Origin of the sequence: Vibrio methylphosphonaticus (assembly GCF_023634655.1) — a bacterium.
Classification (GTDB): domain Bacteria; phylum Pseudomonadota; class Gammaproteobacteria; order Enterobacterales; family Vibrionaceae; genus Vibrio; species Vibrio methylphosphonaticus.
Window position 1 is genome coordinate 1 of sequence record NZ_JAMKMS010000015.1, and the last position, 115,343, is coordinate 115,343.

At 45.4% G+C, this 115,343-nt stretch carries 111 protein-coding genes and 6 tRNA genes (1 of these 117 running past the window's edge); 53 read left to right on the top strand and 64 right to left on the bottom strand.

The annotated features are described in order from the left end of the window. The 9 genes from M9196_RS16605 to fkpA all read right to left on the bottom strand — a co-directional run. On the bottom strand, positions 1-231 hold a 231-nt coding region (locus M9196_RS16605), incomplete at its 3' end, for a GTP-binding protein (RefSeq protein WP_250618645.1). A gap of 124 nt (positions 232-355) precedes the next feature. Next, a complete protein-coding gene (gene fusA / locus M9196_RS16610) occupies positions 356-2,452 on the bottom strand; it encodes an elongation factor G (RefSeq protein WP_250618646.1) in 2,097 nt (698 codons plus the stop codon). A 77-nt stretch (positions 2,453-2,529) separates the two neighbouring features. Then, positions 2,530-3,000 carry a 30S ribosomal protein S7 gene (rpsG, locus tag M9196_RS16615; RefSeq protein ID WP_102471084.1) on the bottom strand — a complete coding sequence of 157 codons (471 nt, stop codon included), beginning with the start codon at positions 2,998-3,000 and terminating at the stop codon, positions 2,530-2,532. A 97-nt stretch (positions 3,001-3,097) separates the two neighbouring features. After that, positions 3,098-3,472, bottom strand: a complete 375-nt coding sequence (rpsL, locus tag M9196_RS16620) for a 30S ribosomal protein S12 (protein ID WP_017035800.1) — start codon at positions 3,470-3,472, stop codon at positions 3,098-3,100. Between the two features lie 175 nt (positions 3,473-3,647). Continuing rightward, entirely contained in the window at positions 3,648-3,911 is a 264-nt protein-coding gene (gene tusB / locus M9196_RS16625) for a sulfurtransferase complex subunit TusB (protein ID WP_250618647.1), read from the bottom strand. Between the two features lie 8 nt (positions 3,912-3,919). Then, positions 3,920-4,276: a sulfurtransferase complex subunit TusC gene (tusC, locus tag M9196_RS16630; protein ID WP_250618648.1), complete on the bottom strand. Its 357-nt coding sequence runs from the start codon at positions 4,274-4,276 to the stop codon at positions 3,920-3,922. Continuing rightward, positions 4,273-4,668 carry a sulfurtransferase complex subunit TusD gene (gene tusD, locus M9196_RS16635; RefSeq protein ID WP_250618649.1) on the bottom strand — a complete coding sequence of 132 codons (396 nt, stop codon included), beginning with the start codon at positions 4,666-4,668 and terminating at the stop codon, positions 4,273-4,275. Before tusD ends, tusC begins: the two co-directional genes overlap by 4 nt. Positions 4,669-4,670: 2 nt before the next feature. Beyond that, positions 4,671-5,372 carry a helix-turn-helix transcriptional regulator gene (locus M9196_RS16640; protein WP_250618761.1) on the bottom strand — a complete coding sequence of 234 codons (702 nt, stop codon included), beginning with the start codon at positions 5,370-5,372 and terminating at the stop codon, positions 4,671-4,673. Positions 5,373-5,564: 192 nt separating this feature from the next. Next, the gene (fkpA, locus tag M9196_RS16645; RefSeq protein WP_250618650.1) at positions 5,565-6,350 is read right to left on the bottom strand and encodes an FKBP-type peptidyl-prolyl cis-trans isomerase; all 786 of its coding nucleotides are present in this window, start codon (positions 6,348-6,350) and stop codon (positions 5,565-5,567) included. Positions 6,351-6,521: 171 nt separating this feature from the next. On the opposite strand from fkpA, the gene M9196_RS16650 reads away from it, so the two are divergent. Further along, positions 6,522-7,502 (top strand): WD40 repeat domain-containing protein, encoded by a 981-nt coding sequence (locus M9196_RS16650; protein WP_250618762.1) that lies wholly within the window; start codon positions 6,522-6,524, stop codon positions 7,500-7,502. Between the two features lie 4 nt (positions 7,503-7,506). Next, positions 7,507-7,734, top strand: a complete 228-nt coding sequence (locus M9196_RS16655; protein WP_250618651.1) for a SlyX family protein — start codon at positions 7,507-7,509, stop codon at positions 7,732-7,734. 41 nt (positions 7,735-7,775) lie between these two features. Here the strand turns inward: M9196_RS16655 and rlmB are convergent, their stop codons facing one another. The 13 genes from rlmB to tsaE form a co-directional block, all read right to left on the bottom strand. After that, positions 7,776-8,519 (bottom strand): 23S rRNA (guanosine(2251)-2'-O)-methyltransferase RlmB, encoded by a 744-nt coding sequence (gene rlmB, locus M9196_RS16660; protein ID WP_250618652.1) that lies wholly within the window; start codon positions 8,517-8,519, stop codon positions 7,776-7,778. A gap of 18 nt (positions 8,520-8,537) precedes the next feature. Continuing rightward, complete coding sequence (rnr, locus tag M9196_RS16665) at positions 8,538-11,003, bottom strand: ribonuclease R (RefSeq protein WP_250618653.1); 2,466 nt, start codon at positions 11,001-11,003, stop codon at positions 8,538-8,540. Between the two features lie 103 nt (positions 11,004-11,106). After that, the gene (gene motX / locus M9196_RS16670) at positions 11,107-11,745 is read right to left on the bottom strand and encodes a flagellar protein MotX (protein WP_406707697.1); all 639 of its coding nucleotides are present in this window, start codon (positions 11,743-11,745) and stop codon (positions 11,107-11,109) included. A 244-nt stretch (positions 11,746-11,989) separates the two neighbouring features. Beyond that, positions 11,990-13,306 (bottom strand): adenylosuccinate synthase, encoded by a 1,317-nt coding sequence (locus M9196_RS16675; protein WP_250618654.1) that lies wholly within the window; start codon positions 13,304-13,306, stop codon positions 11,990-11,992. Positions 13,307-13,455: 149 nt separating this feature from the next. Next, entirely contained in the window at positions 13,456-13,641 is a 186-nt protein-coding gene (locus tag M9196_RS16680) for a DUF2065 domain-containing protein (RefSeq protein ID WP_250618655.1), read from the bottom strand. 70 nt (positions 13,642-13,711) lie between these two features. Further along, positions 13,712-14,692, bottom strand: a complete 981-nt coding sequence (gene hflC, locus M9196_RS16685) for a protease modulator HflC (protein WP_250618656.1) — start codon at positions 14,690-14,692, stop codon at positions 13,712-13,714. Positions 14,693-14,694: 2 nt separating this feature from the next. Beyond that, the gene (gene hflK, locus M9196_RS16690) at positions 14,695-15,894 is read right to left on the bottom strand and encodes an FtsH protease activity modulator HflK (protein ID WP_250618657.1); all 1,200 of its coding nucleotides are present in this window, start codon (positions 15,892-15,894) and stop codon (positions 14,695-14,697) included. A 44-nt stretch (positions 15,895-15,938) separates the two neighbouring features. Further along, on the bottom strand, positions 15,939-17,228 hold the full coding sequence (hflX, locus tag M9196_RS16695) for a ribosome rescue GTPase HflX (protein WP_250618658.1): 1,290 nt from the start codon (positions 17,226-17,228) through the stop codon (positions 15,939-15,941). 44 nt (positions 17,229-17,272) lie between these two features. After that, a complete protein-coding gene (gene hfq, locus M9196_RS16700) occupies positions 17,273-17,536 on the bottom strand; it encodes an RNA chaperone Hfq (RefSeq protein ID WP_250618659.1) in 264 nt (87 codons plus the stop codon). A 188-nt stretch (positions 17,537-17,724) separates the two neighbouring features. Next, positions 17,725-18,672: a tRNA (adenosine(37)-N6)-dimethylallyltransferase MiaA gene (miaA, locus tag M9196_RS16705; RefSeq protein ID WP_250618660.1), complete on the bottom strand. Its 948-nt coding sequence runs from the start codon at positions 18,670-18,672 to the stop codon at positions 17,725-17,727. After that, positions 18,669-20,672, bottom strand: a complete 2,004-nt coding sequence (mutL, locus tag M9196_RS16710; RefSeq protein WP_250618661.1) for a DNA mismatch repair endonuclease MutL — start codon at positions 20,670-20,672, stop codon at positions 18,669-18,671. Before mutL ends, miaA begins: the two co-directional genes overlap by 4 nt. A 47-nt stretch (positions 20,673-20,719) precedes the next feature. After that, entirely contained in the window at positions 20,720-22,405 is a 1,686-nt protein-coding gene (locus M9196_RS16715) for a LysM peptidoglycan-binding domain-containing protein (protein ID WP_250618662.1), read from the bottom strand. Between the two features lie 32 nt (positions 22,406-22,437). After that, the gene (gene tsaE / locus M9196_RS16720) at positions 22,438-22,902 is read right to left on the bottom strand and encodes a tRNA (adenosine(37)-N6)-threonylcarbamoyltransferase complex ATPase subunit type 1 TsaE (protein WP_250618663.1); all 465 of its coding nucleotides are present in this window, start codon (positions 22,900-22,902) and stop codon (positions 22,438-22,440) included. A 246-nt stretch (positions 22,903-23,148) separates the two neighbouring features. On the opposite strand from tsaE, the gene queG reads away from it, so the two are divergent. Then, positions 23,149-24,276, top strand: a complete 1,128-nt coding sequence (queG, locus tag M9196_RS16725; protein ID WP_250618664.1) for a tRNA epoxyqueuosine(34) reductase QueG — start codon at positions 23,149-23,151, stop codon at positions 24,274-24,276. Positions 24,277-24,961: 685 nt separating this feature from the next. On the opposite strand, the gene M9196_RS16730 is transcribed toward queG, so the two are convergent. From M9196_RS16730 to orn, 7 genes are all read right to left on the bottom strand, one after another. Beyond that, positions 24,962-25,037: transfer RNA gene (locus tag M9196_RS16730), tRNA-Gly, on the bottom strand. A 30-nt stretch (positions 25,038-25,067) separates the two neighbouring features. Then, a tRNA-Met gene (locus M9196_RS16735) sits at positions 25,068-25,144 on the bottom strand. Positions 25,145-25,199: 55 nt separating this feature from the next. Then, a tRNA-Gly gene (locus M9196_RS16740) sits at positions 25,200-25,275 on the bottom strand. Between the two features lie 30 nt (positions 25,276-25,305). Beyond that, a tRNA-Met gene (locus tag M9196_RS16745) sits at positions 25,306-25,382 on the bottom strand. 95 nt (positions 25,383-25,477) lie between these two features. Continuing rightward, a tRNA-Met gene (locus tag M9196_RS16750) sits at positions 25,478-25,554 on the bottom strand. A 56-nt stretch (positions 25,555-25,610) separates the two neighbouring features. Continuing rightward, positions 25,611-25,686 (bottom strand) — tRNA-Gly (locus tag M9196_RS16755). Positions 25,687-25,863: 177 nt separating this feature from the next. Further along, positions 25,864-26,409 (bottom strand): oligoribonuclease, encoded by a 546-nt coding sequence (orn, locus tag M9196_RS16760; protein ID WP_250618665.1) that lies wholly within the window; start codon positions 26,407-26,409, stop codon positions 25,864-25,866. Between the two features lie 97 nt (positions 26,410-26,506). On the opposite strand from orn, the gene rsgA reads away from it, so the two are divergent. The 4 genes from rsgA to M9196_RS16780 all read left to right on the top strand — a co-directional run bounded on the left by rsgA (position 26,507) and on the right by M9196_RS16780 (position 31,272). Next, positions 26,507-27,565, top strand: a complete 1,059-nt coding sequence (rsgA, locus tag M9196_RS16765) for a small ribosomal subunit biogenesis GTPase RsgA (protein ID WP_250618666.1) — start codon at positions 26,507-26,509, stop codon at positions 27,563-27,565. Positions 27,566-27,716: 151 nt separating this feature from the next. Continuing rightward, the gene (gene asd / locus M9196_RS16770) at positions 27,717-28,589 is read left to right on the top strand and encodes an archaetidylserine decarboxylase (protein WP_250618667.1); all 873 of its coding nucleotides are present in this window, start codon (positions 27,717-27,719) and stop codon (positions 28,587-28,589) included. Positions 28,590-28,829: 240 nt separating this feature from the next. Next, positions 28,830-30,245 (top strand): SLC13 family permease, encoded by a 1,416-nt coding sequence (locus tag M9196_RS16775; protein WP_250618668.1) that lies wholly within the window; start codon positions 28,830-28,832, stop codon positions 30,243-30,245. Positions 30,246-30,378: 133 nt separating this feature from the next. Beyond that, on the top strand, positions 30,379-31,272 hold the full coding sequence (locus M9196_RS16780) for a DMT family transporter (protein ID WP_250618669.1): 894 nt from the start codon (positions 30,379-30,381) through the stop codon (positions 31,270-31,272). 35 nt (positions 31,273-31,307) lie between these two features. Here M9196_RS16780 and epmA read toward each other — a convergent pair whose 3' ends face one another. Then, on the bottom strand, positions 31,308-32,279 hold the full coding sequence (gene epmA, locus M9196_RS16785; RefSeq protein ID WP_250618764.1) for an elongation factor P--(R)-beta-lysine ligase: 972 nt from the start codon (positions 32,277-32,279) through the stop codon (positions 31,308-31,310). A 248-nt stretch (positions 32,280-32,527) separates the two neighbouring features. On the opposite strand from epmA, the gene frdA reads away from it, so the two are divergent. From frdA to M9196_RS16810, 5 genes are all read left to right on the top strand, one after another. After that, on the top strand, positions 32,528-34,345 hold the full coding sequence (gene frdA, locus M9196_RS16790; protein WP_250618670.1) for a fumarate reductase (quinol) flavoprotein subunit: 1,818 nt from the start codon (positions 32,528-32,530) through the stop codon (positions 34,343-34,345). Then, entirely contained in the window at positions 34,345-35,103 is a 759-nt protein-coding gene (locus tag M9196_RS16795; protein WP_250618671.1) for a succinate dehydrogenase/fumarate reductase iron-sulfur subunit, read from the top strand. The genes frdA and M9196_RS16795 overlap by 1 nt, the downstream gene beginning before the upstream one ends. 2 nt (positions 35,104-35,105) lie before the next feature. Beyond that, entirely contained in the window at positions 35,106-35,489 is a 384-nt protein-coding gene (gene frdC, locus M9196_RS16800; protein WP_250618672.1) for a fumarate reductase subunit FrdC, read from the top strand. 10 nt (positions 35,490-35,499) lie between these two features. Then, the gene (gene frdD / locus M9196_RS16805) at positions 35,500-35,862 is read left to right on the top strand and encodes a fumarate reductase subunit FrdD (protein WP_250618673.1); all 363 of its coding nucleotides are present in this window, start codon (positions 35,500-35,502) and stop codon (positions 35,860-35,862) included. A gap of 170 nt (positions 35,863-36,032) precedes the next feature. After that, positions 36,033-36,728, top strand: a complete 696-nt coding sequence (locus tag M9196_RS16810; protein ID WP_250618674.1) for a VV20781 family protein — start codon at positions 36,033-36,035, stop codon at positions 36,726-36,728. 83 nt (positions 36,729-36,811) lie between these two features. On the opposite strand, the gene efp is transcribed toward M9196_RS16810, so the two are convergent. Beyond that, entirely contained in the window at positions 36,812-37,378 is a 567-nt protein-coding gene (gene efp / locus M9196_RS16815) for an elongation factor P (RefSeq protein ID WP_250618675.1), read from the bottom strand. 34 nt (positions 37,379-37,412) lie between these two features. Between efp and epmB the strand changes: the two genes are divergently transcribed. Together epmB and M9196_RS16825 are read left to right on the top strand one after the other, a co-directional pair. After that, entirely contained in the window at positions 37,413-38,435 is a 1,023-nt protein-coding gene (gene epmB / locus M9196_RS16820; protein ID WP_250618676.1) for an EF-P beta-lysylation protein EpmB, read from the top strand. Positions 38,436-38,517: 82 nt separating this feature from the next. Then, complete coding sequence (locus tag M9196_RS16825) at positions 38,518-39,000, top strand: MgtC/SapB family protein (protein ID WP_250618677.1); 483 nt, start codon at positions 38,518-38,520, stop codon at positions 38,998-39,000. A 119-nt stretch (positions 39,001-39,119) separates the two neighbouring features. On the opposite strand, the gene M9196_RS16830 is transcribed toward M9196_RS16825, so the two are convergent. The 3 genes from M9196_RS16830 to M9196_RS16840 all read right to left on the bottom strand — a co-directional run bounded on the left by M9196_RS16830 (position 39,120) and on the right by M9196_RS16840 (position 41,871). Next, complete coding sequence (locus M9196_RS16830; protein ID WP_250618678.1) at positions 39,120-39,686, bottom strand: VC2662 family protein; 567 nt, start codon at positions 39,684-39,686, stop codon at positions 39,120-39,122. A gap of 187 nt (positions 39,687-39,873) precedes the next feature. Beyond that, on the bottom strand, positions 39,874-41,511 hold the full coding sequence (gene groL / locus M9196_RS16835) for a chaperonin GroEL (RefSeq protein ID WP_250618679.1): 1,638 nt from the start codon (positions 41,509-41,511) through the stop codon (positions 39,874-39,876). Positions 41,512-41,580: 69 nt separating this feature from the next. Beyond that, positions 41,581-41,871 carry a co-chaperone GroES gene (locus tag M9196_RS16840; protein ID WP_102471149.1) on the bottom strand — a complete coding sequence of 97 codons (291 nt, stop codon included), beginning with the start codon at positions 41,869-41,871 and terminating at the stop codon, positions 41,581-41,583. A 223-nt stretch (positions 41,872-42,094) separates the two neighbouring features. On the opposite strand from M9196_RS16840, the gene M9196_RS16845 reads away from it, so the two are divergent. After that, on the top strand, positions 42,095-43,441 hold the full coding sequence (locus M9196_RS16845; protein ID WP_250618680.1) for an MATE family efflux transporter: 1,347 nt from the start codon (positions 42,095-42,097) through the stop codon (positions 43,439-43,441). Positions 43,442-43,491: 50 nt separating this feature from the next. Here the strand turns inward: M9196_RS16845 and cysE are convergent, their stop codons facing one another. The 4 genes from cysE to M9196_RS16865 all read right to left on the bottom strand — a co-directional run bounded on the left by cysE (position 43,492) and on the right by M9196_RS16865 (position 46,699). Continuing rightward, entirely contained in the window at positions 43,492-44,313 is an 822-nt protein-coding gene (gene cysE / locus M9196_RS16850) for a serine O-acetyltransferase (RefSeq protein ID WP_250618681.1), read from the bottom strand. Between the two features lie 125 nt (positions 44,314-44,438). Continuing rightward, positions 44,439-45,461 (bottom strand): NAD(P)H-dependent glycerol-3-phosphate dehydrogenase, encoded by a 1,023-nt coding sequence (gene gpsA / locus M9196_RS16855; RefSeq protein WP_250618682.1) that lies wholly within the window; start codon positions 45,459-45,461, stop codon positions 44,439-44,441. Between the two features lie 174 nt (positions 45,462-45,635). Further along, a complete protein-coding gene (gene secB / locus M9196_RS16860; RefSeq protein WP_250618683.1) occupies positions 45,636-46,103 on the bottom strand; it encodes a protein-export chaperone SecB in 468 nt (155 codons plus the stop codon). 161 nt (positions 46,104-46,264) lie between these two features. After that, a complete protein-coding gene (locus M9196_RS16865; protein ID WP_250618684.1) occupies positions 46,265-46,699 on the bottom strand; it encodes a rhodanese-like domain-containing protein in 435 nt (144 codons plus the stop codon). 383 nt (positions 46,700-47,082) lie between these two features. On the opposite strand from M9196_RS16865, the gene gpmM reads away from it, so the two are divergent. Then, positions 47,083-48,615: a 2,3-bisphosphoglycerate-independent phosphoglycerate mutase gene (gpmM, locus tag M9196_RS16870; RefSeq protein ID WP_250618685.1), complete on the top strand. Its 1,533-nt coding sequence runs from the start codon at positions 47,083-47,085 to the stop codon at positions 48,613-48,615. Between the two features lie 124 nt (positions 48,616-48,739). Next, on the top strand, positions 48,740-49,870 hold the full coding sequence (locus M9196_RS16875; RefSeq protein ID WP_250618686.1) for a murein hydrolase activator EnvC family protein: 1,131 nt from the start codon (positions 48,740-48,742) through the stop codon (positions 49,868-49,870). A 63-nt stretch (positions 49,871-49,933) separates the two neighbouring features. Here the strand turns inward: M9196_RS16875 and M9196_RS16880 are convergent, their stop codons facing one another. From M9196_RS16880 to zapB, 3 genes are all read right to left on the bottom strand, one after another. Beyond that, complete coding sequence (locus M9196_RS16880; RefSeq protein ID WP_250618765.1) at positions 49,934-50,911, bottom strand: DHH family phosphoesterase; 978 nt, start codon at positions 50,909-50,911, stop codon at positions 49,934-49,936. Positions 50,912-51,030: 119 nt separating this feature from the next. Further along, complete coding sequence (locus M9196_RS16885) at positions 51,031-51,675, bottom strand: TetR/AcrR family transcriptional regulator (protein ID WP_250618687.1); 645 nt, start codon at positions 51,673-51,675, stop codon at positions 51,031-51,033. 151 nt (positions 51,676-51,826) lie between these two features. Beyond that, positions 51,827-52,069, bottom strand: coding sequence for a cell division protein ZapB (gene zapB, locus M9196_RS16890; RefSeq protein ID WP_250618688.1), 243 nt, complete (start codon positions 52,067-52,069; stop codon positions 51,827-51,829). 336 nt (positions 52,070-52,405) lie between these two features. On the opposite strand from zapB, the gene glpX reads away from it, so the two are divergent. The 3 genes from glpX to M9196_RS16905 all read left to right on the top strand — a co-directional run bounded on the left by glpX (position 52,406) and on the right by M9196_RS16905 (position 54,616). After that, complete coding sequence (gene glpX / locus M9196_RS16895; protein ID WP_250618689.1) at positions 52,406-53,413, top strand: class II fructose-bisphosphatase; 1,008 nt, start codon at positions 52,406-52,408, stop codon at positions 53,411-53,413. A 147-nt stretch (positions 53,414-53,560) separates the two neighbouring features. Further along, positions 53,561-54,178 carry a helix-turn-helix transcriptional regulator gene (locus M9196_RS16900; protein ID WP_250618690.1) on the top strand — a complete coding sequence of 206 codons (618 nt, stop codon included), beginning with the start codon at positions 53,561-53,563 and terminating at the stop codon, positions 54,176-54,178. Positions 54,179-54,286: 108 nt separating this feature from the next. After that, positions 54,287-54,616: a DUF3135 domain-containing protein gene (locus tag M9196_RS16905; RefSeq protein ID WP_250618691.1), complete on the top strand. Its 330-nt coding sequence runs from the start codon at positions 54,287-54,289 to the stop codon at positions 54,614-54,616. 45 nt (positions 54,617-54,661) lie between these two features. Here the strand turns inward: M9196_RS16905 and M9196_RS16910 are convergent, their stop codons facing one another. Both M9196_RS16910 and M9196_RS16915 read right to left on the bottom strand, forming a co-directional pair. Then, positions 54,662-55,087, bottom strand: coding sequence for a DUF805 domain-containing protein (locus M9196_RS16910; RefSeq protein ID WP_250618692.1), 426 nt, complete (start codon positions 55,085-55,087; stop codon positions 54,662-54,664). 14 nt (positions 55,088-55,101) lie between these two features. Then, on the bottom strand, positions 55,102-55,449 hold the full coding sequence (locus M9196_RS16915) for a 5-carboxymethyl-2-hydroxymuconate Delta-isomerase (RefSeq protein WP_250618693.1): 348 nt from the start codon (positions 55,447-55,449) through the stop codon (positions 55,102-55,104). A 243-nt stretch (positions 55,450-55,692) separates the two neighbouring features. Between M9196_RS16915 and tpiA the strand changes: the two genes are divergently transcribed. Then, positions 55,693-56,463 (top strand): triose-phosphate isomerase, encoded by a 771-nt coding sequence (tpiA, locus tag M9196_RS16920; RefSeq protein WP_250618694.1) that lies wholly within the window; start codon positions 55,693-55,695, stop codon positions 56,461-56,463. 162 nt (positions 56,464-56,625) lie between these two features. Here the strand turns inward: tpiA and pfkA are convergent, their stop codons facing one another. The 3 genes from pfkA to M9196_RS16935 form a co-directional block, all read right to left on the bottom strand. Beyond that, a complete protein-coding gene (gene pfkA / locus M9196_RS16925; RefSeq protein WP_250618695.1) occupies positions 56,626-57,588 on the bottom strand; it encodes a 6-phosphofructokinase in 963 nt (320 codons plus the stop codon). Between the two features lie 309 nt (positions 57,589-57,897). Then, complete coding sequence (gene fieF / locus M9196_RS16930) at positions 57,898-58,806, bottom strand: CDF family cation-efflux transporter FieF (protein ID WP_250618696.1); 909 nt, start codon at positions 58,804-58,806, stop codon at positions 57,898-57,900. Between the two features lie 134 nt (positions 58,807-58,940). Next, positions 58,941-59,444, bottom strand: a complete 504-nt coding sequence (locus tag M9196_RS16935; protein WP_250618697.1) for a CpxP family protein — start codon at positions 59,442-59,444, stop codon at positions 58,941-58,943. Between the two features lie 184 nt (positions 59,445-59,628). Between M9196_RS16935 and M9196_RS16940 the strand changes: the two genes are divergently transcribed. The 4 genes from M9196_RS16940 (at position 59,629) to M9196_RS16955 (ending at position 63,568) form a co-directional block, all read left to right on the top strand. Beyond that, complete coding sequence (locus tag M9196_RS16940; protein ID WP_250618698.1) at positions 59,629-60,312, top strand: response regulator; 684 nt, start codon at positions 59,629-59,631, stop codon at positions 60,310-60,312. A gap of 2 nt (positions 60,313-60,314) precedes the next feature. Further along, positions 60,315-61,703: an envelope stress sensor histidine kinase CpxA gene (gene cpxA / locus M9196_RS16945; protein WP_250618699.1), complete on the top strand. Its 1,389-nt coding sequence runs from the start codon at positions 60,315-60,317 to the stop codon at positions 61,701-61,703. A gap of 89 nt (positions 61,704-61,792) precedes the next feature. Further along, a complete protein-coding gene (locus M9196_RS16950; RefSeq protein ID WP_250618700.1) occupies positions 61,793-62,917 on the top strand; it encodes a M14 family metallopeptidase in 1,125 nt (374 codons plus the stop codon). Positions 62,918-63,091: 174 nt separating this feature from the next. After that, positions 63,092-63,568, top strand: coding sequence for a tRNA (cytidine(34)-2'-O)-methyltransferase (locus M9196_RS16955; protein WP_250618701.1), 477 nt, complete (start codon positions 63,092-63,094; stop codon positions 63,566-63,568). A gap of 116 nt (positions 63,569-63,684) precedes the next feature. Here M9196_RS16955 and rpmG read toward each other — a convergent pair whose 3' ends face one another. From rpmG to radC, 3 genes are all read right to left on the bottom strand, one after another. Then, entirely contained in the window at positions 63,685-63,852 is a 168-nt protein-coding gene (gene rpmG / locus M9196_RS16960; RefSeq protein ID WP_002535344.1) for a 50S ribosomal protein L33, read from the bottom strand. A gap of 14 nt (positions 63,853-63,866) precedes the next feature. Continuing rightward, positions 63,867-64,103, bottom strand: coding sequence for a 50S ribosomal protein L28 (rpmB, locus tag M9196_RS16965; RefSeq protein ID WP_076589033.1), 237 nt, complete (start codon positions 64,101-64,103; stop codon positions 63,867-63,869). Between the two features lie 296 nt (positions 64,104-64,399). Beyond that, positions 64,400-65,074 carry a RadC family protein gene (gene radC / locus M9196_RS16970; protein WP_250618702.1) on the bottom strand — a complete coding sequence of 225 codons (675 nt, stop codon included), beginning with the start codon at positions 65,072-65,074 and terminating at the stop codon, positions 64,400-64,402. A gap of 213 nt (positions 65,075-65,287) precedes the next feature. Between radC and coaBC the strand changes: the two genes are divergently transcribed. The 4 genes from coaBC (at position 65,288) to lpxM (ending at position 69,235) form a co-directional block, all read left to right on the top strand. Next, positions 65,288-66,493, top strand: coding sequence for a bifunctional phosphopantothenoylcysteine decarboxylase/phosphopantothenate--cysteine ligase CoaBC (gene coaBC, locus M9196_RS16975; protein WP_250618703.1), 1,206 nt, complete (start codon positions 65,288-65,290; stop codon positions 66,491-66,493). Between the two features lie 246 nt (positions 66,494-66,739). After that, entirely contained in the window at positions 66,740-67,330 is a 591-nt protein-coding gene (slmA, locus tag M9196_RS16980; RefSeq protein ID WP_250618704.1) for a nucleoid occlusion factor SlmA, read from the top strand. Positions 67,331-67,335: 5 nt separating this feature from the next. Further along, positions 67,336-68,277 (top strand): LpxL/LpxP family Kdo(2)-lipid IV(A) lauroyl/palmitoleoyl acyltransferase, encoded by a 942-nt coding sequence (gene lpxL / locus M9196_RS16985; protein WP_250618705.1) that lies wholly within the window; start codon positions 67,336-67,338, stop codon positions 68,275-68,277. Positions 68,278-68,284: 7 nt separating this feature from the next. Then, positions 68,285-69,235, top strand: coding sequence for a lauroyl-Kdo(2)-lipid IV(A) myristoyltransferase (gene lpxM, locus M9196_RS16990; RefSeq protein ID WP_250618706.1), 951 nt, complete (start codon positions 68,285-68,287; stop codon positions 69,233-69,235). Positions 69,236-69,337: 102 nt separating this feature from the next. Here lpxM and mutM read toward each other — a convergent pair whose 3' ends face one another. The 3 genes from mutM to M9196_RS17005 all read right to left on the bottom strand — a co-directional run bounded on the left by mutM (position 69,338) and on the right by M9196_RS17005 (position 71,310). Beyond that, a complete protein-coding gene (mutM, locus tag M9196_RS16995) occupies positions 69,338-70,156 on the bottom strand; it encodes a bifunctional DNA-formamidopyrimidine glycosylase/DNA-(apurinic or apyrimidinic site) lyase (protein WP_250618707.1) in 819 nt (272 codons plus the stop codon). An 83-nt stretch (positions 70,157-70,239) separates the two neighbouring features. Then, complete coding sequence (locus tag M9196_RS17000) at positions 70,240-70,785, bottom strand: hypothetical protein (RefSeq protein WP_250618708.1); 546 nt, start codon at positions 70,783-70,785, stop codon at positions 70,240-70,242. Positions 70,786-70,791: 6 nt separating this feature from the next. Next, a complete protein-coding gene (locus tag M9196_RS17005) occupies positions 70,792-71,310 on the bottom strand; it encodes an FxsA family protein (RefSeq protein ID WP_250618709.1) in 519 nt (172 codons plus the stop codon). Between the two features lie 348 nt (positions 71,311-71,658). Between M9196_RS17005 and aspA the strand changes: the two genes are divergently transcribed. From aspA to M9196_RS17025, 4 genes are all read left to right on the top strand, one after another. Continuing rightward, the gene (gene aspA / locus M9196_RS17010) at positions 71,659-73,110 is read left to right on the top strand and encodes an aspartate ammonia-lyase (protein WP_250618710.1); all 1,452 of its coding nucleotides are present in this window, start codon (positions 71,659-71,661) and stop codon (positions 73,108-73,110) included. A gap of 149 nt (positions 73,111-73,259) precedes the next feature. After that, on the top strand, positions 73,260-74,570 hold the full coding sequence (locus tag M9196_RS17015; RefSeq protein ID WP_250618711.1) for an anaerobic C4-dicarboxylate transporter: 1,311 nt from the start codon (positions 73,260-73,262) through the stop codon (positions 74,568-74,570). A 158-nt stretch (positions 74,571-74,728) separates the two neighbouring features. Then, on the top strand, positions 74,729-76,516 hold the full coding sequence (locus tag M9196_RS17020) for a protein-disulfide reductase DsbD (protein WP_406707699.1): 1,788 nt from the start codon (positions 74,729-74,731) through the stop codon (positions 76,514-76,516). A gap of 99 nt (positions 76,517-76,615) precedes the next feature. Next, positions 76,616-77,245, top strand: coding sequence for a response regulator transcription factor (locus M9196_RS17025; protein ID WP_250618713.1), 630 nt, complete (start codon positions 76,616-76,618; stop codon positions 77,243-77,245). A 98-nt stretch (positions 77,246-77,343) separates the two neighbouring features. Here the strand turns inward: M9196_RS17025 and M9196_RS17030 are convergent, their stop codons facing one another. Next, the gene (locus tag M9196_RS17030) at positions 77,344-79,074 is read right to left on the bottom strand and encodes a potassium/proton antiporter (RefSeq protein WP_250618714.1); all 1,731 of its coding nucleotides are present in this window, start codon (positions 79,072-79,074) and stop codon (positions 77,344-77,346) included. A 333-nt stretch (positions 79,075-79,407) separates the two neighbouring features. Here M9196_RS17030 and M9196_RS17035 point away from each other — a divergent pair, with 333 nt between their 5' ends. Together M9196_RS17035 and M9196_RS17040 are read left to right on the top strand one after the other, a co-directional pair. Beyond that, positions 79,408-79,674, top strand: a complete 267-nt coding sequence (locus M9196_RS17035) for a DUF4212 domain-containing protein (RefSeq protein ID WP_250618715.1) — start codon at positions 79,408-79,410, stop codon at positions 79,672-79,674. 10 nt (positions 79,675-79,684) lie between these two features. Continuing rightward, the gene (locus tag M9196_RS17040; protein WP_250618716.1) at positions 79,685-81,388 is read left to right on the top strand and encodes a sodium:solute symporter family protein; all 1,704 of its coding nucleotides are present in this window, start codon (positions 79,685-79,687) and stop codon (positions 81,386-81,388) included. A 97-nt stretch (positions 81,389-81,485) separates the two neighbouring features. Here the strand turns inward: M9196_RS17040 and M9196_RS17045 are convergent, their stop codons facing one another. From M9196_RS17045 to M9196_RS17060, 4 genes are all read right to left on the bottom strand, one after another. Then, positions 81,486-81,821: a DUF3316 domain-containing protein gene (locus M9196_RS17045; protein ID WP_250618717.1), complete on the bottom strand. Its 336-nt coding sequence runs from the start codon at positions 81,819-81,821 to the stop codon at positions 81,486-81,488. Positions 81,822-82,065: 244 nt separating this feature from the next. Continuing rightward, positions 82,066-82,398 (bottom strand): DUF3316 domain-containing protein, encoded by a 333-nt coding sequence (locus M9196_RS17050; RefSeq protein ID WP_250618718.1) that lies wholly within the window; start codon positions 82,396-82,398, stop codon positions 82,066-82,068. Between the two features lie 163 nt (positions 82,399-82,561). After that, a complete protein-coding gene (locus M9196_RS17055) occupies positions 82,562-85,990 on the bottom strand; it encodes a PAS domain-containing hybrid sensor histidine kinase/response regulator (RefSeq protein WP_250618719.1) in 3,429 nt (1,142 codons plus the stop codon). A 69-nt stretch (positions 85,991-86,059) separates the two neighbouring features. Beyond that, positions 86,060-87,247: a 3-phenylpropionate MFS transporter gene (locus M9196_RS17060; protein WP_250618720.1), complete on the bottom strand. Its 1,188-nt coding sequence runs from the start codon at positions 87,245-87,247 to the stop codon at positions 86,060-86,062. A gap of 286 nt (positions 87,248-87,533) precedes the next feature. Between M9196_RS17060 and M9196_RS17065 the strand changes: the two genes are divergently transcribed. The 10 genes from M9196_RS17065 (at position 87,534) to M9196_RS17110 (ending at position 99,173) form a co-directional block, all read left to right on the top strand. Next, positions 87,534-89,360, top strand: a complete 1,827-nt coding sequence (locus M9196_RS17065) for a DUF294 nucleotidyltransferase-like domain-containing protein (RefSeq protein WP_250618721.1) — start codon at positions 87,534-87,536, stop codon at positions 89,358-89,360. A 39-nt stretch (positions 89,361-89,399) separates the two neighbouring features. Further along, the gene (locus tag M9196_RS17070) at positions 89,400-90,026 is read left to right on the top strand and encodes a 3'-5' exonuclease (RefSeq protein ID WP_250618722.1); all 627 of its coding nucleotides are present in this window, start codon (positions 89,400-89,402) and stop codon (positions 90,024-90,026) included. Positions 90,027-90,194: 168 nt separating this feature from the next. Next, positions 90,195-92,144, top strand: coding sequence for an acetate--CoA ligase (gene acs, locus M9196_RS17075; protein WP_250618723.1), 1,950 nt, complete (start codon positions 90,195-90,197; stop codon positions 92,142-92,144). A gap of 273 nt (positions 92,145-92,417) precedes the next feature. Beyond that, entirely contained in the window at positions 92,418-92,867 is a 450-nt protein-coding gene (gene aroQ / locus M9196_RS17080) for a type II 3-dehydroquinate dehydratase (protein ID WP_250618724.1), read from the top strand. 55 nt (positions 92,868-92,922) lie between these two features. Beyond that, entirely contained in the window at positions 92,923-93,378 is a 456-nt protein-coding gene (gene accB, locus M9196_RS17085) for an acetyl-CoA carboxylase biotin carboxyl carrier protein (RefSeq protein ID WP_250618725.1), read from the top strand. Between the two features lie 15 nt (positions 93,379-93,393). Further along, complete coding sequence (gene accC / locus M9196_RS17090) at positions 93,394-94,737, top strand: acetyl-CoA carboxylase biotin carboxylase subunit (RefSeq protein WP_250618726.1); 1,344 nt, start codon at positions 93,394-93,396, stop codon at positions 94,735-94,737. A gap of 106 nt (positions 94,738-94,843) precedes the next feature. Then, complete coding sequence (gene prmA, locus M9196_RS17095; RefSeq protein ID WP_250618727.1) at positions 94,844-95,725, top strand: 50S ribosomal protein L11 methyltransferase; 882 nt, start codon at positions 94,844-94,846, stop codon at positions 95,723-95,725. Positions 95,726-95,926: 201 nt separating this feature from the next. Beyond that, complete coding sequence (gene dusB, locus M9196_RS17100; protein WP_250618728.1) at positions 95,927-96,895, top strand: tRNA dihydrouridine synthase DusB; 969 nt, start codon at positions 95,927-95,929, stop codon at positions 96,893-96,895. Between the two features lie 23 nt (positions 96,896-96,918). Continuing rightward, positions 96,919-97,215 (top strand): DNA-binding transcriptional regulator Fis, encoded by a 297-nt coding sequence (fis, locus tag M9196_RS17105; protein ID WP_006073423.1) that lies wholly within the window; start codon positions 96,919-96,921, stop codon positions 97,213-97,215. A 314-nt stretch (positions 97,216-97,529) separates the two neighbouring features. Further along, positions 97,530-99,173, top strand: coding sequence for a methyl-accepting chemotaxis protein (locus M9196_RS17110; protein ID WP_250618729.1), 1,644 nt, complete (start codon positions 97,530-97,532; stop codon positions 99,171-99,173). 45 nt (positions 99,174-99,218) lie between these two features. Here the strand turns inward: M9196_RS17110 and zntR are convergent, their stop codons facing one another. Continuing rightward, positions 99,219-99,632 (bottom strand): Zn(2+)-responsive transcriptional regulator, encoded by a 414-nt coding sequence (zntR, locus tag M9196_RS17115; RefSeq protein ID WP_250618730.1) that lies wholly within the window; start codon positions 99,630-99,632, stop codon positions 99,219-99,221. 296 nt (positions 99,633-99,928) lie between these two features. On the opposite strand from zntR, the gene purH reads away from it, so the two are divergent. Together purH and purD are read left to right on the top strand one after the other, a co-directional pair. Continuing rightward, positions 99,929-101,521: a bifunctional phosphoribosylaminoimidazolecarboxamide formyltransferase/IMP cyclohydrolase gene (gene purH / locus M9196_RS17120; RefSeq protein WP_250618731.1), complete on the top strand. Its 1,593-nt coding sequence runs from the start codon at positions 99,929-99,931 to the stop codon at positions 101,519-101,521. Between the two features lie 85 nt (positions 101,522-101,606). Then, positions 101,607-102,896, top strand: coding sequence for a phosphoribosylamine--glycine ligase (purD, locus tag M9196_RS17125; protein ID WP_250618732.1), 1,290 nt, complete (start codon positions 101,607-101,609; stop codon positions 102,894-102,896). A 108-nt stretch (positions 102,897-103,004) separates the two neighbouring features. On the opposite strand, the gene M9196_RS17130 is transcribed toward purD, so the two are convergent. Together M9196_RS17130 and hupA are read right to left on the bottom strand one after the other, a co-directional pair. Beyond that, positions 103,005-103,700, bottom strand: coding sequence for a DUF1481 domain-containing protein (locus tag M9196_RS17130; protein ID WP_250618733.1), 696 nt, complete (start codon positions 103,698-103,700; stop codon positions 103,005-103,007). Between the two features lie 233 nt (positions 103,701-103,933). After that, positions 103,934-104,206, bottom strand: coding sequence for a nucleoid-associated protein HU-alpha (gene hupA, locus M9196_RS17135; protein ID WP_250618734.1), 273 nt, complete (start codon positions 104,204-104,206; stop codon positions 103,934-103,936). A 320-nt stretch (positions 104,207-104,526) separates the two neighbouring features. Between hupA and M9196_RS17140 the strand changes: the two genes are divergently transcribed. Further along, positions 104,527-105,654 (top strand): CNNM domain-containing protein, encoded by a 1,128-nt coding sequence (locus M9196_RS17140; RefSeq protein ID WP_250618735.1) that lies wholly within the window; start codon positions 104,527-104,529, stop codon positions 105,652-105,654. 90 nt (positions 105,655-105,744) lie between these two features. On the opposite strand, the gene M9196_RS17145 is transcribed toward M9196_RS17140, so the two are convergent. Next, positions 105,745-107,634 carry an ATP-dependent zinc protease family protein gene (locus M9196_RS17145; RefSeq protein WP_250618736.1) on the bottom strand — a complete coding sequence of 630 codons (1,890 nt, stop codon included), beginning with the start codon at positions 107,632-107,634 and terminating at the stop codon, positions 105,745-105,747. A gap of 278 nt (positions 107,635-107,912) precedes the next feature. Between M9196_RS17145 and M9196_RS17150 the strand changes: the two genes are divergently transcribed. Next, positions 107,913-110,243: a Tex family protein gene (locus M9196_RS17150; protein ID WP_250618737.1), complete on the top strand. Its 2,331-nt coding sequence runs from the start codon at positions 107,913-107,915 to the stop codon at positions 110,241-110,243. 83 nt (positions 110,244-110,326) lie between these two features. Here the strand turns inward: M9196_RS17150 and M9196_RS17155 are convergent, their stop codons facing one another. Together M9196_RS17155 and bioH are read right to left on the bottom strand one after the other, a co-directional pair. Beyond that, positions 110,327-110,776 carry an ATP-dependent Lon protease gene (locus M9196_RS17155; RefSeq protein WP_250618738.1) on the bottom strand — a complete coding sequence of 150 codons (450 nt, stop codon included), beginning with the start codon at positions 110,774-110,776 and terminating at the stop codon, positions 110,327-110,329. 242 nt (positions 110,777-111,018) lie between these two features. Continuing rightward, positions 111,019-111,786, bottom strand: a complete 768-nt coding sequence (gene bioH, locus M9196_RS17160; protein WP_250618739.1) for a pimeloyl-ACP methyl ester esterase BioH — start codon at positions 111,784-111,786, stop codon at positions 111,019-111,021. A gap of 84 nt (positions 111,787-111,870) precedes the next feature. Here bioH and M9196_RS17165 point away from each other — a divergent pair, with 84 nt between their 5' ends. From M9196_RS17165 to cysQ, 4 genes are all read left to right on the top strand, one after another. Then, positions 111,871-112,626 carry a phosphoribosyltransferase family protein gene (locus tag M9196_RS17165; RefSeq protein ID WP_250618740.1) on the top strand — a complete coding sequence of 252 codons (756 nt, stop codon included), beginning with the start codon at positions 111,871-111,873 and terminating at the stop codon, positions 112,624-112,626. 114 nt (positions 112,627-112,740) lie between these two features. Further along, entirely contained in the window at positions 112,741-113,328 is a 588-nt protein-coding gene (gene nfuA, locus M9196_RS17170) for a Fe-S biogenesis protein NfuA (RefSeq protein WP_250618741.1), read from the top strand. 263 nt (positions 113,329-113,591) lie between these two features. Continuing rightward, positions 113,592-114,149, top strand: a complete 558-nt coding sequence (gene nudE, locus M9196_RS17175) for an ADP compounds hydrolase NudE (protein WP_250618742.1) — start codon at positions 113,592-113,594, stop codon at positions 114,147-114,149. Between the two features lie 4 nt (positions 114,150-114,153). Further along, the gene (gene cysQ, locus M9196_RS17180) at positions 114,154-114,978 is read left to right on the top strand and encodes a 3'(2'),5'-bisphosphate nucleotidase CysQ (RefSeq protein ID WP_250618743.1); all 825 of its coding nucleotides are present in this window, start codon (positions 114,154-114,156) and stop codon (positions 114,976-114,978) included. A 130-nt stretch (positions 114,979-115,108) separates the two neighbouring features. Here the strand turns inward: cysQ and M9196_RS17185 are convergent, their stop codons facing one another. Continuing rightward, a protein-coding gene (locus tag M9196_RS17185; RefSeq protein WP_250618744.1) for a type II secretion system protein N crosses the window boundary here: on the bottom strand, positions 115,109-115,343 show its end. The gene runs 524 nt beyond the window's last position; only the last 235 of its 759 coding nucleotides appear in the window; the start codon falls outside the window, past its right edge — the gene reads right to left on this strand; its stop codon occupies positions 115,109-115,111.

Genomic DNA, 115,343 nt, shown 5'->3' on the forward strand with positions numbered 1-115,343 from the left:
ATAGTGACGTTCAGGAGTATCGTACTCTACGTGAGAAGTAGCGATTGTGATACCACGCTCGCGCTCTTCTGGAGCGTTATCGATAGAAGCAAAGTCTTTCGCTACGCCGCCGTATACTTTAGCTAGAGTAGTACAGATAGCTGCAGTTAGAGTTGTTTTACCGTGGTCAACGTGGCCGATAGTACCAACGTTTACGTGCGGTTTCGTACGTTCAAATTTTTCTTTAGACACGATCGTGTTCCTTCCTAGTTATGATTCGCCCCGAAAAGCAATTAAATTCGAGGCGCGCCAGAAATTGCTATTTTATGCGTCAATTTTCATCAACGCAATAGATTCGTTATTAAACAATAGCTGATTAGCTACGCTGTGCAATAATCGCATCGGCCACATTCTTTGGAACCTCAGCATATTCGCTGAATTCCATCGAGTATGACGCACGACCTTGTGTTGCAGAACGTAGATCAGTTGCGTAACCAAACATCACAGATAGTGGAACTTGGGCACGGACAATTTTTAAGCCTGCATGGCCATCATCCATACCTTCGATCATACCGCGACGGCGATTAATATCACCAACGACATCACCCATCCAATCTTCTGGTGTGGTTACTTCAACTTTCATCATAGGCTCAAGAAGAACTGGCTGCGCGTCAAGCGCACCCTTCCTGAAGGCCATCGATCCGGCGATCTTAAACGCCATCTCGCTTGAGTCGACATCGTGGTACGAACCATCAAACAATGTCGCCTTGATATCCAAGATAGGATAGCCAGCTAATACACCGTTATTCATTTGTTCTTCGATACCTTTCGATACCGAGCTGATGTATTCCTTAGGAACAGCACCACCAACGATTTCGTCTACGAAAACAAATCCTTCACCTAACTCTGATGGCTCAAGCTTAAGCCATACATGACCATATTGACCACGACCACCAGATTGACGAATGAACTTGGCTTCGACTTCTGTGCTGCCACGAATAGTTTCGCGATAAGCAACCTGAGGTTTACCCACGTTACAATCAACACTGAACTCACGTTTCATGCGGTCTACGATGATATCTAGGTGAAGCTCACCCATACCTGAAATTAGCGTTTGGCCAGTTTCATCATCTGTTTCCACACGGAACGACGGGTCTTCCGCAGCTAATTTGCCAAGCGCAATACCCATTTTTTCTTGATCCGCTTGTGAGCGAGGCTCAACGGCAATCTGAATAACGGGCTCAGGGAACTCCATGCGTTCTAGAATCACTTTATGATTCTGGTCACAAAGGGTATCACCTGTTGTCACGTCTTTCAGACCAATCGCTGCTGCAATGTCACCCGCGCGAATTTCTTTTACTTCTTCACGCTTATTCGAGTGCATTTGAACGATACGGCCAAAGCGTTCACGTTTTTGTTTCACTGCGTTGTACGCGGCATCACCAGTGTTAATCACACCAGAATAAACACGCATAAACGTCAATGTACCGACAAACGGGTCGGTTGCAATTTTGAATGCTAATGCAGCAAATGGTTCGTTATCGTCAGCATGACGTTCTACTTCATTGTCTTCTTCATCAACACCTGTGATTGCAGGCACATCAATTGGAGATGGAAGATACTCTACAACTGCATCTAGTACCGCTTGCACACCTTTATTCTTAAATGCACTTCCACATGTTGCGAGTACAATTTCGTTATTTAGTGTACGAGTACGTAGACCGAACTTGATTTCGGCTTCTGTGAGCTCGCCTTCTTCAAGATATTTGTCCATGAGTTCTTCGTTCGCTTCCGCCGCCGCTTCAACTAAGTTGTTGCGCCACTCTTCCGCTTCATCTTGCATATCAGCTGGAATCTCTTCATAAGAGAAGGTCATGCCTTGATCGGCTTCATTCCAGTTAATTGCTTTCATCTTGATAAGGTCGATGACACCTTTAAAGTCCTCTTCTGCACCAATATTAAGTTGGATAGGAATAGGATTTGCACCAAGACGATTTTTAATTTGGTCTACAACGCGTAGGAAGTCTGCACCCGTACGATCCATCTTATTGACGAATACCATACGAGGAACACTGTATTTATCAGCTTGACGCCATACAGTTTCAGATTGCGGTTCAACACCAGACGAGCCACAAAATACGACCACTGCCCCATCAAGCACACGAAGAGAACGTTCTACTTCGATAGTAAAGTCTACGTGTCCAGGGGTATCAATGATATTAACGCGATGATCTTGGAATTGTGCTTCCATACCACGCCAGAAAGTTGTAGTAGCAGCAGATGTGATCGTAATACCACGCTCTTGCTCCTGCTCCATCCAGTCCATGGTAGCAGCACCATCGTGCACTTCGCCGATTTTGTGAGATAAGCCAGTGTAGAACAGAATACGTTCACTTGTGGTTGTTTTACCTGCATCTACGTGAGCAACGATACCGATATTACGATAGCGCTCAATAGGAGTTTTACGAGCCACGATTGTATCCTCTTACTAAGGTGAACCTTAGAGTAAAGAAAAGCGCTGCGAGGGAGACTCGCAGCACTGTAAAGGTATTACCAGCGGTAATGAGCGAATGCTTTGTTAGCATCAGCCATGCGGTGAACGTCTTCACGTTTCTTAACCGCAGTACCTTTGTTCTCAGACGCATCTAGCATTTCTGCTGCAAGACGTTGAGCCATAGATTTTTCACCACGCTTACGCGCAGCTTCAACTACCCAACGCATAGCAAGAGCGTTACGGCGAACCGGACGAACTTCTACAGGTACTTGGTAAGTTGAACCACCCACACGGCGAGATTTAACTTCTACCGATGGGCGAACATTTTCAAGAGCTTCTTCAAATACAGCTAAGTGATCTTTACCAGATTTCTCAGCCATAGTTTCTAGTGCAGTGTAAACAATCTTCTCTGCAGTAGATTTTTTTCCGTCAACCATAAGAATGTTAACGAACTTTGCCAGCAATTCAGATTTGAATTTAGGATCTGGAAGGATCTTACGCTGACCAATTACGCGACGACGTGGCATGGATATTCTCCGTTGTCTTTTTCAGGTTATCCAAAACTTTACAGTTTCTTCAAAAATTAAAAATAATTTAGTGTTTGGCCTTACTTAACGGAATCCATTAAGACTTAGGACGCTTCACACCGTACTTAGAACGACCTTTCTTACGGTCGTTTACACCAGCACAGTCAAGTGCGCCGCGGACAGTGTGGTAACGTACACCCGGAAGATCTTTTACACGACCGCCACGGATTAGTACAACACTGTGCTCTTGAAGGTTGTGACCTTCACCGCCAATGTAAGAAGTCACTTCGAAGCCGTTCGTTAGACGAACACGACATACTTTACGAAGCGCTGAGTTAGGTTTTTTAGGTGTCGTAGTGTAAACACGAGTACAAACACCACGTTTTTGTGGGCACGCTTCCAGTGCAGGCACGTTGCTTTTAACAACTTGCTTTACACGAGGCTTGCGAACCAACTGGTTAATAGTTGCCATTAAATAGCTCCTGATTTACTTGAAAGTAAGCTTTGTGAAAAATCTAACCCCAATCACCAATGGCAATTAGGGACGCAAAATTCTATGCAGCAGTGGGATGTGTGTCAAGAAATATACAGATCTTTTTTATGCGGAGGGTGTAAAAATTTTCATCAAAACAAGCAAAAAAGGTATATTAATCCCAAGTAATGCTGCTCTCATGCTGTTCAGTCAAAGAGACAAACCCTTTAAAATCTATGACTTGCACAGACTTCAACACATTCTCACCCAGACCTCGCGCTTGTAAATCTTCATGTAAAACAAACATAGCGCGATTGGAGACCGGAATGGACAAACTGGCTAAATAAGTCGCATCTTGGATTAATATCATCGCATCTTGAGTTGATGCGTATTCTTTCGCTCGGTTTAAGCCCGCTTCATTCTTAATTATATGCAGCATAAATGGCCTCAGTAAGTCAGTATTTTGTTGCACGATGCCATTTGGGCTGAGATAACCTCAGGCGTGACGACATGGCAATCGGTGATGAGTTCCTGAGGACTGATACCAAAGCGAGTCACGCTTTGTTGGCACACGTAAACTTGCTCAATATCATAAAGCTCGAGTAGCTTGAATGCGCTGATGTAGTCCCGGGATAACACTTGTTTTGGGTCTTGCTTGCTACGTAGTTGATTGACTCCGTCAGCAACGAAGAACACTTTTATGTCATCACAGTAAGCAGAAGCCGCGAGCAGCGCGTCTAAACCTTCCCTACCCTTGGCGCTGGTATGAGGCATTGACGTGAATACAAATCCTAGCATTGTCAAAATTGCACCACTCTATCCTGGGTCAGCATGGCTTCCGCCAGACTTCCTAATCCTGCTAGCTCAAAGCCATCGGCAAGGTTCTCGCCATTCAACTGATGTTGGGCAGACTCTTGCTCACCAACGACACCACGTCTTAATGATGCAGCGACACACGTCTCTAAACGGACGTGATGTGTTTTGGATAACGCTTGCCATGCCGAGACTAAGTCAAATTCATCATTGGCGGGCACGGTTAATCGAGACGCGTTGTGCACCCCTTCTTGGTAAAAGAACACGCTGGTAAGTCTATGACCTTTTTCAATCAGTGCTAATGCAAATAGGTAGGCGCTACGAGCAGACTGACCACCGTACACTGAGCCATTCACAACCAACGTGTAGGTTAAACTGGTCACGATTATTCGTCCTCAGTTTTGCGCTGGCGAATATACAGATAAACGGTGTGTTTCGATATATTAAGACGATCGGCTACACGATTGATCGCATCTTTAATGTCAAAAATACCTTTGTCGTAGAGTTCCATAACTATCTGGCGATTTTTGGTATTATTCGACACTGACTTATCGGCGTTAATATCTTCGATTGTGCGCTCTACCGTCTGATCGACCAACTCTTCCACATCACTGGCAAAGTTAACTGATGATGCTGCATCTTTTGCCTCTTGTGTTGGCATGAAAGACTGTAGAACCTGAGAAAATGGGGCATCGAGGTTAACGTTAATACACAGTAAACCGATAACACGGTTATCACCATTACGAATAGCAATAGTGATGGATTTCATGAATACCCCACCCTTTGCTCTAGTAAAGTAAGAACGTGAGAAGTTTCGCTCTGAACCTTCGATATCTTTTAACATTTTCAGCGCGAGGTCCGTGATTGGAGAGCCTACTTGGCGGCCCGTATTTTCTCCATTCGCTATTTTAATCGCTGAGGTATTTAAGTCTTCCAGCGAGTGCAAAACAATTTCACAAAACGGGCCAATGAGACTTGCTAGCCCATCAACCACTGCTTCATAAGATTTAAGAATGATTTTGTCATGCTCAGTGAATGGCGCCACATCGACGGATTCCATTTCAAGCAGCATATCGGCGTTAACCATGTCAGTCACAGTGCTTTGACCTTCGATACTAAAAAAATTGATGTAAGTTTATCAGATAATTTGAAGTACTCACTTAAGTAAGTCTTCAACAAGTGATTTAGGGCAAAAAAAGTGCAGTATTTTTCCGTTTGTGAAAATCAAACCGAAAAAAAGGCTCACCTATGTGAGCCTTAATATGCTTTTTGCGTTTAATTATTGAGCAGCCTCGGTGCTCTCACCATCAATTTTTAATAATTCCACTTCAAAAACAAGCGTTGAGTTTGCTGGAATCGTTGGTGTGTCCTGTTCACCATATGCAAGCTCTGGTGGGATAACAAACTTGTATTTTGATCCCACTTGCATGAGTTGAACGCCTTCAGTCCAACCTGGAATAACGCGATTTAGAGGGAACGCCGCAGGCTGACCGCGCTCATAAGAACTGTCAAATTGAGTGCCATCAATCAGAGTTCCTTTGTAGTGAACTTCAACCGTATCTGTCTCTTTAGGTTGCTCACCCGTTGCCGCTGTTTCTACTTGATAAAGAAGACCTGACTCAGTTTTGATTACGCCTTCTTGTTTCTCAAATTCAGCGCGGAAATCATCACCAGCCTTCTGTGCTGCTGCTGCTTTTTCAACAGCCTGTTGCTGCATTGTTTCTGCAACGCGTTTATCAAGACCTTCTAGTGCCGCTCTGATTTCATCTTCTGACAAGGTTTCTTTGCCAGCAAATGATTCTTCAATACCCTTAAGTACCAATTCTTTTTTCAGCTCAATGCCAAATTCTGCTGGCTTTTCAATGCTAGTGCTTAGGTAAGTTGCAAAAGAAACACCGATTGCATACGCGGCTTTGTCATCTTCCGTTTTAAAGTGAACCGCTGTGCCTGTTTCTGCTTGCACTTGCTCTTGTGCTGCTGGCTCTGCTTTCGTCTCTTCTTTTTGACAACCTACTGCCAACATAACCGTCGCTGCAAGTAGCGACACTTTAAATATCGATTTCATTCTTTTCTCCAATTTATGGACACGCTATAGATTTAGCAGCTAGTCGAAGCTATTCGTCTTGTTTTTCGAGACGCTATGCGTAACTATTTAAATATAGTCACTATTTAAATCATACAAGAACTATAAATATACTCGCTTAGGCTCAAGACTCAATGTGGAATATCGGTAATGATGCGAATAATATCTCATTCTGTAGTGTACTTAATTGTCATCACTCTGTTAAATGGCTGCTTTTTCTCCAATACCGCAGAGAAACGCTGGGATCTAGCGTTAGAAGGCTCAACGAGCCTCGCGCTTAGCCGAGATGCACGATTTGCACTTTTGTACTCTAAACAGCAACATTTGCAACTGTGGGACCTCCAAGATAATCAATTACTTGCTAAACTTGGTATCCAAGATCCTAACGAAAACATCATTTCACTTATTCGGTTTTCCGACAATGGTCGTTTTGCCGTTACTGCTACTCAAACCAACTTTGCTATCTGGGACCTGGGTTGGTCTCAGTCAACAGGCTTATGGTCTATCGCTGACGGTTTAATCCAAGACATCGCGATTGGAAACAATGGCGAAGAAGTTTTACTTGGATTAAGTAACGGTAAGGCAATTTTCATCGATTTAGTCACCGGAAGACGATTAGAGTTCCTTGCTCATGTGGAAAAAGTGAATTCTGTGGCCCTATCTCCAAACGCAAAGTATGCCCTCACAGGTGGAAACGATCACAACGCCTATTTCTGGAGTACTGAATCGGGGCAGATTCTGCATCACTTCCCTCATGAACAGCGCGTTGGCACGGTGGAGTTGCAGCGTGATGGTCTTTACGCTCTCACCGCTGACACTGGTAACAACGCTATTATTTGGGATTTAAAGACGGGATCAAAAATAAGTCAGCTGAGCAGTTGGTCACGGCAACTGATTTTTTCAGCCGCTCGATTCTCTGATGACGGTCATCGATTAGCGACGGGTTCGCCATCTTCACGCTTAATGATTTGGGACACGAGTTCAGGAAAAAAACTCGAAAGCTATGACGTAGAGATGCTAAAAGATGTGCGCCCACCAAGAGGGGTAGTGTATGATGCAGCCTTCAAAAATAACCAACAGGTACTCTCCGCCTCCTCTGCTGGTGTTGTGCAGGCGTGGTCCCTTAACGAGTGATCAAATGACTAAAGAGCGTTACGAAACACTAGAAGAACGAATCAATGATATGGAGTGCAAAATTGCATTCCAAGAACAGACCATTGAAGAACTCAACGATGCGCTTACTCAACAGCAACTGTTGATCAGCAAGATGCAAGACCAAATGAAATATGTCGTTGGCAAAGTGAAGAATATGGATTCACCCAATCTAGCCGACCCATCGGAAGAAACACCCCCTCCGCATTACTAAAAAGGTCAGCATACGCTGACCTTTTATTTCTATAAGCAAGTTTATACCGAAAGTGAACGCTGTCTCACAGCTTCAAATAAGCAGACACCAGATGCTACAGATACGTTCAAGCTAGACACAGACCCAGCCATTGGGATCTTAATAAGATCATCACACGTTTCACGCGTGAGTCGTCTCATTCCATCCCCTTCAGCGCCCATAACGATGGCGAGAGGCCCCGTTAGCTTAGCTTGATAAACATCATGCGTCGCTTCACCTGCCGTACCCGCTATCCACACTCCATGCTCTTGCATGGCACGCATTGTTCTTGCAAGGTTAGTGACTCGTACCAACGGTACCGTCTCCGCGGCCCCACACGCTACTTTGCTTACGGTTGCCGTCAATGGCGCTGATTTATCTTTTGGCACGATCACGGCCGCAACGCCTGCTGCATCGGCATTACGCAAACAAGCCCCCAAGTTATGCGGGTCTGTCACGCCATCCAAAATTAAAAATAACGGCTGCTCGTGACTGGCTAAGATGGTTTCTAAATCGTTTTCATTTAACTGTTTAGCGGGTTTCACCTTAGCAATAATACCTTGGTGGTTCGCACCGCTCGCTTTGTCATCTAGTACTTTTCGGCCCATCTGTTGAATAGAACAACCAATTTGGCCAAGTTCATTCAACAAAGGTAGCAAGCGATCATCTTGACGACCTTTTAGAACAAAAGCTTCAATAAAGCGTGCTGGGTCTTTCTCTAATACTGCTTTTACGGCATGAATGCCGTAGATGAATTCATTACTCATGGTTTTAACCTTGAAATATTATTTCTTTTTTGCGCCGCCGGTTTTTGCTCGAGGTTTTTTACTTCGAGCCTTCCCAGGTTTTGCTTTTGAACCCTTAGAGGGCGACTTCTGTTCTTTGCCATCCGGGCGCTTCGTTGGCTCGACTAGTGGCGTTGCTTTGCCAGAACGTCTGCTTTTCGCGACACCTTGCTTCTTCGCTTTGGCTTTGCTTTGTGCTTCCGCAACGCGCTTCTTCGCCGTTTTTCCTTTACCACGTACCTTACGATCGGTACCGACTAATTCAAAGTCGATTTGCTTATCGTTTAAATTCACCGCTAACACTTTCACTTTAACGGCATCGCCTAAACGATAAATTGCACCGAAACTTTCGCCAATTAATCGCTGTCCTACCGCATCAAATTGGTAGTAATCATTGGCTAGATTGGAGATATGCACCAATCCATCAATATGTAATTCTGTCAGGCGAACAAAGAAACCGAAGCCCGTTACATTGGCGATAACGCCATCTAACTCTTCACCGACATGGTCCTGCATATATTCACATTTGAGCCAATCCGATACATCTCGCGTGGCATCATCGGCACGGCGCTCAGTCATTGAACACTGCTCACCATAATAATCCATATCATCAAAGGAATAGTGATAGCCACCTGTCGGCGTCCAACGATCTTGGTTACTTCCCGCTTCTTTGGCAATAAGATACTTAATCGCACGGTGAAGCAACAAGTCAGGATAACGACGAATCGGTGAAGTGAAGTGCGCATAACGCTTTAGTGCCAAACCAAAGTGGCCACAATTATCAGCGTTATAGACCGCTTGCTTCATTGAGCGAAGCAGCATAGTCTGGATAAGCTCTTTATCCTGACGTTCACGGATTTGCTTAATTAAGTCGGCGTAATCGGTTGGAGAGGGTTCTAGCCCACCCGTCAAATTCAGACCTAGCTCACCGAGAAAATCTCGGAAACCCGTTAACCGTTCTTCCCCTGGAGATTCGTGAATTCGGTATAACGCCGCCTCTTTCGCCTTCTCAACTAATGAAGCAGACGCGATATTAGCCAAAATCATACACTCTTCAATGATCTTATGGGCATCGTTACGAATTACAGGTTCAATACGGTCAATTTTTCGTTCCGCGTTGAAAATGAATTTGGTTTCTACCGTTTCAAACTCAATAGCACCTCGTTGATCTCGCGCGGTTTTTAGCACTTGATACATACGATGCAGCTCTTCGAGATGTGGAACGACTGGATCGTAACGCTCTCTGAGCTCCGTATCACCTTCTAAGATATCACTCACTTTATTATAAGTCAGGCGTGCGTGGGAGTTCATGACCGCTTCGTAATGCTTATAACCCGATAGCTTGCCGGTATCTGAAATCGTCATCTCACACACCATACACAAGCGATCAACTTGCGGATTTAGTGAACAAAGACCATTAGAGAGCACCTCTGGTAGCATTGGGACAACCTGTGAAGGGAAATATACCGAGTTGCCGCGCTTTATCGCTTCTTTATCTAGCGCAGAGTCTGTTCGTACATAATAACTCACGTCTGCGATGGCGACCCACAAACGCCAGCCACCACTTTTTTTGCGCTCACAATACACCGCATCATCAAAGTCTCGAGCATCTTCACCATCAATCGTGACTAATGGTAACTCACGAAGATCAACACGACCTTCTTTGGCCTCTTCCGGCACTGACTCACCAAATTGTGCGACATACTTATCGACCTCTTCAGGCCAAACATGTGGGATCTGATGAGCTCGAATTGCGATCTGAGTTTCCATACCAGGTGCCATATTTTCACCTAGTACTTCAACCACTTGCCCTGCCATTTTTCTTGACTTCGCGCCACGATCGGTGACCTCAATGACTACAACATTCCCCATTCGAGCACCATTACGATGTTCGTTTGGAATCAGAATGTCGTGACTAATACGAGAGTCATCGGAAACGACATAAGCATAGCCATACTCCAAGAAAAAACGACCTACGATATGATCTTTTCGTTCTTCAAGTACTCGAACCAATCGACCTTCTTTACGTCCTCGCTTATCCTTACCCGTAGGCTGAACAAGAACAAAGTCACCGTGCAGCAAAGTGCGCATTTGATGATGAGGTAGCAACACATCTTGATCTTTATTGAGGCTGCCTTCTGGTCTCACCCAACCATGTCCGTCCTTATGACCAATGACAGTGCCCTTGATCATTTCTAATTTGTCCGGCAACGCATAGCACTGACGACGCGTAAAGACGAGCTGCCCATCTCTTTCCATTGCGCGTAGACGACGACGTAACCCTTCATATTGTTCTTCACCAGACAAGCCTAACGATTCAAACAGATCGTTACGGTTCATTGGGACATTGACGCCTTTTAAGAAATCAACAATGAACTCTCTGCTCGGAACGGGGTTTTCGTAGTTTTGAGATTCTCTTTCGGCAAAGGGATCGTCGACACGATTTTCGCTAGGCTTATTCGACATAGTCAGACCTATTTTGAGGGGAGGTATAGGTCGATTATAACTGACTGGGGGGATAAGCTACAGAAATCGTTTATCATTCTCTAGCTAAAACGTACAGCAGGGTTTACCAAAAATTGCTACGACGCTTCGCTCGAGCAATAATATTCTGTGGCATGCGTGACTCTAAGCCCCGACGTAACATCGAGATACGCTTATGCTTCAAATTATCAGGAGTCACGGAATTGTAAAGCCAGCGATAGGCATCTTCATAATCTCTTGGACTACCATAATCACGCAATAATAGCTCGGCAAGTTGAATCCTTGCATCTATATTACCCATAGATGCCGCTTCACGGAAATAAGGGATCGCGCGTTCTTTGTCCTCTTGAACAAATGTCCCTCGAGAGTAATAACGGCCTAGCTGCTCTAACGCAACAGGCAATCCTTGATGAGCAGCATTTTCCATATAGTAAAGTCCAAGCTCAACATCCTGAGGAACACAAACGCCCCACGCCAACATATCGCCGTATAAGAACTCATAAGAAGGCAGATTAATACGGGTCGCTCGCGCCATGATATCTTCAACAAGCTGACAATTATCCGCTTTCACTCGCGCAAGGTGGCGGTTTTCACTAATAAGCGTAATCAACTGATCTTCAGAATAGATTGGAACTGGCGCACCCACGCTTTCTGCTTGAGCCGATTTCAAAGTGCCAAGTAACGACAGACAAATCAACGTTGTTATTTTGTGTCGCCTCATCACTATATCATTCCTCTCATATCTCAAAAACGTCTCCAGCTTCAATAAGCCACTGTTCCCATTTTATCGGCAAACATCGAGCTCACTTTAACGGAAACCACGAAAAAACGGCAAAATTTTGCCACTTGAGCATTATTTAATCACGATAATGTCAAAAAAATGGCAGAAGATCACAGTTAGAGCAAACCCCTAGACATAAAAAAACCAGCGCAAGCGCTGGTTTTTATTCATCAATTTGGTCGTCGAATTACACTTCGAAAGGGTGAACCTTAACGATAGTTTCGTTACGATCAGGGCCTGTAGAGATGATATCAACTGAAACACCAGTTAGCTCTTCAATACGCTTGATGTAATCTAGAGCGGCTTTTGGCAGCTGCTCGATAGATGTTGCACCAAAGGTAGTTTCAGACCAACCAGGCATTGTTTCGTAAATTGGCGTTGCTTCTTCAAACGCTTCAGCAGCCATTGGAGAAACTTCTAGGATAGAACCATTTTTCATCTTGTAGCCAGTACAGATTTTCAGTTCTTCTAAGCCATCTAATACATCTAGCTTCGTTAGACAGAAACCAGAGATAGAGTTAATTTGTACTGCGCGACGCATAGCAACAGCATCAAACCAACCAGTACGACGTAAACGACCGGTTGTTGCGCCAAATTCATGACCAACATCGCCTAGGTGCTTACCAACTGGATCTTGCTTGTCTAGACCATCATACAATTCTGTAGGGAATGGACCTGAACCAACACGAGTACAGTAAGCCTTAGTAATACCAAGAATGTAACCAATGTGACGAGGACCAAAACCAGAACCAGCAGCAACACCGCCAGCGGTTGTGTTTGAAGACGTTACGTACGGGTAAGTACCGTGGTCGATATCTAGAAGCGTACCTTGTGCACCTTCGAACATGATCTTGTCGCCACGCTTACGCGCTGCATCAAGTTCGTCAGTAACATCAATAACCATTGACGTTAGAAGGTCTGCATAAGCCATGCACTGCTCAAGAACTTCATCGTAGCTTACGGCTTCAACTTTGTAGAAATGCTCTAGTTGGAAGTTATGGAATTCCATTACTTTCTTAAGCTTTTCTGCAAACATTTCTTTATCGAAAAGATCGCCAACGCGAAGACCGCGACGAGCCACTTTATCTTCGTAAGCAGGACCGATACCACGACCCGTAGTACCAATTGCTTTTTTGCCTAGTGCGATTTCACGCGCTTGGTCAATAGCGATATGGTAAGGAAGAATTAGAGGACAAGCTTCAGAGATGAAAAGACGCTCACGTACTGGAATACCACGTTCTTCTAACGGTTTCATTTCTTTTAAAAGTGCATCTGGAGACAGAACAACACCATTACCAATAACGCATTTAACGTTATTGCGAAGAATACCTGATGGAATTAAATGAAGAACGGTTTTTTCACCGTCAATGACTAGAGTGTGACCTGCATTGTGACCGCCTTGATAGCGAACCACGTATTTTGCATCTTCAGTTAAAAGGTCTACGATTTTACCTTTACCTTCGTCACCCCATTGGGTGCCCAGAACGACTACGTTATTTCCCATCTTTCCAATCTGATTGCTAGTTAAAAAAGGATTCTAGCATCGAAATGTGACTTTGTGCAGTCATTTTTTGGACATTAATAGCCGACACAGTTCTAAACAGCTGTCTTTTATAAACAAAATCTATTTGTAATTTGTTTGCTAAACTCGGTTTAAGAGAGCATAAATACCATCACCACCCCTGCAACCACTAAGCATCCTCCGACACGCCGCAACTGGCTATCAGGTTGAGACGCTAACTGACCAATCATACTTCTCCACCCCTTAGGTGCCAATAGGGGTCCCAGCCCTTCAAAGATCAATACTAAGCCAATAGCCAACCAAAATGATGTGGACATATTTTTCTCCAAATAAGAAAAAGGCCCGTCTAAGACAGGCCTTTTATCATAGAAAATGCTACTGCTTCAATTACTTAACTGGTGCACCATTGGCATCATTCATGTAACGGAAGAACTCACTCTTAGGATCAAGAACTAGGATATCGCTCTTGTCTGCAAAAGAAGTTCGGTATGCTTCCAATGAACGTATGAAACCATAGAACTCAGCATCTTTGCTGTAAGCACTGGCATAAACCTTCGCAGCTTGAGCGTCCGCTTCACCTCGCGTTACACGCGCTGTTTTGTCGGCTTCCGCTAATACCGTTGCTACTTCAAGTTCAGCTTGAGCACGAATAACTTCTGCTTTTTCACGACCTTGAGAACGGTGTTTACGAGCAACTGATTCACGTTCAGCTCTCATACGACGATAAATTGACTCACTGATTTCATCTGGTAAGTTAATTTTCTTCATACGGAAGTCAACCACTCTAACGCCAAGATCTTTCATCGCACTATCGCGAGTATCTCTTAGAACGTTGTCCATGATTTTGTCACGCTCACCGTCAATTTCAAGCGCCTGTTTAGCGGCTTCAGTTGTCACTTCTTCGCTGTCTGCACTATCTGGAAGTACGTCTTTATTACGTGGGCCTGAAACGATTTGCTTGATTTCTCGCGAACCAATTTCAGAACGTAATACATCCGTCACTTTTCTTTCTAGTAGCGCTTGAGCAGTGAGTGAATCGCCGCCACCTGTCGCCAGGTAGTATTGACGGAAATCTTCAATCTTCCACTTAACGTAGGTATTGATGATTACATCTTTTTTCTCTGACGTTACAAAACGGTCGCCACGTCCATCCATTGTTTGAATACGCGCGTCTAGTGTTTTAACGCGGTCAAACAACGGCATTTTGAAATGCAAACCTGGTTCGTAGATGCGAGATACATTATTGTCATCGCTCAGTACTCGACCGAAACGAATTACAATACCTCTTTCACCTTCAGGGATGACAAACAAAGACATCAGCATTAATGCCAACGCAACAACTAATACTGGTATTGCTAATTTACGCATTATTAGTATCTCCCTTGACGTGAGTTCGAGTCGCGTGAAGTTGTCGAACTCGCAGGTGCGTCAGTTGACTTTGCGTCCAATGGTATTTCATCGTACGCCGATGTGGACTGTGGCTTACGCGCTTTATTTGAAGACTCTTGTCCCGCCAACTTATCAATCGGCAAGTACAATAGGTTGCCACTTGATTCAGAATCAATCAGCACTTTAGAAGTATTAGAATATACTTCTTCCATTGTATCTAGATACAGTCTATTACGTGTAACTTCTGGAGCCGCTTGGTATTCAGGCAACAATTTTTCGAACTGTGCAACCTGACCCTGAGCAGAATTGATAATGCGCTCTGAGTAACCTTGTGCTTCTTTCTTCAAACGTTCCGCACGACCTGTTGCTTTCGGAATAATTTCATTCTTGTAAGCTTCAGCTTCACGAATGAAACGCTCTTCATCCTCTCGAGCAGAAATAGCATCATCGAATGCATCTTGCACCTGCGTCGGCGGACGAGCAGATTGGAAGTTCACATCAACAATGCTAATACCCATATCGTAGTTATCGATAATGTCATTTAACGTTTCTTGTGTACTTTGTCGAATTTGCTGACGACCACTTGTTAGGATGCTATCCATCAATGCATCACCGATAACCGCACGAAGTGCAGAATCTGTAGCTTGACTCAAGCTGTCGTCTGCGTTGGTGACAACATACAAGTATTTATATGGATCAGAAACGCGATATTGAACATCCATACCTACAGTAACAACGTTCTCATCTTTAGTCAGCATGGTACCAGATGCACGTAACGAGCGAATTGCTTGCACGTTTACCGCTTGGTACTCATCGATAAAACGAGGACGCCAGTTAAGACCAGGATCAACGATACGATCGTATTTACCAAGACGAAGTACAACACCACGCTCGGCTTCACCAATGGTATAGAAACCAGAAGCGAACCAAATGACAACGGCAATCAATGCAATAACACCAAAGCCGATTGCGCCACCGCCACCGCCTATTGATGGGCCACCGCCACCTTTCTTGCCAAACTTACCACCAATCTTTTGACTTAGCTTATTGAAAACTTCGTCTAAGTCAGGCGGACCTTGATTGCGGTCACCGGACTTGCGGCCATCACGATTATTATTACCCCAAGGGTCATTATCGCGGCCGTTGTTTCCATTATTATTACCAGGCTCATTCCACGCCATTAGGAAGCTCCATCATTATTATGACGTTATACTGTAGCAGTCCTTTAAGTAACGATAAAGTCACTCAAAACTGCCCCTTCTCTCTTCTCAAGTTTAGACCAATCTATTTGTTGCATCCGAATATCAATCAATAAGTTACCATCTGTATCATATTCTTCCCGCTGAATACATTTCATATCGAAAAATGTACTGCGGATGCGACCTTGATACTGTGGCGGAATTCTCAATTGATACTGAACCATTTGGCTCACTAAGCGCTCAGTCAGCGCTTCGAACAACAGTTCAATTCCTTGCCCTTCCATGGCAGAAACCCAAACGGTTCTCGGTAGTCCTTCGCCATCTCGATCAATACGAGGGCGTTGGCCTTCTAGATTGTCTATTTTATTCATCACGACTAGAGCCGGTACATCACCAGCATCAATCTCTTCTAGCACGTCATGAACAGCTTGCATGTTCTCACGAAAACGGTCATCACTTGCATCAACAACATGTAACAAAATGTCTGCTTCTTGCGTTTCTTGCAGTGTGGCTTTAAATGCCGCGACCAAATCGTGCGGAAGATGACGAATAAATCCAACTGTGTCAGCTAGAATTGAAGTGCCTACGTCAGCCAATTCAATTTTCCTGAGTGTTGGATCCAACGTTGCGAATAACTGATCCGCCGCGTACACGCCCGCTTCAGTAATACAGTTGAACAGAGTCGACTTTCCTGCGTTGGTATAACCCACCAAAGAAATCGTCGGGATCTCTGCTCGGTTTCTGGCTCGTCTGCCTTGTTCACGCTGTTTCGCAACTTTCTCTAAACGACGTAAAATCGTTTTGATTCGGTCACGTAGTAATCGTCGGTCAGTCTCAAGCTGAGTTTCACCGGGACCACGTAAGCCAATACCACCTTTTTGTCTTTCAAGGTGCGTCCAACCGCGAATTAATCGTGTAGATATGTGACGCAATTGCGCGAGCTCTACTTGCAACTTACCCTCATGGGTTCGTGCACGTTGAGCGAAAATATCAAGAATCAAACCCGTTCGGTCCAAGACTCGACATTTACACAGACCTTCTAAATTACGCTCTTGGGCTGGCGAGAGTGCATGGTTAAAAATCACCACATCAGCACCAGTCAATTGTACAACTTGTGCAATTTCCTGAGCCTTTCCTTCGCCAACATAGTATTTCGGGTGAGGAGACTGACGACTACCTGTCACAACCTGCAGGTTGTTAACGCCAGCTGAAGACACCAACATCTCAAATTCATTGAGGTCTTCCCACTCACCTTCTTGCGTGAAGTTGATATGAACAAGAACAGCCTGCTCACCGGATTCATAACGGTCAAACAAGCGACCAACTCCTATTTATAATATTTACTGTACGAGATAGAGTATTAATCTTCAGATTTCTCTTGTTGGCGATCATTTGCTGGACGCTCGCCTGTGTGGTGACTAACCGCACGTGCAGGTACAACAGTCGAAATCGCATGCTTATAAACCATTTGGTTAACAGTATTTTTCAACAGGATCACAAATTGATCGAAAGACTCGATTTGACCTTGTAATTTGATTCCGTTTACAAGATAGATCGAAACAGGAATGCGTTCGCGACGAAGCGCATTCAGGAATGGGTCTTGAAGAGATTGCCCCTTAGCCATTTTTATTTTCCTTATATTAATATTTTTAATTTTAATTATTTAGCTATTGGTACACTACGAGTTGTGTGGCCTTTGCATCTGAGCTAAACCAATGAAATACCCGTTAGTTTTATAATCATAGAACAACAATTCACTTTGAAAACAAAACTCAGTTCCTTTTTGGGTACAAATATACAAAAGCGTCTACATTATACACAGTTAATGCCATCGGATGCTATGGCGTCTGTGAGAGTTTTCATTGAACTCTCAATGTGTTCACTATCCAGCCAAACCAGATCTTCCCAACTCCTTAACCAGGTAATCTGACGTTTAGCCAATTGACGAGTAGCGCAGATTCCACGAAATATCGCATCATCAAAACTACAGTCCCCATCTAAATATTCCCACATTTGTCGGTAGCCGACACAACGAATAGATGGTAAATCGGGATGAAGATCTTTTCGAGCATATAATGCTTTCACTTCATCTTCAAAACCTGCTTGTATCATTTTATCGAAACGCAATTCAATTCGTTTATGTAACAAAGCACGATCTTTGGGCGCTACAGCAAATTGTTTCACTCGAAATGGTAATGGCTCCCCTTTCACTTCCGTCAGTTCAGTCAAAGACTTACCTGATATTCGATACACCTCTAATGCACGTGAAAGACGCTGCGGATCATTAGGATGGATCCTATTAGCTGAGACAGGGTCAATCGCCATAAGTTCATCATGGAGAGCTTGCCAGCCCTTATCTTTCGCTTCTTGCTCTAACTGCTTACGTATCTCAGGGTCAGCAGCGGGCAAAGGAGATAGGCCTTGTAGTAACGCCTTAAAATAAAGCATGGTGCCACCGACAAGAAGGGGGATCTTACCTTCCGCGTGTATCTTGGCGATCTCTGCCAACGCATCACGTCGAAAATCCGCTGCAGAATACGCTTCACTTGGGTCAAGTATGTCGATAAGGCGATGAGGCGCCGCCGACAACTCATCAGCATCAGGCTTGGCGGTGCCTATATCCATACCTTTATAGATCAAGGCAGAATCCACACTGATAATCTCAACGGGGTATTGCTGACGAAGACGTATCGCAAGATCGGTCTTACCTGATGCGGTAGGACCCATTAAAAACAAAACTAACGGTAATTTCTGACTCATGATGAAAACGCTGCAATTGTGGCCGTAAAATCGACAGGACGAACAAACTTAGTATCGCTTAAAGGTAGCTTACCATCGAATAACTGCTCCAAATTACTGAGTAACTGAACAGATTCCGATAATGTATAACGACTTTTCACTTGCAGCACTTTCTTTGCTAACCAAAGACTCAGTCTATTTGAGTTGAGGTCATGCTGCTCAAGGGTTGCCAAGTATGACAGCATTTCATCAATTAACAATTGCAAATTTTGCTGCCGAAGAGGCGAAGGAACCCCCATTACCATGACGGTTTGCTTGTTTCTAATTTTAATATCAATAGCAAAAGATGACAAAAGTTCTACCTGAGACTCTACGAGCTTCAATTGACTATCATTCACCTTTAATGACAGCGGTACCAATAAAGGCTGCATCGTCAACGAAGCCCGCTTGGGGTCTAGCTGCGCGAACAGCTTATAAAATTCAGCGCGAGGCAATGACACAAGTGCGCAATCAGGCTCTGCCTTAACCAAGAGATAATGCGACCCAATGACTGCGACAGCCTTACCAATACGCTCTGTCGCCGCCTGAGCTAGCTTTTCTTCAACCATTGAAGCACTGGAAGTAACAGGAAGATCGGGGGTTTGCAATAGTGCTTGATACACTTTTGCTTCTGCAAGACTTGGTGGCTTATCAACGTTTCTAGAGCTCGAACGATTTGACGTATGACTCGATGACTTTTCTGGTGTCCAAGAAGTGCTTGGCGAGCGCTCTGAAATACTATGCTGCGGTCTATTGTCAGAAGAAGAATCAGCTTGAGGCTCAACACTAGCTCGATAATCACTCCGCCCCGGGTAAGCGGGTGTATTAGCCACCGCATCGATCACCGTCTCCGCGACAGGAACCGCCTTTGAATGACTTTTTAGTTCATCTTCATTTATCGGCTCTGCTGATGCTTCATTTTCGCTGACTTCACTAATACTTTGGGTAAACCCAGAGGTTGAGACTTGAGGCGAATCTATTGATTTTGCTTGAACCAACGCATCACTTAGCGCTTGATAAATAAAGTCGTGCACCAACCTTGCTTGATGAAACCTAACTTCATGCTTAGCAGGATGTACATTAACATCCACCTGGTGGGGATCAATTTCAATAAACAATACGAAGGCGGCATATTGATCCGCAGACAAGCTCGATTCGTAACTTTGGCGGATAGCATGATTAATCAGCTTATCCCGCATCATCCGTCCATTGACGTAACAATATTGAAGGTCGTTTTGCGCACGCCCACCTTCTGGTGTGGTAATCCAGCCATGCAGTTTGAGGTCATGGTGTTCTAACTCAATTCTGAGCATATGACGGACAAACGCCGCGCCGCACACTGATGCAATTCTTTTTTCAGCCTGCGCTTCATTTTTTGCCGCCCGATATTGCCTGACTAACTTACCGTTGTGCTTAACGTTAATAGACACATCAAAACGGCTTAATGCGATACGCTTTAATAACTCATCAATATGAGTAAATTCCGTTTTTTCGGTGCGCAAAAACTTACGTCTTGCAGGTGTATTGAAAAATAAATCCAATACCTCTACCGTTGTGCCAATTGGGTGAGCGGTTGGCTTCAAATTCACCGCCATATCTCGCCCTTCTGCGTAGGCACTCCACGCTTGCTCCTGAGCCGCCGGCCTTGAGGTCAGTGTCAGTCGTGAAACGGAACTAATACTGGCTAACGCCTCACCACGAAAGCCTAAGCTAACAATCGCCTCAAGGTCATCTAAAGTATGAATTTTTGATGTGGCATGACGACTAAGTGCTAATTGAAGCTCATCCTTAACAATGCCTTTTCCATTATCACGAACTCGAATGAGCTTGGCGCCACCCTTTTCAATGTCGATATCAATACGAGTCGCACCAGAATCAATACTATTCTCCACTAACTCTTTCACCACCGAAGCGGGTCTTTCAACCACCTCTCCTGCGGCAATCTGGTTCGCTAATCTAGCTGGGAGAATTTTTATTGTCACACCACTACTCCGAGTCATAAAAATTTATACATAGTCAACGTTGCACGTTACCTATTAGGAATAATCAATACCTGCCCAACGGCAAGTTGATCTGAACGTAACTTGTTTGCATCACGTATGCTTTGTATCGTAACGTCATAGCGAGATGCAATCTTACCTAAAAACTCACCACGCTTAACGGTGTGCTTTCTGACAGGCAAATCTTTGACACTAACGGAGATCTTCAGCTTTTGGCCTAGTCGTAAGGTATCCGATTTGAGATTGTTTTCACGTTTGATATCAGCAACCGACACTTTGTATTTATTCGCTATCTTGCCAAGGTATTCGCCTTTCGCCACAGTATGTGTGACAACTTTCGTTTCAACCGTATTAACCTTGCTGCTCACTTTTACTGGCGCACTGTTTCCTGGGATAGTGAGAACTTGTCCTACAGCCAGTCCATTGCTCTTCAGTTTATTCGCCGATTTAATTGACGACACAGAAGAACCATATTGCTGGGCAATCACTGATAACGACTCGCCACGTTTCACCGTATGCTTACGTTGCTGGCCCTTATTAGCAAACAAGGTGCCTTCTGGTGGGTTCGCTTCAAAATACTGGACTAACGCGGTTGCTAGTGCGCGAGCTAACTTATCTTGGTGACTACGCGTGGTCAGCAAACGTTCTTCACTTGGATTGGAAATAAAACCTGTTTCAACCAATACCGATGGTATATCTGGCGATTTTAATACAGCAAGACTGGCGTTGACGGGCTCTTTCTTGTGCAAGTGAGCCACTTTTCCCATCTCTTTCAATATTTTAGTCGCGACTTTATAGCCTTCTTTTTGAGAATGGCTAAATTGTAAATCGAGCAACGTTTGACTGACGTTTTTGTCATTTGAATTCTTGGCTAACGCTTCTCCCGCGCCACCAAGTAATTCTGACTGCTGCTCATGGTTTTCTACCCAACGTGCAATTTCAGTGTTCGCTCTTCTGGTATTCAAGACGAATACTGATGCCCCTCGAGGTTGTGGTGTTCGGAAAGCATCGGCATGAATAGAGACCAAAAGATGTGCTTTGTTTTTACGAGCAATGTCGGAACGTTTATTCAAGTTAACAAAATAATCGCCACGTCGAGTCAGTACCGCCCTCATTCCTGGAATGGCATCTATTTGCGCCGCAAGTTTTTTGGAGACACTCAACGTCACATGTTTTTCATATTTGTTTGTCGGTCCAATAGAGCCTGGATCCTCACCACCATGTCCGGCGTCGATTGCAACGACGATATCGGCCGTACCGCGCAGTTGTGACGCATCGCGACTGACCGCTGTCTTACTGCTACTGCTTGCAACAGCAACCGGTTTCGCCTGAGCCGCTTTCCCATGGGGAAGATCAATAACAAGGCGGTGTCCATATTGCCCGCCAGGCGTCGGATTCAAGGTAAACAACTGAGGTGTTGATGCCTGTTTCAATTCAAAAACAAGGCGATACGTTCCTTTCTTAGGTGGCGAACTTTTTCTTACTTTGCTCAATACGGGGCTATCAGTCACATTAAGTGGTAACTTAGTATTTAGCGTTGTATTGCTGAGATCGACCACAATACGGCTTGGGCCTGATAACGAAAAATAACTAAAATCCGCCTTCGATTTTAGGTCAATAACGACCCGTGTCTCATCCGGTGATGGCCAAACCCGTATTCCTTCAAGGCTATTCGCCCATGCAAGCGTAGGGAAAAGAATGACGATGGCCAGCATGAGCACTCTCATGCGACTAAACAAACGATTGATCAATTTAACTCCAGTTGACTAATGAGCTGATTTCCATATTCAGAGTTTGCGGTAAATGTAATTTCACGCGCTTCTCCTGCGTACCTCAAGTCAATATCAAGATCAGCGGCTGGTAACACACCCTCACCTTTTTCAGGCCATTCCACTAGGCAAATGGCATCATCGGAAAAGTAGTCACGAATCCCCATAAATTCCAGTTCTTCAGGATCCGCTAAACGATACAAATCAAAGTGATAAATATTCCACTGCTTGAGTTGATAAGGTTCCACTAACGTATACGTTGGGCTTTTTACATTACCTTGATGCCCTTGGCTTTGAATAAACCCACGACTAAACGTCGTTTTTCCCGCCCCAAGATCACCGTGTAAATAGATGGTTGTTTGTTTTGAGCAGAGATTAGCGAGTTTAGTTCCAATTAAAACAGTGGCTGCTTCATCAGCTAAGGCAAATTTTTTAGTGTTCATCACATTTTTCTCTGAATACGTCGGTTGAGAGGTGAAATAGTAAACTGTGTCGCTTTTTGTAGACAAGCATTGTTGTGTAAGTAATTAGAAAATTTACCATTAAAAGCGGTGAATCCCTACAAAGTGATGGTAAATACCCATCAACTTCCCACACAAATTTGGATATCTGTCTTTTTTCTACTCATACTTTGGATACAAACAGATTTGAGTATAGAATACGCGTCCTTTTTGAATAGAGTGATCGTGATGGATTTAGATAAGCTTACCAACGACATCAAACAGTGGGCGAAAGAACTGGGTTTTCAAAAAGCAGGCATTAGTGATATCTGCTTAGAAGATCAAGAGACATCGCTTAACCACTGGGTGGCAGCTGGCTATCACGGTGAAATGGCGTGGATGGAGTCAAATCAAGATTTACGCCTTCACCCCGATCAACTCCACCCCAATACATGCCGTATCATTAGCGTGCGCATGAATTATCTACCTGAAGATGCACACTTTGCTAGCAATCTGCAAGACAAGCATACTGGCTACATCAGTCGCTACGCGTTGGGTCGGGATTATCACAAACTCATTCGCAACAAGTTAAAAAAATTAGGCCAAAAAATTGAAAGTGAAGTCGGCGCCTTAGGGTACCGGCCATTTGTCGATTCCGCGCCGGTACTCGAACGTCCGCTGGCAGAAAAAGCGGGACTAGGATGGACAGGTAAACACTCTTTAATACTCGACAACGACGCTGGCTCTTGGTTCTTCCTTGGCGAATTATTTATCGACCTACCCCTTCCTATCGATCAGCCTGTTGAAAATCAATGTGGTAAATGTACCGCGTGCGTAACCTCATGCCCAACCAATGCGATCTTAGAGAATGGCGTCGTCGATGCAAGGCGATGTATTTCATACTTAACCATTGAGTATGATGGCATTATCCCTGAAGAGTTTCGAGATGCGATCGGCAATCGAATTTACGGCTGTGATGATTGCCAGTTAGTCTGTCCGTGGAATCGATTCTCTGATATCAGCAAGCAAGTCGACTTCCAGCGCCGACCAGTATTCAATGATCCGGACTTAAAAGCGTTGATCGCTTGGGATGAAGTTACATTCTTAAAAAATATGGAAGGGTCTGCCATTAGGCGTATCGGGCATGAGCAGTGGCGAAGAAACATCATTATTGCAATTGGCAATGCTCCGTTCCAAACAGATTACATTACTCTACTCGAAAGCTTAAAGGGTGAAAGCGAGCTGCTGGATACTCACATCATCTGGGCACTGAGAAAGTTACGTTCCCAAGAAGATAAATTGTCACTAAGCAAAATTGATAGCAGAAACCAACGTCTTATTCGGATAGTGCAAAAGGGACTACCTCGCGATTCATAGAATCAAGCCGTCTCATCTCGACATTAGCGACAAATCAAATAAATTTTCTTGACTAACATCTCATATTTGGATTTGTGGAAAAACATAAATTTCATTCGTGCTATGTGCTTGTGAAAACAGGTTAAACACAGATGCAATATATGACTAGGATCAAATAAATGTCACTTGTCGATCATTTAACCACAACAACACACAACGCAAAAATAACAAGAAAGCCATTCAAAACAAGTGGTTATATGTAAATCTCTCATTTTTACCGTCAGCCGTTACTGTAAAGATCTTTCAAGCACTTAACTAACACATCAAGTAAAAACAATTTATCAACCAAGTTATCCACACAAAATAAGATGTGGATAAGTCTGTTAATTTAAATGTAAGCGCACCGTAGAAAAAGGCCTTCGCCCTATATCCACAGCGTTGAATATCTACAGGAATAGCAGCGTAGACGCATTTAATAGACGAGATGGTCTACATGGTAAAAACGTTACAACTAACTAAATTTTTTGGAGTGATGCTTCTCAGCATTAGGAAAGAGCGGCAGCGAAAGGACTAAGTTTCTCAACTTTGCTTATATGAAATGCTGCTTTAGGCTTTCTTTCAACAAGAAAGCATAGCGACTGACAAAACTTGTTCTACTAAAAGCAGAACAAGACTTAAACCTGTATAAGGTTAAACTGCGCTAAAATGGAGCGATACATCGGGTTCGAACCGATGACCTCAACCTTGGCAAGGTTGCGCTCTACCAACTGAGCTAGTATCGCATATCAACAGCCAATGCTATTGATTAAATGTGGTTGCGGGGGCCGGATTTGAACCGACGACCTTCGGGTTATGAGCCCGACGAGCTACCAAACTGCTCCACCCCGCGTCCGAATTGTAGTCACCGTTAAGTACCGTGAGAACTGTATTTTCCTAAAGGAAAATGGAGCGATACATCGGGTTCGAACCGATGACCTCAACCTTGGCAAGGTTGCGCTCTACCAACTGAGCTAGTATCGCATATCAACAGCTAATGCTATTGATTAAATGTGGTTGCGGGGGCCGGATTTGAACCGACGACCTTCGGGTTATGAGCCCGACGAGCTACCAAACTGCTCCACCCCGCGTCCGAATTGTAGTCACCGTTAAGTACCGTGAGAACTGCATTTCCTTTTAAAGTAAAGGAATTTGCTCATCAACAGCCAATGCTATTGATTAAATATGGTTGCGGGAGCCGGATTTGAACCAACGACCTTCGGGTTATGAGCCCGACGAGCTACCAAACTGCTCCATCCCGCGTCCGAATTGTAATCACCGTTAAGCACCGTGAGAGCTGTATTTTCCGTAAAGGAAAATGGAGCGATACATCGGGTTCGAACCGATGACCTCAACCTTGGCAAGGTTGCGCTCTACCAACTGAGCTAGTATCGCATTGAACGTGTTTCCTCGTTCAGGGCTGCGAATTATAAGAGCATTTTTTTGTGATGCAAGTCCTATCGATAAAAAACATTCATTTTTTTTCTTTTTGATGAAAAAGCACACAAAAATACCTTATTTTTCTTGAAACTAGAACAAATCAGCCCCGCCACGATTTAGATAAAGATTCAACTAAATGGAGAAAATAGTTCCACGATAGTATTTTAGCTCAGCAATCGACTCTCGAATATCATCAAGAGCAAGATGAGTACCTTGCTTGCTAAAGCCATCTAAAACCTCTGGCTTCCAACGACGAGTCAGCTCTTTTAATGTACTCACATCGATATAACGATAGTGGAAGTACTCCTCAAGCTCTGGCATGTGCTTGTATAAGAAACGACGATCTTGGCCAATACTATTCCCACAGATAGGTGATACCCCTTTAGGGACCCACTGCTCTAAGAACTCGATAGTCTCTACAATCGCCTGCTGTTCTGTGTACGTACTCTCTGTCACACGAGAAACGAGTCCGCTCGCCGTATGAGTATTCGTGCACCAGTCATCCATTTTTGCTAGCTCAGCTTCAGGCTGATGAATGGCAATCACTGGACCCTCTGCAAGAATGTTCAATTGACTATCAGTCACTATGCTCGCAATTTCGATGATTTTATGTTGCTCAGGATCGAGTCCTGTCATCTCGAGATCAACCCAGATTAAATTCTGATCGCTAAAAGACATATCGCCCTCGTCTATTTGTTTTCCGCTAAAAGAGGTACTATACCGAAATAAATTTCAGTAACCCAAATGGTTTGATGCATTGGCATCATAGAATATCGTGGCGAAAAAGAAAAAATTAACCAAAGGCCAAGTGCGTCGAGTACGCAGCAACCAAAGCAAGAAACTTAAACAAGAAGAGACCGTTCAGTGGGATGAAACCATGCTAGGTGCGGTCAAACAAGGTTTAGTGATTACTCGTTTTGGTCAACATGCCGACATTGAAGATCTTGAAACTCAAGAGGTTCATCGTTGTAATTTACGACGTGGAATTGAGTCTCTCGTCTCTGGCGATCACGTAAAATGGCGTGTAGGCATTGAGTCAATGCATGGCATTTCTGGTGTTGTAGAAGCCGTCGAACCACGCAGCTCCATTCTCACACGCCCAGACTATTACGATGGCCTAAAGCCCGTTGCAGCCAACGTTGACCAAATGGTTATTGTCTCTGCCATTGCGCCGGATTTATCGTTTAATATCATCGACCGTTACCTTGTTGCATCAGAAACATTGCAAATCGCGCCGTTACTGGTTCTAAACAAGGTTGATCTGATTTCGGAAGAAGACAAAGCGGGTATCTATGCCTCTATGAACGCTTACAAGCGCATTGGTTATGATGTTGCTTTTGTCAGTAAAGAAACTGGTGAAGGAATCCAAGAACTGGAAAGCTACCTCAAAGATAAAGTAAACATCTTTGTTGGGCAATCTGGGGTAGGTAAATCAAGCCTAGTCAATGCACTCATGCCTGAACTGGAAATTGAAGAGGGCGTTATCTCTGAAAACTCAGGATTAGGCCAGCACACCACCACGGCCGCCAGGCTCTACCACTTCCCATCAGGAGGCGATCTTATCGACTCTCCTGGGGTTCGCGAATTTGGGCTTTGGCACTTAGAATCTCACGAGATTACTGAAGCTTTTGTCGAGTTTCGTCCTTACCTTGGTGGCTGTAAATTTAGAGACTGCAAACACTTAGATGATCCTGGCTGCATTCTCCGTGAAGCGGTTGAAAATGGTAATATCGATAAAGGCCGTTTTGATAACTACCACCGCATTTTGGAAAGCATGGGTGAAAACAAAGCCAATCGACAATATTCGCGTAATAAAAAAGCGGATCTTGGCTGATTAAAATCTAAGTTTGTCGCTATGCCGCTAGTTTGTCATCACACACAATGTCAGCACTGGAATGAGACTAAGTACTGACATTTCGTGAGATTTACATTAATATCTCGCGCCCTGAATTAGAAATACTCAATTAATGTTGGAATAATAAGCAATGGATAAGATTAAAGTTGGACTTCAATATTGGATACCAAAACACGGTTTGACCCGTTTAGTCGGTAAACTAGCATCAGCAAAAGCTGGTGGTCTAACGACAGCTATCATTCGTTGGTTTGTAAAACAATATAACGTCAATTTAGATGAGGCTTTGTACTCAGATCCGGCTCACTTCGAAACTTTTAACGAGTTTTTCGTTCGTGAACTCAAGCCTGGCATTCGACCAATTACAGAGGGTGATTCTGTTATCACACACCCAGCGGATGCATGCGTGAGCCAATTTGGTCCCATTGAAGACGGTAAGTTAATTCAAGCTAAAAACCATCACTACACCGCACAAGAACTGTTGGGTGGAAGTGAAGACCTCGCTAAAGAGTTTACCGATGGCGAATTCGCAACGCTGTACCTTTCTCCTCGCGACTACCACCGCGTACACATGCCATGCGACGGTACATTGCGCCAAATGATTTATGTACCTGGTGACCTATTTTCGGTCAACCCGCTCACAGCAGAGAATGTACCAAACCTGTTTGCCCGCAACGAGCGTGTCGTATGTATCTTTGATACTGAGTTTGGCCCAATGGCGCAAGTCCTTGTTGGCGCTACGATTGTCGGCAGCATTGAGCTAATTTGGGCGGGTACGGTAACACCGCCAACTGGCAGCTCAGTTCACACTTGGGACTATCCTGCGGAAGGTACTAAGTCTGTTGTGTTGAAAAAGGGTGAAGAAATGGGTCGCTTTAAGCTAGGTTCAACGGTCATTAACCTATTTGCCCACAATAGCATCCGTTTTGATGAGACCATGGTAAATACCGCCCCTACCGTTATGGGCACACCTTATGCTCATGCGGCTGAACGTAACGACAGTTAATTAGCTAAGTATGTAAATAACTAGACCAGTCAAAAGAAACGGTGCAAATTTGCACCGTTTTTTATTGCCTTAACCTCAGTTCTCTTAATTGTTCTGCTTGATGCTAATTGTTGACGTAAGACAATAATCTCACCAAAAAATCCTCTATGTTTTCAAAACTCTAACCTCAGTCGAAGACCCTGTGATGATTATCTTTTAATCTATTTAGTAGATAACTTTAGATTTGAGATAATACTGCCTATGCCCAAGATAAATAACGGGGTTTTGATCCGGCTCCTGATCTGCTTTATGGTTCCCCTTGGTGTGCTAATGATGCCTATTGATGCCATCCCCATCGACGATCTCACGCTTATTCAGCATCGACTACTCGCTATTTTCTTGCTTGCTGCACTACTCTGGGTTCTAGAGCCAGTTCCTGTTTTTGCCACCTCAATTCTGATCATTGCCTTAGAGCTAGTCATGCTTTCAGATAAAGGATTACACCTATTTCGCACGCCACCAGCAGGGCACGACTTAGGTGAATTGATGAAATACACCGACATCTTTAGCGCTTTTTCATCGCCTATTATTATTTTATTTATGGGTGGCTTTGCCTTAGCGATTGCCGCGTCTAAATACGAACTCGACAACAACCTCGCTCGCGTCTTACTTAAACCATTTGGTCAACAGCCGAAATTTATCATGCTGGGGTTAATGCTGATCACCGCTGTCTTTTCGATGTTTATGTCGAATACCGCCACCACCGTGATGATGTTGGCATTGCTTGGTCCCATTGTTGCTTCTGCACCTAAAGGCGACATTGGTATCAAGGCCTTAGTGTTATGTATTCCTATTGCCGCAAACACCGGGGGAATAGCAACACCGATAGGAACGCCGCCCAATGCAATAGCTTTACAATATCTAACCGGGGAAAACACCATCGACTTCCTACAGTGGATGATGATGGGGCTACCTTTTGTCATCATTCAACTGACCATTGCATGGTTTTTATTACAACGCTTCTTCCCATCCTCACAAGATAAGATGGTGCTAAAACTCAATGGGACATTCCAGAAGAACTGGCGAGCCATCGTCGTGTACGCTACCTTCGCCACCACCATTCTGCTTTGGATGACAACCAAGTTACATGGCATGAATACCTACGTCGTTTCCATCATTCCTCTTGCTGTGTTTACTCTGACAGGGATCATGGGTAAGGAAGAGCTTAAACTCATTAACTGGGATGTGCTTTGGTTAGTTGCGGGGGGTATCGCGATCGGCATTGGCTTAGATAAAACCGGACTCGCCGTCGCCCTTGCCCACGCCATCGACTATGAATCACTCTCGCCCATGGCTGTGGTGCTAACGCTTTCTGTCGTCTGTTGGTTAATGGCTAACTTCATGTCGAATACCGCTACCGCTAACTTACTCATGCCGATTGCCGCGGCGATCGGTGCCTCAATGGAAAGCCTTGCCACTATTGGTGGTTTACAAGGGCTGTTAGTCGTGGTCGCATTTTCGGCATCGTTAGGGATGATTCTTCCTGTCTCCACCCCACCAAACTCTCTTGCCTACTCTACCGGTCTGATTGAAAGCAAAGACATGGCAAAAATGGGGCTCATCCTTGGTGTTGTTGGCCTACTCATCGTCTATCTCGCAACTTGGATCCTGACCTAAACGCCTTATTGAACTTAGTTAAGTCCCTTGGCAGCAATGAAATCCACCCTAGCGGGGGGATTTCATTGCACTTTACTAGAGCGCATAGTACAACCTGTTTAACGATAGGATTTCGAATTGAATAGGGAAACTCATGGGGTTTGAGTGGTTTGCGCTTATTGCCGCCTTTTTGTGGGCGGTTTCCAGCATTATTTCTGTCACACCAGCGCGCCATCTTGGGTCTTTTGCCTATAGCCGATGGAGGATGGGATGCACTGCCTGCATTCTCACTACGATGGCGCTGCTCACGAATGGCTGGGGAAGCGTTGCCTATGCGCACATCACCCCAATGGCGCTATCGGGACTTATCGGGATCTTTATTGGTGATACCGCCTTATTTGCTTGCTTAAATCGAATGGGACCACGTCAAGCGGGTTTGCTGTTCTCTTGTCATGCGGTGTTCTCCGCCATACTCGGTTACTTTCTTTTTTCTGAAACCATGAGCTCAGTTGAACTGATGGGGTCGGCTTTCGTGTTTTCAGGCGTCGCCACCGCGATTTTTTTTGGTCGTAGACAAGCTAAATCTTCCGTAAATCGCTTAGAAGACATTCAAGGAAACGTTTGGGTTGGTGTTGCACTCGGTATTACCGCGGCACTGTGTCAGGCACTTGGGGGGATCATCGCAAAGCCCGTTATGCAAACGGCTATCGACCCCGTTGCCGCATCCGCGATTCGTATGATTACGGCATTTATTGCCCATAGCCTATTTTGGTTAACCGGGGCAAGACTTGCCAAAAGTATCCACCCCATTACCCTGCCCATCTTCGGCATTACTGCATTAAACGGGTTTCTAGCCATGGCTGTTGGCATGACGCTCATACTCTTCGCACTGCAAACTGGTAATGTCGGCATGGTAGCGCTGCTTTCTTCGACAACACCCATCATGGTATTACCGCTGCTATGGCTATACACCAAGCAACGACCTAACCGCTACGCTTGGTTCGGTGCATTGCTCGCCGTCACAGGGACGGGAATACTCGTCAGTTAAGCGAACAAGCATACAACCGCTAAAGCTTGTGGGCATTATGCTATCGGAAATGGAAAAGCCGTCACTTGATCGATATGGTCAGCACCGATAGCCAACATTATCAGCCGATCAATACCTAATGCTACGCCCGCACATTGTGGTAACCCTGCCTCTAATGCCGCAATCAAGTGATGATCAATCGGTTGGACAGGTAAGCCCATTGTTACCCTCTTTTGGTTATCTTGTTCAAAGCGAGCTAGTTGCTCTTTAGGGTTATCCAACTCATGGAAACCGTTGGCAAGTTCGATGCCCTTAAAATACACCTCAAAGCGATCGGCCACCCTTGTGTCATTGGCATTCACTTTCGCCAATGCCGCTTGTGAAGCTGGAAAGTCATAGACAAAAGCAGGAGAATTCAAACCAATCTTGGTTTCGACGCCGATGCTAAACAACAATTGCAATAAAGTATCTCGGTCCTCTTCACTGTCAGCAATATCAGACAAGCCTAACGTCCCGGCAGCAGCTCGAAGTTCAGACATAGAAGCGGTGAGTGGACAGACGGATAGAGCTTGAATAAACGCTTGTTGATACGTCATTCGCTGTGCTTTCTCTCCCTTTAATACCTGCATCAGTAGTTCATCCATTTCATCCATCAGCTGATGATGGTCAAACCCAACGCGATACCATTCCAACATAGTAAATTCTGGATTGTGGTATCGACCACTCTCTTCATTACGAAACGCCTTCGCGATCTGATAGATACAGCCACTCCCCGCCGCCAGCAATCGCTTCATATGAAATTCAGGGCTAGTCATAAAATATAAGCGTCTGCCATCGGCATAACCAGGCCCAACAAATTCGGTATCAAACGTTTGTAAATGCACATCCGTCACCGTGGCATGACTCATAGCTGGCGTCTCCACTTCCATGACATCCCTTGATAAGAAAAATTGACGTATGTTGTGAATAATCTCTGCACGTTTTTTTAGCAAAGGTATTGATGCTGTTGGCTGCCAGTCGCTGTAAATCATAATCAAACTCATTAGCTGTAGTTATTGATAATTGTACAAATTTAAAGATATCCCACGATTATAAGTGACGTTAATCACACATCATATAAATACTATGCCTCTCTTTGCATTTCCGTTGAAAAAACCTAACTCAATCAATTTTTTTACCCTGCACCTTATCTACTATAGCCCTTAGTTTTTATCTGCTTATTTAAGCGCTAATTATCACTCGCGAGTTCAACTCGCTCTCACACTGGAGGATAACTGTGAAGACAATAACCACAGATATCGCAGTCATCGGCGCTGGTGGCGCTGGTCTTCGAACTGCTATTGCAGCCGCTGAAGCAAATCCTGATATGGAAGTTGCTCTTATCTCAAAAGTTTACCCGATGCGATCGCACACGGTCGCGGCTGAGGGTGGCTCTGCCGCTGTAATCAAGGATGAAGATAGCCTAGACAATCACTTCAACGATACCGTTGGTGGTGGTGACTGGCTTTGTGAACAGGATGTTGTTGAGTATTTCGTAAAAAGCGCAACCAAAGAAATGATCCAAATGGAGCAATGGGGCTGCCCTTGGAGTCGAAAAGAAAATGGCGAAGTCAACGTTCGTCGTTTTGGTGGCATGAAAGTGGAACGAACCTGGTTTGCCGCAGATAAAACAGGCTTCCATATGCTACATACGCTATTTCAGACCTCAATGAAGTATGACCAAATCAAACGATTTGATGAGTACTTTGTAGTTGATCTACTTGTTGTAGAAGGCGAAGTCCAAGGTCTGATTGCCATTCATATGTCGGAAGGCGAACTCGTGACCATTAAAGCGAAGTCTGTGGTACTCGCAACAGGTGGCGCAGGTCGTGTTTATCACTGTAACACTAACGGCGGTATTGTGACTGGCGATGGCATGGCCATGGCTTATCGCCATGGTGTGCCACTACGTGATATGGAATTCGTGCAATACCACCCAACCGGGCTTCCTGGCACTGGCATCCTAATGACCGAAGGTTGTCGTGGTGAAGGCGGTATTATCGTCAACAAGAACGGCTACCGTTACCTACAAGATTACGGCATGGGTCCGGAGACACCAGTAGGCGAGCCAAAAAACAAATACATGGAACTGGGTCCTCGTGACAAAGTGTCTCAAGCCTTTTGGCATGAGCAGCAAAAAGGCAATACCATTAAGCACCCACTGGGTGACGTGGTTCACCTAGACTTGCGTCACCTTGGCGAAGAATACTTGCAAGAACGTCTACCGTTTATCTGTGAACTTGCCAAAGCTTACGTCAACGTTGATCCAGCCAAAGAGCCAATCCCAATTAGACCAACCGTCCACTACACCATGGGTGGTATTGAGACCAACGGTCAATGTGAAACGCGTATACAAGGTTTATTCGCCGTCGGTGAATGTGCATCCGTTGGCCTTCACGGTGCAAACCGACTGGGCTCCAACTCACTGGCTGAGTTTGTTGTGTTTGGTCGTGTTGCCGGAGAGCAAGCCGTTGAACGTGCGCAAGCCTTTAAAGGCTGGGATGACGCAGCCATTGCAAAACAAGTAGAAGCCGTTGAAGCGCGTATTGCTGCCCTACTCAGCCAAGATGGCGACGAAAACTGGGCAGATATCCGCACTGAAATGGGTCATACCATGGAAGCGGGTTGTGGCATCTACCGTCAAGAAGACTTAATGCAAGCCACGCTTGAAAAAATAGCCGAACTTAAGCAGCGTTATAAAAACATCGGTATTAAGGATAAAGGCAAAGTCTTCAACACAGACTTACTTTACGCCATCGAAGTTGGTTACGGTCTTGAGGTAGCAGAAGCTATGGCGCACTCCGCTATCCTGCGTAAAGAATCTCGTGGTGCGCACCAGCGTTTAGACGATGGTTGCACAGAGCGCGATGATGAAAACTTCTTAAAACACTCTCTAGCTTTCTTCCAAGAAGACAGCGCACCGAGTATTGATTATAGCGATGTAAAAATCACTAAGTCTCAACCTAAAGCGCGCCTTTACGGTGAAGCTGCTGAGAAAGCCGCCGCTGCAGAAGCAAAAGCTGCTAAAGAAAACAATGCAGAGGAGCAAGCATAATGTCAGCAAATCGCATTCAAAAAGTAGAAATCATGCGTTACGACCCGGAGAAAGACTCTGAGCCTCGCATGCAGATGTTTGATGTCCCATTTGATGAGACTATGTCAGTCCTTGATGCTATTGGCTATATCAAAGACAACCTAGACAAAGATTTGTCTTATCGTTGGTCTTGTCGCATGGCGATTTGTGGCTCTTGCGGCATCATGGTAAACGGTGTCCCTAAGTTAGCGTGTAAAAGCTTCTTACGAGACTACACGGGTGGCGTAAAAATCGAGCCACTCGCAAACTTCCCAATCGAGAAAGATTTAATTGTCGACATGACGCCCTTTATTGAGCGCCTAGAAGCCATTAAACCTTATATCATTGGTAATGACCGTACCCCGGAAGATGGCGCAAACTTACAAACGCCAGAACAAATGGCGAAGTACAAACAGTTTGCCGGCTGTATCAACTGTGGGCTCTGCTACGCGGCGTGCCCTCAATTCGGATTAAACCCTGAATTTATTGGTCCTGCTGCTCTGACACTCGCCCATCGCTATAACCTTGACAGTCGCGATAATGGCAAGAGCGAACGTATGGCGCTCATTAATGGAGAAAATGGCGCATGGGGTTGTACCTTTGTCGGCTATTGCTCGGATGTTTGTCCTAAAAATGTCGATCCAGCGGCTGCGGTAAACCAAGGCAAAATTGAATCTTCAAAAGACTTTGTTATTGCCATGCTCAAGCCGGATGGTTCACCAAAGAATGTGGAGGCATAACCATGAGCAATAGAAAACCTTACGTTCGAGAAATAAAACGCACTTGGTGGAAAAATCATCCTTTCTACCGGTTCTACATGCTACGTGAAGCGACAGTGTTACCACTGATTCTATTTACGATTTTCCTAACCTTTGGTTTAGGAGCGTTAGTGAAGGGACCAGAAGCTTGGCAAGGTTGGTTGGCATTTATGGCTAACCCTATTGTGATTGCCATCAACATTGTTGCGCTCGCAGGTAGCTTATTCCACGCTCAAACCTTTTTTAGCATGATGCCTCAAGTCATGCCGATTAAATTAAAAGGTAAAGCGGTAGAAAAGAAAACCATCGTGCTAGCGCAATGGGCTGCCGTTGCAGCGATTTCTCTTATTGTGCTGATTATCGTCTAAGGAGACCACTGTGATTAACCAAAACCCTAAACGTTCAGACGAACCCGTATGGTGGGGACTATTTGGTGCAGGCGGCTCATGGTTTGCCATGATTACTCCTGTGACCATTCTTGTCCTTGGCATCCTAGTACCCATGGGTATCATTGACGCAGAAGCATTAAGCTATGAGCGCGTGGCTGGATTTGCCACTAGCTTTATCGGTGCTCTATTTGTCATCGCGACACTCGCCCTACCAATGTGGCATGCGATGCACCGTCTTCACCATGGTATGCATGATCTAAAAATTCACGCAGGTGTAGCAGGTAAGATTGCGTGCTATTTCTTTGCCGGTCTTATTAGTGCATTGGCAGTGATCTTTATCTTTATGATTTAACGATCAAAATGATTTAACGGTCAAAATGCCAAAAAAGGGTAGCGAATTCGCTACCCTTTTTATTATCTAGCAGTGTGTGACTCATAATTCATTCAGACAATCTCTTACATCCCTTCATTCCCTCCCCCTATACAATCCGCGCCGATTTATAATAAAAAAGAGATGTAACAATGAAAAAGTCTATTTGCGCACTGGTTATTTCAAGTGCTCTTTTTGGGTGTGGTAGCACCGTTAATATGAAAAAATCAGATGCGATTTCAACACAACCAGAACTCACACTAAAAACCGATGGTACTTTTTGGGGGTTCGGTCCCGAAGGTTCATTTGATATTGCTGGTCTCTATCACGGAAAATATTCACGTAGCGCTTCCACCAGCTCTTGGTTTAATACCATCAACAGTAAAGAAGGGGATATGGTTGCAGAGGTCACTCGCACGGACGGTGGGGAGACTTGGACGTTGATTTGCAGTGGCGGTGGTACGAGCGTCGACATCGGCAGTTTTTCGTTTGGCGGTAACGGCCCCTACCTTTGTCAGATCAGTGAAGCGGGTCAAGCCGTTGGTGAATATGAGGTGGCAAGAAAATCTGAAGCCATCAGTCTATCAACAGCGAAGAAAGAGATCGGATTTATTCGACTTGGCTGCACGCACTTTAACGTTGAGTCTATTCACGATGGTGAGGGACTGCTGATGAGTGTCGACAATCCGCTTGGTTATCGTTTTAGCAGGGGCAGCCAAGAAATTGCCGCCGCGCAAACCAATGGTGCGATAACCCTTCAAACACTGGCCAACTTACCCGATGCAGACATGAACACCCTTGCGCTAGGTACGGTTGCGAGTGCATTAAGTTGGCGCCCACAAGAATAACGCCCACTATGACCCCGACATAGCATATGTCCCAAAAATAAAAAAAGGTCGCCTAAGCGACCTTTTTAATCTCGAAAGTAATATTACTTAACACGGCCTACATATTCCGCAGTACGAGTGTCAACTTTTACCACTTCACCGATTTGAATAAATAGTGGAACACGTACAACGGCACCCGTTGTTAGTGTCGCAGGCTTACCGCCTGTACCTTGTGTATCACCTTTTAAACCCGGATCCGTTTCTGTAACTTCTAGCTCAACAAAGTTAGCTGGCGTGACAGAAATCGGCGTACCATTCCAAAGTGTAATCATACAAGGGTTGTTTTCTACCAACCATTTCGCATTGTCACCTACCGCTTTTACGTCTGCAGCGATTTGTTCGAATGTTTCATTGTTCATAAAGTGGTAGAATTCACCGTCTGAGTATAGGTAATCTAGATCGATATCCATGACGTCAGCGACTTCAAAGCTCTCGCCTGACTTAAATGTTTTCTCTAACACCTTACCAGACAGTAGTTTACGAATTTTAACACGGTTAAATGCTTGACCTTTACCTGGCTTCACGTATTCATTTTCTAGAATCACGCAAGGCTCGTTATCCAGCATTAATTTCAAACCGCCTTTAAATTCATTAGTGCTAACAGTAGCCATTGTATCCTCTTAGTATTCTTCGAGTTAAAATTTAATGTCGCCTATCATAACCCGAAATCTTGTTTCTGTTGAGCAAAACTGGCTCAAACAGCTATCCAATGCGATCTCAGACCCGTATCAATTGCTTAAACAGCTGGAAATTGATACCGCGCCATGGGAAAGCGGCTTACGTGCACGGAAATTATTTCCTATGCGTGTCCCTCAAAGCTTTGTCGAACGAATGGAAAAAGGCAACCCGTACGACCCGCTCTTACAACAAGTGTTGCCATTGAGCCAAGAGTTCGAAGTCCATGCTGGGTACTCAGAGGACCCACTAGAAGAACAAGGTGCGGTGGTACCCGGATTACTGCACAAGTACAAAAGCCGTGCGCTAATGATAGTCAAAGGTGGCTGCGCGGTTAACTGCCGCTATTGCTTCCGACGCCACTTCCCTTATGAAGAAAATAAGGGCAACAAAGCAAACTGGCAGTTCGCTCTGGACTATATTGCCAACCAACCAGAAATCAACGAAGTCATTCTCTCTGGTGGCGATCCATTAATGGCGAAAGACAAAGATATCGAATGGCTTATCCAGCATATAGAATCTATCTCGCACGTTAACACACTGCGTATTCACTCACGTTTGCCTGTTGTTATTCCTGACCGAATCACAGAGTCACTGTGTGAGATGTTGCAAGAAACTCGATTGAATACCGTTCTGGTTACACACATCAATCATGCTAATGAAATTAATCCAGCCCTGTCGCGGGCGATACAACAGATTAAGCGAGCTGGCGTCACCGTGCTTAATCAAAGCGTGTTACTAAAAGGCATCAATGACAGTGTTGAGAGCCAAGTCGCGCTGAGTCATGCATTATTTAATAGTGGCATACTGCCCTACTATCTGCACGTTCTGGATAAAGTGCAAGGCGCAGCGCATTACTTTGTCGACGATCATGACGCCAAACGGCTAATGCATGGATTAATCGAGCGAGTCTCTGGCTATTTAGTCCCAAAACTCACTCGTGAAGAAGGAGGTAAAACCAGCAAGACACCACTCGACCTTCACCTTGAGTAACGTTTTTCGTCTCGACAAAATTTATTTGTTCGCCTGCCCGGTCTAATAAACAGATACTGCTTTTTTTTGGGGGAGCGTATTTGTGGAATTAGCAGCATTTTTCGATTTAGGGCCATTTTCATGGCAGGCACTAGCATGTTGTATGCTTAATGGCACTCTTATTGGCCTTGAAAGGCAAACTCGTGGCAAACCCGTTGGCATCCGAACATCCATTTTAGTGCTCTCTGGCACCTACCTCTTCATGTCGATGGCTATATCCTTATCCCCAAATACCCTTGACCAAGCTCGAGTATTAGGACAAATCATTACTGGTGTCGGCTTTTTAGGTGCAGGGGTCATGATGTCTGAAAATGGTAAGATTCACGGTGTGACTTCAGCCGCCGTCATTTGGCTACTTGCAGGGTTAGGCATGATGATTGGGTTGGGGCATTACAAGGCCTCTATCATCCTAACGTTACTGGCCTTAACCATACTGCTTGGTGTCGACAAAGCAGAAAGTAGCTTTCAAAGCTTACGCCGCGGTGTCCATCAAACCTTCCAAAGGCGCGGTAAACGTAGAAAGTAGAAAGTAGAAAGTAGAAAGTAGAAATACAAGCATAAAAAAGCCCCGAAACATCGAGTGTTCGAGGCTTTATCTCACGCTCTGTCACTTAACTCCGTGTGATTACACAGAGTTACTCAAAACTATTTAGCGAAGTTAACAATTGGGAAGCACTTGAAGAAACCGTTGTCTGCACAGTTAATTAGACCAATCTGAACACCATCGATAGTATTCGTTTTGTTAAAGATACCCAATTGGAAGTTAGATTTCTTGGAAAAACTGGCGATACCGATATCAGCCATCGTGTTACCTTCAGAGTAGTTTACCGCACTCCAGTTAAGGCCTTTTACGTCGTTAGTGACGTTGACCATACCAAGGTTAACACCCGTTGTTGAACCTGTATTCCAGTTAAAAATACCTAGTGAGGCACCTTTCATTTCTTGAGTGACTTTAGAAGCACCGAAGAATAGACCAAAGTTTACACCCGTTGTACGCTGAGTTTCAGACATACCCAATACAGAAAAGTCGACACCCTTTACTTCATTTACTTGACCATGAAGAACAGATAAACGCACACCACCAACCGCATTCGCGTCTGGAGCATTAAATCCGTTTAAAGATGAAAACATAACTGGCGTGCTATCTGCTAGCGCCATTGGGGAAATCGAGAGTGCTGCTGCCACTGCAAGGGCTGATACGACTTTTTTCATTATTTTTGTCTCCACTGACATTATCATTCGTCATCAATAACTATAGACGATGCTATTGCCGCTAACTATAGCGCATGTCAGTAAATTGTCATAACCCGTAACATATTAGCCGTTCAATTGTTTGTTTTTGAAGCAGATACAAAAAAGCCAGAGGTTTCCCTCTGGCTCTGTCGGCAATTTCTTACACTTACATCATGCCAGGCATGCCACCCATTCCGCCCATATCAGGCATCGCTGGTGCGTCTTTTTGTGGTGCGTCAGTTACCATTGCTTCTGTTGTGATCATAAGACCCGCAACCGATGCTGCAAACTGTAGTGCACTACGCGTTACTTTTGTTGGGTCTAGGATACCCATTGCAATCATATCGCCGTATTCACCTGTTGCCGCATTGTAACCGTAATTACCTTCACCTGCTTTCACGTTGTTAGCAACTACAGACTCTTCATCACCTGCGTTTGCAGTAATTTGACGAATTGGTGCTTCCATTGCGCGAAGTGCCACGCGGATACCCACGGTTTGCTCTTCGTTGTCACCTTCAAGGCCTGCAACTTTAGATGCTGCGCGGATAAGTGCAACACCACCACCAGCAACCACACCCTCTTCAACAGCAGCTCGTGTTGCATGAAGTGCATCTTCAACACGGTCTTTCTTCTCTTTCATTTCAACTTCTGTTGCCGCGCCTACTTTAATCACCGCTACACCGCCAGCCAGTTTCGCTACGCGCTCTTGAAGTTTTTCTTTGTCGTAATCAGATGTCGCGTCTTCAACTTGCTGACGAATCTGAGTGACACGACCTTGAATCATCGCTTCATCACCCGCGCCATCAATGATGGTAGAGTTTTCTTTGGTGATCGTTACGCGCTTAGCTTGACCTAGGTCTTCTAATGTTACTTTCTCAAGGTCTAGGCCGATTTCTTCAGAAATCACCGTGCCGCCCGTTAGGATTGCGATATCTTGTAGCATAGACTTACGACGATCACCGAAACCTGGAGCTTTAACAGCAGCCACTTTCACGATGCCGCGCATGTTGTTCACAACTAACGTTGCTAGTGCTTCACCTTCTACGTCTTCTGCAATGATCAGCAGTGGACGAGAGGCTTTAGCAACCGCTTCTAGTGTCGGTAGCAGCTCACGAATATTCGATACTTTCTTGTCGATAAGAAGAATGAACGGGCTCTCTAGATCAACACTGCCAGCTTCTTGGTTGTTGATGAAGTAAGGAGATAGGTAACCACGGTCGAACTGCATACCTTCAACAACGTCTAGCTCATCTTGTAGAGCCTGACCTTCTTCAACGGTAATCACGCCATCACGGCCTACTTTTTCCATCGCTTCAGCAATGATGTTACCCACTGTCGCGTCAGAGTTTGCAGAAATAGTACCAACCTGAGCAATCGCTTTAGTATCTTTACACTCAACAGATAGGGCTTTTAGCTCTTCAACTGCAGCAACAACCGCTTTGTCGATGCCACGCTTAAGATCCATTGGGTTCATGCCCGCAGCAACGGCTTTTAGACCTTCAGAAATGATAGACTGAGCCAGTACTGTTGCTGTTGTGGTTCCGTCACCCGCAGCGTCATTCGCTTGCGAAGCCACTTCTTTAACCATTTGTGCGCCCATGTTCTGGAATTTGTCTTCCAGTTCAATTTCACGCGCAACAGAGACACCATCTTTAGTAATCGTTGGTGCACCGAAAGATTTGTCTAGTACCACGTTACGGCCTTTAGGACCCAGTGTTACTTTTACAGCGTCAGCTAGAACATTAACACCTTCTAGCATTTTGATTCGTGCGTCGTTGCCAAACTTAACGTCTTTAGCAGCCATTGTTTATTTCCTTATCTAAATTCAGTGGATAGCTTGTTTAGAGTAAAAAATTACTCAACGTCTACTTAATTATTCTACGATAGCCATGATGTCATTTTCAGACATGATCAAGACTTCTTTGCCGTCGATTTTTTCAGTTTTTGTGCCGTAGCCTTCAGCGAAGATAACCGTGTCACCCACTTTAACGTCCAATGCTTGAACTGACCCGTTTTCTAAAATGCGGCCATTACCTACAGCCAGCACCGTACCACGTGTTGATTTTTCTGCAGCAGAACCCGTAAGAACGATGCCACCAGCAGATTTAGATTCAACTTCTTTGCGCTCAACGATCACGCGGTCGTGTAGAGGACGGATATTCATCGGTCGTGTCTCCTGAATTAATTAATATGTTAGCTTGAGAATGCCTTAATTCGGCTTGTGATAATTATGTTGGGGGCGATTGGGTTGATCCCAAGGGGCAGAGGACAAAATTTTGTGACAAAAATAACGAAATTGAGCTTTGCCACCATCAAGAGATAAGGATCCATGTGATTCTCGCACGATTTAGGGAATTCCTGTATCCTAAGCCCCTGTTTCATCAACGATGAATTCTATGCAAGATAAGCACGGGCTGCTCTCTGCCCCTATTCCCACAGTGCTCAAGCAAATGACGGTTCCCATGGTGTTTGGCATGGTGGCAATCTTAGCTTTCAACCTCGTTGATACCTTCTTCATTGCTTTACTTGGTACCCAGTCACTCGCTGCAATCAGCTTTACTTTTCCCGTCACATTTGGAGTGAATTGCATCACCATGGGTATTGGTGTGGGCCTTTCCACCATCATTGGTCGACTACTGGGACAAGGTAATACTCGCAACGCCGCGCAATTTACGACTCATGGCCTCATTCTTGCGGTTATTTTGGTTACCCTCGCTTCTACTGTTGGGCTATTTAGCATTGACCCGCTGTTTCGCATGCTAGGCGCCAGCGACGATATCATTCCGCTCATCGACCAATACATGATGATTTGGTATCTCACTATCCCATTGCTGGTTATCCCCATGGCAGGCAATAGTGCCATTCGAGCCACGGGCGATACCAAAACGCCAGCTAAAATCATGATGCTCTCTGGCGTATTAAACGGCATTTTAGATCCGCTGTTTATCTTTGGCATCGGTCCATTCCCCGAGCTCGGTATTCAGGGCGCGGCCATTGCCAGCGGTTTTGCTTGGTTTGGCGCGTTATTGGGTTCGCTTTTTGTGCTGACTAAGCGTGAAAAATTGCTAGGAAAAGTTAACCCTGCCGCGCTACTAAAAGACTGGGCGGCCATTTTAAAAATTGGTACTCCGTCGGCTTTATCCACGGCAATGTCACCTATTTCTGGCGCTATCTTAATGAAGATGCTCTCCGTTCACGGCACCGCTGCCATCGCGGCTTATGGCGCGGCGCAGCGAGTGGAGTCTTTACTCATTCTGGTTCTCATTTCTTTAAGCTCTGCCTTAACCCCTTTCATGTCGCAGAACTTTGGTGCCAAACAACCGGAGCGAAGTTTCTCAGGGTTATTCCTCAGCATGCGTTTTTCAATCCTATTTCAGCTGATGGTCTTTATTATGATGGTGCCACTCAGCATTCCGATTTCCGCCATGTTTTCTCAAGAAGCGGCGGTACGGGAAATCCTTTGGCATTACTTGCTTGTCGTGCCGTTTAGCTACGGGTTTCAGGGGATTATTATGATGCTCGGCAGCGGACTCAATGCGCTTCACTTACCGAATAAAGCCTTTATGTGGAGTGCGATGCGTTTGTTCATATTCACACTCCCCGCCGCGGCGATTGGCAATTACTGGTATTCGTTGGAAGGGCTCTTTATTGGCGTAGCAGTGGGTAACGTCGTCGGTGGTGTGCTGGCCTATTTGTATGCGATAAAAATACGAAAAGCCCAGTGTTTACACTGAGCTTTTACTTCTGAGCCGTTCTATTTCAATATCGGTGGTGTGACTAAGGTTTAAATACCATCACCGCCGACAAATGTTTGTGACTTGCCGTTAAATTGCTGGTCCATATCCAAAGAAGGCATATCCGTTTTAGGCTTACCAACTATTTTAGCTGGCACCCCTGCTACTGTGGTATGCGCGGGCACGGCTTGCAGTACCACTGAGCACGAACCTATTTTTGCGCCAATACCCACTTCGATATTACCAAGGATCTTCGCGCCTGCGCCTATCATCACGCCCTCGCGAATTTTAGGGTGACGATCACCGCCTTCTTTTCCTGTACCACCTAACGTCACATCTTGAAGTATCGATACGTCATTTTCGACCACTGCCGTCTCACCCACAACAATACCTGTCGCGTGATCCAGCATGATACCTTTACCAATGCATGCCGCTGGGTGAATATCCACTTGGCACGCCACTGAGATCTGGTTCTGTAAATACGTCGCTAATGCCACGCGACCTTGCTTCCATAACCAGTTGGCAACACGATAGCCCTGTAAGGCGTGAAAGCCCTTTAGATACAAAAGCGGCATTGAATACATAGAGACAGCAGGGTCACGATTCACTGTGGCACAAATATCACAAGCCGCAGCATCTGTAATTGAAGGGTCAGCAGCAAATGCCTGCTCTACCACTTCACGCACCGCCATCGCTGGCATAGACGCGGTCTTGAGTTTATTCGCAAGAATGTAACTCAATGCCGCCCCTAGGCTTTCATGATTAATGATTGTGGCATGATAAAAACTCGCCAGCATCGGTTCTTCTTCCGACTGCTTACGCGCTTCTTTTATAATGCACTGCCATACTTTTTGTTTTTCACAGTGTTTCATGTTCTGTCCTAAGAGTAATATCTAGCCTTAAAAGCAGTGCGTCGTAACTTCACTATCTTGCATAACATCAGGTAACGCTATACATAAAGCAATGACGCATAGGCTCAGCGCTTATTTTACAACGCTTATTGTTTCTCTGCTTTTTTATCCCTTGCTAGTAGATCTTGCGCAGCAAGCATCGCATCCTTTCCTTGATACAATACTTGATAGATTTGGTCAACAATTGGCATCTCAACACCGACTCTTTGTGACAACAACCAAACCTCTTTCGTATTACGATAACCTTCAACCACTTGGCCAATTTCAGTTTGTGCAGACTCGACATCTTTTCCCTGACCTAATGCCAAGCCAAAGCGACGGTTACGAGACTGATTATCGGTACAAGTCAGCACTAAATCACCAAGCCCCGCCATGCCCATAAAGGTATCCGGTTTAGCTCCGATAGCGACACCTAAGCGAGTCATTTCAGCTAAGCCTCGGGTGATCAATGCCGTTCGGGCATTAGCACCAAAGCCAATTCCATCCGACATACCAGCGCCAATCGCAATCACATTTTTAACCGCACCACCTAATTGCATCCCAATAAAGTCATCATTGGCATACACACGGAACGTTTTACTGCAGTGGATCTTGTCTTGTAACTCCGTCACAAAGTCCGGATTGGTCGATGCAACAGCAATAGCCGTTGGCATTCCAGCCGCTAATTCTTTTGCGAACGTCGGACCAGAAAGTACCGCTAGAGGGTAGCTATCACCAATGATATCGCTGGCTACGTCTTTTAGAAGGCGACCGCTTTCAGGCTCTAGCCCTTTCGTTGCCCAGCATATACGGCTGTCTTCACGTAGGTGCGGCTTCATACTTTCAAGTACGATACCAAACACATGGCTTGGAACGACAATCAACAGATCTTGGCTAGCTTGTACCGCTTTTTGGAGATCGGATTCAACAATGAGTGACTCAGGAAAGTCGATTCCTGGCAAAAAGTCATGGTTCGCACGATCTGCCTCTAAGCGAGCCATATGTTCAGGATCGTGCCCCCAGATGACTACATTTGCACCGTTTCGTGCCAAAGAAATGGCCAGCGAGGTCCCATAGGATCCCGCGCCAATGACTGTCATTGAAATATCTTTCCCGTATGCGTTACTCATAACACCACCACGTCATAGTTTGAAAGCCACAGCTAAATGTTTCGTTTCTAAGAGTTTCATCTTCTAAAGCTTAACTTTAACCGTGAAAATAAAAAATGCACATCGCTAAGCGCTGTGCATTTTCAAAAAGGTTGCTAGTTCTTGCAAAGCGATAGCCCTGCAACACTCAGCGAATTACGCTTCAGCTTGGTCTTCTGTTTGAGCTTGCTGCTGAAGGTAGTTCATGAACAATGCATCAAAGTTAACTGGTGCTAGGTTCAATTGTGGGAACGTACCTTTCATCGTAAGGCTAGAGATAGTTTCACGAGCATAAGGGAACAAAATGTTCGGGCAGAAAGCACCCAGACAATGTGCCAATTGGCCTGCTTCCATTTGCTCAGCTGTGAAAATACCACCTTGTTGAACTTCACAAAGGAATGCTGTGTCTTCTGCGTTCTTAACCGTCACCGTTAGACGAAGTACCACTTCGTATACGCCTTGTCCTAATTCACGGCTTTGCGTGTCTAGGTCTAGCTTAACGTCTGGGTTCCATTCTTTTTGAAACATGTCCGGTGAGTTCGGCGCTTCAAAAGAAAGATCTTTTAGGAAGATACGTTGAATTGTGAAATTCTGTTGTGCTTCTTGAGGTGCTGCTTCAGCCATGATGAATATCCTTTATAATACGTCTAAAATTAACAAAACCGTTTCTGAGTTGTCTGGCAGACTAGCCGAGCCAATGTTTTATGACTAGGCGAACCGCTAATTCCGTGGCATTTATCACATCCCTACGTAAGAAATGCCGCGAAAATGCTCAATTACTAGGGTTACTTCTTACCTTTAATCAGTGGCAGGTTTGCTTCGCTCCAAGCTGACAGGCCGCCTTTAAGCACATAAACCTGTTCAAAACCTGACTTAGCAAGCAAGTTTGCACTTTCTTGTGCAGTCTGACCCGTCTTACATACCACAATGATTGGGTCTGATTTTTTGTTTTCAAGGCTAGGCGTTGATTCTGCTTTGATATCAGAAGGAAGTACGTTAACAGCGTCAGTAATGTGACCACGTTTGAAATCGTCTTTTGAACGAATGTCCACAACGAGTGCGCTGTCATGGTTCATCATTTGAGTCACTTGCGCGGCTGAAATCTCTTTGTACGCTGCATTGGCAGACTTCACGAAGTTGGCAATCAGAGCAACAAAAAGTGCGGCCCAAACCACGGCCATGATCATATTTTGTTGTAAAAAATCTAAGTACTCTTGCATAGCTAGCGCTCTTAATTAGTTGAAGATGAAATCAGACGAGGAGTATAACGGCTTCGCCGCCCTCTGGCGAGGGGGGAACTTGTTTCGAATAAATAATTGAGATCCTTCTTTCGCTATTGCAGCAATAGTGAAAAGCGATTAGTCAACATCACCACCTCTGCGCTAATAATAGCTGAGCATTTAAGGAATCAATGACGTATAGCGTCTATGATTACCCCACTACAACAACAAATGTGTGCAATTAACTTTCAAAAAACTGAAAACAAGCTACGGTAATCACAAACAATATTTGATCTGCCACTACTGTTTTGGTTAAAAAGTGTAGTAAAATTACGCTAATTTGTTTTCAGTAAAGTTATTTTAGATTCAACGAGGTTATAACTATGTCAGCTAAGAAGCCTATGGCTCTAGTCATTCTTGACGGTTGGGGATACCGTGAAGATAACGCAAGCAACGCTATCAACAACGCAAAAACTCCAGTAATGGACGGCTTGTGGGCAAACAATCCACGCACACTTATTTCAGCATCTGGTATGGACGTCGGTCTTCCAGATGGTCAAATGGGTAACTCAGAAGTGGGTCACACCAACATTGGTGCCGGCCGAGTGGTCTACCAAGACCTGACACGTATTACTAAATCTATCGCTGACGGTGAATTTGGTCAAAACGAGACCATTGCCGCAGCAATGGATAAAGCCATCGCTGCTGGTAAAGCCGTTCACCTAATGGGTCTAATGTCTCCAGGTGGTGTTCACTCTCACGAAGACCACATTTACGCTGCCGTTAAAATGGCTGCTGAGCGTGGCGCTGAAAAAATCTACCTACACTGCTTCCTAGATGGTCGTGATACGCCACCACGCAGTGCTGAAGGTTCACTAAAACGCTTTGAAGAACTCTTTGCAGAGCTTGGTAAAGGCCGTGTTGCTTCTCTTGTTGGTCGTTACTATGCAATGGATCGTGACAACAACTGGGATCGCGTTGAAAAAGCCTACGACCTGCTTACTCAAGCCGAAGGTGCTTACACGTTTGACTCGGCTGTTGCTGGTCTAGAAGCCGCTTACGCTCGTGAAGAAAACGATGAGTTTGTCGCGCCAACCGAACTACGCGCAGAAGGTCAAGAGTCTGCTGCTATCGTTGATGGCGATGCAGTTATCTTCATGAACTACCGTGCTGACCGTGCTCGCGAAATCACTCGTGCATTCGTTCCTGCATTTGAAGGCTTTGAGCGTAAAGCATTCCCAGCGGTTGATTTTGTTATGCTAACGCAATACGCAGCAGACATCCCTCTGCTATGCGCATTCCCACCAGCATCTCTAGAAAACACCTACGGCGAATGGCTATCTAAAGAAGGGAAAACTCAGCTACGTATCTCTGAAACAGAGAAGTACGCACACGTGACTTTCTTCTTCAATGGTGGTGTAGAGAACGAATTTGACGGCGAAGAGCGTCAACTTGTTGCCTCTCCAAAAGTAGCGACGTATGACTTACAGCCAGAGATGAGCTCTGAAGAGCTAACTGAGAAAATGGTTGCGGCTATCAAGTCGGGTAAATACGACACGATCATCTGTAACTATCCAAACGCAGATATGGTTGGTCACACTGGCGTTTACGAAGCAGCAGAGCAAGCGATTGAAGCTCTAGATGCAAGCGTTGCAAAAATCGTTGAAGCAATCAAAGAAGTCGATGGTCAAATGCTGATCACGGCAGACCATGGTAATGCGGAAATGATGGTTGACCCAGTCACTGGCGGCACCCACACAGCTCATACCAACCTTCCAGTTCCTCTTATCTATATTGGTAGCAAGGACATTGAGTTTAAAGAAGGCGGTAAATTGTCTGATTTAGCACCAACTATGCTTTCAATGACAGGCATGAACATTCCTGCAGAAATGTCAGGCGACATTCTTGTAAAGTAATGACACAAGTCTGATAAAACGCCGATGCTTATGCGTCGGCGTTTTTGTATGCTTGCACCTATTATCGCTTTTCAATAAAGTAGGAGCTAAGACGGACTTGCCCTCTTTTCTCAGCGGATACGACATGCACTCTAATCACAAGACGCACCTCCTTGTTGCTCTCACGACGCTCATTATTGGTGTTGCTACAGCTATTACACCGCTAAACAGCGCCGCGAGCCAAAATGAACTTTCTGGTGTTAAAAGTGAAATAAAGCGCCAACAGCAAGGGTTAAGCCAGCAACAAAAAGAATTAGATAAACTGCAAAAGTCGTTACGCGAGCAAGAGATAGGCATCTCGAACATTGAAAAAAACATCCAATCCACCACCTCACAACTGGCCACAGCAAACCAGAACATTGATAACCTGCATCAGCGCGTTATCGCCCTTACCGAACAAAAAAAGACTCAGCAAAAAATATTAGCTGAGCTCGTACAGACGTATTACATCACCAAGCAAAACCGTAATACTTCGAGCATGTTTAACCATGACTCCAAAGACGACCGTATCAGCCAATACTATCAGCATCTTGCTAGCGCTAGAGCCGACACTTTAGAACAACTGACTACCACGGAACAACAACTTGTCGAAAGTGAAAGAGCCCTTGAATTAGAGCGCAACCAAATCGCTCAATTGCTTCAACAGCAAAAAGACAAACGCGATGCATTGGCAAAAAACCAACGCAGCCGGAAAAGTACTCTCAGTAAAATTAAGAAAAGCATCTCTGGTGACAAAACCTATTTAACTGAGTTGCAACGTAATGAGACCCGCCTAAAGGCCGAAATTGCTAAAGCCGCCAAACGTAATCAAGTGCCAATGGATGGACTTGCCAGACAAAAAGGCAAATTGCCATGGCCAATCAAAGGCAGCGTTTTACATAACTTTGGCACTAAGCAAGCAGGCCAAGCGAGTTGGAAAGGCATGGTCATTTCAGCTCAATACGGCACTCCCATCAAATCTGTCTATTCGGGTACGGTCGTCTTTGCTGATTACTTACGTGGATATGGGCTGGTTGTGTTGCTCGATCACGGCAAAGGTGACATGACTCTCTATGGCTACAATCAGACGCTACTCAAAAAAGAAGGGGATAAAGTCTCCGCTGGAGAAACCATCGCGCTGGCGGGTGACACCGGTGGGCAATCAAGAGCCTCACTCTATTTTGAGATTCGTCGCAACAGTAAAGTTCAAAATCCAAAAAGCTGGCTAAAACGCTAGCTCCACACCGCCGCACGGGTAAACCTCATGATAGTCTGTCACCGATAAACCTTAACCGACATCCTATTGTTGATAGTAAGCGAGCGCCGTATCAATCAATGTCTGAATGCACGCTCGCGGTAACTGGTTAATCCCACCCGCGGCTTCTCGCCCTCCCCCGGTATCAAACTGACTGCAAATTGCCGCCGCACCTTGCTTATTGTTCAATGGGGCGCGCACTGACACGGTATAACAAACTTGCCCATCAGCCCCTCTTAACTCTCGCTCGACTAACGTAATATGCGCACGCGAAGGGTTTAGGTTGGCGAGCCCATTAATATATGTTCCTGACATACGTCTTGCCGCTGCTGTCGCTGGTAACGACACAACTTGAAGCGTGGCAGAATCAAACAACGTGGTCGCTTGGCTTAACGCCGACTGATCTTTTTCAAATGCCGCTAACAATACGTGATAAGGGGAATGGATATCTTCTCTGCATTCAAAAGGGGTTCGATAGTTTAATAGCTGTTGGTATAAATCCACCGGAGAAATATGTAAATCCTCCAATTTTTCTCCGTAGCCATTGTAGTTAACTAAGGTGCCTAATTGACACAAAAAATGCCTATCAACATCGTTGAGATTTTCTTTATCTGCCAATGACTCCGCACTGGCAATCATATTATCTCCGTACGCCGCCGTGATTGCCCATAATTGATGCTGACCCGCCAATTGTTCATTGACAATCAAGGCCGTACAGGTGTTGGCATCTAAATTAATATGACTACTCAAATATGCCGATTCTGGTGGCTCAGTGGCCTTGTGGTGATCAATATAGGTGACAGGGATTTTCTGGGCGAGCAGGGTATTGAGTGCCGCTCTATTTTTATCCATTGAGATATCAAGCACTGTCACCGAGCTCGCCTCTTGGATCGAAACACGTTCAAGCAACGCAATGTCACGTTTAATACCAGAGATGAGTTCGCTGGCTCTGGGTTCCGACAGTCTCAGTTGTAACAACGACAATATTCCATCCGCATCGCCATTAAAAACATCGTAGTGCATCTTGCGTCCTTTCATCTGAAATCTTTGCGACTAAATAACAATAAACCCTACTTTGACAGCAGGGTTTATTGAAATACCAATTGGCTATATGACATGAGTGAACGACGCGTCGTGGATAACTAGTTAATCGCTCCACCCATCATTTTAACGCCATCTTCAAGCAGCGCGAGTTGCTCTTGACCTTTGGGGGTCGCTACGGGTTTTACCACATTAATCATATGCAGCATCCCTTGCTGAATCACCTCTTCAGTGATTTTAGTCTTCGGAGACATCGCAGATTGGTAACTCAACCACCCCACAGCCATCATATGTAATGTCATCACCATGGACTTTAATTCTTTCTCGTTTAAGCACAGCAATTCAAAATCAACAAAGGCACGAAGTATATTAACTAAATTGCCTTGAAGTCTCTCTTGCACCACGATGTACTCTTCATGCAGCTTTTCATCGCGCTGTAAGATCTCTGGCAAATTAGCGTAGAAAAAACGGTACTTCCACATCAGAGTGAAAATCGAATTAAGATAATGCTTTAGTAACGCCAAGCTTTCTTGCTGTCCTTGAACCGGCGTAAATCGTTCGATCAGTTCTTGAGAATAGAGCGTAAAAATATCGCGGACAATTTCTTGCTTGTTGCTGAAATGGTAATACAGGTTACCGGGACTGATCTCGATATAAGCAGCGATATGGTTGGTCGTCACATTACGTTCACCGTCTGAATTGAATAACTCTAGGGCGGCATGCACTATTTTATCACGCGTTTTCATTGTCAATTATCCTTTGCCTGTTTTGCGCTAGTATACGTGTTCAAATTGTGAGCGAAAGCGTGAGATCGCAATAGTCTGACTGGTTCGACCAACTAAATACAAAAAAAGCACTCACAGGGAGTGCTTTTCGTAAATCTAAGGGGCTGACGCCTTATTCTACTTCGTCCATTTTACCAAGTAGGTTGCGGATGCGTTCTTGCCATTGCGTGTGTTCACGCTGCATAACTTCAGCCTTTTGCTCAAGTTCTTCACGGCTGCTACGTAGCTCGTCTGCTTGACTAGTCAGTTGAACTTTCTCTTCCTTCAACTCTTCAACTTCCATTTGAAGAAGAGCGATAGTGTCAACTGCAGTTTGAATTTTTGCTTCTAGTTGTTCCAGTACTTCAAAAGACATCTCGGCCTACCTTGTTAAATTCTATGTAATGAAATAGCTTCATTCTATGTTGCCCCATTCTACTCAGCCTAGAGAAGATAGACACGCCCTATATTGCAGATTTTTCACTATTCGGTCAAAAAAACGACGTAAACTAACAAAAGAAGTCTTTAATCGATATCGATAAACCTCCCCTAAACCTTATCTTTCAATGTCTCTTACGTTTATTTCAATAAAAAATCCGATAACCACGCGCTGCTTTGCGCAGTATCAAACAAAAAAGCAAACGTTTCCTTCTTGGTATGTTAAAATTCGCGCCGTAAATTCTTTTGTCAACTTTCATCTATTGGAGTCAATATGAAGCGCGATTTAGCGATGGCTTTTTCACGAGTTACCGAAGGTGCCGCTCTGGCTGGTTATAAATGGTTAGGACGTGGCGATAAAAATGCCGCTGACGGTGCGGCCGTTGAAGTGATGCGTACCTTACTGAACAAAACTGACATCAGTGGTGAAATCGTTATCGGTGAAGGTGAAATTGATGATGCGCCAATGCTGTACATTGGTGAACAGGTTGGCATTGGTGGCGACGCCGTTGACATCGCAGTAGACCCTATTGAAGGGACTCGTATGACAGCAATGGGGCAATCAAATGCCTTAGCTGTGCTCGCCGCTGGAGAAAAAGGCAGTTTTTTAAAAGCGCCTGATATGTATATGGAAAAACTGGTTGTTGGTCCTGGCGCAAAAGGGGCTATCGATCTAGACCTATCGCTTACCGATAATTTAAAAAATATCGCTGCCGCGCTTGGTAAGTCACTGGACACACTTGTTGTCACCACGTTAGCGAAACCTCGCCACGATAACGTTATTGCTGAAATGCAAGCCATGGGGGTTCGTGTCTTTGCTGTGCCAGACGGTGATGTGGCAGCATCGATTCTAACGTGTATGCCAGACAGTGAAGTTGACGTGATGTACTGCATTGGTGGTGCACCAGAAGGTGTGGTATCGGCTGCGGTTATTCGCGCACTCGATGGCGACATGCACGCACGCTTACTTCCTCGCCATGAAGTCAAAGGCGACAGCGAAGAGAACCGTAAAGCGGGTGAGCTTGAGTTAGAACGCTGTAAAGAAATGGGCGTTAAAGCCAATGTTTTACTACGCATGGAAGATATGGCGCGTAGTGACAATGTGGTTTTCTCAGCAACCGGTATCACTAAAGGTGATCTTCTCGAGGGTATTACACGCCAAGGTAATATTGCTACGACCGAAACACTGCTGATTCGCGGTCGTTGTCGTACCATTCGTCGTATTAAATCAATCCATTATCTAGAGCGAAAAGACCCTGAGATTAGAGGCATTATCCTGTAGTGTCGATACGTTAACAAAAAGCGCTGCAATAGCAGCGCTTTTTTGTTGCCATCTGCTTGATAGTAAATAATTTGCTTTATAAAGCTTATCGGCCATAATAGCGTCAGTTATTGATTCTCACTACACCATGAACGACCGGGCAAAGACATGAAAGCGACTGACCACATCATTGATATCATCAAGCGCGAAGGTGCGGTCACGGCGAAGCACGTTGCACAACGGCTCAACATCACAACCATGGGAGCGAGGCAACACCTTCAATCTCTTGAAAATGATGGCCTATTGCACATTGAAGATGTAAAAGTCAAAGTCGGGCGCCCTAACCGCCACTGGTCTTTAACCGACCAAGGTCATGCGAACTTCTCTGATAGACACGCCGATCTTACCGTTCAATTTATTGATGCGATTGAGACTGTTTTTGGCGCCGAAGGGCTAGAAAGAGTAGCAAAAGAGCGTGAATTGAACACCCTAGCTAACTATGAAGAGCAGTTAATAGGGCTCAGCGATCTCGAAAGTAAAATCATAAAACTCACTGAATTACGTGAGAAAGATGGCTACATGGCGGAGTATCAAAAAGACCATTCAAGCTTTATTCTGATTGAAAACCACTGCCCTATTTGTAAAGCAGCCAGCCGATGCAAAGCACTATGCCAATCCGAACTCAATGTCTTCCAGTCTCTCGTTGGTGAAGACACTCTTGTCGAACGTGATGAGCATATCGTTTCTGGCGCTCGACGCTGCGTCTATCGCTTCACTCAGCAGTAAGTTCTCTGTGTCTTATTATTGAGACAGCACGCAATTAAACTGTGACTTTGATCAATACCTCCTAACCTCTTTGTACATGCATGGAGCAATGTTAGATGAGGATGAATTATGGCTGATCCACTTACCCTACCGTCTTTCGATGAACTTGCGGCAATGGCAAAACACAACCCCGAACAACTTAGTCGCTTACGTCAAAACCTGTGTCAGGAACTTATTGAGTCTTGTTCAACGGAAATGCAACCTCGGCTGCACGCACAACAGTCTCACATTGAGCGAGTACTTAAGCGCGCCAATAATCCTATTCATGCTAACGTACTATTGCGACAAGAGCTGCATCGACAATTTGTAAAGTTCTCACAAGCCCTCAACGGTGAATTGAACGATAATCAACCGACGGCGACCATTTTACCTTTCAATAAAAAAGAAGACTGGCGATAAAAAAGGAAGCACACGCTTCCCTTTGATGGTTAGAAAAAACCGTAGTTAGACCGGATCTTTACCAAATTGATTGTCGCCGGACGTCCCTTTCAAAAAGCCACACTCAACTAGAATCCACAACCCACAGCCTATCGCCGCTAAAGAGATTATATTCTGCAGTAATGAAGGTTGCGCCGCGGTAGCGGGATCTAGAGTAGGTAGGCTTAATCGCCCTATTACCAAAGGAATATTCAGCAGTAGCCACCAGCTCGACTTATTACGGTCATGCCATCGTTTTGCGGTTATGAGTAAGTCGGGGATCAAAATAATCAGCAAAAATGCCGGTAATAAAATCTGGATAGCGCCAGGCGCTAACACGTTCATGCCTTGTGCAAAACCCAAAATGCTCAGATAATAACAAACGTTCCATACCCAAAACGTTTTGCGCCCAACTCGCCCCTGTGACGAAAATAGCAGTGATTTAAACGACATGATCAATTCCTACTTTACTGACTGATTTTTTGGAAACAGGACTTATCCATATCCCTTATGTTCACCGTCAAGCTCTTCAGATGCCCAGCTTGTTGTTTCAGAACGTCCATCAGCTTTCTCGACAGCTCTCGCTTTTGTTCTTCTGTTCGCCCCGACAGAAGTTCGAAGCTAATATGCACAAAATCTTCACTGTCACCGTGCTCTCCAATAAGCCAGTTATGGCAGCGTAGAGAGCGAGACTTAACGGAGTCCATTTCAAACAAGCCACAGTGTAGCGTAACTTGATGCAAGTCCTCCAATAAGCCTTGTATATTCAACCGTTGATCAGCCGTGTTTGAATATTCCATTACCAGATTTGGCATCATCTTTCCTTTGAATTGAGAGCTAAGCGACAAGGTATAGCAAGCTAGAGGGAAAATTCCGAGAACTAATCTATTATTCTGTTTACCAAGTCACGATGCTGGCCATACTCACAACGATTCATGAAAGCGAGAAAGTCATGACTCCAATCATGATCTACATGAATTTATCTGTTATATTCTTTCGTATTCACGTTTGTTTTTTACATTCGTACTTTTAAAAACATTGATTTTGGAGAAAATCTTATGCGTCAACCTGTAGTGATGGGTAACTGGAAACTCAACGGCAGCAAAGCAATGGTCACGGACTTGCTTACTGCACTTAATGCGGAACTTGAAGGCGTAACTGGCGTTGATGTAGCCGTTGCTCCACCAGCACTTTACGTGGATCTTGCAGAGCGCACGCTTACAGATGCTGGTAGCGCGATTATCCTTGGTGCTCAAAACACTGACGTGAACAACAGTGGTGCTTTCACTGGTGATATGTCTCCAGAAATGCTTAAAGATTTTGGCGCAACTCACATCATCATTGGCCACTCTGAGCGTCGTCAATACCACAACGAATCTGACGAGTTCATTGCTCAGAAATTTGCGTTCCTAAAAGAAAATGGTCTAACACCAGTTTTCTGTATCGGTGAATCTGAAGCTCAAAACGAAGCAGGCGAAACTGAAGCGGTATGTGCTCGTCAAATCGACGCAGTCATCAACAATTCAGGTGTTGAAGCGCTTAACGGTGCAATCATCGCATACGAGCCAATCTGGGCTATCGGTACTGGTAAAGCAGCAACGGCTGATGATGCTCAACGTATCCACGCTTCTATTCGTGCACACATCGCAGCAAAAAGCGAAGAAGTAGCGAAGAACGTTGTGATCCAATACGGCGGTTCTGTTAAGCCTGAAAATGCTGAAGCTTACTTCGCACAACCAGACATCGATGGTGCTCTAGTTGGCGGTGCTGCACTAGACGCGAAAAGCTTTGCAGCTATCGCGAAAGCGGCTGCAAAAGCAAAAGCATAAGCTTATTGCTCTATAGATGAGCGTCAGTAGCGACGCCATCTATTGGATTAGACATAAAAAAACCGCTGATTAATCAGCGGTTTTTTTATGTCTAATCTTGCTCTCCAACAGTATGTTCACTCCGAGAATAGAAGTGAACAAAACTCTGTGGTGAACTATCGATTAGAACAACTCTTCAGCAACCTTGTATAAATCATCGCGTACAGGGCGCTTCATGTTTTCGATTGCATCAATGATATCGTGATGAACTAGGATCTCTTTCTGGATACCAACACAACGTCCACCATGACCTTCCATCAATAGGTGTACTGCGTAGTTGCCCATGCGAGACGCAAGCACTCGGTCAAACGCGGTAGGACGACCACCACGTTGAATATGACCAAGAACCGTTGCACGCGTTTCACGGCCTGTCGCGTCTTCGATTTCTTTAGCTAGCTCATTCGCATCCATCATCAGCTCTGTTAATGCGATAATGGCGTGCTTCTTACCCTTAGCGATACCATCTTTGATATTGCTAATCAGTTGCTCTTTATCAAGACCCGTTTCTGGTGTAATGATGTACTCACAGCCACCTGCAATTGCCGACATCAGTGTTAGGTCACCACAGTGACGACCCATGATTTCTACGATAGAGATACGCTGGTGAGAAGACGAGGTATCACGTAGACGGTCAATCGCGTCAATCACCGTGTTCAATGCTGTTAGGTAACCGATCGTGTAATCTGTACCTGCAATATCATTATCAATAGTGCCCGGCAGACCGATACATGGATAGCCCATTTCAGTCAGTTTTTTCGCTCCCATGTAAGAGCCGTCACCACCTACAACCACTAGCGCTTCAATGCCGTGCTTCTTCAAGTTTTCAATCGCTTTTTCGCGAACTTCGACTTCTTTAAATTCTGGGAAACGTGCTGAGCCTAGAAATGTACCACCACGGTTAATAACATCAGACACACTAGAGCGATCTAGTTTCTTAATACGATCTTCATAAAGACCTAAATAACCGTCGTAAACACCGTATACCTCTACGCCTTCTGACAAAGCCGTACGAACCACACCGCGCACAGCTGCATTCATACCAGGTGCATCACCACCACTTGTCAAAACACCGATTTTCTTAATCATGCTCACCCTCGATTTAGCAATCTAATTTTCAATTTAAGTATGCCGCACTTCGCGACATACGGAATTCTTATTGTTTTCGCTACGTTTACATCGCTTCCGCTACTGTTTCAGCGCCTCAACTACGTAAAATCGCCCTTGTTCCCCAAAACATTGACGACGTAACTTTATTACTTATGTAAGAGTATTACAGTTTATAGGCTAAATTGTGTTGATTCACATCAGAATCACACTTTTTTATCATGAGCCCTAAGATTAGACAATCAATTTTCGTTACGCCACACACGTAGCCAGTCACCTTTGAGGTCTTCTCTACCAATCCGCTTCTAACTGCTGTTTTTCTTCTTTAATGACCACAGAGTATGGGTCCTGATGAATGAGTACATCCGCTTCGGGAAACGCTTTAATCAACCTTGCTTCTACCTCATCAGCAATCCTATGGGCTTCGATCAGTGGCATTAAATCCTGTAACTCAAGATGTAACTGAATAAAACGCACCGGACCAGACATACGGGTTCTTAGCTGATGAACACCCAACACCCCTTCTACTTCGATAGTAATTTGTCGGATTTTCTGTAACTCTTCCTCTGGTAGCTGTCGGTCAAGTAGCGATTGAACGGCGGTGTACACCATTTTAAACGCACTAACCAAAATAAACACACCAATGCCGATTGCGAAGACGGAGTCGGCCTGACCAATACCATACCAACTCAAGCCAAGCGCCAACATGATAGCGGCATTCATATAGATATCGGTTTGATAATGTAACGAATCAGCCGCAATGGCTTGGCTGCCGGTTTTTTTAACCACGTAGCGCTGAAAAGCCACCAAGCCAGAGGTCACCACTAAAGCAAAGAGGCTGACGTAAATGCCCAGCTCTGGCGAACGCAGTTCGGTTGGCCTAAAAAAGTGGTCCACCCCGTTAAGAATAAGAAAACAAGCCGAACCAGAAATAAACATCGCCTGCGCCAACGCTGCGAGAGACTCCGCCTTACCATGGCCAAAAGTATGTTCTTTGTCTGCGGGCTGAAGCGCATACCTCACGACGATTAAGTTGACGACTGAGGCGGCAATATCAAGAAAGGAATCAATCACGGAAGCCAACAAACTCACGGAGCCCGTTGTCCACCACACGATAATTTTGGTAATCAATAAAAACGTGGCAATGATGGTTGCAGCCCAGGCTGCCATTGTGACGAGTCTTGCGTAACTGTTTTTCATCTTCCGTGACGTTTTAGCTCAACATGACGCAAGTATACTTATTATTAGTGACAAAAATAGAAAAAGTGGCCAATTGGCCACTTTTAAAATGCATTCACAGTGAAGCTAAGTGAACAAAATTTACCGTATCAGCATTACTTTGCCGCTTTTGATTCCATTTTGCTTACGCACTTTTGCATACGCTCTTGCTGTACTTCTTTCAGCTTAGTTTTTTGCTCTGGCGTCAAGATGCTGAGCATTTCATGCTGCTTTTCCATCATTTTAACGCGACGCTCCGTTTGCTTAGCGACCATCTCAGAAGCGAGTTCGTTGGCTGCGGCGGCATCAAATGTATCGGCTAGAACAACATCTTGCATTTTTTGATGACGAGCCTGCATTTCTGCCGTTTTCGACCCTACGTTCTCGCCACGCTTTGCCTTCATCTCAGATTTCATAGACTGACGCATCTCTTTCATTTGCTCTTTCTGTGCGTCTGTCAAATCTAACTGGCTAAACACTTTACGGTCGAATCCACCACACTGGCCATCACCACCTTTACCATGATGTCCACCTTTGCCACCATAAGCGAATGCGCTCGCTGTTGCGAAAGTAAGTGGAAGTACCGCAGCTACAAGAACAAGTTTTTTTGCTAATTTCATAATCAATACCTTTGTTTTTTTGAGGATAGCTGCGTTTGCATCCATTTGCTTTGCAGCGCTTGAGTATAGAATAGAACTTAGTACGTAAAGTAACGCATGTAGAGCGTAAAGAATCGTAAAGATAGATATTTACAATAATTAACGCATTATTATTAGCACGCAGTTAGTTTTTGAGAGATGCCCCATGATGAATATTCTGATTATTGATGACGACACCGAACTCACCAGCTTATTGAAAGACATATTGAGCTTTGAAGGGTTTCAGGTTAGCGAGGCCAATGACGGCTTAGCCGGATTGGAGGCGATGAACCACGATATCGATCTTGTGTTAATGGACGTCATGATGCCACGCCTCAATGGTATGGACACATTGAAAAAACTCCGAGAAACATGGCAAACGCCAGTGTTAATGCTCACCGCCAAAGGCGAAGAGATAGACCGTGTGATTGGCCTTGAACTCGGTGCTGATGATTACCTTCCTAAGCCCTTTAGCGATAGAGAGCTTCTGGCGCGGATTAAGGCTATCTTACGTCGAACGCAATCAATACAAGCAGAGCCGAGTCGAGATAGCGTTTGCTTTGACGACATTGAGGTTTTCCCCGGTAAGCAAGAAGCCACATGCCAAGGTCAAGCAATAGACCTAACCAGCACCGAGTTTGCCTTACTGCATTACTTCGTCTTAAAGCCAGGTGAAACCCTGACAAAGGAAGCGCTCAGCCTGGATGTATTAGGAAAGCGACTATCCGCCTTTGATCGCGCAGTGGATATGCATGTCTCCAACTTAAGAAAAAAATTGCCAGAAAAACAAGATGGTAAGCCTAGAATCAAGACGCTACGTGGCCGAGGCTACCTACTGGTTAAGGAGTGATGATGAAGCTGCCGAATTTTACCAGCCTATATGGCCGAATTTTTGCTATTTTCTGGTTTACCATGTTGCTGGTACTTATCGCCGTCCTCTCTTTACCTCACCTCGATCCACGCGTCGCTCGTGAAGTTCAAGGTGAGCACCTTGAACGGCTATACAAATTACGCGATAGCGTCGAAAAGCGCTTCGATGGTCAAAATAATCTAGGCAAAATCATTTATCGCTTTGATAAGCCGCCCACGCAAACAAACAACCACCGAAATTCTAATGGCGCGCGGCTGTTTCTTGCGGATATGGACGGTAATATTTTAAGCACACAACGTCATGAAGACTTTAAAATAAAAGCCCTGAAAAATTTCATCACCTCGGTCGAATCACCACAAAAGCCGATGCAAAAACTCTATGGCAAATATATGCTTGCTGGCCCTGTACCCATCACTCTTGCCGAGAAAAAGTTACAATTATTCATTGGTTTAAAGTGGAACCAACCACCACCTTTCTTACTGCGAATGTTTGATAAGCCGTTCCAGCTACTGCTCGTGGTTATGGCCGTGAGTACACCATTGTTGTTGTGGCTTGCATGGGCACTGACACAACCCGCAAGACGCCTAGAACGCGCAGCAAAACGGGTCGCGAAAGGGGAATTCAAGCCTGATCCGAGCTTAGAAAAAGGCACCTCCGAATTTAAACAAGCCGGTGCCAGCTTTAATCAAATGGTGGCGGCCGTAAACCAAATGATTTCCGGTCAACAACGATTACTGTCCGACATTTCGCATGAGTTACGCTCACCATTAACTCGCCTACGTATGGCGACGGCTTTGGCTACTCGTAAACAGGGAGAAAGCTCAGAACTCTCTAGAATAGATACTGAAGCACAGCGTTTAGAACAAATGATATGCGAGCTGCTTGAGCTCTCAAGAATGAGCACTGACAGCCATAGTGTTCGTGAAAATCAACCTGCAAGTAGCTTATGGGAAGCGATCTTAGATGATGCGCAATTCGAAGCTGAACAGATGAATAAGAAACTCACATTTTCCGCGATCCCTGAGGCCAGCGTATGTGGAAATCCCAAATTACTGATGAGTGCTATCGAAAACATCATTCGCAATGCCATTCGTTATGGCGATTCAGTTATTAATGTCGATATTCAGCAACACGCAGAGAGCCTACGCATCACGGTTGAAGATGATGGTTCCGGCGTCCCAGAAGATGAGTTGAACGATATTTTCCGACCTTTCTATCGCGTATCGACCGCGCGAGATAGAGACTCTGGAGGGACGGGACTTGGGCTAGCAATAACACAAAGCGCTATTCTGCAACACAACGGTCAGATCGTGGCTTCGCGTAGCGCATTGGGTGGACTTAAGATGCGTGTAGAGCTGCCTTTGGCCTAAGACCCAAATAGCCCTATCAAGCGATATAGATTCTGCTATCTTTGTGGTAGCCTCGCAGTCATTGCTTAGCCTATAAGGTATCAACTCCAATGAAAATTTTTAGTAACTTCGACAGTGGCAACATTTCGGTTGTCAACGCTGATAGTAAAGATGATATTCAACTACGTATCAATAACGATAATCAATCTGAATTCTATCAATGGTTTCACTTCCGTCTAGAAACGACACCGGAGCAGTCGCATACTATCAAGCTTATTGACTTGGCTAAATCAGCCTACCCTGAAGGTTGGAAAGGCTATGATGTGGTTGCGTCTTATGATCGCGAAGAGTGGTTTCGTATTCCCGCTGAATTTGATGGTGACACGCTCTCATTTAATGTCATCCCTGAGCATGGCTCTATTTACTTTGCTTATTTTGCGCCCTACACCTATGACCGCCATCAAGATTTATTGCATATGGCACAAAGCGAACACCATTGCACATTAGAAACGCTTGGTCATACATTAGACAATAACGATATGAGCCTGCTGACCTTTGGTGAACCAGAAGAAGGGAAAAAGAAAATCTGGGTCATTGCACGTCAGCACCCCGGTGAAAGCATGGCGGAATGGTTCATTGAAGGTATGATCCAGCGTTTACTTGATGACAGTGATACCGTGAGCCGCGCATTACTAGAAAAAGCCGTTCTGTATATCGTCCCTAATATGAACCCAGATGGTAGCATTCGTGGGCACTTAAGAACCAACGCTGTAGGGGTTAACCTCAACCGTGAATGGCAAGCCCCTTCAATGGAGCAAAGTCCAGAGGTCTTCCTAGTCCGTGAACGTATGCTCCAAACGGGTGTGGATATGTTCCTCGACATCCATGGCGACGAAGCCATCCCTTATAATTTTGCTGCTGGCTCTGAAGGTATCCCTAGTTACGATGCCGCGTTTGCCGAGTTAGAGTCGACCTTCAAACAGGCATTATTAACGATAACGCCTGAATTCCAAGATGACATTGGCTACGACAAAGACGAACCAGGCAAAGCCAACCTTACCGTCGGTTCCAATTGGGTAGCAGAGCAATTTCACTGTTTGTCATACACGATTGAAATGCCATTCAAGGACAACAACAGCTACCCTGACCCACTTTATGGTTGGTCGCCTGAACGCAGCGTGATCTTTGGCCACGATATGCTCGCAGCAACCCTTGCTGTGAGCGACAAAATCTAACAACCTAAATTAGATCGCGCATCGCCCTATGCTAGACACATCCATTAGCATAGGGCTTTTAGCTTCCCTTACCGCGAGGCTAAAACCTCGAACTCACCGTCACTCCCCTTGAACACATTGCCAATGACATAAGGTATACTCTCGCCATATTTAGAAATAGTGAGAAGTCACGTTATGTTTGATATCGCACTCTACGAGCCAGAGATCGCCCCTAATACCGGTAATATAATCCGTCTAAGTGCCAATTGTGGTGCCAACCTACACCTCATTGAGCCACTAGGCTTCGATCTTGAAGAGAAAAAAGTGAGGCGTGCAGGGCTGGACTATCATGATTTAGCCCGTGTAAAGCGACACAAGGACTATGCCGCGTTTATTGCCTACTTAGATGAGCATAATCCTGAGCATCGTATATTTGCATGTACGACAAAAACAACGGGGCATCATACCGATGCTAACTTTAAGGAAGGAGACGTGCTGTTATTTGGTCCAGAAACTCGCGGATTGCCCGCAGACCTTATCGATAGTCTACCTATGGAGCAGCGCATTCGAATCCCAATGATGCCTGATGCACGAAGCCTGAACTTATCCAATGCGGTGGCTATTATCGCTTACGAAGCTTGGCGTCAGTTTGATTTTCAAGGGGCAAGCTAATTGCAAGAGCAAAGGTAGCAACCAAGCTCTACGCTTTAGTATTACCTTTACAACAGGCAATAAAAAACCCAGCTAAAAGCTGGGTTTTCATTACATGACAAATTGAAACCAATCAATTACTTGATTTTAGCTTCTTTGTACATAACGTGCTGGCGAACAACTGGATCAAATTTCTTGATCTCAAATTTACCTGGCATGTTGCGCTTGTTTTTGTCAGTAGTGTAGAAGTGTCCTGTACCTGCAGAAGATACTAGACGAATTTTCTCACGAATGCCTTTAGCCATTTGCGTAATTCCTCTTAAACGTTCTCGCCACGGGCACGTACGTCAACAAGAACAGCATCGATGCCTTTCTTATCAATGATACGCATACCTTTAGCGGTTAGACGTAGTTTAACAAAGCGTTTTTCGCTTTCTACCCAGAAACGATGAGTTTGTAGGTTCGGCAGAAAACGACGCTTGGTAGCATTTCGTGCGTGTGAACGGTTGTTACCCGTTACAGGACGCTTACCAGTTACTTGGCATACTCGGGACATGAATGTCTCTCCAAATCGTTTCAGCTCGATATCAACCTTGGTGGCCGAACCTCAAATACAAGAGGCCTTACCATTATGGAATACCCATACAAGGCTATCAAAGGTCGCGCATTATACTAACTTGCAATGCATTGCTCAAGACCCGAACAGATCCTTTTTTAGGATTTGTTGATCTTTTTGCTGCGAGCTGGCGTTAGATGATACTTTTAGTGCGCGAATAATAGCAGAAAAATATCAAAACAAAAGACCCGTCTCACAGATATTACAATAAAAAGTTAATATTTCGCCTAACCCGCTCAAATCCAGCCTCTTTCAGCAAATGATACCACTTCTCCCTCTCCCACCACAAAATGGTCTAATACTCTAATGTCCACCAAACCTAATGCATCAGATAACCGTCTAGTTATTCGCCGATCCGCTTGGCTAGGCTCAGCAATGCCAGAGGGATGGTTGTGAGCAAGTATCACCGCAGCAGCATTATGGGTAAGCGCACGCTTCACTACCTCTCTTGGATACACTGACGCGGCATTAATCGTGCCTTCAAACATCACTTCATCAGCAATGACACGATGCTGATTATCCAAAAACAACACATAGAAAGCTTCTCGTTGACGGTCTCGAAGCATGCTCGTCAAATAATGCTTGGTATGCTCAGCACTTTGCAGCGCATCTCCTCGTTCTATCCGCTCGGACAAATATCGCTTACTCATTTCCAACACCGCTTGTAGCTGAACATACTTTGCAACGCCCAACCCTTTATGCTGGCAAAAGTCTTCAGCTGACGATGAAAAAAGCGCCCGCAAGGAACCAAAGCTCTTAATGAGTGAGTCGGATAACTGAATCACATTGGTACCCTTGATACCGGTCCGCAAAAAGATAGCCAGCAGTTCAGCATCGGTTAATGCTGAACTTCCCTGCTTTAGCAGCTTTTCTCTCGGGAGTGACTCTGGCGGTAGCAATTTAAGCCCCATAACTGTCACCTGTTTATTCTATAAATGAAGGTGTCGGTTATTTCCTAATCATAGGTAAAAAGATAGCGCGGTGACGTCCAGACGCGAGATGGGCGCTATTTCGTTGTAACAATGATGTTTCTTTATACTGAGCAATGCGCGAGAAATGCTTGAAAGTAGCGAGATTCGGACGCATTTGCTATCTTAGCCGCAGCTAAATTTAAGGAGCTAGTTATGCAAACGTTGGCGGGAAAGAAAATACTACTTGGGATCAGTGGCGGTATCGCCGCTTATAAATGTGCCGATCTGACTCGTCGACTCATTGAGCGCGGCGCCCAAGTTCAGGTGGTCATGACAAACGCAGCCAAAGAGTTTATTACTCCGCTCACCATGCAAGCTGTCTCTGGTCGCCCTGTCTCTTACAGCCTACTTGATCCTGCTGCCGAAGCATCGATGGGACACATTGAACTCGCGAAATGGGCGGACTTAGTTTTATTGGCTCCTGCGACTGCCGATTTGATCGCCAGAATGTCTGCCGGTATGGGTAATGACTTACTGACAACCTTAGTGTTAGCAACCGATGCCCCTGTTGCCGTCTCTCCAGCCATGAACCAACAGATGTATCTTAATGTCGCGACCCAAGAAAACATCGCGACACTTGCTCGTCGCAATATGATGATTTGGGGTCCGGCAGCGGGTGAACAAGCCTGTGGTGATGTGGGGCCCGGTCGCATGTTAGAACCAATGCAACTCGTCGAGAAATGCGAACAGTTCTTTAGCCCTAAACCTTTAGCCGGAAAATCTTTTGTCATTACGGCAGGTCCGACCCGCGAAGCTATCGACCCGGTGCGCTATATTTCCAATCATAGCTCTGGAAAAATGGGATTCGCATTAGCCGCAGCAGCCCAGCAACTCGGTGCCGATGTCACTCTTATAGCAGGTCCCGTATCAATGACAACGCCACACGGCGTTAAACGCATTAACGTGGTCAGTGCTGAAGATATGTATCAAGCCGCCATGACGCAGGCCACCAGCCATGATGTCTTTATCGGTTGCGCTGCTGTTGCTGACTATCGACCCGTTGATATTGCCACTCAAAAAATCAAGAAGACGGCCGATAATGATGATATGCAAATCACTATGGTAAAAAACCCTGATATCATTGCCACCGTTGCCGCGTTATCCGTCTCTCGTCCATTCACGGTTGGGTTTGCCGCAGAAACTCAAGACGTCGAAGCGTACGCGTTAGATAAGCTCAAACGTAAGAATCTGGATATGATTTGTGCAAATGATGTCTCTGTGGAAGGACAAGGCTTTAATAGCGACACGAATGCGATTACCGTGTACTGGAATGGTGGTCAACAAACGCTAGGCTGCGCAACCAAGCTCGAGCTCAGCCATCACATTGCACTGACCATCGCCGATCAAATATCGGCCTGAACGAGCAGAACACGATTTAACAAGACACTTTAATAGAAAGCCCGTCCTAACCCTGTAGGTTTATGCCAGGTGCACGCGTGACTTCTGAAACCAGATAACGCTTGAGAATTGAACAGAGATTGTTACCTCGCTCAATCATTTAGCATCTAAACCTACGTGGATAAAATGACCTTAGGTACACTATTTCGTCTACTTAAGGTTTTTTGTGATCAATTGGCAAAGCTGTAATCAAAAGGAATAGGATTTATGTCCGTTACGAGAAAGTCGAATAGAAAAGAGGAAATCTTACAAGCTCTCGCTCAAATGCTAGAGTCAAACGAAGGAACCTCTCGCATCACAACCGCCAAACTTGCCAAGCAAGTGGGCGTGTCTGAAGCGGCGCTCTATCGTCATTTTCCAAGCAAAGCTCGTATGTTTGAAGGATTAATTGAGTTCATTGAAGAGTCGCTCATGTCTCGTATTAATCGCATCCTAGACGAAGAAAAAGATACCCTTACCCGTATTCAGCTTGTTTTACAGCTCATTTTGGTTTTTTCCGAGCGTAACCCTGGACTCAGCCGTATACTTTCCGGTCATGCCCTGATGTTTGAGAATGAACGATTACGCGACCGTATCAATCAGCTCTACGAAAGAATTGAGACATCTTTACGTCAAATCTTGCGTGAGCGCAAAATTCGCGAAGGAAAAAGCTTCCCTGTTGATGATAAGATCCTCGCTGCGCAACTACTTGGTCAAGTTGAAGGCAGCCTGAACCGATTCGTTCGCTCTGATTTTAAATATTCACCAACGGCAACCTTTGATGAATATTGGGCACTCCTAAAATTGCAACTACAGTAATCCTTATGAAAATAGATAAGAAACCCGATTTCACTCTATCCTTACTTCACCCAAAGCACTGGGGTGTCTGGTTTGGATTTGGCTTACTCGCCCTCGTTGTCAATGTACTCCCATATTCCTTACTCTTCAGATTGGGTCGTGGTATTGGCAAATTTGGTATGCGATTTGGAGGCAAACGCGCCGATATTGCTCGTCGTAACCTAGAGTTAGCCTTTCCGGAAAAAACGTCACAAGAGATGGATGCGTTTATTGAAGAGAATTTCAAAAACTCCGGTATGGCGCTAATTGAAACCGGTATCACTTGGTTTTGGCCTACTTGGCGTTTTAAACGTTTACTCGTCGTCAAAGACATCACAGCCCTCAAACAGCATGACGCTGACAATAAAGGGGTGCTCTTGTGCTGCGTACACGCCCTGAATCTAGAAATTACCGCCCGCGCCTTTGCCGTCTTAGGTCTGCCTGGGTATGGTGCTTATCGCCCACACAGTAACCCAGCCTACGAGTTCATCCAATATCGCGGACGCACGCGCAACGGCAACCAACTGATTTACCGCACTGATCTAAAAAAAATGATCAAGGTTATGCGCCATGGTCACCGCCTGTTTTATCTTCCCGATCAGGATTATGGTCACAATAAATCGGTTTTCGTGCCTTTTTTTGCGGTGCAAGAAACCTGTACAACGACAGGCACCAGCATATTAGCTCAAACGAGTCGCTGTGCCATTGTGCCGGGGTCTGGCTTTCGAAATTCAGATGGCAAGTATGAAATCATCGCGGGTCAATCTATCGAAGATCAGTACCCTCGAAAAGACGATGTCGCTGCCGCAGCTTATATGAATCACTATGTCGAAGAGATTATCTTGCGAGCACCAGAGCAATGGCTATGGATGCACAAGCGTTTTAAATCTCTTCCCGATCATTCACTCACTAACTCTCGCTATCTATAGGAGTGCTATGAGCAACCAAAATAATACCGAGAAGCACCTCTATGACCCGCGTTTTCAATGGTCTTTCCTCCACCCAAAACATTGGGGAACATGGCTAGGAATATTGCTTGCTGCGTTGTTAGCGTTTATTCCTGCTAAACCTCGTGACCGCTTCGCTCGCTACTTATCCACGTTCATTGTTAAAAAGAACGGTCGTGTGATACGTCGTGCTCGTATTAACCTAGAGAAATGCTTTCCAGAAAAGTCGGAACAAGAAATCCAAGCCATTGTTGATGAAACCTTTGCCAAGGCGGCGCAATACTTATTGGGTTACTCTGAGTTCTTAGTACGTTCTACCAAGCACAACCAAAGCCGCGGTGTAATGATCGGCGAAGAAAACTTACTGCCTCTGCTCGATGCCGGAGAAAACGTCATCATACTGGCACCACACGCGTGGGCCGTTGATTACCCAGCGGTCATGCTGGCCGCTCAAGGGCATAAAGTCACCACCATTATGAAGCCACAGAACAACCCAATTGGCGATTGGCTCATGCATGTGCAGCGCATGCAGTATGGTGGCAGAATTTTTGCTCGTAGCGCGGGTGTGAAACCATTCGTGCGTTCTATCAAGGATGGCTACATAGGTTATTGGTTACCAGATGAAGACCATGGCCCACAAAATTCGGTTTTTGTCCCTTTCTTTGCAACTGAGAAAGCAACACTAAAAGGTTTCGGGAAAATGTCTCGGTTATCGCGAGCAAAAGTGGTACCCGTATTACCGGCCTACAATGACAAAACCAGCCAATATGAAGTTCATATCCTTCCGGCGATTGAAGACTTCCCTACTGGTGACGAAGAATCTGATGCTCGCGCCATGAACAAAGCGATTGAAGATTTACTAAGAGAAAGACCAGAACAATATATGTGGAACTTGTATTTACTGGAAACACAAAGAGACGGTTCTAGGATCTACCAATAACGAAAAAGGGCTTATCGTCATCTAACGGTAAGCCCTTTTTACTTGTCTCGTCCTATCAAGTGATAGAGCCTTCAAGCTCTCTCACCTCATGGCGTCGCTCATTCATTGTCGTTCTGGTTGGCAGACCTCACAAAAGAACGTATTTCTCTGGCCAATCTTTTGCTCTTTAATCTCCACGCCACACTGCTTGCAAGGCTCACCAGCACGACCATACACCAGTAATTCTTGAGCAAAATATCCAGGCTTACCGTCCGTTTGGGAGAAGTCTTTTAGCGTGGTGCCACCTTGTGCAATGGCCTGAGTTAATATCGCTTTTATCTCTTTGACAAGCCGTTGCCAATCAGACATTTTCAAGCGGTGCGTCGCCGTTAATGGATGTATACCTGCACTGAACAGGGATTCACTCGCATAGATATTGCCAACGCCGACCACATTCGCATTGGTCATGATAAACGTCTTCACTGCCACACGCTTATTTTTAGCCCGCTCCATCATCCACTGCGCAGAAAAATCATCCGTTAGTGGTTCTGGGCCACAGTTGTCCAAAAGCTCATGAGACTCGCCTGGCGCGCACCATAACCATGCACCAAAACGGCGAGGATCGTTATAACGCATGACCTTACCATTACTTAATACCAAGTCGACGTGATCGTGCTTTTCCGGTGGTGGTGGGGTATCAAGTACTCGTAAGCTGCCCGACATCCCTAGGTGAATAATCGCGCTACCTTTCGCTGTATCAATCAACAGATACTTGGCGCGGCGACGAATAGTTAAAATTGCTTCACCGTGTAGCTGATGAATATCTTCTGGGATCATCCAACGTAACTGGCGCTTGCGAACGACAATCTCTTGAATAGTTTGATTAAGTAGATGCGGGCTAATACCAAGACGGGAAACCTCTACTTCTGGCAACTCAGGCATAACTTCCTCTATTGTTTAGTACGCTATTACTTCGCGTAAAGTCTATTACTTCGTATAACGTCTACTACCTCGCACACCCCTTATTACTTCGAATAGAGTGGCAAAAGGTCACCGTCATCAAAGCTCACCGCGACCCACTCTTGCTGATAGGTGGTCATTAACCAAAACTGAGCCAGTCGATAAGCCGTCACTCGTTGTGGTTCCTCTGCTTCTTGGTACCACACTTCAATGGTGACTGGGTTTTCAAGGGCAGGTTTCAGGCGCTGTAAAGTAGGCTCATCAACAACCGTGCCACGGATCCCTTGCCAGTTAAGTACTAACTGATTCGCCTGCTCGTTAAAGCGCTCAGGGATAGCAAGCCACTGAGCTTGCTCCACCGAGGATGACTCATCCTCTAAATAGAGCTGTAGCCCCGCCGCGTTTATTTCTATGACGCGATCGTTAGGATTTAAAATCATCCCTGGCAACCATTGCTCTTGAGAGGGCTCTTGAGAGTACGCCTGGGGTTGCGGGGAGATAAGGTACTGCTTAATAAGCGTTGGTGCCGCCATCACTCCCATAAAGAGAATAATGGCGACCATTAACACGTTGTTCCAACGTCGCCGCGTTAGCTTAAAGCGAGTTAACATAGGCTATCAATTCAACTTGTTTCTATCGTTGTCATCTTTGCGTTCGAATTCGCCTTCAAAGGTATTGCTATCTTGTCCTTGGCCATCAAATGGACCACGCTGAAACGGGTCATGAGACTGAAAGCCACCCTGAGAACCTTGCCCTTGGTGGAAGCCACCTTGCATCGTGTTCACCACAACTTTGCTCATCAAATATTTGGCAATGGCTGCACGAGGAGCAGGCAGCAGCACCAGCATTCCCATCGCATCCGTCATGAAGCCAGGAGTCAGTAACAACACACCAGATACCGCAAGCATGACGCCTTCGACGATTTGCTGGGCTGGCATTTCACCTTTCTGAAGGCGCGTTTGTACTGACATCAACGTTTGTAACCCTTGGCTGCGAACTAACGTCGCCCCAACAAAAGCCGTGACTAAGACTAAGCCAATTGTCGGCCACAAGCCTAAAAAGCCACCCACTTGAATGAACAGGCCAATTTCAATAATTGGTACACAGATAAAGAGTAATAATAATATCGGAAACACAGTGTCCTCCTTGGTTTGCTGTCAGTTTACGCCCACATCGAAGCAAACCACAAATAATTCGCTCACATTGCTTAGTATTAACAAGGAAATAGTTTTGCAAGATGTGTGCCTCAGTGAAAGCAAACCATTATTTGATGCGCATCTCATCCCACATCAATCGATAAGATTTCTGCAATAATTAGGTTAAAAAGGTGATCTAGTTACTATTTTTATGTGCCACTTTAAGTAATATGTTTCCTATAAATCAGGACGCAACAACTAGCCAATTATTCTGGCGAATGGATTCTTTAAAACAGATATGGCACAGACCCTGTATTCTAAGCAGAACAATTATCTAAGGATCCAAGTATGGCTACTTCCACCCTCGCTCCAAACACAGCGGCTAAAGCCACTCGCATCGAAGAAGATCTATTAGGTCAACGTCATGTCCCAGCGGATGCTTATTACGGCATCCATACTCTACGCGCCATTGAAAACTTCAATATCTCGAATGCCACTATTTCTGACGTACCGGATTTTGTACGTGGCATGGTCATGACAAAAAAGGCAGCCACACTGGCTAACCGAGAACTAGGCGTATTACCTAAAGACGTGGCGCAGTACATTATTCAAGCCTGTGACGTGATTTTAGAAACCGGTAAGTGCATGGATCAATTCCCGTCGGATGTTTTCCAAGGTGGGGCGGGCACATCCGTTAACATGAACACCAATGAAGTCATTGCTAACGTGGCACTGGAATTAATGGGCAAGGAAAAAGGCCAATACGAATTCATTAACCCTAACGACCACGTAAACAAAAGTCAGTCAACCAACTGCGCCTACCCAACAGGCTTCCGTATTGCGGTCTTCAACAGCGTGAAAAAGCTCATGGACTCTATTGAATACCTGAAAGGGGCATTCGAAGCTAAGAGCCAAGAGTTCTCAGGTATCTTAAAAATGGGTCGCACTCAACTGCAAGATGCCGTACCAATGACGGTGGGCCAAGAGTTTCACGCATGGGCGGTGACGCTCAACGAAGAAATTAAGAATCTTGACTACACCTCTAAGCTTTTGCTCGAGGTCAACCTAGGCGCAACCGCAATTGGCACTGGTCTTAACGCCGCTCCTGGTTATCAAGAGTTGGCCGTTAAGCATCTATCCAGTGTTACCGGACTTGAGTGTGTACCTGCGGAAGATTTGATTGAAGCGACGTCAGATTGTGGGGCCTATGTAATGACGCACAGCGCGCTTAAACGCTTGGCTGTTAAGCTATCTAAAATCTGTAATGATCTTCGCTTACTCTCTTCTGGTCCTCGCTCGGGCTTAAACGAGCTAAACCTACCAGAACTGCAAGCGGGTTCTTCTATTATGCCAGCAAAAGTAAACCCAGTAGTGCCAGAGGTTGTCAACCAAGTGTGTTTTAAAGTCCTTGGTAACGACAATACCATCTCGTTTGCGGCGGAAGGCGGGCAACTGCAACTCAACGTGATGGAACCCGTCATTGCCCAGAGCATGTTTGAATCCTTAGAGATCCTAAAAAATGCCTGTGTAAACCTACGAGATAAGTGTGTTGATGGCATCACGGTAAACAAAGAAGTCTGTGAAAGCTATGTCTATAACTCGATTGGGATCGTGACTTACCTGAACCCATACATCGGTCACCACGAAGGCGATATCGTCGGCAAAATCTGCGCAGAAACGGGCAAAAGTGTTAAAGAGGTGGTACTTGAGCGTGGTCTTTTATCGGAAGAAGAGCTTGATGATATTTTCTCGGTAGACAACCTCATGAAACCTCAGTATAAAGCGAAGCGCTACGAGTAATATTCAATTAAGGCTCCCTATGGGGGCCTTTTTACTGGTTATTACGAACACATCGCATTCAATACTACTGATTTAACGTAAAACAACCGTTCGCTTTCTGTCTATGCTTGTTGGGATTGGTTAAGCGAACGATAACTCGAGGAATTACTATGGTTGCTATAGAACTCGCCGTCGTACTACTGTTCATTTATTTGGGCGCACGTATCGGCGGTATTGGTATTGGTTTGGCTGGGGGCGCTGGTGTCATCGCTCTTTCTCTCATTTTAGGTGTCCCTACAAGCCAATCTTACATCCCCGTTGATGTTATCTTGATTATCATGTCGGTGATTACCGCAATCGCGGCTATGCAAGTTGCCGGCGGTATGGACTGGTTAGTACAAATTGCAGAAAACTTCTTACGAAAGCACCCTGAACGGATTACCTTTTACGCGCCTATTGTCACGTTCTTGATGACACTTCTTGCGGGTACCGGTCACACCGCTTTCTCCACTTTACCGGTTATCGCTGAAGTGGCAAAAGGCCAGGGTGTTCGCCCTTCTCGCCCCCTATCTATTGCCGTTGTTGCATCACAAATCGCCATTACCGCATCCCCTATTTCTGCCGCTGTCGTGGCGTTTGCCGCTATGCTGGCACCAATGGGCGTTGATTACCTAACGCTACTTGCTGTTTGTATTCCGACCACCTTTATCGCCTGTATGGTCGGGGCATTTGTTGCCAACTTTATGGGCAGCGAACTGAAAGATGATCCGGTTTACCAAGAGCGTCTTGCGCAGGGTCTGATTAAGCTCAACACCACTCAAAAGCGCGACATTCTGCCCACAGCAAAAACGGCGACTTATATTTTCCTAGCCGCAATCCTATTTGTTGTTTGTTATGCCGCCGCTATCTCGGGATCAGTAGGCCTAATTGAAAACCCAGCATTGGGGCGAAATGAAGCCATTATGACCATCATGTTAGCTGCCGCTGGCGCTATCACGTTGTTTACTAACATCGATGCTTCGAAAATTCCGGCTGCGGCGACCTTCCGATCGGGTATGACTGCATGTGTTTGTGTACTGGGTGTCGCATGGTTAGGCTCAACATTCGTCAATGCTCATGTTGATGAAATTAAAGACTTTGCAGGCGCCTTATTGCAAGACTACCCATGGATGCTCGCGCTCGTCTTGTTCTTTGCTTCTATGCTGCTTTACTCTCAAGGTGCAACTACCGTTGCACTGATGCCAGCGGCACTCGCGATTGGGGTTGCGCCACTGACTGCCGTAGCATCCTTTGCTGCAGTGAGTGCACTGTTTGTTTTGCCAACCTACCCTACGCTATTGGCTGCCGTAGAAATGGATGACACGGGCTCAACACGTATTGGTCAATACGTATTTAACCACCCATTTTTCATTCCAGGTGTCGCAACGATTAGCACAGCGGTCACACTTGGCTTTGCTTTTGGTGGTCTACTCATCGGCTAAGCACAACCTAACTTGCCTCCATTTAAAAGAGTGACGTGTTGCGTCGCTCTTTTTTTATCCATCCTTGAAACAAAACTTCCTATCTGCCTGTCTTAGGTTAAGATAACTTTCGGTAATTTTCGATAATTCAGACGTGAACTCACAAGTAACTCCTTATGATAAAAATATTCGCTAAGCTCGTATTGCTCTCTCTTCTGGCTGTGTCATGGCCAAGCTTTGCACAGTTCGGACAAGGCTCTGATTTAGCTTTCACCCCTAAATCTAACAATACCTTTGTCCCGGTCGATGAGGCATTCCCACTTAATTATTATCAGCAAGGGTCGCGCGTTTTTATCGACTGGCAAGTCAAAGACGACTATTACCTATACCAAGATAGAATCCTTATCAGTGGCGATAACATCGCTATTGGTTCCATCGAGATGGAAGATGGCACGCCGTACCACGATGAGTTCTTTGGCGACGTTAACATCTACACTGAACCGTTATTTATTCAGGTGCCGCTGGAATCATATCAACCCGATGGCAAGCTGATTGTTCAGTACCAAGGCTGTGCCAAAGCTGGCTTCTGCTATCCGCCTGAAACTCGCATCATTGATATTGCCCCGTTTGCTTTTGATGATGCCAAAACGGCAGAAAATTCAGTTCAAGCAACCAATGAAACACCCGTTGAATCCGCAATGCCTGCGCCTGCATTAGAGCATGATCTGACAAGTAAACTCTCACAGGTTTGGTGGACGCCGGCACTGTTTTTATTACTCGGTGTTGGTCTCGCTTTTACCCCTTGTGTGCTACCCATGTACCCGATACTGACCAGTATTGTATTAGGGGGAGGGAAACGGACTCAAAAACAAGCGCTCGGGCTTTCTTTTGTCTACGTTCAAGGCATGGCACTCACCTACACGTTACTTGGCTTGGTCGTCGCTTCAGCTGGCATGCAATTTCAAGCGGCAATGCAACACCCTTACGTCCTGATTGGTCTTAGCGTGCTCTTTGTCACGCTCGCACTTTCGATGTTCGGCCTGTATACCATACAGTTACCATCTAAAGTACAAACGTGGTTAAACGGTCTCAGCAATCAACAGCAAGGGGGCAACTTACTCGGTGTGTTCTTAATGGGCGCCATCTCTGGCCTCGTCTGCTCACCTTGCACCACCGCCCCTCTTTCTGGCGCTTTGCTTTACGTCGCACAAAGCGGTGATCTTCTCGTGGGTGGTATTGCCTTATATGCGCTGGCACTCGGGATGGGTATCCCGCTTATTGCCGCCGCCGTCTTTGGCAATAAGCTACTGCCAAAAGCGGGGGGATGGATGGATCGCGTAAAAGTGTTGTTTGGTTTTGTATTACTCGCAGCTCCCATTTTCTTACTTGAACGCATACTACCAGAGCTTTGGTCGACCGTGCTTTGGTCAGGTTTAGGTGTGGTCGCTTTTGGTTGGCTATACCATCAAAAAAACAGCCTGACTTTTGGCGGTTGGAAGCAAAGCTTTGTCGGCATTGTCGCAATCCTTGGCCTATTCGCCTCTGCTCAACCCGCCTTGCAATATTGGTTTGGTGATGCGGTCCAGAATGAAGCACAAGTTACCTTTACACGCGTCAATAATGTCAACGAGCTCAATCAAGCACTCGAACAAGCACAACTAGCAGGCAAGCCTGTAATACTTGATTTCTATGCCGACTGGTGTGTCGCATGTAAAGAATTTGAAAAGTACACCTTCCACGATCCTTCCGTAGAATCCGTATTAGATGACTTTGTATTACTGCAAGCCGATGTCACCAAAAACCAACCTCAAGATATTGAGCTACTCAAGGCTATGAACGTTTTAGGGTTGCCGACGATTGAATTTTGGGACGCTCAAGGTCAAGCGCTCCCTAATGCAAGGTTAACGGGGTTTGTCCCTGCTGACGATTTCTTGCAACACTTGAGAAAAAACCAATTAACTCGGTAAAAAACTCGATTCTCATCAGAGTTTTGCATTGAGCCAATTGTTTGCTGGCGCAAGAGAATCAATAATAGCGTTAACATTTTATTAAAAAGTTGAGATGACATGGAACCGACGTACACCATCATTATCGCTGACGATCATCCGCTGTTTAGAAATGCACTTTTCCAATCAGTGCATATGGCGATAAGTGGTGCCAACCTGCTAGAAGCGGATTCATTGTCTTCTCTACTTGGCTTACTTGAAAAAAGCGAAGAGCCGGATCTCATTTTACTCGACTTAAAAATGCCTGGCGCAAATGGCATGTCAGGGCTAATTCAGCTTAGAGCCGACCACCCGGACATCCCCATCGTGGTCATTTCAGCAAGCGAAGAAGCCAGTATTGTCTCGCAAGTAAAAATGCATGGGGCTTTTGGATTCATCCCTAAATCAAGCGATATGAAAGTCCTCATCGGGGCTCTTAATCAAGTACTTGAAGGTGAAACCTATTTCCCTATCGAGTTAATGTCTGATGACGCTACTTATAGTGACCTCGCAGAGAAAATTGCCACCCTAACACCGCAACAATACAAGGTGTTGGGCATGCTGTCAGACGGTTTGCTGAATAAGCAAATTGCCTATGATTTAAATGTTTCGGAGGCCACGATAAAAGCGCACATGACGGCAATTTTTAGAAAACTTGGCGTAAAAAATCGAACCCAAGCGGTCATTTTACTCAATGAGGCAAGTGAATAAAAAAATCCCCAAGCAACCCTTATGATTGCTTGGGGAATCTTCATTCTCTATCCGTCGTTGTGTGATTAAGGCGCGATCATGGCAGTCATGCAATATCGCTACTCATCCGGTGCCTCTGGCAAACAAAGTCCTAGTTTCGTCACTTCATTCTCATCTATCGCAGCAACAACCCATTGCAACCCGTGCCACTCAAAGTTATCCCCTAATACTGGCTGAGCGCCTAACTCTTTTTCGACTAAACTTTTTAACGTCATATCTGCATCGATCCCTTCGAACTCGAGACCATAAAATGTAGAGACATCTGATAGTTTCGCTGTAGCATCAAGGAAGAAATCACCAAAGAATCGCGCTAAGCTTTCATCTTCTGGCGCCTCACTAAATAATAAACTCAACGCATCTAGGTTTTGGTCTTGTGCCAATACACACAAGGTATCGCTTGCTCGCAATTCTGTGCTCCCCGACGGGTGCAACAACTGATTATCTCGAAACAAAGCGGCAATTCGGGTCCCTTCTGGCATTTTTAATTTACGTAAAGGCTCACCCACACACCATTTTTCTGGCTTCAACTTGTAAATGAACATCTCCCACTCACTGGCTGGAAAAATCTCCACGCCAGAACGAGAAATAGGCTCTGGTTTAGGGGGTAGTTCGACTTTAGCTAACGCCGCCGCTTTCATTAACGTGCCCCCTTGCACCACCAAGGACACCAGTACAACGAAGAAAGCAATATTGAAATACAGCTGAGCGTTAGGTAGACCAGCCATCATCGGATACACCGCTAAGATGATAGGCACGGCGCCACGTAAACCAATCCAAGAAATAAACCACTTCTCACGAGCGCCGAAACTCTTAAACAGAGATAGCCCCAACCAAACGGAAATCGGTCGTGCAAAGAAAATCATACCAAAGGCTAAGGCAAAACCTGGCACCATAATGTCGACGAGACTCGACGGTGTCACCAACAAGCCCAACACGACAAACATCACGATTTGGCTTAGCCAAGTCATGCCATCCAGTACGCTTAATATAGAGTGGCGTGAACGTGTTGGCTTATTGCCTAGCAATAACCCAACAAGATAAATGGATAAAATACCACTGCCACCCAGATGGTTAGCTAACGCTAATAACGCCACACCGCCACTAATCACCAGTATTGAATAAAGCCCTTCATGTAACTGGGTGCGGTTGACAAGCTTCCACAACAACCAACCACCCGCTAAACCCACTATGATCCCGATACCAAATTGCATCAGGAAACTTTTAATAAGAAAAGTCGCGCCTAGATCCATCCCCGAACTGCCAAGTACGGCAATCAACGTCACCGTTAAAAATACCGCCATGGGATCGTTGGTTCCGGATTCAATTTCTAATGTTGCCCCAACTCGCTCATTGAGTTGGCGCCCTTTTAATAAAGAAAACACGGCGGCTGCGTCGGTAGAGCCCACAATGGCCCCCACCAAAATGCCTTGCAGCAACTCTAAGTCAAACAACCACATGGCCATTAAACCCGTTAATGTTGTGGTACAGGCGACGCCAAGTGTTGCCATGGTAATTGAAGGCCAAAAAGCGACTCGAAAACTGGCAACACGAGTGCGCATGCCACCATCAAGCAAAATTACCGCTAACGCTAGGTTACTGACTAAGTAGGTAATGGAATAATCATCAAAGTAGATGCCCCCAGGGCCATCCTCGCCGGCCAACATACCGACACCTAAAAACATGACTAGGATCGGCACACCCAGTTTTGCGGATACCTGGCTAAACAGCACACTTAATGCGACAAGCACTGCGCCAGTCAAGAACAGGCTGTTAATTGAATCTGCGTCCACTTATTACTCTCCGTGATTTCTGTAACTTATTGCCAACATGGCAATTAAAACACACTTGTGGGCTCTCAACTCAGATAATTTGCTAAGCACATGTATATTAATGTGTACTTAATTTCACTTTCACGACGGGTTGATGCTGTTAAATATTAGACCTTAGGCTAATTTAACAGCAATTTAACATCACACTTTTTGCAAACATAAACACCAACTAGCTGTTATTAATGCATTTAACCTTAGCGCTAACTCGACTAAAGTTGCACAGAGTTCTTGCAATGACCCTGCTACCTTATTAAGCGTAACATAACGTTAACAACAATTGATAAGGAGATAGCCATGGCGTTCGAATCATCGGAACATGCGCAAGCCTACTGGAAGGAAAACTTGGGAATCATGGGGACACTGCTCGCCATCTGGTTCGTTGTGTCTTATGGTGCCGGCATTCTATTTGTGGATGCCCTTAACACCATTCAATTTGGCGGTTTTAAGCTAGGGTTTTGGTTTGCTCAACAAGGTTCGATATACACCTTCGTGGCGCTGATATTTATTTACGTTGCTCGCATGAATGCGCTCGACAAAAAATACAACGTACAGGAAGATTAGAGGCTAGAACATGGATATTCAAACTTGGACGTTTATTCTCGTCGGTATTACTTTCGCGGTATATATCGGCATCGCAATCTGGGCTCGTGCTGGGTCTACTAGTGAGTTCTACGTTGCTGGCGGTGGTGTACACCCAGTAGCAAACGGCATGGCGACTGCCGCTGACTGGATGTCAGCAGCATCATTCATTTCAATGGCAGGTATCATCTCATTCGTTGGTTACGACGGTGCGGTTTACCTAATGGGTTGGACCGGTGGTTATGTACTACTTGCGCTATGTTTAGCCCCTTACCTACGTAAGTTCGGTCAGTTTACGGTTCCAGATTTCATCGGTGAGCGTTACTACTCGAAAACAGCACGTATGGTCGCGGTATTCTGTGCAATCTTCGTATCGTTTACGTACGTTGCAGGCCAGATGCGTGGTGTGGGCGTGGTATTCTCTCGTTTCCTAGAAGTTGATATTAACCTAGGCATCATCATTGGTATGGGTATTGTGTTCTTCTACGCAGTACTGGGTGGCATGAAAGGCATCACTTATACGCAGGTAGCTCAATTCTGTGTCCTCATTTTCGCCTTCCTTGTGCCAGCAATCTTCACCTCAATCATGATGACAGGTAACCCACTTCCACAAGTTGGTATGGGCTCTACGCTATCAGGCACGGATGTTTACCTTCTTGATAAACTGGATGGACTGACCGAAGAACTCGGATTTACCGCCTATACCGAAGGTAACAAGAGCATGGTGGATGTATTCTTCATCTGTGCGGCTCTAATGGTGGGTACTGCAGGTCTTCCACACGTAATCATTCGTTTCTTCACGGTACCAAAAGTACGTGATGCTCGTATCTCTGCGGGTTGGGCTCTACTGTTCATCTCATTGCTATACACAACAGCACCAGGCGTTGCAGCATTCGCCCGTGTAAACATGATCGAAACAATCAACGGTCCTGACATGCAAGGTGTCGCAGCAGCAGACGCACCAAGCTGGTACAAAAACTGGGAAAGCACTGGCCTAGTTGGTTGGGAAGATAAGAACGGCGATGGCAAAATGTTCTACTCGGGCGATGAACGCAACGAGATGAAGATCAACCGTGACATTATCGTACTGGCTTCTCCAGAGCTCGCGAAACTACCAAACTGGGTTGTCGCACTACTTGCAGCCGGTGGCCTAGCAGCCGCACTATCAACAGCCGCGGGTCTACTATTGGTAATCTCAACGTCGATTTCACATGACTTGTTGAAGAAAGGCTTCAGACCAAACATGACCGACAAGCAGGAGCTGTTAGCCGCTCGTCTAGCCGCCATGGTCGCAATTGTCGGTGCCGGTTACTTGGGTATTAACCCACCAGGCTTTGTAGCACAGGTAGTCGCGTTTGCCTTCGGCTTAGCCGCAGCATCCTTCTTCCCAGCGATTATCCTAGGTATCTTCTACAAGAAGATGAACAAGGAAGGTGCAATTGCAGGTATGTTGTCAGGTATTGCCTTCACAGCAAGCTACATCATCTACTTCAAGTTCATTAACCCAGCAGCAAGCACACCTGAGAACTGGTGGTTTGGTATCAGCCCAGAGGGCATCGGTACGCTAGGTATGTGTCTAAACTTTGTTGTCTCTATCGTAGTGAACAAGTTTACAGCTGAAGTACCTGACGATGTACAAGAAATGGTTGAGTCTATCCGTTACCCGAAAGGTGCCGGTGAAGCCCACGACCACTAATAACAACGTCTAATCGTTGGCTAGAAAGAACAAAGACCAATGCAATGCATTGGTCTTTTTTTGGCGACAACAGCGTTCTCAAATCAACACGATTTATCTATGAACGCTCTTTGTATGAATACTCCACATCGATAATCGCTCGATATTTTATTTCACCACGATTTTCTGCATATTCCTGCACCGTGATTTGCGCATCATCCACTTGGACACTGTTTCGCAGTAGATCGCCCTCATGCACTCTCAATTTATAAACTAAATCGGTCGAAGGCATCGCTTTCAAATCATTCACCATCTGAAAACCTGCATCATAAGCTTGCTGCTTAGTGCTAAAGCCTTCTGAATGTAAGTCCACATCACCTACCAACGACGTTGTGGTCGCCATTGCCGTGGATGATAGAACCAAAGATGCGGTAATTAATGCTAATTTGTTCATGATGACACCTCATTACTTATTGGGTTTGCTCTCTTAGTATCGCAATGGTTACCCGTTAATTTTGAGTACGACTGCAAACTGCGACATAAAGAACAACGACATTACTTACTAAATTCTCATCAGAGATAAAAGATAGTGCGTCAAATAACAGTTCGTATTCTCTTTTAAGCCTTAAATGTTGAGAATAAACCTGTTTTTGTCACCCTATAATATTGCCTATTCCTAAGATAAGACCTGATCAGTACTAACTATCTTTCGCATCATATTCATAACTGACATTCACCTGAGCTCGATATTTAATAACACCTTGTTTTTCTGAATATTCGTGTACTGATACTTCGGTGTTTTTTAATTCAATATCTTGGATATTGTCACTATGAGCATTCAAATGTAACTGATGAGCCAATGCACCATTGGTCATTTCATTCAGTTCGTCGACTAACTGGTAGCCTGCTTCATAGGCTTGCTGTTTACTCTGGAACGCTTCGGTTTCCAAATGGCTATTCCCAATATCGCTTCCTGCGAATACACTTCCAGACATAAGCGCAACACACGCTACAACTAATCGCTTTTTCATATATTCACCTTTTCTAACTGACTTGTTTGAAGAGGACTCTAGCGTAACCGATGCAATGTAAAGCGTCTGTCAACCTATGTAAATGAGACGTTATATTAGGTAAAGCAATGGAAAACTTAACAACACAATCATGACATTAATGTTTTCCATCACTTCTATCTGACTAAGTGCGATTGAGCATCGCCCTTAATTTGAGAGGTTTAACTGGTTTTGGTAAAAAGCTAAAGCCGTTAGACTTTATACCTTCGAGCATAGTTTCAGTGCGATCAGCACTAATAATCACGCCTTTAAATGAGTCCCCCAGCCGTAAGCGGCATTGCTGAAGCACTTCCAAGCCTGTACGGCCATTGTCTAAACGATAGTCCGAAAAAATGACATCGGGTATCCAGTCATCTTCCAAGTGTTTAAGACTGCCTACCAAGTCCAACGCCGTTCTAACGTCACACCCCCAGCGTGCCAATAAGCTCTCCATACCCACGAGAATATCTTGTTCGTTATCCACACAAAGCACTTTAAGATGCTGAAGTTCGGCATGCGGCGCCGTTGCCACCGGCTTCAAGACAGGTTCAACTTCCTTCGTTTTATCTAACGTTATTGAGAATACGCTACCCTTGTCTTGCCAAGACTGCATAGAGATTTGATGATTCAGAACTCGAGCTATTCCTCTCGAGATCGCTAGCCCTAGCCCTAACCCTTGGTCGGCTCGCGCTTGATCGACACGAGAGAACTCGTCGAATATTTCTTGTTGTTTGTCTTCAGGAATGCCAATTCCATCATCCCAAACATCAATTCGCACTCGTCCATTCACTCGTCTCGCCCCCAGCACGACTTTCCCCTCTGGGTTATAGCGAAAGGCATTAGTAAGAAAATTCTGCAGCACGCGACGCAGTAATTTCGGATCCGATTTAACAATCAAACCCGAAGAGACCACCGAAAATCGAATATTCTGCCCGACCGATATCGCACTAAACTCGGCCTTTAACGTGTCAAAGACTTCTGAAAGCTCAAATCCTCGCACCTTCGTTTGCAACTTACCCGATTCCAAACGAGAGATATCTAATAAATCACCAATGAGTTCTTCTGCCGCACCAAGCGCACTTTCGATATGTGACGATAGCTTCTGCGTTTCGTCATCTTTACTGACCTCAGATAAAGAAGACGCAAACAACCGAGCAGCATTTAGAGGCTGCATTAGGTCATGACTGACCGCAGCCAAGAAGCGCATTTTTGATTGCGATTCGGATTCCGCTTTTCGAGTGGCAAAAACAAGACGAGCATTTAATTGTTCCAGCTCTTTGGTTCGCTCAATCACTCTGGATTCCAAGCGCTCGTTTGCATCACGCAACGCACTCTCTGCCTCCCTAAACACAGTGATATCAGTAAAACTCATGACAAATCCACCACCAGGCATGGGATTACCTTGCACTTCTATCACACTGCCATCCGCACGGATCCTCGATGACGTATGCGGCGAACCTTGCTCTAGATGATAGATACGCTTGCGAACATGTTCATTTGGATCGCCCGGACCACACAGTCCTTGCTCAGCGTTATGGCGGATGACTTCTGCAATGGGACGCCCCACCTGTATCAACCCCGGCGGGAAACTAAATAGCTCTAAGTAACGTCGGTTCCACGCCACTAGCCTAAGCTGTTTATCGACAACCGCAATGCCTTGCCCGATATGCTCTATCGCACCCTGAAGCAACCCACGACTAAAGTGATAAAGCTCTGACGCTTCATCGACAATCGTTGCCACTTCTTCAAGCTGCATATTACGACCTTGCAATGCAGACGTCAGAACGAGCTTCGCAGAAGATGCACCAAACACCCCCGCTAATACGCGCTCAGTATGCCGAATCAACTCTGCCGACGCTTGCTGATTCGGTAATCCATCTTGTTGCTGCTCACGCCAAAACTGCCGATACGCGCTGCGAACGCGCGTTCGTCCCACAAACCGAGAGGCAAGCATTTCTAGCTCAGCCACCGTCACTCGACTTTGATATAGGCTAATATTTTCGCTTTCCGGTAATGGCGTACCCACAAAAGAAGCAGACTGTAAGCGTTCCGTTAAACTCGCCCTTGTCGACAAAGATACGACAATGAAACACAACGCATTGAGCACAACACTAATCAGCATCCCCCAATCTGAGCTTTTGATATCCAGAGAGAGCAACATCTCTGGTGGAGTGATTATCCAAATCAACAGATTGTTTTGCGCATCTCCGGCAAGCAGCCCCGTCTCGCCCATCAGTGTAATGAGCCAAATGGTAAAGCCTACCAATAAGCCGCTGTACACCCCTTTACGGTTACCTAAACGCCAATACAAACCGCCAATGAGTGCAGGGGCAAATTGAGTGATAGCCGAAAATGACAGAAACCCAATCGCCGATAACGAATGGATAGAATCTAACGCCTGATAAAACAGCCACGCGCCAAACAGCAGCAAACAGATCAACGCTCGCCGAATGATCAAGAGTAACCCTGACAGGTGTCGGTGCGAGCGATGGGCTAACTTAATTCGTCTTAGTAGCAACGGCATGACGAGATCATTCGATACCATAATGGCGAGCGCAATCGTCGATACGATCACCATACCGCTCGCTGCAGAAGTCCCACCTAAAAACGCCAACAAAGCGATATGATCAGCATCGGCAAACTTGGGGATACTAATAACATACGTATCTGGGGCGGTTCCCATTAATAAGCCCTGTCCAACCCAGGCAATCGGTAATACGAACACCCCCATCAGGAGCAAATAAAGCGGAAATAACCAACGGGCGGTGTGCAGATCTTTTGCTCGTTCATTTTCAACGACCATAGTATGAAACTGCCGAGGAAGACAGATGATCGCCATCATGGTGAGTGCGGTATGAATAAGGAGCGTAGGAATATTGGGGGATTGATAGGTCTCGGATGCCAGCTCTGCCAATCGAATATCAGGCCGCTCCCAAGCCAAATAAAGGATGAAGAATCCTACGACTAAAAATGCCACCAGCTTAACAATTGACTCAAAGGCTACCGCCATCATCATGCCACGGTGATGTTCGGTGTTATCAATATGACGAGTACCGAATAGCATGGTGAATACGGCTAACGCGCCGACGACAAACCAAGAGATATGGGTATCTTGATAACCAAGATCATTGGCTAAATTCGGCGCAACGACGTCGAGCCCCATCGTAATACCGCGTAATTGCAAGGCAATATAGGGCAAGATCCCCGCCACCGCAATCAAGGTGACAGCCACCGCTAAGCCTTGCGACTTACCGTAACGGGCAGCGATAAAATCAGCAATTGACGTAATGTGTTCCCGCTTAGCAATCAACACTAAACGTGCAATCACTCGCCAACCTAAGGTAAAAACCAAGATTGGAGCGATATAAATCGGTAAAAATGACCACGGATTGTTACTTGCTTGCCCCACTGTGCCGTAAAAGGTCCAAGAGGTACAATAAACCGCGATAGACAGGCTATAAACCCACGGTCGCCATTTTGACAACCACTTCTTTTGCCTGTCTCCATACCATGCGATGAGAAATAACACCCCAAGGTATGCCAGCGAGACAGGAATTACTATCCATCCTTGCATTGGTCATATCCCTTTAAAACCTTTGGTCTCATTTAAAGGGCTGTAACCTAATAACTCAAACGCTTAGCATCATTTCTGTGGCTTAGGCTGAGAAAACTCTTTGATGTCTTTCACCGATTTACCTTTTGGTTCAACCTTAATAAATAGCGCTAAGACACCCATAAACGCCATACCCCAGAAAATGTGTGCTCCCCATCGCTCGTACCCCCAGCCACTGACGGCCATCATTAACGCAATAAAGGCACCAAGAGGGATCGCATTATATAGCGATTGTAACGCCACCATTTTATTCGTTTCCGATTTTTGAATGTATTGAATGGCGGCAATATGCGCGATGCCAAAGGTCACGCCATGTAATAGCTGAATAACGACCAAAGCAGGTAATGCCACTGTTGACGCCGTCAAACCCCAACGTACGATGACACCAATAGAAGAAACAACAAATAGGGTTCGCAAAGACCAACCAGCAAACCATTTTTTACTAAAGGCAAATAAGAGCACCTCTGAAACCACACCCAAGCTCCATAAATAGCCAATAACGCTTTCAGGGTGACCGGCTTCTTTCCAATAAATAGAACTAAAGCTGTAGTACGCCGCGTGGCTGCCTTGAATCAGCGCAATTAAGACGAGAAAACGGATTACCTCACGATCACTTAATAAGGCCTTTAAACTCGGACGCTCTGTCTCGTGTGAATCTTCTGACACCGGTGGATTAACGGGCGTTCTCATCACCAACAGCATAGATAGCACAAATCCGGCCAGCGCCGTATAGACAATCATATTGGCGCCATACTGTGAAGCGAGATAACCGACAACCGAAGAACCGGCAATAAAAGCGACAGATCCCCAAAGACGCGCTCGACCGTAGTCCAACACGCCTCGGTTAGCGTAATGATTGGCCATCGCATCCGACAACGGCACCATAGGGCCGAAGCTCAGGTTAAATAACACCGTAACCAACGCAAGTAACATGAAGTTTGCGCCGGCCGCTAAGTGCATAGCAATAAAGAGTGTACAGGCCAACGTTGCCCAACGTAGTGCTGGTAGCAAGCGTTCAACCTGATGAATTCTAGGTGTGATCAATAAATTAGCGACACATCGCGTCGCAAAACCAAGCCCCATGAGCATACCAACATCAGTAGCAGATACACCTTGGTTTTCAAACCACAATGCCCAAAATGGTAAATAGACACCATAAGCAAAGAAGAAGCCAAACAGGTATTGAGAGACCCAGGCAAAAGGGGAAGGATTCAACATAACAACAACCTAAAAAGAAGAAAAAAATCAGGATGGAAGGCCTGATCACAGAGCGAGCGGGCACATTATGCAACGACATGTGTTTCCAAAAAAGGGAATTGTTACTAGAAATAAATTACCTCAAATAATGCACCGTATTGCCATCGGCGCCCCTCACCATTCCATTGCAAATAAACACCTCAAGAAGCATTCAGATAAACATACCTATTCGACTAAAGTCGTCTGGAGGTTAGTGCAATAGTTGTCACAATATGAAATACGGTGAGACAACACAGAGACCCTCAAGATGCCTGACAAATTTAATATGTCGTCGCCTCCGTTCGACCGCTTGTCTGAACGTGAGCAGAATCAGTTACGCTCATCATTAGACGTCGCCTACTTTCGAGAAAAAGATGTCTTACTAAAAAGCCATCAGGTCAGTCAGCATCTCTATATTTTGATTAAAGGATCGGTGGAAGAGCGCGATGAAGATAGCAATGAAATATACGCCCACTACACCTTTGATGACATGTTTGATGTGCGAGCTCAGTTTGGTGACCCAGTAAAGCATCATTACGTCGCCCTTGAAGACACATTGGCGTATTTACTCCCCAAAGCTGTCTTTCTCTCCCTATATCAAGCCAATGGCCAATTTGCCGCCTATTTTGATAGCAATTTAGCCACCAGACAGCAACTGCTCGAAGACGCACAAAAACAACAAAACCTCGCAGAATTCATCCTAACGAAAGTCGATCAAGATATTTACCATCCTGCGTTAATACTGGATGCCGAGCATTCTATTACCGAAGTCACCCAGCTATTGCTTGAGCAAGGTGTGGACGCTGCCCTTGTTGAATTGCACGACAACGACCCTAGAAGGCAAGTACATCCGTCAGCTCTACCTTTTGGCATCGTCACCCGAACCAACATGTTGCACGCCGTCGTTCTGGATCAGTTACCCTGCGATACTTCAATCAGTGATATCGCCACCTTTCCCGTTCATCAAGTTGAAAAAGAGGACTTTCTCTTTAATGCCATGGTCACCATGACAAGACAGCGCGTTAAACGGCTGATGGTGTGCGATGGGGCAAAGCCGGTTGGCATGCTCGACATGACTCAAATTCTCAGTACATTCTCGACTCACTCTCACGTTTTATCGCTCAGTATTGCTCGAGCCAATAGCGTTGAAGAACTCGCTCTAGCATCCACAAAACAACAGCAGCTAGTCGATAGTTTGATGAGCAATGGTATACGTACTCGCTTTATGATGGAGCTTATCTCGGCCGTCAATGAGCAAATCATTGAAAAAGCCTTTGAGTTAATTCTGCCACCCGCCGTTCACAATCACTGTTGTTTTATCGTATTAGGCTCAGAAGGTCGTGGCGAACAAATACTCAAAACCGATCAAGACAATGCGCTTATTTTAGATGATGCTTTAGATTGGCCAGACAAAGAAAAGGTACTAAAAACACTCAGTCACACATTGGCTCGATTAGGCTACCCGCTATGTCCTGGTAACGTTATGGTTAGCAATAAACAGTGGGTCAAGTCTGCTTCTGAATGGCAAGGCCATATCCGACAATTAATTTCTAAAGCGACACCTGACAACGTGATGGAATTGGCGATTCTTGCCGACGCTCGGGCTATCGCAGGAAATCTCACACTTCTTGAGCCAATAAGCTCGTCATTGCGAGAGCAAATGGAAGGACAAGAGCTCATACTCGCAGACTTTACTCGTCCCGCCCTTACTTTTGGTGTGCCACTCACCTTATTTGGTAATGTCAAAGCCTCAAAAGACGGGTTAGATATCAAGCAAGGTGGTATTTTCCCTATCGTTCATGGTGTTCGAGCACTCAGCCTAGAGTATGGCCTACAAGCAACCAACACTTTTGATCGTATCGATCAACTGGTAGAGAAGCGTGTCTTAGAAACCTCGACTGCCGATAATTTATCAGAAGCACTCAAGCAATTTTTCAAACTCAGACTGCAACAACAGCTCACTCATCACCACACACAAAATGCGATTCAGTTAACTCACTTAGAGCGTCCGGAGCGTGACTTATTACGTCACGGACTACATGTAGTAAAAAAATTCAAACAATGGCTTGGCTATCACTACCAAATTCGAATATAGCAACTCAACAATAAGAAACGCCGACGATCAAGGAGCACCATGAACCCCATTCGACGAAATTGGTGGCACTACAAACTTAAAGGCACCAGTTATGCGCCCCTGTTCACTCGCGCCAACAGCGATGAATTTGTGTCACTCGATTGTGAAACAACCAGCCTCGACCCAAACGTGGCTGAAATAGTGACGATTGCAGCAACCAAAATCATTGATAACCGTATTATTACCAGCGCTCCCTTTGAAGTGCACCTTCGTGCCCCCCAATCACTCGATGAAGCGTCGGTAAAAATTCATCATATTACTCATCACGATTTAAAACACGGCATCAGCGAACAAAAAGCAATTACGTCTCTCATTAATTTTATTGGCAATCGCCCTTTAGTCGGTTATCACATTCGCTACGATAAAAAAATCCTCGATCGTGTCACAAAAAAACATCTTGGCTTTCCCCTTCCCAACGCTCTCATTGAAGTCAGTCAACTCTACAATGACAAGCTGCTGAAAACTCTGCCTAACGGCTATTTTGACCTAAGCTTAGAGGCGATTTGTCGGCACTTAGAAATACCCGCCTATAATAAACACGATGCCCTCAACGATGCCAAAGCCGCTGCGCTTGTCTATTTAAAACTGACAAAAGGCACAATGCCGCCCTTTATTCCTCAAAACTAACTTTGCGACTGAGATCTCATTTCAAGCACCATATAAACAGCTGATTTAAAAGCATTTAAAACAAGTACGCCTAAAGTCTAATTGCCGTTTACGCCAATCTAGCCGAGAGTTAGTAGCAGATGTAACTCAGCCCAAGTTGGAAGTGCTCAATTCACAAGGAGAGAAGCAATGAGTGAAGTTCATGTTTATCCGGTAAAAGAAAATATTAAAACGCATACGCACGCGGATAACGACACTTACCTATCCATGTACCAACAGTCCGTTAGCAACCCTGAAGCATTTTGGGGCGAGCACGGCAAGATTGTTGACTGGATCAAACCCTTCACACAGGTGAAAAACACCTCTTTCGATACCGGTCATGTCGATATTCGCTGGTTTGAAGACGGCACACTCAATGTGTCGGCGAACTGTATTGACCGCCACCTCGCTGATAAAGGTGATGATGTGGCGATTATTTGGGAGGGCGATGATCCTGCCGACGATAAAACACTTACTTTCAACGAACTGCACAAAGAAGTGTGTCAGTTTTCAAACGCTCTAAAAGCGCAAGGCGTGAACAAAGGCGACGTTGTGTGTCTGTATATGCCGATGGTTCCTGAAGCGGCTGTTGCCATGCTAGCTTGTACCCGAATCGGCGCCGTTCACACGGTAGTATTTGGCGGATTTTCTCCAGAAGCCTTATCGGGCCGCATTATCGATTCAGATGCAAAAGTGGTGATTACCGCTGATGAAGGTGTTCGTGGCGGTCGCGCCGTGCCACTAAAGAAAAATGTTGATGAAGCCCTGACTAACCCAGACGTGAAAAACATTTCTACCGTAATGGTTCTTAAACGTACTGGTGGTGATGTGGCTTGGCACAGTCATCGTGACGTTTGGTGGCACGAAGCCACAGCAACGGTTTCTGATGTTTGTCCTCCTGAAGAGATGCAAGCGGAAGATCCACTATTTATCCTCTATACCTCAGGGTCAACGGGTAAACCTAAAGGCGTATTGCACACCACTGGCGGTTACTTAGTCTATGCTGCGATGACGTTTAAGTACGTCTTTGACTATCAGCCAGGTGAAACCTTCTGGTGTACTGCCGATGTGGGTTGGATTACGGGTCACACCTACCTCATTTATGGTCCACTTGCTAATGGTGCAAAAACTATTTTGTTTGAAGGCGTGCCAAACTACCCAGATACTAGTCGCATGAGTGAAGTGGTAGACAAGCACCAAGTCAATATTCTCTACACCGCCCCCACGGCCATTCGTGCACTCATGGCGAAAGGGGACGAAGCAGTTAAAGGCACCAAGCGAGACAGTTTAAGAATCATGGGCTCGGTTGGTGAACCGATTAACCCTGAAGCATGGGAGTGGTACTACAAGACGATTGGTAACGAGCAATCTCCAATCGTTGATACGTGGTGGCAAACCGAGACGGGTGGCATTTTGATTACTCCACTACCAGGTGCTACCGACTTGAAACCGGGCTCCGCGAGCAAACCATTTTTTGGTGTTCAACCGGCGCTCGTCGATAACATGGGTAACATCATCGAAGGTGCGACGGACGGCAATCTAGTGATTCTAGATTCTTGGCCTGGACAGATGCGCACCGTCTATGGTGATCACGACCGATTCGAACAAACCTACTTCTCTACTTTTAAAGGCATGTACTTTACCAGCGATGGCGCGCGTCGTGATGAAGATGGTTACTACTGGATCACCGGTCGTGTCGATGACGTCCTCAACGTTTCTGGGCACCGTATGGGAACCGCAGAAATTGAATCGGCATTAGTCGCTTTCGATAAAATTGCGGAAGCCGCGATTGTTGGGATCCCGCATGACATCAAAGGTCAGGCTATCTATGCTTATATCACGCTCAATGATGGTGAATACCCGTCTGCAGAGCTTCATAAGCAAGTAAAAGATTGGGTAAGAAAGGAAATCGGCCCAATCGCCACTCCTGATGTGTTGCATTGGACAGATTCATTACCGAAAACGCGTTCCGGTAAAATTATGCGCCGTATCCTACGTAAAATAGCGACCGGCGATACCAGCAACCTGGGGGATACTTCAACCTTAGCGGATCCAAGCGTCGTTGATAAACTAATCGCAGAAAAAGCCGAACTCGCGTAAGAGCGCAACATATCCACAACAAACCGCCTTATTCTAAGGCGGTTTTTTTGTATCAAGTTTTTTCAGAATTGAGTAAAAACGTGCACTGTGTTGCAAGTTTTCTGACAAAGATAGGGTGATTAGACCAGTAAATTGCTGCTATATGCTGTGAATTAGCTATAATCTTGGTCAACTTTTAAAAAACAGCCAAAATTTGGTATCAAATTAGGTTGGTTTTTATATAAACTTGGGATAAATCACGTTCATTTCACGTTAACAGAAGATGGCAGCATTATGACAGCAAAGTCACGAATTCTAGTTTTAAATGGCCCAAACCTTAACCTATTAGGGCTAAGAGAGCCTGGACACTATGGTTCAGAAACACTATCACAAATTGTTGATAACCTAACTGACTTAGCGCAAACACAGGGCGTCGCCCTAACACATCTGCAATCTAATCGTGAATACGAGCTCATTGAAGCGATACACGCCGCCCATGGTGATATTGATTTTATTATTATCAACCCAGCGGCCTTTACCCACACCAGCGTCGCATTAAGAGATGCGCTGCTTGGCGTTTCAATACCATTTATCGAAGTGCACTTATCAAACGTTCATGCCAGAGAACCATTTCGTCATCACTCTTATTTGTCCGACGTGGCACAGGGTGTGATGTGCGGGTTGGGTTCACAAGGCTATGAATTTGCTCTTTCTGCTGCCATTAAGGCACTGAAAGCAAAATAGATACTCTATGGCTGCGCGGCAGTCATCTGACTCACATTAGAGAAGAGATAGAAACATGGATATTCGTAAAATCAAAAAACTTATCGAACTAGTAGAAGAATCAGGCATTTCTGAGCTAGAAATCTCTGAAGGTGAAGAATCGGTACGAATCAGCCGTAATGGCACAGCACCTGTTGCACCTATTCAATACGCAGCAGCGCCAGCGCCAGTCGCGGCACCGGCACCAGCTGTTGCTTCAGCAGCACCTGCTGCTCCAGAAGCGCCTGCTGCGCCAGCTGGACATCAAGTACTTTCACCAATGGTTGGTACGTTCTACGGCGCGCCAAGTCCTGACGCAAAACCATTCGTAAAAGTTGGTCAACAAGTGAATGCTGGCGATACACTATGTATCGTTGAAGCAATGAAAATGATGAACCAAATTGAATCTGATAAGTCTGGTGTTGTTACCGCTATCCTTGTTGAAGACGGCCAACCAGTTGAGTTCGACCAAGCTCTAGTCATTATCGAATAATAGAGAGCGCTCATTATGTTAGATAAATTAGTAATCGCGAATCGTGGTGAAATTGCACTACGTATTCTGCGCGCTTGTAAAGAGCTAGGCATTAAGACCGTAGCGGTTCACTCCACCGCTGACCGCGATCTTAAGCATGTGCTACTTGCAGACGAAACCATTTGTATCGGTCCAGCTCGTGGCATCGACAGCTACCTTAACATCCCTCGCATTATCAGCGCTGCGGAAGTGACAGGTGCCGTTGCGGTTCACCCAGGCTATGGCTTCCTTTCAGAAAACGCTGACTTTGCTGAACAAGTAGAGCGTAGTGGCTTCATTTTTGTTGGCCCTAAGGCTGAAACCATCCGTATGATGGGTGACAAAGTCTCCGCGATCACTTCAATGAAAAAAGCCGGTGTGCCTTGTGTTCCTGGTTCTGATGGTCCTCTTGATGATGATGAGGCGAAGAACAAAGCACACGCGAAGCGTATTGGCTTCCCTGTTATCATTAAAGCCTCTGGGGGTGGTGGTGGTCGCGGTATGCGTGTGGTTCGCTCTGAAGCGGAACTGACTGAAGCTATCGCAATGACACGTGCCGAAGCAAAAGCTTGTTTCAACAATGACATGGTTTACATGGAAAAATTCCTAGAAAACCCTCGTCATATTGAAGTTCAAGTACTCGCTGACGGCCAAGGCAATGCGATTCACCTTGGTGAGCGTGATTGTTCAATGCAACGTCGTCACCAGAAAGTGGTCGAAGAAGCGCCAGCACCAGGTATTACCGAAGAAATGCGTAAATACATCGGTGAGCGCTGTACTCGTGCGTGTATCGAAATCGGTTACCGTGGCGCTGGTACATTTGAATTCTTGTATGAGAATGGTGAATTCTACTTTATCGAAATGAATACGCGTATTCAGGTGGAACACACGATTACTGAAATGGTAACGGGTATCGACCTTGTTAAGGAGCAGCTACGTATTGCAGCTGGCCAACCGCTTTCATTTACTCAAGATGAAATCAAGCTCCGTGGTCACTCAATCGAGTGCCGAATCAACGCCGAAGACCCAGTTCGCTTCTTACCTTCACCAGGTAAGATCACACGCTTCCATGCTCCTGGTGGCATGGGTGTACGTTGGGAATCGCACATCTATACCGGTTATACCGTACCACCGCATTATGATTCAATGATCGGTAAGCTCATCACTTACGGTGAAAACCGTGATGTGGCGATCGCTCGTATGAAAAATGCATTAGGTGAAATGATTGTCGAAGGTATTAACGTGAATACCGAGCTTCAACTCGCAATCATGAACGATGAAAATTTCCAACATGGTGGTGCGAACATTCACTACTTGGAAAAGAAACTCGGATTACAATAGACCCGTATTCTGATGTTACTAAGCCCACTCATGTGGGCTTTTTTTATACGCTCTTTTCGCTAATCTGCTACACTCTGCGCAAAATTACTCACCATGGACCAGACGCATGCCTTGGATTCAAATCAAACTCAACGCCACAAATGACAACGCTGAACTAATCGGTGATATGTTAATGGAAGAAACAGGCGCGCTGTCTGTTACTTTCCTAGACGCACAAGACACGCCTGTCTTTGAGCCCCTACCGGGTGAGACTCGACTTTGGGGTGATACCGATATTGTTGCCCTTTATGATGCTGAAGCTGACACAAAGCTCGTTCTAGAGCAGATCAAAGCAAGTAACATGTTGGTCGAAGGTTTCGCACACAAAGTTGAACAACTCGAAGACAAGGACTGGGAACGTGAATGGATGGATAACTTCCACCCAATGCAATTTGGTCAACGTTTATGGATTTGCCCAAGCTGGCGTGATGTCCCAGAGCCAGATGCGATCAACGTGATGTTGGATCCTGGTCTAGCATTTGGTACCGGTACCCACCCTACAACTGCACTATGTTTAGAGTGGCTAGAGTCGCTAGACCTCGCTGGTAAAACGGTCATCGATTTTGGTTGTGGTTCAGGTATTCTTGCCATTGCTGCGATCAAACTTGGTGCAGCCAAAGTCATTGGTATCGATATCGACCCGCAAGCTTTGGTCGCCTCAAAAGATAATGCCCAGCGCAACGGGGTGGCCGACCAACTTGAGCTTTACTTACCACAAGACCAGCCTGAGAACCTACTCGCCGACGTCGTGGTAGCAAACATTCTTGCGGGTCCATTACGTGATTTGTCAGCGGTGATCAAATCGCTCGTCAAAGACGAAGGTAAGTTGGCCATGTCAGGCGTTCTTGATACCCAGGCAGAAGATGTCGCCAACTACTATCGTGATGAAATGACGGTTGACCCAATCGTCGAACTCAAAGAATGGTGCCGCATCTCCGCCACTAAATAACTCTTTTTCACAATGAGAAGTCGTTTAACCCGTTAACAAGGGCGACTTCTCATGTTGAATAGCGATTACTTTCACCACTAAAAGGCTGAAAATCAGGCATTTTGCTAAAACAAATTGTAAATGCTCAAATATTAGTCTTTTCACGCATCGAAAAAATGCGTAAAATGCGCGCCCTTGCTTGTGTAAACCTGTGGCGATGTTTTGAAAATCGGAAAATACCAACTTAAGAACAATCTTATCGTCGCTCCTATGGCTGGAGTAACAGATAGGCCCTTTCGTGAGTTGTGTCTTCGTTACGGTGCTGGAATGGCGGTCAGTGAAATGATGTCCTCCAATCCAAAACTGTGGAAAACATCTAAGTCGCAGCAGCGCATGGTGCACGAGGGTGAATCCGGTATTCGCTCCGTGCAAATTGCAGGTGCCGACGCGAAGCTAATGGCTGACGCGGCACAATTCAGTGTTGAGAACGGTGCACAGATCATCGATATCAACATGGGGTGCCCTGCAAAGAAAGTGAATAAAAAGCTAGCGGGCTCTGCATTGCTCAAGCACCCAGAGATTATCGAAGATATTCTGCGTGCTGTTGTAGATGCGGTAGAGGTTCCAGTAACGCTAAAAACCCGTACTGGCTGGGATACAGACAATAAAAACTGTGTCCAAATAGCAAGGCTTGCCGAAGATTGTGGCATACAAGCGCTCGCCCTTCATGGTCGAACTAAAGCTTGTATGTATAAAGGTGAGGCTGAATACGACAGCATCAAAGCGGTTAAAGAGGCAATCTCTATCCCTGTTATCGCTAACGGAGATATAGATAGTCCAGAGAAGGCCAAATTTGTTTTGGACTATACTGGCGCTGACGCTTTGATGATAGGTCGTCCGGCCCAAGGACGGCCATGGATTTTCGAGGAAATCCAACACTATTTGGAAAACGGCACACTGATGCCTGAACGTCCCATTGGAGATGTTGAGGGTATCTTGCTTGGCCATGTTCACGCTCTCCATGAGTTTTATGGTGAGTATTTAGGTCCACGTATCGCGCGCAAGCATGTTGGCTGGTATTTAAAAGAACATGCACAAGCCAGTGAATTTCGTCGTGCCTTTAATGCAATTGAAGTTGCTCACGAGCAGCTAGATTCATTACAAGGCTATTTTAAAAACGTTGCATCATAATTACGAGAAGAGCTAAACCGATTATGTTCGAACAGAATTTGACTTCAGAACCATTGACCGTTACTACAGTAACATCTCAAGACCAGATCACTCAGAAGCCACTACGTGACTCTGTCAAAGCGTCTCTAAAGAACTACCTTGCTCAATTGAATGGTCAAGATGTCACTGAGTTGTATGAACTAGTGTTGGCAGAAGTTGAACAACCACTACTAGACACCATCATGCAGTACACTCGCGGTAACCAAACTCGCGCAGCAACCATGATGGGTATCAACCGCGGTACTCTTCGCAAGAAACTAAAAAAATACGGCATGAACTAATAGGTTCTCGTAACTAGCAAAATACCAAGCCACCTTCGACCAGAAGGTGGCTTTTTTTTACTTTTAACCCAGAGCCTCTCACTGTACTCCGCTCCCCCTTCCTAATAAAAATTGGAGCTAGCTCAAGTCTTAGACTATTGGAGGATAGCATCACGATATGGAATGCCGTAAGGTGAATCCATAACAAATACAAATACCATGAACTATCCGTCAGGCTGCCTAGCTCATTATTAATCATAAAATCAACTTAAAAGTCAGCATGCCAATATTCCCTATTGGTGATGTGTTCACTTTAAGAAAAAGGAGTTCTTAAGATGAATACCCAATTCTTGCGCCGCATGTCTATTCAGAGCCGTTTGTATCTATTGATATTGGTTGTTTCTGTTGCCCTGCTCATCCCTCTAGTTCTGTCGTTAGTAGACTACGACAGAGCTCTGACGGAAGCGAAACAAACTAAAACCCGCCACCTTGTTGAGAGCGCCTATACGCTCGTGAATCATTACTACCAAAAACAGCAATCCGGAGCCCTAACACAAACCGAGGCTCAATCAGCAGCGAGCCAAGCAATCCAAACGCTGCGTTATGAAACTCACGATTACTTTTGGATTAATGACATGACACCCAACATGATCATGCACCCATTAAAACCCAAATTGGTTGGACAGAACTTAAGCCAAATTTCTGACCCTAATGGCAAACGCTTATTTGTCGATATGGTTGAGGTCGCCAAAAGCAAACAAGCAGGCTTTGTCAGCTATATGTGGCCAAAGCCGGGTGCTGATGCTCCCGTAGAAAAAATCTCCTATATAAAAGCTTTTAATCCTTGGGGATGGATCATTGGCACCGGCGTTTATGTCGATGATATTCAAGCTCTCGTCTGGGGCGAAATCAAGAAAGTCATGATGTCCGTCGTGGTGGCTTTTATCTTTATGCTCGCCCTTGCCACTTGGCTCAGCCGTAGCATTGTCACACCGTGCAAGGAGACATTAGACGCGCTAAACGATATTGCCAGCGGGGATGGCGACCTATCACGCCAACTACCAGAAAAAGGCGCTGATGAACTAAGTCAGATTGCCGCAGCATTTAACCGCTTTACCAACAAACTTGGTGTCATAATTAGTGATATTAAGCCCGTTACGGAAAACATTACTGAAGCAGCGGTGTCACTAAACAACGTTGCACAAGGCAGCGCGAGTAAATCACAGCAACAACAACAGGCCGTCGACACTGTTGCCTCTGCAATGAATGAACTTCATGCTAGCAACCAAGAAGTCGCCAACTCAGCTCAACACGCTGCAAGCGCAGCAAAGCAAGCCAGTGAGCAAGGCAAACACGGCACACAAGTTATTGAGTTGGCATCAAGCTACATGCAGTCTTTATCGGTTCGCCTAACTGAGACTGAAGCGAATATTCAAATGCTCGCGAATGATACTCAGGAAGTGGGGTCTGTTCTGGAAGTTATTCGAGGGGTCGCAGAGCAAACCAATTTATTGGCACTCAACGCCGCGATTGAGGCTGCGAGAGCAGGTGAACAAGGGCGAGGGTTTGCTGTCGTGGCCGATGAAGTGAGAACACTGGCGACTCGAACCCAAACCAGCACTGATGAGATAGAGCAAATTATTCAAAAGCTGCAATCTCAAGCATCAGAAGTCAGCCAATCAATGACTCAAACACAGCAACAGTCACAAGCGACACTAGAACAAGCTGCGAATGCGAAACAAGCGCTCACGGAAATTGATGATCAGGTAAATGCCATCCTTTCACTCAATCAACAAATTGCCGAAGCCAGTTCACAGCAAACACTGGCAACCGATGAAATCAGTCAGAACCTAACACAGATTGCCGATCACGGTAGTCAGTCTGCAATTGAAGCAAAATCACTTGCAGATGCTAGCGAACGTCTTTTAGAAGATGGGCAGACGCTAGCAAATGGCGTTGGGGCATTTAAGGTCTCGTAACACACCAAGGTAGTGCCTAAAAAGTAGAGCCCAAAAACCCAGTTTTTAGGCTCTACCTTCTCCGGATTCTAAGGCGGCAAGTATCGAGCAGTGACTGGCATCATGCTCATGACCACAGCAAGCATCATTAATTTTCTTTAGGGCAGAGCGGATTCTCGTGAGCTCTGCAATTTTTTGATCGATCACCGCTAATTTAGCAGACGTAATCGCTTTGACTTCCGAGCAACTATGTTCTGTCGCTTCCAGCTTTATGCCCAGCAACTCTTTAATTTCATCGAGGCTCAGCCCCAACTCTTTCGCTTTCAGAATAAAGATAACCTGCCTTTGGCTTTCCTCATTATAAAGCCGGTAACCCGATTCACTGCGCCCTGCAGGAGCGATTAACTGGTTTTTTTCATAAAACCGCAACGTATCCGCGGTTACCTTGCAGCGTTTTGCTAACTCACCTATCTGAAACATAACCTTTTAATTTAACCTCTTCGTTACAATGCAAACCTAAAATCCATTTTTATGCACTTTTTTTTGCGATGCCAAACGATTGCGCGAGCTTTTTTGTAATAGATTGGTTAGAATACGCGCCAACAGCATCATCGATGTTTTTTTGTGCAAGGGTCATTGCCCAAATAGATAATAAGCGCTCTAGAAGGCGCTGCAAAGTAATCTGTTTTGGCAACAATCTTTTAGCCGTGAGTAAGCATAATCACAACGCCTACCCACAGCAACGTTAACTCTGTGACTTTGAGGAAGACAGAAGCATGAATAACGCTCGTCCAATTCGCCGCGCTCTTATCAGCGTATCTGACAAAACTGGTATTGTTGAGTTTGCACAAGCACTCTCACAACGTGGTGTTGATATCCTTTCTACTGGTGGCACGGCTCGCCTACTTGCTGAGCAGGGCATTGCAGTAACAGAAGTATCTGATTACACAGGATTTCCTGAGATGATGGATGGTCGTGTAAAAACACTGCATCCAAAAGTTCACGGTGGTGTTTTAGGCCGTCGCGGCCAAGATGATGACGTGATGGAAACTCACGGTATCAATCCAATCGATATGGTTGTTGTAAACCTATACCCATTCGCAGAAACCGTTGCTAAAGAAGGTTGTACTCTTGCTGACGCTGTTGAGAACATCGACATCGGTGGTCCAACAATGGTTCGCTCTGCTGCGAAAAACCACAAAGACGTGACTATCGTTGTTAACGCACACGACTACGAACGCGTTGTCGCTGAAATGGACGCTAACGAGAAATCTCTAACGCTAGAGACTCGCTTCGACCTCGCTATCGCAGCATTCGAGCATACTGCTTCTTACGACGGCATGATCGCAAACTACTTCGGCACTATGGTTCCTAGTTACGGCGAGAACAAGGAAGGCGACGAAGCGTCTAAATTCCCTCGCACGTTCAACCAGCAGTTCGAGAAAAAACAAGACATGCGCTACGGTGAAAACAGCCACCAAGCCGCTGCTTTCTACGTTGAAGCGAACCCTGAAGAAGCGTCTGTATCTACAGCTCGTCAAATCCAAGGTAAAGCCCTTTCTTACAACAACATCGCTGACACTGACGCAGCACTTGAGTGTGTGAAAGAGTTCGACCAGCCAGCATGTGTGATTGTTAAGCACGCTAACCCATGTGGTGTTGCACTAGGTGAAGACATTCTAGAAGCTTACGACCGTGCATTCAAAACAGACCCAACGTCTGCATTTGGCGGCATCATCGCTTTCAACCGTGAACTAGATGCTGCAACAGCAACGGCGATCACCGAGCGTCAATTCGTTGAAGTTATCATTGCACCATCAGTTTCTGCTGAAGCAGTAGAAATCGTAGCGGCTAAGAAAAACCTTCGCCTACTTGAGTGTGGTGAGTGGACAACGAAGACAACTGGCTTTGACGTAAAACGCGTTAACGGTGGTTTGCTCGTTCAAGACCGCGACCAAGGCATGGTTTCTGAAGATGACCTGAAAGTGGTTTCTAAGCGCCAACCTACAGCGGAAGAGCTAAAAGACGCTCTATTCTGCTGGAAAGTAGCGAAGTACGTTAAATCGAACGCTATCGTTTACTCAAAAGGCGACATGACGATTGGTGTAGGCGCTGGCCAAATGAGCCGTGTTTACTCGGCGAAAATCGCAGGCATTAAAGCGGCAGACGAAGGTCTACAGGTTGAAGGTTGTGTCATGGCATCTGACGCGTTCTTCCCATTCCGTGACGGTATCGACGCGGCAGCGGAAGCTGGCATCAAGTGTGTTATCCAACCGGGCGGCTCTATGCGTGATGACGAAGTTATCGCTGCAGCCGACGAACACGGCATGGCGATGATCTTTACAGGCATGCGTCACTTCCGCCACTAATATTTAGTTTATCTAAACGATTAGTAGCTATCGAGCCTCTCAAATTTGAGGGGCTTTTAAGAATTAAAGACTTAAGGATTGAAACATGAACGTATTAATCATCGGTGCTGGCGGTAGAGAGCATGCTTTAGGCTGGAAAGCAGCTCAAAATCCAAACGTTGAAACCGTATTCATCGCTCCTGGTAACGCAGGTACTGCACTTGAGCCTAAACTTGAGAACGTAAACATCGGTGTTGAAGACATCGCAGGTTTAGTCGCGTTTGCTCAAGAGAAAAAAATCGAACTGACTATCGTTGGCCCGGAAGCGCCATTAGTGATTGGTGTGGTTGATGCATTCCGCGAAGTGGGTCTTCCTATCTTTGGTCCAACTCAAGCAGCAGCACAGCTTGAAGGTTCGAAAGCATTCACTAAAGATTTCCTAGCTCGTCATGACATCCCAACGGGTTACTACGCAAACTTCACTGAGATTGAACCAGCTATCGCTTACGTACGTGAGCAAGGTGCGCCAATCGTCGTCAAAGCTGACGGTCTTGCGGCAGGCAAAGGCGTTATCGTTGCGATGACACTTGAAGAAGCAGAAGACGCAATCAAAGACATGCTAGCGGGCAACGCCTTCGGCGAAGCTGGCAGCCGCGTGGTTATCGAAGAGTTCCTTGAAGGCGAAGAAGCAAGCTTCATCGTCATGGTTGACGGTTCTAGCGTTCTTCCTATGGCCACCAGCCAAGATCACAAACGTGTTGGCGACAAAGACACGGGTCCTAATACTGGCGGTATGGGTGCTTACTCTCCAGCTCCAGTTGTGACGCCTGAAATCCACAACCGTATCCTTGAGGAAGTTATCTACCCAACGGTACGTGGTATGGACGCAGAAGGCGCACCTTACACTGGTTTCCTTTATGCTGGCCTAATGATCGATGCTGACGGCACACCTAAAGTTATCGAATACAACTGCCGCTTCGGCGATCCAGAAACGCAGCCTATCATGATGCGTATGGAGTCAGACCTTGTTGAGCTTTGCCTAATGGCTATCGACGAGAAACTAGACGAAGCAGAATCAAAGTGGGATCCACGCGCTTCTATCGGTGTTGTTCTTGCGGCTGGCGGTTACCCTGCTGACTACGCAAAAGGTGACGTAATTTCACTACCAACAAGCGAAGTTGAAGGCCAAAAGGTTTTCCACGCGGGTACGACAAATAACGACGCTGGCGATGTGGTGACAAACGGTGGTCGCGTACTTTGTGCAACGGCACTGGGTAACACGGTTTCTGAAGCTCAAGAGCGCGCTTATGCATTGACTAAGCAAGTTAGCTGGAATGGTATGTTCCATCGTAATGACATTGGCTATCGTGCCATTGAGCGTGAGCAACAAAAGTAGTCTTTATCTAATTCTACAGAATACTGTACCAAGAAGGGCGCCATAACGGCGCCCTTCTTTTATCGTTCAGAAATAGTGATTGCTACTTGCTGTGCTGCTTAATACTTGCTATTCATCGGCAATGAGAATCGGTCTTTCAATACAATCGGTATCGCCTTCAGATAACATCAGTAATTGCTCTACACGCGCCCCTGTTAAACGTGTGCTACCCAAGAAGGCTACGTAGCTCTCTACCGCAGCTAGCCTTTGCACGACGAAGTCTGGTAACGTTTGCTCAAACTTAATGTTTTGCAAAGCGATACCATTGCAGGTTTCCAATGTTTCGCCATCCCAATGGCCCTGAATGAGCTCTAAACCATCTCTATCTTGCTCTTTGACTCGCTCGGTAAGTAATGTGGCTTCTCGCTGATAGTTCTCAAGCTGAGCCGATTTGATTGGTAGCACTTTGCCATTACGACGATACTGTTGGTAAATCGCCTCGCCATTTTTATTAAAACGCACATGGATTCGGTATTCTACGGGTTGGTTTGGCGGATCATTTTGCAATCCTTCGCGCACGAACTCACGCAACTCACCACCACTCCATCGATAATTAGACTTATACCAGCCGTAATCATTCATATTGACATATTCCGCCGCGGTATACGGCTGAGTCAAACGCTCCGTGTACCAGTAAAGGCTAGTCGCATCACCAAGAGTTTGCCCTCCAGTAAACTGAGAGTACTGGTTAATACTAGGCGTTGGCGTTGAGGAACACCCAATTAAGGCAACCGTGAGTAGTGATAGCAGTAGCGTCTTTTTCATTTACGTTCTATGACCTCAAATGATCGATACTATCGAGAGAATAAGCAGCGTTTGTTGGAAAGTGTGTTTATGATAAGACCATAAAAATGGCAGGACGTTCATATCAGTTTAGTATCTTAGAAAGGGAAGTATTGTTAAAACAACGAAAGATAAGGCTTGAGTAGGTTTACCAATAGTCCTCTTTGATAGTAACAACAGCACCGATGATACCAATATCATCGGTGCTGTTTTAATTACTTAACTGCGTCTTTAAGCGCTTTGCCTGAAACGAATGCAGGTACGTTAGCAGCAGCGATTTGGATCTCGTCACCCGTTTTAGGGTTACGGCCCGTACGTGCAGCGCGGTGATTAACTTTAAACGTACCGAAACCAATTAGTTGAACTTGGTCACCTTCACTTAGTGCTTCAGAAACACCTGAAAGCGTTGCTTCAAGAGCTGCTTTTGCTTGTGCTTTAGATAGGTCAGCTTTTTCAGCGATAAAGTCGATTAATTGGGTCTTATTCATTAGGTTTCCCTTCTTTCATGTTATCGAATTAAATCCCACTCTAAATCATAAAGCCCCCATCTGGCAAAGGTTTGTAGAGCATCTTTATCACTAATGACTGAGATTTCGCCGTTTTATGAGCATTAACTCACAATTTGTTACCCTATGATTGAATTTGAAACCTTGTAATTTGTGTCATAAAGTCCCATAAAGGCACTGCTGCACAAGTGATAAGCCTGATGAATCCATTGGAGCAGCCCTATTTTATTAACACTCACCAACAATGCACAGGCTGAAGTTTCAGCAAAGTTAGGTTGATGTGTGTACACACTAGGACATAAATGTTTCTCTTAACGATATATATTTCGGTTGCGATCGGTGTTTCTTTTATCTGTTCGGTATTGGAAGCGGTGCTACTTAGTATTACACCAAGCTACCTTGCTCAGCTGCGACAAAAGGAACACCCTGCAGCGGGAAGACTGGCGAAACTAAAAGCCGATATCGATCGCCCACTCGCCTCTATCCTAACGCTCAATACCATCGCCCACACCATTGGTGCGGCAACAGCAGGCGCGCAAGCCGCTGTGGTATTTGGCAGCGAATGGTTAGGGGTATTTTCTGCAGTACTCACGCTTGGTATCTTAGTACTGTCGGAGATCGTTCCGAAAACTATCGGTGCGACCTACTGGCGCCAACTCGCACCTTCAGCAGCAACTACACTGCGCTGGATGGTATGGGCATTAACGCCGTTTGTTTGGTTCTCCGAGCAAATCACTAAGCGTCTCGCCCGCGGCCATGAAGCACCAAAGATGCGTGATGAGCTGTCTGCGATGGCACTGCTCGCAAAAGAAAGCGGAGAGTTTGCTGAGGGTGAATCGAATATATTGACGAACATCCTTAATATACAAGATATCCCGGTCACTCATGTAATGACACCAAGACCGGTAGTGTTTCGTGTGCCCGCAGAAATGACCATTAACGAGTTTCTCGACCAACACAAAGACACGCCGTTTTCTCGCCCACTGATTTATCGTGAGCAAAAAGACAACATCTTAGGTTTTGTGCATCGCCTTGAGCTATTTAAGCTTCAACAGCAAGGTGCAGGGGATCAGCAGTTAGGTGCGGTCATGCGCCCTATTCATGTGCTGTTTAACACTATCATGTTGCCTAAAGCCTTTGAAAAAATGATGGCAGAGCGATTACATATCGCCATCATTGTTGATGAGTACGGCACGATTCAAGGCATCATTACCCTAGAAGATATCTTCGAGCACTTACTCGGCCAAGAGATTGTCGATGAAGCAGACAAAACCACAGACATGCAAGAGCTCGCCTCACAACGCTGGGAGCATTGGAAAGAAAAGCATAGCATGATTGATGGTTCTGATGAGGACGATGAAGAGCTCAAAGATAAGCCTTCAGATAAGCCGTCAGAGTCCGCAGAAAAGAAAAGCTCTGACCAATCATAGTTCTAGCTTCTAGCTTCTAGCTTCTAGCAATATTAAAAAAGCGCCAGTGAGAATCCTCACTGGCGCTTTTTATTCTATCGGTAATATGATTTAGTGACTGCCTATCTCGTTACCCAGTAAAAAGTTTTCGTCACTACTCACCACTACGCCATATTTGAGGAAGTTTTTCCCCAAAATCATGCTGTAATGAAAGCGAGAACGGTCTTGTAGATTCACCTTAACAGTTTTCTCCACATCCCCTAATTTCACCCTCATCTCAACGACCGGGCGGACATTGGCTTTTTCACCTTGCTTGGCCTTAATGCGCATAACGTCCACCACTTCACGAGTAAACGTCTGCTTCATATCCATGTCATTTGCATAGGTAAATGTGACCATTTTTTTACCGTCTTTTTCAAATTGCTTAATATCCAATGCATTCATTGAGCTAACATCGGCACCCGTGTCTAATTTAACTGGGAATTGCAGCCCTTCGACGGTGGCATTTTCAATATGTCCAGCTGTGAATACAGGATATGCATCAAGCAAATTTTCGCTTCGTGTATTCACTAAAACGCCAGATTTCTTGGTTTTCTTACCAATGATAAAATACGGCTGGTCACCTTCATCACTATCAAGTGCTTCTAGAGCAAACTCAACATTAACGTCCTTCCCCCCCACGATAAATTCACCATCTACAACGGGTCTCACCGTGTCACCCACTTTAATTTTTCGCAAAATGGTTTTACGAATAATCTCATCGTTTCCAAGATCATTAGAGAGGTAGTACTCAACTTTATCTCGCCCTTTCGCCTCAATCATTTCAAAACTGGAGACCTTAAGCAGAGGGGTGCTAACGGTAAAAGAAGGCTCTGCATCCAATTTATGCCCATCTAAAATCAATGTTTCTACCGGAGAAACAACAAGTGGGTTATCGCTCATTCTCGCTTTAAAGCTTTGCTTTTTCTTTGTCAGTTTATTCTTAGCTTGAGTATCAACAATGAAATGCTGATTGATCGTATTCAAACCTAGGCGTAGTTGAGTGCTATTTTTCGAACGGTCTTTCAGATAGACCAAAATTGGCTGTTCAAATTCCTTTTCCCCTTTAAAGGTCACGTAAACCATAGGGTATTCATTATCACCAATCGACAGCATTTTCACTAAAGGATAGGTCACCGATTTTGATTGTTTATCCTTACCCGATAAATCAAAGGTGACACTGCCATCTTTTTGATTCAATTTAATATTCTGAGCATTCAAAATGCTGTAATTATTCTTAAGTGAAAGGCTAACATCGACATTCACGCCGTCAACGGAACCCACCTCACGACGACCAATCACCTGCGCCTCTTTCTGCGCTTGTAAATAATCATACCCAGCCATCACCCAAGCGTTATTCGCTAAGAAGGTTTTACCAACTAAAATAGGCGCGCTAAAACCACTGCGGTCTGTCAGATTCACTTCTGTTTCAACCGTTTTTCCAGCGATGGTCATTGGGAGGATCACTACCGGACGGTAAATTGGTGTGCTGCTTGTGCGGCTTCGAATCACACTTGTTCTCGCCAACGGGCGTTCCAATGTGATTTTTTCACCACTATAAGGGTGGCGTACCGAGAAGCGCACAATACCTTGGAAATTACGCTGCTCATTATCAAATTCTTCTAGCCACCAGTCACTCGCCGAACCGCCGTATTCATCGACGATGGTTTGTAGTAGCTTTTCATTACTGAGCCCTTGATATTTGGGGTTGTTGCTGATGACTTCAATATCTTCAGCATGCATCGACGTCGTGTCAGCACCCGTGTCGATCTTCCCGACAAACGGCACTCCCTCCAACTTTTCAATACCTTGATAGTAAACATTTTCAACACGACCTAAAACGATCTTATCCTCGATCGTTAGTAGCGGAGCTTGAGTCGTAGAAAGATCAGGTGCAGCCATTGCCCACCCACTGGTCATAGAGGCAAGAATTAACGCCAATTTAATTGCTGATTTCTTCATTATAATACATCCATTCACTGACCGACCGACTAATGGTATTCAATTCATATAAGACAACGAGCATCCTAGTTTCTCCCTGCCTTCTTTTAACTTTACAGAAAACTAACGGAATATCCACGCGCATATCAATAAATTAGCAAATCCACAGTATTTTTCACCTCTGTTATGCAGAGAAAAATGACGGGGCAATTGCAAACTTGCTTTCGAGCCCTTATATCCTAAAGATATCAAGGAAGGGAGCATTCCTTTCTCTCACATAACTAATAGAGAATACACGGATGAGCCACGCTATCTGTCAACTGATTGCTAAAGAGCTAAACGTTAGCCCAAAGCAAGTAGAAGCTGCTGTCACACTAATTGATGATGGTAATACTGTCCCTTTTATCGCCCGTTATCGAAAAGAGGTCACAGGTGGGCTTGATGATACTCAGCTTCGCTCGCTTGATTCACGCCTAAGCTACTTAAGAGAGCTTGATGACCGACGTCAAACCATCCTGAAATCCATTGATGACCAAGGTAAGCTCACCGCTTCATTAGCCAGCGACATCAATGATGCTGACAGTAAAACTCGTCTTGAAGACCTCTACTTACCTTACAAGCCAAAACGTCGAACTAAAGGGCAAATTGCCATTGAAGCAGGTTTAGAACCTCTCGCTGATCTACTTTGGTTACAGCCAGAGAATGACCCTGAAAGTTCTGCTCAGCGTTATATTGACGTAGAAAAAGGCATTGCAGATAGCAAAGCCGCGCTTGATGGTGCCCGTGCCATTATTATGGAGCGCATTGCTGAAGATGCGAGCTTACTCGATAAGGTCCGCCGTTATTTAACCAGCCATGCCGAGCTCACCTCTCGCGTCATTGCCGGGAAAGAAAATGAAGGTGAGAAATTCAAAGATTATTTCGAGCATAACGAAGCGATCAGCCGAGTTCCTTCCCACCGAGCACTGGCTATGCTGCGAGGCCGCAACGAGGGCTACCTGCAGCTGTCACTCAATGCAGACCCTGCAAGTGAAGAGAAAGTAAGAGAATCATATTGTGAAACTCTTATTGCCCAACACTATGGCATTCACCTGAGCACCGCGGCGGCCGATGCTTGGCGCAAACAAGTGATCAGTTGGTCATGGCGTATCAAAGTATCGATGCACATGGAAACTGAATTAATGGGCGCGCTAAAAGAACGCTCAGAAATCGAGGCGATTGAGGTCTTCGCAACGAACCTAAAAGACTTACTCATGGCAGCGCCAGCCGGTCCTCGCGCCACTCTTGGTTTAGACCCAGGTTTGCGAACTGGCTGTAAAGTTGCGGTGGTAGATGCGACGGGTAAGGTTTTGGCTACCGATGTCATTTATCCTCACGTGCCGCAAAAGCAATACGACAAATCAGCCCACATCATCGATAAGCTTATCCAGCAGTTTAATGTCGATCTCATTGCAATTGGTAACGGTACAGCCTCACGTGAAACCGATAGCTTTGCCGCTGACGTGATTAAACGTGGCAACCATAAAGTACAGAAAATCATTGTCAGTGAAGCGGGAGCGTCGGTCTATTCGGCTTCAGAGCTCGCAGCAAACGAGTTTCCAAACATGGATGTCTCATTACGTGGCGCCGTTTCCATTGCTCGCCGACTTCAAGATCCACTCGCAGAGCTGGTCAAAATTGACCCTAAGTCAATCGGTGTGGGTCAATACCAACACGATGTTAGCCAAACCATGCTAGCAAAGCGCCTTGATGCGGTGGTTGAAGATTGTGTAAATGCGGTCGGTGTCGATGTGAATACTGCGTCATCCGCCCTGCTTACTAGAGTCGCAGGCCTATCAACGACCTTAGCGCAAAACATTGTCGACTACCGTGATGAGCACGGCCGTTTTAACGCTCGTACGACGCTCAAAAAAGTGGCACGTTTAGGGCCAAAAGCGTTTGAGCAATGTGCTGGTTTCTTACGCATAATGGATGGCAAGAATCCATTAGACGCCTCTTCTGTTCACCCAGAAGCCTACCCGGTGGTCAAAACAATTGCTGAAAAAACTGATCGCCCATTGAATTCATTACTCGGTGACAGTGCGTTTCTAAAATCACTGAGTGCCATCGATTACACCAATGATATTTTTGGTTTACCTACTGTCACAGACATTATCAAAGAGCTCGACAAACCTGGACGAGATCCAAGACCTGAATTTAAAACGGCGACGTTTGCCGAAGGCGTAAATACCGTTGCTGATTTGGAACCCGGAATGATTCTAGAAGGCGTGGTCTCCAATGTTGCCAATTTCGGTGCCTTCGTTGATATTGGTGTGCACCAAGATGGCCTAGTTCATATTTCAGCGTTAACTGATCGCTACGTTTCAGACCCGCGCGAAGTGGTAAAAGCGGGCGATATCGTCAAAGTAAAAGTAATGGAAGTGGACGCCGCTCGAAAACGTATCGGACTTTCCATGCGTCTTAACGATGAGCCGGGGCAAGATAATCGAACCTCACGCTCAGGTAGTCAAAATCACAATACGACTTCTACGCCAAAAACAGCATCTAAACCACGCCAGCAAAGAGCGGATACTGGTGGAAATGCCATGGGTGGAGCGTTCGCGGCAGCGTTTGCTAAAGCAAAAAAATAACCGCTACCCGTAACGACTCAGAAAGCCCATGTTCGTAGCAATAAGGGCATGGGATAAAAAAAGAGCACAACTTGTGCTCTTTTTTACGTTACCGCAATAATATCGGAAGGCGTATTGGGGGCAACAGCATGACCGTAATGGTAGCGAATCACGGTACGTCGTTTTGCCATTCTTCCTTCCATAATGGCCGCTTTAAGTATTTTTTGCGGTAAGCGAAAGCGCATTGCGTAACCTTTTCCTTGTGACGCACTGTAGGTATTTAATGCCAACAACTGAAACAAACGTTGAATAGGATCGTTGGAGGTTCTCGGTTCATTGTCGTCATCATATTCAGGATGTTCGGCCGGATCCCAGGCATTTCGTTTCCGCCGCTTTTCTTCCTCATTAATGCGACGCTCCGCGTTAGTCCTTGCCAGCTCAACAGTAGGGATAATTGGCTCACGGACCTTGTTATCACGGGCGGCTTGCTCTGTTTGTGGATTAACAGAAGAAGCCACCACAGGCGCACTGATGTTATTGGGCGACACTATCACTTATCACTCTCCTCTCATTTGAGTGAAAATAACTAATACTGCACAATTTAGTGGGTTACAAATGACAACGCATACTTCACATTTAGTATGCGACCGAAACGCCAACCATAGAGCAATAGCCGCTTAAATTTACATGCTGCTATTGCCATTAAAAATATACCGTCTCTTTATCGTATCGGAATATCTGTAAAAATCTTTACCCAATTCGAATAAAAAACCAACACATTAATCGGCCGACAACGTTACAGGAGAGACTTTACCTTACCGACAAAGCTATCTAATTCGGTAATAAACGGCGCATGTGAGGAGCCGGTAAACACGTAAGAGTTATGCGCTCGCATCTCAGAATCCAGCACATCAGCAACGTTCACCGGTACTAAACCATCTAGGCGACCATACCAACGATGAACAGGGATATCGATTTCCCGTAACGCTTGGCGCAGGTCTAAGCTTCCTAGCCAATCTAAGCCTAAATGAAGTGCCTCTGGTGCGGGCATTGGGCGAGATAACACCGCCTCTTTCAACTGTTTTACATCCTTACGAGCACTCGGGCTTCCCATCGCTTGCAGTGCCATAAAGCGCTCAATCGTTAAGGTAAAATTCTTGGATAACTGCTCAGTAAAGGCGCTCAACACCTCCTGCTTTATTCCTTTCCATGGTAATTGTTGCGAAAATTTTGGTGAGCTCGCCAGCGTCACTAATTGTGTAACACGATCTGGATGCTGATTGGCAATCTGTGTCGCCACCAGCCCCCCAAGTGACCAACCTAACCAAATCGCTCTCGAGGGCGCGTCTTCTAGAACAAGGGGGATCAAGTCAGAAAATGATTGGCATGACACCTCGCCACTTAAGCCATAACCAGGCAGATCAACAACATGCACAGTGAAGCAGTCTTTTAACTTCGGTATGCACTGCTCCCAGACGGCACCATTCATTCCCCAACCATGGATCAAAACCAGATCAGGGCCTTGCCCTTCTGTTTGCCAGTGAACTTTCACATCTTGACTCACATTCTCTCCTACTGAATTACAACTTTTTCCGTTGAATTTTACTTCATGCTAATCACTATCTTACAAACGTCCTTTGGTAGCGTCATGCATAATTTTACTCCCATACGTAAGCGATGCCATATATGTGGCCTTGGTATCCCTCTTTCACTCGGTCATAATCTTTGGTGCCACTATTGCCAATCTTATATCGAAGATGACACACCACGCTGCCCGAGCTGCGCCTTACCTATTCTCAACGAACAGTGTTTTAGCGAGCAATGCTTTAGTGAGCAATACTTTAGTAAACAACATCTTAGTAAGCCACCCCTTAATGAACCGCCGGTATGTGGTGAATGCCTCAAACTGCCGCCACCATGGCAAAGGATGTTCTGCTTAGGAGACTATCAATTTCCACTTTCACTCTTTATTCAGAAAATAAAGCATCAACGTCAGTTTTGGCTATTACCGCCACTTATAGAACAACTTCACCAACGTATTCCTGATCCCGCTCCAATGCTCATTTCTGTTCCAATGATCTGGCATCAGGAACTATGGCGAGGCTTTAATCTCAGCCATTTAATGGCAAAACAAATGCACGCTTTGTGGCCTAGCAGCCACCTTGGAGAACACATTTTTCATAAACGAATGAACACGCCAACACAAAAATCACTCAACCGGCAAGCAAGGCTCAATAATGTAGGCAAAGCCTTCACGTTGCAAAATGCTCCCACCGCCAAACATGTTGCCATTATTGATGATGTGGTCACAACTGGCGCGACGGTTAAGCATTTAAGCCAATTATTACTTGAAGTAGGCGTAGAAAAAATTGATATTTACTGTTTGTGCCGCACGCCAAATTAACTCATCGCTCTCGACGACACATCTTGTACAAGCCGTGAGCAAAAAATTTTGGCATCCTCTTAGTTCAAGAGTAGAATAGCGGTAATAACCTACAAAATTACTCGGGTACTTGTCGTGTCAAATCCAATTACTATTACAGAAAGTGCACAAAGCCACTTTTCAAAACTTCTGGCACAGCAGCCAGAAGGTACCAGCATCCGCGTCTTCGTTGTGAACCCTGGAACACAAAATGCAGAGTGTGGCGTGTCATATTGCCCACCAGAAGCCGTCGAAAGCAACGATACTCAATTCAAATACGAAGTCTTAACCGCTTACGTTGATGAGCTTTCTCTGCCATTTCTTGAAGATGCCGAAATTGATTTTGTCACGGACAAAATGGGCTCTCAACTTACGTTAAAAGCACCAAATGCAAAAATGCGCAAAGTCTCGGACGATGCGCCGCTAATGGAGCGTGTTGAGTACGCGATTCAAACACAAGTTAATCCGCAACTAGCGGGTCATGGCGGTCATGTAAGCCTAATGGAAATCACCCCTGAAGGGATTGCCATCGTTCAATTTGGCGGCGGCTGTAATGGTTGTTCTATGGTCGATGTCACCCTAAAAGAAGGTATTGAAAAGCAACTACTTGAAGAGTTTTCTGGTGAGCTAAGTGCTGTTCGCGACATGACTGAGCACGATCGCGGCGAGCATTCTTACTACTAACAGTCGCCATCAGGCGTCTTACTGTCGGGTAAGAGCGTAGCAATTAGAGCGGTGCGTGAAGTTAAGCTTTGCGCACCGTTTTTATTTATCCGCACAACAGTATGACTGATCATCACCCCCTCCTAGCAATCTCAAACACGACAGCCACCATAAGTAATTATCACAGAACCTAGCATCTTGAAGTTACTTAGGTATATATTAAGCACTACAATCAATGCTTCGCGATGGTCTCGCTATCATTGCACATGCTAAGGAGAACCCCCATGCCGTCCAAACAAGGACCTGAAATCTTAGCCCAAAAAACCGTTGCTGAATCTAGGCTCTTTAAAATTGAAGCCCTAGACTTGCAGTTCTCGAATGGGACTAAGCGGACCTACGAGCGCATGAAGCCCAGCGGGCGAAATGCTGTCATGATGGTTCCAATCACCGAGCATGGCGATATTCTATTAGTTCGCGAATATGCAGCAGGCACCGAGCGTTATGAGTTGGGGTTCCCGAAAGGTCTGATTGACCCTGGTGAAGTTGCAGAACAAGCCGCAGTGCGTGAACTCAAAGAAGAAATCGGCTTTGGCGCTCGGACTCTAACACCACTCAAAGAAGTCATTTTAGCGCCGTCTTATTTCTCCAGTCGTATGACACTCTTCGTTGCACAGGATCTTTACCCAGAAAAGCTAGAAGGCGATGAGCCAGAGCCTCTGGAAGTCATCAAATGGCCTCTAGCTCAAGCGGATGAGCTACTCACTCACATTGACTTCTCTGAAGCTCGCAGCATCACCGCGCTATTGTTAATGCTAAGACTTAAATCAACTCTGGGGCTGTAACGTAATGACTCTCAATCACGACCTCTCCCACCATTTACCTGACGTCATTGAAATTGCACGCTCTGCTGGGCAGCTTATTCTCGATATCTATGAAAAAAATGACTACGAGTCCTATACCAAGGACAACGACACGCCCGTCACCAGCGCCGATTTAGCCGCCCATAAATTGATTATGGAGCAGTTATCTCAACTTACACCAAGCATCCCTATTTTATCGGAAGAAGCCGCCGACATCAGCTTAGAGCAACGCTCTCAGTGGCGAGAATATTGGTTAGTTGACCCCTTAGATGGAACACAAGAGTTCATTGCGCGCAGCGGTGACTTTGCCACTATCATTGCCCTTGTTCGCGATAACAAACCCATTATGGGCGTGGTTTATGCTCCCGTGTCTGGTGTGACCTACTACGCTTATCAGGGCAAAGGGGCCTGGAAGATTCCAGAAATGGATGAAAGCATAAGGATTAAAGTGCACACTCATGAAGTGGCCAGCCATGCGATCTCTATTGCTATTAGCCGCAGACAGAACATCAATCGTATTACGGAAAAAATGAGCAGCGCTTGGAATTATGATTTGGTGCCTTTAGGCTCCGCAGCCTTAAAAGCATGTTTTGTCGCAGAGGGCGCGGTCGATTGTTATTTAAGACTCGGACCGACTGGCGAGTGGGACACCGCCGCAACACAATGCATTGTAGAAGAAGCGGGCGGAGCTATTCTTAGCACTCAGCTAACGCCACTTTCTTATAACTTAAGAGAAACGTTAGAAAACCCCAATTTCATCGTTATTGGCGATCAAGCTCTGCCTTGGGATGATATCCTCATTAAAGAGTGAGGTGTTTCTCTCTTGCCCAATGACGAAAAGTCTAACGCTATCTCCAGAAAAAGCACCACGCCATAAACGAAAAAAGGCGGTCAACACCGCCTTTTTTCGTTTTTTATTTTACTTCGTGACTCGAGCCGATTTAAAAACGCCCTTGATAATTAAAAGAATAACGCCCTTGATTGTCGGGGTTACCGAACCATTTAAGCTGCTGTTGCATGGACGGCGGAAAGTCGGATCCAGGTTTAAACCATGCTTGAGTTTGATACTGTCGGTTCGCGCTTAATTCACCAGTAAACTCACTGGATACTTGAGCGCTATTTTGGGCGCCTTTCGCTTTGATCGTACTGTCGCTGCATGTCATATCAATGACGGTT

What these genes read in the sequence shown, in the direction of transcription:
- rpsG (WP_102471084.1), bottom strand. Translation starts at nt 3,000, where the DNA reads ATGCCACGTCGTCGCGTAATTGGTCAGCGTAAGATCCTTCCAGATCCT.
- rpsL (WP_017035800.1), bottom strand. Translation starts at nt 3,472, where the DNA reads ATGGCAACTATTAACCAGTTGGTTCGCAAGCCTCGTGTAAAGCAAGTT.
- tusB (WP_250618647.1), bottom strand. Translation starts at nt 3,911, where the DNA reads ATGCTGCATATAATTAAGAATGAAGCGGGCTTAAACCGAGCGAAAGAA.
- M9196_RS16640 (WP_250618761.1), bottom strand. Translation starts at nt 5,372, where the DNA reads ATGGTTAACGCCGATATGCTGCTTGAAATGGAATCCGTCGATGTGGCG.
- fkpA (WP_250618650.1), bottom strand. Translation starts at nt 6,350, where the DNA reads ATGAAATCGATATTTAAAGTGTCGCTACTTGCAGCGACGGTTATGTTG.
- M9196_RS16650 (WP_250618762.1), top strand. Translation starts at nt 6,522, where the DNA reads ATGCGAATAATATCTCATTCTGTAGTGTACTTAATTGTCATCACTCTG.
- M9196_RS16655 (WP_250618651.1), top strand. Translation starts at nt 7,507, where the DNA reads ATGACTAAAGAGCGTTACGAAACACTAGAAGAACGAATCAATGATATG.
- rlmB (WP_250618652.1), bottom strand. Translation starts at nt 8,519, where the DNA reads ATGAGTAATGAATTCATCTACGGCATTCATGCCGTAAAAGCAGTATTA.
- rnr (WP_250618653.1), bottom strand. Translation starts at nt 11,003, where the DNA reads ATGTCGAATAAGCCTAGCGAAAATCGTGTCGACGATCCCTTTGCCGAA.
- M9196_RS16675 (WP_250618654.1), bottom strand. Translation starts at nt 13,306, where the DNA reads ATGGGAAATAACGTAGTCGTTCTGGGCACCCAATGGGGTGACGAAGGT.
- M9196_RS16680 (WP_250618655.1), bottom strand. Translation starts at nt 13,641, where the DNA reads ATGTCCACATCATTTTGGTTGGCTATTGGCTTAGTATTGATCTTTGAA.
- hflC (WP_250618656.1), bottom strand. Translation starts at nt 14,692, where the DNA reads ATGCGTAAATTAGCAATACCAGTATTAGTTGTTGCGTTGGCATTAATG.
- hflK (WP_250618657.1), bottom strand. Translation starts at nt 15,894, where the DNA reads ATGGCGTGGAATGAGCCTGGTAATAATAATGGAAACAACGGCCGCGAT.
- hfq (WP_250618659.1), bottom strand. Translation starts at nt 17,536, where the DNA reads ATGGCTAAGGGGCAATCTCTTCAAGACCCATTCCTGAATGCGCTTCGT.
- miaA (WP_250618660.1), bottom strand. Translation starts at nt 18,672, where the DNA reads ATGAGTCAGAAATTACCGTTAGTTTTGTTTTTAATGGGTCCTACCGCA.
- M9196_RS16715 (WP_250618662.1), bottom strand. Translation starts at nt 22,405, where the DNA reads ATGCTGGCCATCGTCATTCTTTTCCCTACGCTTGCATGGGCGAATAGC.
- tsaE (WP_250618663.1), bottom strand. Translation starts at nt 22,902, where the DNA reads ATGAACACTAAAAAATTTGCCTTAGCTGATGAAGCAGCCACTGTTTTA.
- queG (WP_250618664.1), top strand. Translation starts at nt 23,149, where the DNA reads ATGGATTTAGATAAGCTTACCAACGACATCAAACAGTGGGCGAAAGAA.
- orn (WP_250618665.1), bottom strand. Translation starts at nt 26,409, where the DNA reads ATGTCTTTTAGCGATCAGAATTTAATCTGGGTTGATCTCGAGATGACA.
- asd (WP_250618667.1), top strand. Translation starts at nt 27,717, where the DNA reads ATGGATAAGATTAAAGTTGGACTTCAATATTGGATACCAAAACACGGT.
- M9196_RS16775 (WP_250618668.1), top strand. Translation starts at nt 28,830, where the DNA reads ATGCCCAAGATAAATAACGGGGTTTTGATCCGGCTCCTGATCTGCTTT.
- M9196_RS16780 (WP_250618669.1), top strand. Translation starts at nt 30,379, where the DNA reads ATGGGGTTTGAGTGGTTTGCGCTTATTGCCGCCTTTTTGTGGGCGGTT.
- M9196_RS16795 (WP_250618671.1), top strand. Translation starts at nt 34,345, where the DNA reads ATGTCAGCAAATCGCATTCAAAAAGTAGAAATCATGCGTTACGACCCG.
- frdC (WP_250618672.1), top strand. Translation starts at nt 35,106, where the DNA reads ATGAGCAATAGAAAACCTTACGTTCGAGAAATAAAACGCACTTGGTGG.
- M9196_RS16810 (WP_250618674.1), top strand. Translation starts at nt 36,033, where the DNA reads ATGAAAAAGTCTATTTGCGCACTGGTTATTTCAAGTGCTCTTTTTGGG.
- efp (WP_250618675.1), bottom strand. Translation starts at nt 37,378, where the DNA reads ATGGCTACTGTTAGCACTAATGAATTTAAAGGCGGTTTGAAATTAATG.
- epmB (WP_250618676.1), top strand. Translation starts at nt 37,413, where the DNA reads ATGTCGCCTATCATAACCCGAAATCTTGTTTCTGTTGAGCAAAACTGG.
- M9196_RS16830 (WP_250618678.1), bottom strand. Translation starts at nt 39,686, where the DNA reads ATGAAAAAAGTCGTATCAGCCCTTGCAGTGGCAGCAGCACTCTCGATT.
- groL (WP_250618679.1), bottom strand. Translation starts at nt 41,511, where the DNA reads ATGGCTGCTAAAGACGTTAAGTTTGGCAACGACGCACGAATCAAAATG.
- M9196_RS16840 (WP_102471149.1), bottom strand. Translation starts at nt 41,871, where the DNA reads ATGAATATCCGTCCTCTACACGACCGCGTGATCGTTGAGCGCAAAGAA.
- M9196_RS16845 (WP_250618680.1), top strand. Translation starts at nt 42,095, where the DNA reads ATGAATTCTATGCAAGATAAGCACGGGCTGCTCTCTGCCCCTATTCCC.
- cysE (WP_250618681.1), bottom strand. Translation starts at nt 44,313, where the DNA reads ATGAAACACTGTGAAAAACAAAAAGTATGGCAGTGCATTATAAAAGAA.
- gpsA (WP_250618682.1), bottom strand. Translation starts at nt 45,461, where the DNA reads ATGAGTAACGCATACGGGAAAGATATTTCAATGACAGTCATTGGCGCG.
- secB (WP_250618683.1), bottom strand. Translation starts at nt 46,103, where the DNA reads ATGGCTGAAGCAGCACCTCAAGAAGCACAACAGAATTTCACAATTCAA.
- M9196_RS16865 (WP_250618684.1), bottom strand. Translation starts at nt 46,699, where the DNA reads ATGCAAGAGTACTTAGATTTTTTACAACAAAATATGATCATGGCCGTG.
- gpmM (WP_250618685.1), top strand. Translation starts at nt 47,083, where the DNA reads ATGTCAGCTAAGAAGCCTATGGCTCTAGTCATTCTTGACGGTTGGGGA.
- M9196_RS16875 (WP_250618686.1), top strand. Translation starts at nt 48,740, where the DNA reads ATGCACTCTAATCACAAGACGCACCTCCTTGTTGCTCTCACGACGCTC.
- M9196_RS16880 (WP_250618765.1), bottom strand. Translation starts at nt 50,911, where the DNA reads ATGCACTACGATGTTTTTAATGGCGATGCGGATGGAATATTGTCGTTG.
- M9196_RS16885 (WP_250618687.1), bottom strand. Translation starts at nt 51,675, where the DNA reads ATGAAAACGCGTGATAAAATAGTGCATGCCGCCCTAGAGTTATTCAAT.
- zapB (WP_250618688.1), bottom strand. Translation starts at nt 52,069, where the DNA reads ATGTCTTTTGAAGTACTGGAACAACTAGAAGCAAAAATTCAAACTGCA.
- glpX (WP_250618689.1), top strand. Translation starts at nt 52,406, where the DNA reads ATGAAGCGCGATTTAGCGATGGCTTTTTCACGAGTTACCGAAGGTGCC.
- M9196_RS16900 (WP_250618690.1), top strand. Translation starts at nt 53,561, where the DNA reads ATGAAAGCGACTGACCACATCATTGATATCATCAAGCGCGAAGGTGCG.
- M9196_RS16905 (WP_250618691.1), top strand. Translation starts at nt 54,287, where the DNA reads ATGGCTGATCCACTTACCCTACCGTCTTTCGATGAACTTGCGGCAATG.
- M9196_RS16910 (WP_250618692.1), bottom strand. Translation starts at nt 55,087, where the DNA reads ATGTCGTTTAAATCACTGCTATTTTCGTCACAGGGGCGAGTTGGGCGC.
- M9196_RS16915 (WP_250618693.1), bottom strand. Translation starts at nt 55,449, where the DNA reads ATGCCAAATCTGGTAATGGAATATTCAAACACGGCTGATCAACGGTTG.
- tpiA (WP_250618694.1), top strand. Translation starts at nt 55,693, where the DNA reads ATGCGTCAACCTGTAGTGATGGGTAACTGGAAACTCAACGGCAGCAAA.
- pfkA (WP_250618695.1), bottom strand. Translation starts at nt 57,588, where the DNA reads ATGATTAAGAAAATCGGTGTTTTGACAAGTGGTGGTGATGCACCTGGT.
- fieF (WP_250618696.1), bottom strand. Translation starts at nt 58,806, where the DNA reads ATGAAAAACAGTTACGCAAGACTCGTCACAATGGCAGCCTGGGCTGCA.
- M9196_RS16935 (WP_250618697.1), bottom strand. Translation starts at nt 59,444, where the DNA reads ATGAAATTAGCAAAAAAACTTGTTCTTGTAGCTGCGGTACTTCCACTT.
- M9196_RS16940 (WP_250618698.1), top strand. Translation starts at nt 59,629, where the DNA reads ATGATGAATATTCTGATTATTGATGACGACACCGAACTCACCAGCTTA.
- cpxA (WP_250618699.1), top strand. Translation starts at nt 60,315, where the DNA reads ATGAAGCTGCCGAATTTTACCAGCCTATATGGCCGAATTTTTGCTATT.
- M9196_RS16950 (WP_250618700.1), top strand. Translation starts at nt 61,793, where the DNA reads ATGAAAATTTTTAGTAACTTCGACAGTGGCAACATTTCGGTTGTCAAC.
- M9196_RS16955 (WP_250618701.1), top strand. Translation starts at nt 63,092, where the DNA reads ATGTTTGATATCGCACTCTACGAGCCAGAGATCGCCCCTAATACCGGT.
- rpmG (WP_002535344.1), bottom strand. Translation starts at nt 63,852, where the DNA reads ATGGCTAAAGGCATTCGTGAGAAAATTCGTCTAGTATCTTCTGCAGGT.
- rpmB (WP_076589033.1), bottom strand. Translation starts at nt 64,103, where the DNA reads ATGTCCCGAGTATGCCAAGTAACTGGTAAGCGTCCTGTAACGGGTAAC.
- radC (WP_250618702.1), bottom strand. Translation starts at nt 65,074, where the DNA reads ATGGGGCTTAAATTGCTACCGCCAGAGTCACTCCCGAGAGAAAAGCTG.
- coaBC (WP_250618703.1), top strand. Translation starts at nt 65,288, where the DNA reads ATGCAAACGTTGGCGGGAAAGAAAATACTACTTGGGATCAGTGGCGGT.
- slmA (WP_250618704.1), top strand. Translation starts at nt 66,740, where the DNA reads ATGTCCGTTACGAGAAAGTCGAATAGAAAAGAGGAAATCTTACAAGCT.
- lpxL (WP_250618705.1), top strand. Translation starts at nt 67,336, where the DNA reads ATGAAAATAGATAAGAAACCCGATTTCACTCTATCCTTACTTCACCCA.
- lpxM (WP_250618706.1), top strand. Translation starts at nt 68,285, where the DNA reads ATGAGCAACCAAAATAATACCGAGAAGCACCTCTATGACCCGCGTTTT.
- mutM (WP_250618707.1), bottom strand. Translation starts at nt 70,156, where the DNA reads ATGCCTGAGTTGCCAGAAGTAGAGGTTTCCCGTCTTGGTATTAGCCCG.
- M9196_RS17000 (WP_250618708.1), bottom strand. Translation starts at nt 70,785, where the DNA reads ATGTTAACTCGCTTTAAGCTAACGCGGCGACGTTGGAACAACGTGTTA.
- aspA (WP_250618710.1), top strand. Translation starts at nt 71,659, where the DNA reads ATGGCTACTTCCACCCTCGCTCCAAACACAGCGGCTAAAGCCACTCGC.
- M9196_RS17015 (WP_250618711.1), top strand. Translation starts at nt 73,260, where the DNA reads ATGGTTGCTATAGAACTCGCCGTCGTACTACTGTTCATTTATTTGGGC.
- M9196_RS17025 (WP_250618713.1), top strand. Translation starts at nt 76,616, where the DNA reads ATGGAACCGACGTACACCATCATTATCGCTGACGATCATCCGCTGTTT.
- M9196_RS17035 (WP_250618715.1), top strand. Translation starts at nt 79,408, where the DNA reads ATGGCGTTCGAATCATCGGAACATGCGCAAGCCTACTGGAAGGAAAAC.
- M9196_RS17040 (WP_250618716.1), top strand. Translation starts at nt 79,685, where the DNA reads ATGGATATTCAAACTTGGACGTTTATTCTCGTCGGTATTACTTTCGCG.
- M9196_RS17045 (WP_250618717.1), bottom strand. Translation starts at nt 81,821, where the DNA reads ATGAACAAATTAGCATTAATTACCGCATCTTTGGTTCTATCATCCACG.
- M9196_RS17050 (WP_250618718.1), bottom strand. Translation starts at nt 82,398, where the DNA reads ATGAAAAAGCGATTAGTTGTAGCGTGTGTTGCGCTTATGTCTGGAAGT.
- M9196_RS17055 (WP_250618719.1), bottom strand. Translation starts at nt 85,990, where the DNA reads ATGCAAGGATGGATAGTAATTCCTGTCTCGCTGGCATACCTTGGGGTG.
- M9196_RS17060 (WP_250618720.1), bottom strand. Translation starts at nt 87,247, where the DNA reads ATGTTGAATCCTTCCCCTTTTGCCTGGGTCTCTCAATACCTGTTTGGC.
- M9196_RS17065 (WP_250618721.1), top strand. Translation starts at nt 87,534, where the DNA reads ATGCCTGACAAATTTAATATGTCGTCGCCTCCGTTCGACCGCTTGTCT.
- M9196_RS17070 (WP_250618722.1), top strand. Translation starts at nt 89,400, where the DNA reads ATGAACCCCATTCGACGAAATTGGTGGCACTACAAACTTAAAGGCACC.
- acs (WP_250618723.1), top strand. Translation starts at nt 90,195, where the DNA reads ATGAGTGAAGTTCATGTTTATCCGGTAAAAGAAAATATTAAAACGCAT.
- aroQ (WP_250618724.1), top strand. Translation starts at nt 92,418, where the DNA reads ATGACAGCAAAGTCACGAATTCTAGTTTTAAATGGCCCAAACCTTAAC.
- accB (WP_250618725.1), top strand. Translation starts at nt 92,923, where the DNA reads ATGGATATTCGTAAAATCAAAAAACTTATCGAACTAGTAGAAGAATCA.
- accC (WP_250618726.1), top strand. Translation starts at nt 93,394, where the DNA reads ATGTTAGATAAATTAGTAATCGCGAATCGTGGTGAAATTGCACTACGT.
- prmA (WP_250618727.1), top strand. Translation starts at nt 94,844, where the DNA reads ATGCCTTGGATTCAAATCAAACTCAACGCCACAAATGACAACGCTGAA.
- fis (WP_006073423.1), top strand. Translation starts at nt 96,919, where the DNA reads ATGTTCGAACAGAATTTGACTTCAGAACCATTGACCGTTACTACAGTA.
- M9196_RS17110 (WP_250618729.1), top strand. Translation starts at nt 97,530, where the DNA reads ATGAATACCCAATTCTTGCGCCGCATGTCTATTCAGAGCCGTTTGTAT.
- zntR (WP_250618730.1), bottom strand. Translation starts at nt 99,632, where the DNA reads ATGTTTCAGATAGGTGAGTTAGCAAAACGCTGCAAGGTAACCGCGGAT.
- purH (WP_250618731.1), top strand. Translation starts at nt 99,929, where the DNA reads ATGAATAACGCTCGTCCAATTCGCCGCGCTCTTATCAGCGTATCTGAC.
- purD (WP_250618732.1), top strand. Translation starts at nt 101,607, where the DNA reads ATGAACGTATTAATCATCGGTGCTGGCGGTAGAGAGCATGCTTTAGGC.
- M9196_RS17130 (WP_250618733.1), bottom strand. Translation starts at nt 103,700, where the DNA reads ATGAAAAAGACGCTACTGCTATCACTACTCACGGTTGCCTTAATTGGG.
- hupA (WP_250618734.1), bottom strand. Translation starts at nt 104,206, where the DNA reads ATGAATAAGACCCAATTAATCGACTTTATCGCTGAAAAAGCTGACCTA.
- M9196_RS17140 (WP_250618735.1), top strand. Translation starts at nt 104,527, where the DNA reads ATGTTTCTCTTAACGATATATATTTCGGTTGCGATCGGTGTTTCTTTT.
- M9196_RS17145 (WP_250618736.1), bottom strand. Translation starts at nt 107,634, where the DNA reads ATGAAGAAATCAGCAATTAAATTGGCGTTAATTCTTGCCTCTATGACC.
- M9196_RS17150 (WP_250618737.1), top strand. Translation starts at nt 107,913, where the DNA reads ATGAGCCACGCTATCTGTCAACTGATTGCTAAAGAGCTAAACGTTAGC.
- M9196_RS17165 (WP_250618740.1), top strand. Translation starts at nt 111,871, where the DNA reads ATGCATAATTTTACTCCCATACGTAAGCGATGCCATATATGTGGCCTT.
- nudE (WP_250618742.1), top strand. Translation starts at nt 113,592, where the DNA reads ATGCCGTCCAAACAAGGACCTGAAATCTTAGCCCAAAAAACCGTTGCT.
- cysQ (WP_250618743.1), top strand. Translation starts at nt 114,154, where the DNA reads ATGACTCTCAATCACGACCTCTCCCACCATTTACCTGACGTCATTGAA.